This window comes from Nonomuraea sp. NPDC050540 (assembly GCF_044457485.1).
Lineage (GTDB): Bacteria > Actinomycetota > Actinomycetes > Streptosporangiales > Streptosporangiaceae > Nonomuraea.
In genome coordinates this window covers 1-82,745 of the sequence record NZ_JBITHA010000029.1, presented here as the reverse complement: position 1 = coordinate 82,745, position 82,745 = coordinate 1, and the positions used below count along the sequence as shown (strand labels likewise).

Genomic DNA, 82,745 nt, shown 5'->3' with positions numbered 1-82,745 from the left:
TCGCCGGGGAACCCCGCGACGATGTCGTCCTTGCCTTCGCCGAGCACGAAGGCGCCGACCATGAAGGCGGCGACGAACGCCAGCGCCCCCATGTGGACGGGCAGCACGGTGGCGACCAGGAAGACGACGGCCAGGACGACGATCGTGATGATCTGAACCGACATACGGACTCCAGCAGGTTTTCCATAATGCGGAAAATGGTTTCCGCTTAGCGAGAGTATGACCTGGCTCACATTGGCCGTCAAGACTTTTCATCTCCCCCGGGAAGGCATATCTTCCGTATAGCGATATAACTTTTCCGCATCGTGGATATTTCGAGCGAGGTCCTCATGAGCAGGCACTTCCTGCAGATCCCCGGCCCCACGAACGTGCCCGACAGCGTGCTGCGGGCCATGTCGGCGCCGACCATCGACCACCGGGGTCCCGAGTTCGCCGCACTCGGCCTGGAGGTGCTGCGCGACATCAAGCCGGTCTTCGGCACCGAAGGACCGGTCGTGATCTACCCGGCCTCGGGCACCGGAGCGTGGGAGGCCGCCCTGGTCAACACGTTGAGCGCGGGCGACAAGGTCCTGTGCTTCGAGACCGGCCACTTCGCCACCCTCTGGCAGGAGATGGCCGGACGGCTCGGGCTGGACGTCGCGTTCGTGCCCGGCGACTGGCGCAGGGGCGCCGACCCCGACGCCGTCCGCGAACGCCTGTCCGCCGACACCGGCCACACCATCAAGGCCGTCTGCGTGGTCCACAACGAGACCTCCACCGGCGTCACCAGCCGCGTCCCCGACGTGCGCGCCGCCATCGACGCCGCGGGCCACCCCGCCCTGCTGCTGGTCGACACCATCTCCTCACTCGGCTCGATCGACTACCGCCACGACGAGTGGGGCGTCGACGTCACCGTCGCCGGCTCGCAGAAGGGGCTCATGCTCCCGCCCGGCCTGAGCTTCAACGCCGTCAGCGACAAGGCCCTGCACGCCTCACGCACCGCGACCCTGGCCAGGTCGTTCTGGGACTGGGCGCCGATCCTGGCCGCCAACGAACGCGGCTTCTTCCCCTACACCCCCGCCACCAACCTGCTCTACGGCCTGCGCGAAGCCCTCCGTCTGCTCTACGACGAAGGACTCGACGCCGTCTTCGCCCGCCACATCCGCCACGCCGAGGCCACCCGCGCGGCCGTACGCGGATGGGGACTCGAAGTGCTCTGCGCCGACGAACGCGAGCACTCCGCGGCCCTGACCGCCGTGATCGTTCCCGAGGGATACGACGCCGACAAGATCAGAGCGATCATCCTCGACCGCTACGACATGTCACTCGGCTCCGGGCTCGGCAAGCTCAGCGGCCGCGTCTTCCGCATCGGCCACCTGGGCGACTTCAACGACCTCACCCTCGCCGGCACCCTGGCCGGTGTCCAGATGGGACTCACCCTGGCCGGCGTGCCCATCGACCCGCGCGGACTCAACGACGCGCTCGAGCGCCTGCAGGCGCCATGACGGCCACCCTTCCGGAGACGGGCGACCTGCTGCGCGCGCTCAGCGCGGCCGTCGAGGGCGAGGTGGCCTTCGACGACTACACCCGCCACCTGTTCTCCCGCGACGCGAGCATGTACGCGATCATGCCGGTCGGCGTGGTCTTCCCCCGGCACGCCGGGGACGTCGCCGAGGCGGTCAAGGCGGCCGGGCGGGAGGGCGTGCCCGTGGTGCCGCGCGGCGCCGGCACCAGCCTGGCCGGGCAGACGGTCGGGCCCGGCCTGGTCCTCGACTTCTCCCGGCACATGAACCAGATCGTCGACCTCGACCCGGAGGCGCGGACCGCGCTGGTCGAGGTGGGGGTGGTGCAGGACCAGCTCAACCAGGCGGCCGCGCCGTACGGGCTGATGTTCGGCCCCGACACCTCCACCAGCAACCGCGCCACCATCGGCGGGATGATCGGCAACAACTCCGCCGGCAGCGGCTCGCTCACCTTCGGGATGACCATCGACCACGTCAGGGCCCTGGACGTGGTCCTGGCCGACGGCTCGACCGCGCGGCTGGAACCGGTCAGCGAGCAGGAGCGGGCCCGGCGCGCCGCGGAGCCGACCCTGGAGGGCGCGCTCTACCGTGAGCTGCCCGCACTCGTCCGCGACAACGCCGAGGCGATCGCCACCGGCTTCCCGCCGTTCTGGCGGCGCGCCTGCGGGTACCGGCTGGACCGGCTGGCCGGGCCGGGGGAGTTCGATCTGGCGAAGTTCGTGGTCGGGGCCGAGGGCACGCTGGTCGTGGCGACGCACGCGCTGGTCGACCTGGTGCCCAAACCCCGCCACACCGTCTACGCCGTGGGCCACTTCGACACCACCGCCGCCGCCATCGCCGCCACCGAGGACGCCCTGGCCTGCGACCCCGCCCAGGTCGAGCTCATGGACAAGACGATCCTGGACCTGTCCCGGCAGAAGATCGAGTACGCCGGTCTCGGCGACATCCTCAAAGGCGACCCGGCCGCGCTGCTGTTCGTCTCCTTCAGCGGCGACGACCGCGACCACCTGACCGCCAAACTCGACGAGGTCAGCCGGTCGTGGAAGCGCAACGGCCACGGCTACCACACCCTGCTCGCCGTCACACCCGCCGAGCAGACGGCGCTGCTCAAGGTGCGCAAGTCGAGTCTCGGCCTGCTCATGGCGGCCGGCGAGGGCACCCGCAGGCCGCTGGCCTTCGTCGAGGACACCGCCGTCGACCCCAAGCATTTGGCCGAGTACACCGACCGTTTCCGCGGCGTGCTCGACAGGCACGGCCTGACGGCCGGCTTTTACGGCCACTGCTCGGTCGGCTGCCTGCACATCCGCCCGTTCGTCGACCTGGCCGACCCCGAGCAGGTGACGACCATGCGCGCGGTGGCCGTGGAGATCAAGGACCTGGTCGCCGAGTACGGCGGCGTCAACTCCAGCGAGCACGGCGACGGCCTGGCCCGCAGCGAGTTCAACCGGGAGATCTTCGGCCCGGAGCTGTACGAGGCGATGCGCTCGGTCAAGCACCTGTTCGACCCCGGGAACGTCCTGAACCCCGGCAAGATCGTCGACGCGCCGCCCATGACCGACAACCTGCGCGACGCGGCCCTGCCCCCCGCCGGGCCGCTGCGCACCCGGCTGTCGTTCGAGGTGGTCGGCGGCATGCGCGGCGCCGCCGACCGGTGCATGAACATCGGGCTGTGCCGCAAGAGCGGGCCCGGCGTCATGTGCCCGTCCTACGTCGCCACCCGCCAGGAGGAGCACTCCACCCGGGGCCGGGCCAACGCTCTGGTCAAGGCGCTGTCGTCGGCCGACCCCAAGACGGCCTTCGGCGACGAGCGGCTGCACGAGATCCTCGACCTGTGCCTGATGTGCAAGGCCTGCAAGAGCGAGTGCCCGATGAGCGTGGACATGGCCACGCTCAAGGCCGAAGCGCTGTCGCACCACCATGACCAGCACGGCGTGCCCCTGCGCTCGCGGATCTTCGGCGCCATCCGCTCGCTCAACCGGCTCGGCTCGGCCACCGCGCCGCTGTCGAACCTGCCCACCCGGATCCCGCTCGTCCGGCGGCTGCTGGAACGCACGGTCGGGATCACCGCCGCCCGGCAGCTGCCCCGCTTCCAGCGCGGCAACCTCATCCGCTGGCACCAAGGGCACAAGGGCCGCGAGCGCACCGGCCGCGAGACGCTGACGTTCCTGGCCGACTCCTTCACCACCTACACCGAGCCGCACATCGGCAAGGCGGCGATCGAGCTGCTGGAGCGCGCCGGCTGGACGGTCGAGCTGGCCGCCACCGGCTGCTGCGGCCGCTCCAGCCTGTCCAAGGGCCTGCTCGACCAGGCCAAGGCGCAGGCGGGCGCGCTGGTCGCCCACCTGGCCGCCACCGAGGGCCCGATCGTCGGCTGCGAGCCGTCCTGCCTGTTCACCCTGCGCGACGAGCACCGGGCGATGCTGGCCGGCGACGAACGCGTGGACGCGGTCGCCGCCCGGGTCAAGCAGGTGGAGGAACTGCTCACCGAGGCCGTCGGCGCGGGCAGGCTGACGCTGCGCGCCGACTCATGGCTCGCGGGCAAGAGGGTCGTCTTCCACGGCCACTGCCACCAGAAGGCCGAGGTCGGCACGGCCGCCACGATGGCCATGCTCCGGCTCATCCCCGGCGTGGAGGTCGTAGAGCTCGACACCGGATGCTGCGGCATGGCCGGCTCCTTCGGCTTCGAGGCCGAGCACTACGAGCTGTCCATGACCGTCGGCTCCGACCGGCTCTTCCCCGCCCTGGCCGCGGAACCGGCCGAGACCGTGGTGGCCGCCACCGGCGTCTCCTGCCGCCAGCAGATCTTCCACGGCTCGGCCCGCCAGGCCTGGCACCCGATCGAACTCCTGCGTGAGGCGGTGGTTGCGTCATGAGACTCGTCCGCTACACCCACAAGGACGAGGTACGCACCGGCGTGCTCGTCGGCCACGACATCCACCCTGCCCCCGGGCAGGGGTCGGTGGCGGCGCTGGAGGAGGTGACGCTGCTGGCGCCCTGCGATCCACGCGTGATCGTCTGCGCCGGCCGCAACTACGGCGCACCGGGAAAACTCCGCAAACCACGGCTGTTCCTCAAGGCCGCCAACGCCGTCACCGGCCCCGGCGCCGAGGTACGCCGCCCGCACGGGCTGCGCAGGCTGGAGTACGAGGGCGAGCTGGCCGTGGTCATCGGCCGCACCGCCCACCAGGTGCCCAAACGCCACTTCCGCGACTACGTCCTCGGCTACACCTGCGCCAACGACATCACCGCCGACGACTGGCGCAACGACGGCCAGTGGGTCAGGGCCAAGAGCGCCGACACCTTCTGCCCGCTCGGTCCCTGGATCGAGACCGACATCGACGACCCGGCCGGACTGCACATCCGCACCCGCGTCAACGGGCTCGTCGTCCAGGACAGCCCCACCGCCGCGATGCTCTTCGGCGTCGACGAACTCCTCGCCTACGTCACCCGCTGGATCACCCTCAACCCCGGAGACGTCCTGCTGACCGGCAGCCCCGACGGCGTCGGCCCCCTGGCCGCCGGCGACGAGGTCGCGGTGGACATCGCGGGCGTGGGCGTCCTGAGCAACACCGTCCGATAGGAGGCAGGCCAGATGCGCTACACCGTCAACTGCTCCATCCTCTTCACCGACCTGCCCGTGCTGGAACGCCCGGAGGCCGCCCGCAAGGCCGGCTTCGAGGCCGTGGAGTTCTGGTGGCCGTTCGAGACCGCCGTGCCCGCCGACGCGCAGGTCGACTCGTTCGTACGCGCCGTCCGCGACGCCGGGGTCCAGCTGACCGGGATCAACTTCGCCGCCGGCGACATGCCCGGAGGCGAACGCGGCCTGCTGTCGCACCCGCACCGCGCCGCCGAGTTCCGCGACAACGTGCCGATCGTGGCCGCGATCGGCCGCACGCTCGGCTGCCGCTCCTTCAACGCCCTGTACGGCAACCGCCTCGACGACGTCCGGGAAGAACTCCAGGACGAGACCGCCCTCGCCAACCTGGCGCTGGCCCAGGAGGTCGTGGACGGCGTCGTCCTGATCGAGGCGCTCAGCGGCGCCCCGGCCTACCCGCTCAGGACCGCCGCCGAGGCGCTGGCCGTCGTGGCCGCCGTCCCGGGGCTGAAGCTGCTCGCCGACCTCTACCACCTGGCCGTCAACGGCGACGACGTGGACGCGCTCCTGCGCGGCGACCCGGACCGCATCGGCCACGTCCAGATCGCCGACGCGCCGGGCAGAGGCGCGCCCGGCACCGGCGACCTGCCGCTGGGCGCCTGGCTCACCGAGCTCGGCCGGACCGGATACGACGGCTGGATCGGCCTGGAACACAAAGCCAACCCGGGCGAGGACCCCTTCGCCTGGCTCACCTCCGACCACAAGGAACTGCCGTGAGCAACGTGACCGTCATCGGCCTGGGCATCATGGGCGCCCCGATGGCCGCCAACCTCCTCAAGGCCGGATACACCGTCACCGGCGTCAACAAGGAACCGGAGAAGGTCGAGCGGCTGATCGAGCTGGGCGGCCACGGCGCGGGCAGCATCGCGGAAGGCGTGCGCGACGCCGACGTCGTCGTGACCATGCTCCCCGACACCCCCGACGTCGAACTCGTCGCCGCCGACATCGTGGACCACGCCCGCGAGGGCACGCTGTGGATCGACGCCAGCAGCATCAGGCCCGACGCCGCCGCCCGCATGGCCGCCCAGGCGGCCGAGGCCGGGCTGCGCGCGGTGGACGCGCCCGTCTCCGGCGGCGAGCAGGGCGCGATCGACGCCAGCCTGTCCATCATGGTCGGCGGCGCCCCCGCCGACGTCGAGGCGGCCCGGCCCGTCCTGGAAGCGGTGGGCTCCACCGTCGTGCACGTCGGCCCCGCCGGGTCCGGGCAGACGGTCAAGGCCGCCAACCAGCTCATCGTCGCCGGCACCATCGAGCTGGTCGCCGAGGCGATCGTGTTCCTGGAGGCCTACGGCGTCGAGATGGAGGCCGCGGTCAAGGTCCTGTCGGCGGGCCTGGCGGGCAACCGCATCCTGGAGCGCAAGGCCGAGGGCATGCTGAGCCGTACCTTCCAGCCGGGCTTCCGCATCGACCTGCACCACAAGGACCTCGGCATCGTCACCGCGGCCGCCCGTCAGGCGGGCGTGGCCATCCCGGTCGGGGCGGTCCTGGCCCAGCTGATGGGCGCCGCGCGGGCCCAGGGCCACGGGCAGCTCGACCACACCGCCCTGCTGCTGCTCGTCGAGCAGCTCTCGGGCCGCTGAGCGCGAGGAGCGAACCCATGGCACGCATGCGAGCCGTCGACGCCGCGGTCCTGATCCTGGAGCGTGAGAACGCCACCCAGACCTTCGGGGTGCCCGGCGCGGCCATCAACCCGTTCTACTCCGCGATGCGCGCGCACGGCGGGATCAAACACGTCCTGGCCAGGCACGTCGAAGGCGCCGCGCACATGGCCGAGGGCTACACCCGCGCCCGCGCCGGCAACATCGGCGTGTGCGTCGGCACCTCGGGCCCCGCGGGCACCGACATGATCACCGGCCTGTACTCCGCCGCCGCCGACTCCATCCCCATCCTCTGCGTCACCGGCCAGGCGCCGGTCGCCCGCCTGCACAAGGAGGACTTCCAGGCCGTCGACATCGCCGCCATCGCCGCGCCCCTCACCAAGATGGCGTACACCGTCATGGAGGGCGCCCAGGTGCCGGGCGCCTTCCAGCAGGCCTTCCACCTCATGCGCTCGGGACGGCCCGGCCCCGTCCTCATCGACCTGCCGCTCGACGTGCAGCTCACCGAGATCGACTTCGACATCGAGACCTACGAGCCGCTGCCCGTCCACCGGCCGGCGGCCACCCGGGCGCAGGCGGAGAAGGTGCTGGCCATGATGGCGGGGGCCGAGCGCCCGGTCATCGTCGCCGGCGGCGGCGTCATCAACGCCGACGCCAGCGACCTGCTGGTCGAGCTGGCCGAACTGCTCGGGGTGCCGGTCATCCCCACGCTCATGGGCTGGGGCGGCATCCCCGACGACCACCCGCTGATGGCCGGCATGGCCGGCCTGCAGACCGCCCACCGCTACGGCAACGCCACCCTGCTGGCCGCCGACTTCGTGCTCGGCATCGGCAACCGGTGGGCCAACCGCCACACCGGCGGGCTCGAGGTCTACCGGCGCGGCCGTACCTTCGTGCACATCGACATCGAGCCCACCCAGATCGGCAGGGTCTTCGCGCCCGACTACGGCGTCGTCTCCGACGCCGGGGCTGCGCTGATCCAGCTCGTCGAGGCGGCCCGCGCCACGCTGCCGCCGGACCGGGGCGTGTGGGCGAAGGAGTGCCAGGAGCGCAAGCGCACCCTGCACCGGCGCACCGACTTCGACAACGTCCCGATCAAGCCGCAGCGCGTCTACCAGGAGATGAACCTCGCCTTCGGCAAGGACGTGCGCTACGTCTCCACGATCGGCCTGTCGCAGATCGCCGGCGGGCAGTTCCTGCACGTCTACAAGCCGCGGCACTGGATCAACTGCGGCCAGGCCGGGCCGCTAGGCTGGACGGTGCCCGCCGCGCTGGGCGTGGCCGTGGCCGACCCGGAGGCCACCGTGGTGGCGCTGTCGGGCGACTACGACTTCCAGTTCATGATCGAGGAGCTGGCGGTCGGCGCGCAGTTCAACATCCCCTTCCTCCAGGTGCTGGTCAACAACTCCTACCTGGGGCTGATCCGGCAGGCGCAGCGGGCGTTCGACATGGACTTCCAGGTCAGCCTGGCCTTCGACAACGTCAACGCGCCCGAGCTGGGCGGCTACGGCGTCGACCACGTCAAGGTGGTCGAGGGGCTGGGCTGCAAGGCCATCCGCGTGCACGAGCCCGGGGAACTGGCCGGGGCCTTCGAGGAGGCGCGGAAGATCATGGAGGACCTGCGCGTGCCGGTCGTGGTCGAGGTGATACTCGAACGGGTCACCAACATCGCGATGGGCGCCGACCTCGACGCCATCACGGAGTTCGAGGAGGTCGCCGACGCCGAGATCCTGTCGCGGGGGTGAGCGGCCATGTCCGTGCTGATCGCGCCCGACAAGTTCAAGGGCTCGCTGACGGCCCGTGAGGTCTGCGAGCACCTGGCGGCCGGGATCACCGGGCGCGCCCCCGGCACCCCGGTCGCCGCGCTGCCGGTGGCCGACGGCGGCGAGGGCACGCTGGAGGCCGCGCTGGCCGCCGGGTTCCGCCGGGTCGCCGTCCGGGCCGAAGGGCCTGACGCGCGGCCGGTCGCGACCTCCTACGCCGAGCGCGACGGCGTCGCGGTGATCGAGCTGGCCGACGTGTCCGGGCTGGGCCGCCTGACCGGGCCGCCCGCTCCCCGTACCGCCACCAGTTACGGCACCGGCCAGGTCATCCGGGCCGCGCTGGACGGCGGCTGCCGCCGGATCGTGCTCGGCCTGGGCGGCAGCGCCTGCACCGACGGCGGCGCCGGCCTGGCCGAGGCACTGGGCGCCCGGCTGGAGGGCGTCACCGGGCGCGGCGGCGCGGCCCTGGCCGCCATCGACCGGCTCGACCTGTCGCGGCTGCATCCCCGCCTGGCCGAGGTGGAGATCGACATCGCCATCGACGTGGACAACCCCTTGCTCGGCCCGTACGGCGCCGCCGCCGTCTACGGGCCGCAGAAGGGCGCCACACCACGCGACGTGGCCGACCTGGAGACCGCGCTGGCCCGCTGGTCCCGGGCGGTCGCCGCGGCCACCGGCGTCGAGGCCGCCTGCGTCCCCGGCGCGGGGGCCGCGGGCGGCGTCGGCTACGCGGGCCTGACCATCCTGCGCGGCACGCTCCGCTCCGGCATCGAGCTGGTCCTGGACCTCGTCGGCTTCCCCGCGCACCTGGCGGCGGCGAAGCTCGTCGTCACCGGGGAGGGCTCGCTCGACCACCAGACCGCCCGCGGCAAGGCGCCCGCCGGGGTCGCCGCGATGGCGGTCGCCGCTGGCACGCCGGTCGTCGCCGTGGCCGGGCGCTCGCTCCTGCCGCCCGCGGCGATCGAACGGCTCGGCCTCGACCGCGTCTACCCGCTCAGCGCCCTGGAACCGGACGGCCGGCGCTCGATGCGGCGCGCCGGCACGCTCCTGGAGCTGGTCGGCGGGCAGATCGCCGACGACTGGCTCACCTGAACGCCCGGCCGGGCGAGCTCAGCGCCCGGCTGGGCCCTCGAACGCCCGGCCGGGTCACCCCCACCCGCCCGGCCGGGCCGCCCATCCCGACCGGCGGGGTCACCCACACCCTGCCGGTCGGGTCGTCAGAAGGCCCTGCCGGATCCCGCTCCCCAGCCCGGCGGGGCCACCACCGGCCTCCGGCCGGGTCACCCACGCCCGGCCGGAGGTTCCGGGCGTACCGCTCCGGCCGTAGCGGGCCGGCCGGGAGTCGTACCGGGGGAGTAGACGCGTCATCACCGCTGGTGGGACGTCCGCGCGCCACGGGCTGGACGAAGATTTCCGGCATGAGGTTCCTGCGCATCACACTCACCCTGCAGACCCTGGTCCTGCTGCTCCAGGCGGTCACCGCCGGCATGTTGCTGTCCTCTCCCGGCGGGCGGGCCGCGCACAGCGTCACGGCCATCGCGGTGGCGGTCGTCGTGCTGGTCAACCTGGTCGCCGCCCTCGTCGCGCGCCGGCGCGCCGCCATCGGGCCCGCCGTCGGCATGCTGGTGCTGACCCTGGCCCAGATGGCGCTCGGCATGGCCCACATGAAGACGCTGCACGTGCCGGTCGGCGTGCTGATGTTCGGCGGCAGCCTGGTGCAGACCGCACAGATCTGGGCCGAGCGCCGCCCCGCCGCCGCGGCGGCGGCGTGAACGTCTCACGGCGGCGGGCGCTGGGGCTGCTCGGGCTGGGGGCGGTCGCGGCGCTGGGCGTCCCCGGCTGCTCGCTGACCGGGCGCACCCCGTTGCCCAAGCTTCTCGCCAGTACGGCCCCGCTGCCCCGGCCCTTCGCCGTGCCGCTGCCGCTGCCGCCGGTGGCGAAGCCGTATCGCAGCGACGGCACCACCGACTACTACGAGCTCGTCCAGCGCGCGGCCGAGGCGGACATCCTGCCCGGTCTGCGCACCCCGATCTGGGGCTACGACGGGAAGTTCCCCGGCCCCACCGTCCGGGCGCGCAGCGGCCGGCGGACCGTCGTGCGCGTGCGCAACACGCTGGGCGCGCCGACCGTCACCCACCTGCACGGCGGGCACACCCCGCCGGAGTCCGACGGCTTCCCGACCGACCTGGTGGCGCCGGGCACGCAGCGGGACTACGTCTTCCCGCTGGAGCAGCGGGCGGCGACGCTCTGGTACCACGACCACCGCATGGACTACACCGGCCCGCAGGTCTGGCGGGGCCTGGCCGGGTTCTTCCTGGTGGGCGACGAGGGGGAGGCGGCGCTGCCGCTGCCCTCCGGCGAGCGGGACGTGCCGCTGATGATCTGCGACCGGGCCTTCCACACCGACGGCACCATGCCCTACCCGGTGCGCGACAACGGGCCCGGCGCCCGCGAAGCGTTCATGGGCGGCCTGCTCGGCGACGTCATCTTGGTCAACGGCGCCCCGTGGCCGGATCTCGCGGTCGACCGGGCCCGCTACCGGCTGCGGCTGCTCAACGGCTCCAACGCCCGCACCTACGAGCTCGCCCTGCCGCCCGGCGGCACGATGGTGGTGATCGCGAGCGACGGCGGCCTGCTGGCCGCCCCTCACCCCGTCGAGCAGGTACGGCTGGCGCCGGGCGAGCGGGCCGACGTGGTGGTGGACTTCGCCGCCTACCGTGTGGGCGAGCACGTCGAGCTGCGCAACCTCCTCGGCGAGGAGGGCCCGCAGTCGCGGGTGATGCGGTTCACGGTCGCCCGCGAGGCCCGCGACGACTCCGCGATCCCCCAGACGCTCTCCCGGATCGAGCGGCTCGACCCGGCCACGGCCGCGGTGACCCGCGACTTCTCCTTCACCAGCGGCAGCCTGCACGGCCACACCGGCTGGATGATCAACGACAAGCCCTTCGACGTACGCCGCGTCGATGCCAGGCCCAAGCTCGGCCAGGTCGAGATCTGGCGGCTGACCAGCGACGTCTCCCACCCGGTGCACCTGCACCTGGCGCCCTTCCAGGTGCTGTCGGCCGGAGGCGAGCGCCCCGAGGGCCCGCCGGCCTGGAAGGACACGGTCGAGCTGCGCGAGACGCAGACCGTGGAGATCATCACCCGCTTCACCGGCTACCGCGGCCGGTACGTCCTGCACTGCCACAACCTGGAGCATGAGGACATGGCCATGATGAGCACCTTCGAGGTGGTCTGAGCGGGTAAGCCGTACAGCCATACGTTTTCACGTACTGGTGAGCCGTACCGTACGGAGATACGATCGCGGCGTGAGGTCAACATCCGTCCCCTCGCGCCGCCGCAGAGTCGGCGGTGGCCGCAGGGCAGAGGTGCTCGACGTGGTCGTCGCCGTCCTGTCCGAGCGCGGTTACGAGCACACGCGTTTCACCGACGTCGCCAAGGTGGCGGGGGTGGCGGTGAGCACGTTGCAGTTCTACTTCGGCTCGCGCGACGACATGCTCGTCGAGGCGCTGCACCACTCCACCGAACGGGAGGTCGCCCGGCTGGAGCAGGCGGGCGATCAGGAGCCGACGCCGTGGCGGCGCCTGGTCGCGCTCGTGGACGGCGGGCTGGCGCCGCTGCCGATCGGCACCTGGCGCATGCTGATGGAGTTCTGGCACGCGGCGGTGCACGATCCCGAGCTTCGCTCGCACAGCGTGAGCCTGCAGCAGCGCTACCGGCGGCCGTTCGCCGAGGCCATCCGCGACGGCGTCGAACAAGGCGAGTTCCGCGTGGCCGACGACGTCGAGGACGTGGTGACGGCGCTCATCGCGCTCCTCGACGGGCTGGTCATCCCGCGTGTCCTCGACCATGACTACTTCGACGCCGGCCGGTTGCGCATCGTCGTTCTGCGGCAGCTCCGCGCACTACTCGGAGTCGCCGATCCAGAGGAATGAGGAGGGGTACGCGTGCTTAGTCCGGTCATTTCCGGCGCACCCGCATTGGTGGACATCGCCACCGCGAACCGCGCGGCGACCTGCGACTTCTATTCCGGTCTCTTCGGCTGGACCTATTCGTCGGCGGGCGACTACGTCTACGCCGAACTCGACGGCGACGTCGTGGCCGGCGTCCGCGACGGCGAGCAGGCCGCATGGACGCTCTACGTGCACGCCGACGCCGTGGAGACGGCGGCCAAGAGCATCGAGGAGGCGGGCGGGCAGATCGTCTTCGGCCCGTACCAGGATCCCGGGCAGGGGGAGGCTCTCGTCGCCGCCGACCCGGCGGGCGCGGTCTTCGGCCTGTGGCGCGCCGACGTGCCCGGCGGCTTCGGCGTGGGCAGGCCGGGCACGCTGACCTGGGCGGAGCTGCGTACCATCGACGGCGGGCGCATCGACGCGTTCTACGGGCGGCTGTTCGGTTACGAGCAGCGGCAGATCGGCGACGGGCGGCACTTCGACTACACGGTCTGGTCGGCCGGCGGGCAGACCCGGCTGGGCCGGCACGCGGACAAGTCCTACGTCCTGCCGTACTGGCTCGTGTACTTCGCGGTCGATCCGGCCGTGGGGACGGACGCGACGGTGGTGCGCGTGACCGACCTCGGCGGATCGGTGATCGGCGATCCCCTCGATGTCTCCACGGGGCGGATGGGTCTGGTGGCCGACGTCTCCGGGGCCGTGTTCGCGCTCATCGACGAAACGGGACCGAGGGCCTCGTAGACGTCCGGTGCGCGCCGGGTGAGGCTTCCCCGGGTGGCGACCGCAGCCGCCGCCCGGGGTTCCACGTGCGCGCGATCCGCACATTTTCCCGCTGAGTCCTGCACGCGGCCGCTCTAAGGTGGGCCGGTGATCTCCAAACCCGTTCTGGCGGCCGTCCCCCTGGCCGTGATCGCGCTCGGCGTCGCGCTGCACACCGGCTGGCTGGTGACGCGGCTCTGGATCCTGGCCCTGCCGCTGCTGCTGCTGATCTTCGTAGTGCTGGTGACGCTGTTCGGTCTGGCGATCTGGCGGGCCGGGCGGGACACGCGCCGCTGGCCGGTGGTGGCCACGGCCGTGCTGGCGCTGGCCGGTCTGGGCGGCGGGCTCTTCCTGCATCTGGAGCCGCAGGCGCGGGCCCGGGCGCGGTTCTGGGTGGAACGGCCGGCGTTCGCGGTCGCCGCCGGGACGCGCGTCCCGGAGGGGCAGTACTACGGGGCAGAACTGCCGGGCTGGGCCTGCTTCGTCTCGGCCAACTGCCGCGTCGCGGTGATCGGAACCAGCGGCGGGCGGCCGGTGCGGTTCGTGCCCGACTGGATCGGCGTTCCGGACGACGCCGTCGGTTACGGGCACTTCACCGGGCGGCCGGAGGCGGGTCCCTACAACGGGTTCGGCGCGAGCCTGTGCCCGTCCTTCGAGCTGGCCGGCGGATGGTGGTGGCTCGGGCGCTGCTGACCGCTGAACTATTTGGAAACTTTCCTAAAAGAAAGCGTTGACGCACCTGGTGAGAGCGCCTACCTTCGCGCACAAGAGCGCATTATCACCCCCCTTGGATGGCGAACCATGCGTAAGCGAGCGCGTCTGTCCTTAGCCGCCGTGGCGGCCTCGATGGCCCTGGTCGCGGCGACCCTCGCCGGATCCGCCGCCGCGGCCGTCGACCACGAGACCTGCCGCCCCGACGGGCTCCACCGAACGTCCGGCGTCAGCGTCCCCTACTGCTCCGCCTACGACGAGCAGGGCCGCGAGAGCATGGGCGCGGACCATCCGCGCCGCGTGATCGGCTACTTCACCGGCTGGCGCCACGGCGGGAACGGGCAGCCCGCCTACCTCGCCCAGAACATCCCCTGGTCGAAGATCACGCACATCAACTACGCCTTCGCCCACGTGGGCGCGGACAACAAGATCTCGGTGGGCGCCGACTCGGCGAGCAACCCTGCCACCGGGCTGGACCTGGCGGGCAACGACCCGGCCCTGCCGTACAAGGGACACTTCAACGCGCTCACCACGCTCAAGAGGGCCAACCCGCACGTCAAGACGCTGATCAGCGTCGGCGGATGGGCCGAGACGGGCGGGTACCTCGACGCGAACGGCAACCGGGTGGCCTCCGGCGGCTTCTACACGATGACCGACAGCCAGGCCGCGATCGACACGTTCGCCGACTCCGCCGTCGCCTTCATCAGGAAGTACGGCTTCAACGGGGTCGACATCGACTACGAGTACCCCACCTCGATGAAGGACGCCGGCAACCCGGCCGACTGGCAGATCGCCAACGCCCGGCGCGGCCGGCTCATGCAGGGATACGCGGCGCTCATGAAGACGCTGCGCGACCGGCTGGACAGGGCCGCCGCCGCCGACGGGAAGTACTACCAGCTCACCGCGGCCGTGCCCGCCTCCGGGTACCTGCTGCGCGGCATGGAGACCTTCCAGGTCACCCAGTACCTGGACTTCCTCAACATCATGTCCTACGACCTGCACGGCGCCTGGAACGAGTTCGTCGGCCCGAACGCCGCGCTCTACGACGACGGCAAGGACGCCGAACTGGCCAAGTGGGGCGTCTACACCACCTCCCAGTACGGCGGCATCGGCTACCTCAACACCGACTGGTCCTACCACTACTACCGCGGCGCCCTGCCGCCCGGCCGGATCAACATCGGCGTGCCGTACTACACCCGCGGCTGGAAGAACGTCACCGGCGGCACCGGCGGCCTGTGGGGCAAGTCGGTCGGCACCACCTGCCCGACCGGCCTGACCACCTGCGGCGACGGCGCCACCGGCATCGACAACCTGTGGCACGACAAGGAGAACGGCCGCGAGGTGGGCGCCGGGTCCAACCCGATGTGGCACGCCAAGAACCTCGAACGCGGCATCGCCGGCTCCTACCTCGGCGCGTACGGCGTCACCGAGGGCATCACCGGCACCTACACCCGCAACTACGACGGCACGCTCGTCGCCCCGTGGCTCTGGAACAGCGGCAAGAAGGTGTTCCTGTCCACCGAGGACGAGCAGTCGCTCAAGGCCAAGGCCGAGTACGTCAGGGACAAGGGCCTCGGCGGCATCATGATCTGGGAGCTGGCCGGCGACTACAAGTGGACCGGCAGCGAGTACTTCATGGGCGACACGCTGACCACGCTGGTGCACGACACGCTCAAGACCGCGGCGCCGTACACCGCGACCAGGGCGAAGACGGCGCTGCCCGCGGAGAAGATCGACGTGGGCTTCGCCGCTGAGCAGTTCCCCGTCGGCGACAGCAACTACCCGATCAGCCCCAAGCTCAAGATCACCAACAGGTCGGCGTTCACGCTGCCCGGCGGCACCGAGTTCCAGTGGGACTACGCGACCGCCTCGCCGCCGAACGCCAAGGACCAGTCCGGGTTCGGGCTGCGGGTGATCAGCAGCGAGCACACCGGGGCCAACAACATCGGCGGGCTCAAGGGCGACTACCACCGCGTCTCGGTGAAGCTGCCCAGCTGGCAGACGCTCGCCCCCGGCGCCTCGGTGACCATGGACTACGTCTACTACCTGCCCGCGCCGGGCCCGAACAACTTCACCGTCACCTTCGGCGGCAAGAGCTACGGCGTCGTCCAGGACCTGGCCCGCGGCGGGGGCGTGGTGACCCCGTCGCCGACCCCCACGGCCACCCCGACCGGCGGCACGTGCACCGATCCGGCGTGGGAGGCCGGGAAGGTGTACAACGGCGGCCAGCGTGTCTCCCACAACGGCCGTACCTATGAGGCCCGCTGGTGGACGCAGGGCAACCAGCCCGGCACCAACGACGTGTGGCGCGACCTGGGCGCCTGCGCCGGCACCCCGACCGCGACGGCCACCCCCACGCAGACGGTCACTCCCACACCGACGCCCACCCCGACTCCGACGGCGACCCCCACACCGACGGCCACCCCCACACCGAGCGTGACCTACACCGGCGGCACACCGGAGTGGGCGCCCGGCGTCAGCTACCAGACCGGTGCCATGGTGCGCTACCAGGGCATCACCTACCGGTGCAGGCAGGGGCACACCTCCCAGGTCGGCTGGGAGCCCACCAACCTCTTCGCACTCTGGCAGCCCATGTAGTCCCGCGAGGGCCCGGCTCCGGCCGGGCCCTCATGGCCTTGGGCCTGTCGGGAGCAGGCCCACCATCACCGGCAGCCTCAGCAAGCTGCCACCCGTTCTTCCGCTCCACCGGCTCGGGCGACCCCGTCACCTACGCCCGCGCCCGACGACGAGGCTCCACTCTCCTGAACAACAGTCACAAGATCAGGTTGTGGTGCCAGAGCTGACTTGACGGCCCGGCGAGGATCCCGCGGGCAACCGTCCTCGGCGAGCCAGCCGCGCACCGTCGAACTCCCGCCACGCCGCGGTGTTGCCCGTTCAGCGGGTCTTCGGTTACTGCCGGCGGCCGAGGAGCGGAGCAGGCGCTATGACTTCGGAATTTTCAGCGCGCGCGTCTGGGCGGGCGGCGGGGGCTTGATGGTGAGCTTCATACCCCAGTCCGAATAGCGGATGTCGTCGACGTAGCCGAACCACCCCTGCCCGCCGGTGGCACCCTTGAGCTGCTCGTACTCGGGTTCCTTCCACTTGACCCAGACGCGGCGTACCAGTCCGTCCTCGCCGATCCACAGACGCCACTGGATCGGCCACTCGCTGTTACCGTACTCCTGCTTCGGACGCAGTTCCGGCCGGACCGCCCACAACTGGCCGAACGTCATCACTCCTTGGCGGAGGGTGGTGGACACGCCGTCATAGGTCTCGGAAGGCTGTTCGGATGTGGTGGTGGCCAGCACGGCCGCGAACATGTCAGGCTTGTCCAGCCGCAGATTTCCTGCCTCTAGGCGTAGCTCGCACTGCCACGCGAAAGTTACTGGCCAGGTCACCCACTTCTTGCCCTTGGGATGCTTCTTCGACGGGTCGTGTACCCACTGGCGTTTGCCGATGCAGATGTCGCGCTCATTCCGAATCTGGTGGTGCACGAGGTCGGTCGCCACGACCTTGCCGTCGCCGAACCCGATGACGCCCTTGGTCGGTTTGAAGCGGTCCCACCCGTCGCCGTTGTTGAAGGTGCTGTATTCGACGACCCGCACTCCACGACCTTTGACCATCTGCCGCTGGATCGCGGCGATCGGATCGACCGCCGTGCCGGCCGCGGCCACGCTGGGAGCGGGAACGGCATGGAGGGCGGATCCGGCCAACGCGAAGACCACGACCGTTGTCCATCGCCTCATGAGGTGACGTTCTCCTATGGGTGAGTGCGGTACTTCCGCCGCCATGCCGAAGGAGCCAGACTCGCAAATGCGGATCACGCCATGATCACAGCCCCGATGGGGCCCATCCAGCCTCACACGGTCGGACACCCGATCACTGCGGTCACCAGACCCCTCGCCGCCACGCCCAAGCCCGCGCCGCAGCAGCCACTACCGGCGACGCCGGCCCAAGCATCACGCATCCAGGTTGCAGTACTAGCTCACGCAGTCCTGCCCCATCACGGCGATCGAAAGCTGTTCGAGCCTCTTCTTGCCGACGAAGAAGGTGTAGTACGCCTTGGGGTTGCCGGGCACGCGGACGTACGGGTTCAACCCGTGCGGGGTTCTCACCTTCGGGTAGGCCCGCTTGATCTGCCGCATCGTGGCGCCGATCCCGATGCCTTCCGGCGTTCTCATGCCCTTGCCCGCGAACACCACGGCCACGCCGCGCTTCTTGGAGATGTAGAGCCCGACGCTGTTCTTGCCGGTCGGATGGGTCTTCAGGTCCCAGCCGGAGCAGCCGCCGTGCGGGGCGCTCCGCTTGAGAACGATCTTCCCGGTGGCCTTGGCCCGCTTGGCGCTCATTCCGAGCTTGAGCGTGCCGACGCCGTACGGTCCGAGGGTGGGCCCGGAGGCGAGCGCGGGCGTGCCCGAGAGCAGCAGCGCCCCGCCGGCCAGAGCCGCGAGGAGTATCTTCATGGCGTTCTTCCTTCCGGTCGCGTGCCGTGCCCAGGGTTGGAGTGCCGTGGCCGGGCGGAAGTTCGGTTCGATGCCGGTCGGGTCTACGACGGGCCTATCGTGCGGAATCCGCAGTTGCCGCTGCTGGAGCCGGGCACGTTGGCGGAGCGGGCGGCGACGCGGTAGCGGTGGCAGTAGGAGCCGTGGCACAGGTACGACCCGCCCCTGATCACCTTCCGCTCGCCGGCGGGCGGGCCTTGCGGGTCCGCCCGTGCGGAATCGGCGTAGGACGTGGGGGAGAACCAGTCGGCGCACCATTCCCACACGTTCCCCGCCATCTCGTACAGCCCGTACCCGTTGGCGGGGTAGGAGCGCACGGGGGCGGTCGCCAGCCAGCCGTCCTCGCCGGTGTTGTCGTGCGGGAACGAGCCCTGCCAGATGTTGCACATCCACCGGCCGCCGGGCGTCAGGTCCCGGCCCCAGGCGAACCGCTGCCGGGACAGGCCGCCGCGGGCGGCGTACTCCCACTGGGCCTCGGTCGGCAGGCGTCTTCCCGCCCACGCGCAGTAGGCGGCGGCGTCGTTCCAGGAGACGTGGACGACGGGGTGGGCGGACTCGGCTTCTGACAGCGGCCCGAAGGGGTGGCGCCAGTCGGCCCCGGCGACCGTCGCCCACCAGGGAACCGACGGGTCGAAGCCGAGGATGTCGGCGCGGGTGGCGGCGACGGCCAGGCGGAAGACCGCGGAGTGGCCGGCCCGCTCGGCGTCGGTGCGATAACCGCTGGCCCGGGTGAACGCCTCGAACATGGCGACGGTGACCGCGGTGGCGTCCATCGGGAAGGGCGCGAGCCGTACCGGATGCACGGGGGTCTCCCCGTCGGCGGGATAGCCCTCGCCGAAGGCGTCGCCCATGAGGAAGGTGCCGCCGGGGAGCGCCACGTCGTCGTGATCGATCGGGACCGGCGAGGGGGCCGGGAGGGCGCGCGGGTTCGTGGTCTGTCCGGCCACCGGCGTGCAACAGGGCATTGACGGCTCCATGGGAGGAGTATATGAATCAACTCACATAAGTGCATGTGCACATAGGAGACACGTTGAGGTTTGAGTACGTCCTGCTGGCGTTGCTGGCCGGCCGCCCGTTCAGTGGCTACGACCTGCGCAAGTGGCTGGAGGTGGAGGGGCAGTTCGTCCGCTCGCGCGCTCACCACAGCCAGATCTACCGGCTGCTGGCCCGGATGGTCGCCGACGGGTGGGTGGAGTTCGAGGTCGACCCGAGGGAGGGACGGCCCGACGCGAAGGTCTACCGGCTGACCCCCCACGGCGAGCAGGTGCTGCTGGAGTGGGTCCGCTCGCCCTACGAGCCGTCGAGCCGTTTCCAGGACGCGGACTTCACCGCCCGGTTCGGCTTCGCCGTGGCGCTCGACCGGCAGGCGGCGCTGGAGATGCTCCACGTCGAGCTGGCCTACCGGTACGAGCAGATCGCCCGCAGCCGTCACCGCGACAGGACCCTGCGCTTCGAGAACGCGCTGCCCGGCCTCGATCAGGCGAGCGCGCAGGAGGTCTTCGACCGCATGCACGACTACGGCGCCGCCGCCATGGACGCGTGGGTGGCGTGGCTGGAGGAGACGCGGACGTGGCTGGAGGCCCGATGAAAGCGATCATGGTGATGTTCGACAGCCTGAACCGGCACATGCTGCCGCCCTACGGCGGGGACTGGACGCACGCGCCGAACTTCGCCCGGCTGGCCGGCCGCGCGACCACGTTCGAGCACTGCTACGCCGGTTCGATGCCGTGCATGCCGGCCCGCCGCGAGATCCACACCGGCCGCTACAACTTCCTGCACCGCGGCTGGGGCCCGCTGGAGCCGTTCGACGACTCGATGCCGGAGCTGCTCAAGCAGAACGGCGTCTACACGCACCTGGTCAGCGACCACCCGCACTACTGGGAGGACGGCGGCGCCACCTATCACGGCCGCTACAACACCTGGGAGTTCTTCCGCGGCCAGGAGGGCGATCCGTGGAAGGGCCGGGTGGCCGACCCGGAGATGCCCGAGGACCTCAAGCGCATGCGCCACACGATCTATCGGCAGGACTGGGTCAACCGCCCGTACATGGACACCGAGGCGAAGCACCCCCAGACGCTGACCTTCGACGCCGGGCTGGAGTTCGTCAGGACCAACGCCGCGCAGGACCGCTGGTTCGTCCAGATCGAGACCTTCGACCCGCACGAGCCCTTCTTCACCCATAAGCAGTACAAGGACCTCTACCCGCACGACTACGACGGCCCGCACTTCGACTGGCCCGACTACAAGCGGGTGACCGAGACGCCGCGGCAGGTGGACCACGCCCGCTACGAGTACGCGGCTCTGCTGTCGATGTGCGACCACTCCCTGGGCCGGGTGCTGGACACCATGGACGACCTGGGCCTGTGGGAGGACACGCTGCTGATCGTCTGCACCGACCACGGTCTGCTGCTGGGGGAGAAGGGCTGGTGGGGCAAGTCCGTGCAGCCCTGGTACAACGAGCTGGTCCACCTGCCGCTGTTCGTGTGGGACCCCCGCGCGGCCGCCGCGGGCGAGCGGCGCGAGGCGCTCGTGCAGACCATCGACCTGGCGCCCACGCTGCTGGAGTACTTCGGCCTCGACCGGCCCGCCGACATGCAGGGCATCCCCCTGAACTCCGGGGCCACCAGGCAGGCCGGCCTCTTCGGCATCCACGGCGGGCACGTCAACGTCACCGACGGCCGCTACGTCTACATGCGCGCGCCCGCCTCGGCCGCCAACGAGCCCCTGCACGAGCACACCCTCATGCCCACGCACATGCGCGGCCGCTTCTCGCCCGCCGAGCTGGCGGGCATCGAGCTGGCGGAGCCGTTCGCCTTCACCAAGGGGGTGCGCACGATCCGGGTGGCGGGCCGTACCTTCGTCAACGCCTACCACTTCGGCACGCTCCTGTACGACCTGGAGACCGACCCCGAGCAGCGCGCGCCCGTCGTCGACGACGCGGCCGAGCTGCGCATGGCCGGTCTGCTGGTCGAGCTGATGCGGGCCAACGACGCGCCGCCCGGCCAGTTCGAGCGGCTCGGGCTCCCCGTCACCGGCGCGGTCACGGAGGAACACCTCCTGGTACGCGCCCAGCTCGACCGGGCCGAACGGAGCGCCGCCCCCCTCCCGCGGCCCGAGGACTACCCCGAGGGCAGGTTGTCGCTGCGCACGCCGGTCAAGGCGCTGATCGCCGACCCGGTCGCCGTCGAGGTCCTGCGCAGGCACGTGCCCGGCATCGTCGACTCCGAGCTGCTGCAGATGCTCGGCGCCACCCCGCTGATCGACGTCGCGGCGATGGCCGGCGGGCTGCTCCCACCCCCCAGACTCCGCGCGATCGCGGAAGAGCTCGCCGAGCTCTGAGCCGGTGACGGGGCGGCCACCCCGTCACCGGCGAACACCTTTCCTCCTCCTCGCAGAAAGAGGTGGCGTGATGTCTCAGGCTACCCAACAAGCGCCCGCCGAGATCCGCGGACGATGGCGTCAGCTGTCGCTGCTGGGCGGCGCGATGCTCGTCGACAGCACCGAAGCCAGCTTGGTCAACAGCCTCTTCCCGGTGATCAGGCAGTCGCTGGGGCTCTCGCTCGGCGCGCTCGGCATCCTCACCGCCGCCGGGAAGATCGTCGGGGTGTTCACCGGGCCGCTGTGGGTGTGGGTCGCCCGCCGCTGGTCGCGCAAGAACGTCCTCGTCGTGGCCACGGGGCTGTGGGGCGTGTGGGGCATCGCCGCCGGTTTCTCCCAGAACTTCGCCCAGCTGCTGATCTTCTACACCATCCTCGCCGCCGGGTACGCTGCCGCGCACCCGATCATCACCGAGATCATCGGCGACCTGTTCGACGGCTCCGTCCGCGGAAAGGCCGTCGGGCTGCTCTACGGTGTGATCGCGCTGGCCGGATCGGTCCTCGGTCCCGTCAAGGGCCAGCTGGCCAACGTCGACGACGGCTGGCGCTGGGGTCTGTGGGGCATCGGCGCGTTCAACGTGCTGCTCGGCATCGGCATCTGGCTGTGGTTTCGCGACCCGGGCATCGGAGCCGCCGAGCGGCAGCTCGCCGACCTCGACCCCGAGGTGCGCGCCGCCCAGTCCGAGCTCACCTGGACCAAGGCGCTGGCGCTGCTGCGCATCCCCAGCTTCGGCATCCTGCTCGGCTCCCGGCTGCTGTCGGGCCACCTGCTCGTGGGGGCGTTCGGCGTGGTCTTCCTCGTCGACGTGTACGGCTTCAGCACCGCCGTGGCCTCCATCGTGCTGCTGCCGTTCGGCGTCGGCTACTTCCTGGGCAACGTGGCCGGCGGCTTCCTGGGTGACTGGGCCGCCCGGCGCAGCCCTCGCTACGGCCTGGTCGCCGTACTGCAGGCCGCCCAGTTCGGCTTCGCCGCGGCGGCCTTCCTCGGCACCCAGATCGCGTTCGCGTCCATCGTGCCGTTCGCGGCGTTCTTCGGGCTGATGGGCGCCACGCAGGGCGTCAACCCCGGCATCAACCGGCCGATGGTCATGGCGATCACGCCTCCCGAGCTGAGAGGCGCGGCCTTCGCCGTCTACATCTCGATCTTCGAGGCGATCGGCTGGGCCGCCTTCAGCCTCGGCGCCGGCTTCCTCGGCGACGTCTTCGGGCTCAAGCAGGTCTTCCTGTGGGTTCTGGTTCTGCTGATGCTGGCCAACGGGGCGTACCTCACGCTCCTCTACCGCCCGTACGCCCGCGACGTGGACCGCCTCCAGCGCGAACTGGACGCCCGGCGCGCCGCGGCCCTGGGCGGCTGAGAGCGCGCTGCAGCCGCCGTGCAAGTGCCGAGTGATCGACTGGCGGCGTCGGAACGGGAGGAAGAGCATTGGGATCGGTCGTCTTCGGCACATGCGCCGCCATCGCCGCGATCGTCGGCGTCATCTTGTTCGTCAGGTTGCGGCGGAAGCCGCAGACCCGGGTGGGGGCGTACGTCAGCGCGACGATCCTCTTCCTGGGCGCGGGGGTGCTCACCATGGGCTCCATCTCGTTCGCGAGTCTGGAGTCGGCCGCGCTGGTGACCTTCACGCCGGAGGAGCGCGCGGTGGCGGTGCCGTGCGACGCGGCGGTCCTGGGGGCGGAGGAGATGTCCAACAAGCACAACGGCCGCTACGTCTGGCTGCTCCGGCTCCGGGTGACGCCGCGGACCGGCGACCCGTACGAGATCGAGCGCACGGCCCGGCTCACCTCGTCCATGGGCGAACGCCTGGAGCGAGGCGACGCCGTGCTTGCCTGCCTGACGGCCCCCGCCGACCGCACCAAGATCGAGATCCCGGCCCTGGCCTGACCGCGGAGGGCCTGGTTGACGCATGTCCTCCCTCTGTGTTGTTATAGGCTATAACAGACATGAGAGCTAGTAGCGGAGGTCGTGATGGGCGCCGAGGAACTCGTCGAGGTCGTTCTGCCGGGCAAGGTCGAGCCGGAGGGGCTGCGGATCAGGCACGGGGAGGTGCCCGTCGCCGGACCCGGTCAGGTTCTGATCCGGATGGAGGCGACCGGCGTCTCCTTCGCCGAGCAGCAGATGCGCCGCGGGCGCTACTACGACCAGCCGGCGTTCCCGTTCGTACCCGGCTACGACCTGGTCGGCACCGTGGTGGGCACCGGCGAGGGAGTGGAGCCCGGCCTTGCCGGCGCCCGGGTCGCGGCGCTGGTCAAGGTCGGGGGCTGGGCCAGCCACGTGCTCGTGGACGCCGCGGACGTGGTGCCGGTGCCCGACGGGATCGGCGCGGCGCAGGCGGAAACCCTCGTCGTCAACGGCATCACCGCCTGGCAGATGCTGCACCGCAAGGCCCGCGTCCGCGCCGGGCAGACCATCCTCGTGCACGGCGCCAACGGCGGCGTCGGCTCGGTGCTCGTCCAGCTCGCCCAAGCCGCGGGCGTCCACGTCATCGGCACCGCTTCCGCCCGCCACCACGACGCCCTGCGGGCCCAGGGCGTCGTGCCCGTCGACTACCGCGGCGGCGACGTCGCCGCGCGCGTGCGCGAACTCGCCCCCGGCGGGGTGGACGCCGTCTTCGACCACGTCGGCGGGCGCGGCATCGTCGGCTCCTGGAGGCTGCTCGCCCCCGGCGGCACGCTCGTCTCCTACGGCAGCGCCTCCACCCGCGACGACGAGGGGTCCAAGCAGTGGCCCGTGCTCAAGCTGCTCGGCCGGGTCTGGCTGTGGAACGCCCTGCCCAACCGGCGCCGCGCCTACTTCTACAACGCGTGGGCGGGACACGCCCTGGCCAAGGACCGGTTCCGGGCGCGGCTGCGCGCCGACCTCACCCAGGTCTTCGCCGCGTTCCAGCGTGGTGACATCACCGCCCGGATCGCCGCCCAGCTGCCCCTCGCCCGTGTCGCCGAGGCCCTGCGGCTGGCGGAGTCCGGCACCGTCGCCGGGAAGATCGTGCTCACGCCGTAGCGCGGGCCGTCCGCCTCAGCGCTGATACGGCTCACGCAACATCGCCAGCCGTCCCTCCTCGTGGATGCGCCGGGTGGCGGCGCGTTCGGGGTAGCAGCGCATGAACATGTTCGTGAAGTGCGTCCCGTAGTGCAGCGGCGGGCCGCCGCACGGGTCGTCGAGCGATCGGCCGAAGCTCGGCTCGTGGAAGTACGCCACCGCGAACCGCTCGCGATCGGCCAGCGCCACCTTGTGCGGCGTGGACAGCAGGTAGCCGCCGGTCAGGAACTGCAGGATGTCGCCGGGAAAGACGGTGAACACCCGCGGCACCGGGCGGACGAAGATCCACGGCGGCTCGTCCTCGTACAGGCCGGCGGTGCTCTCCGCCTCCAGCCAGTTGCGCGGCCGCTTCTCGCCCTCGACCGGCGGCCGGACGTACAGGCCGCCGACCTCGTCCTGCGCGGCGATCACCAGCAGCCCGTAGTCGGTGTGGGCGCCGATGCCGCGCGCGGTCCGCGCGGAGCGCGGCGGGAAGCGCAGCACACGCATGTGGTGCCAGCCGTCCGTGGTGTGCCCGGTCAGCGCGTCCGGCCCGCCCAGCCCGAGACCCAGGGCCGCCAGCCGCAGCAGCCGCTCGCCGATCGAGCCGAGCGCGGCCGTGAACGCCTCCATCCGCCGCTGGTAGTGCGGGCCCGGCCAGGGCACGGGGCCGTGACAGGGCCAGCGCTCGCGCACCCGCGCGTCGTGCACCGGCACGTCCGGGCAGACGGTGAAGATCTCGGAGTAGTCGGTCTCGCCCGCGGTGACCTCCTCGCCTGAGGCGACGTAGCCGCTGTAGCTCAGGTCGCTGACATAGCTGGACTTCTCCGGCAGTGACAGCGAGAAGAACTCCCTGCTCGCCTCGAACGCCGCGAGCGCCGTCTCGTGCTGGGGCGTGGTGGCGGCGACCTGGAAGATGCCGTCCCTGCGCCACGCCGCGATCATGGTACGGCCGAGCTCCAGGTCCGCCCGCGTCCCGGTGACGGCCTCCGGCAGGCTGAACGTGCTCAGTTCGATCATCTCGTCCCCCTCGCTGGAGTGGTGTGCGATTCGGCCACCTGTACGCGGACCGGTCCCCGCCCGGCCGACCCGATCCGGCCGGTTGCGCCCGGCGGTCGAACTCCCGCGCCCGGCGGCCGCCACCCGCGCCGGACGGCACCACACCGGTCCCCAACGGCTTCGCCCCGGTGGCGGTCAGCGGAGGCCGGGGTGCCCGGGGGTTTTCGCGGGCCGGCCGTACCGGCTGGGGCGCAGGGCGGTGGCGACGAGGACGGCGGCGAGCACGACCAGGGCGGCACAGACGACCAGGGCGAACGCGTAGCCGTGCTGGGCGGCCAGCGTGACCAGCAGCGCCACGCCCACCGCCCCGCCGACCTGCTGCACCGAGGTGAGGACGGCCGAGCCGACCCCGGCGTCCTCCGAGGTGGTGCCCGTGACGGCGGCGGTGGTCAGCGCGGGCAGGCTCAGGCCGCAGCCGAGGCTGGTGACCAGCATCCCGGGCAGGACGCCGCTCACATAGGCGTCTCCGGGCGCCACCCCGGACAACAGCAGCAGCCCCGCCGCGCTGACCGTCAACGCGACCAGGAGCGCGGGCCGCGTCCCGAGCCGGGCCACCGCGCGGGACGACAGCCACATCCCGGCCAGGATCCCAGCCCCATAGGGCAGGTACGCCACGCCGGCCACCAGCGCGCTGTACCCGAGCCGCGTCTGCAGGTGGATCATCAGCAGGAAGGCCATCGCGTAGAAGGCGGCCGAGAACAGCAGGGTCGAGAGGTTGGCCACGGCCCGGATGCGGACCGCCAGGAACGCCAGTGGCACGAGTGGCTGTGCCGTACGGGACTCGACCGCCAGGAAGGCCGCCGCCAGCAACACGGCCAGCAGCAGCGGGAGCAGGACCGCCGCCGAGACCCAGCCCGCGTGCTCGGCCTGGAGCAACCCGTAGACCAGCGCGAGGACCGCCGCGGTGCCCAGCAGCGCGCCCGGGACGTCCAGCCGGGCCCCGCGCGCGGCCCGGCTCTCGCCGACCAGGCGGGGGACGAGCACCAGGGCCAGCGCCGCCACGGGCAGGTTGATCAGGAAGATCCAGCGCCACGACGTCAGATCGGTCAGCACGCCCGAGATCACCAGCCCCATCGTGCCGCCCAGGGCCGCGATGGCGCCCCAGACGCCGACCGCCCTGGCGCGTTCGCCCTCGCCGGGGAACATCAACGTGATCAGCGAGAGCGCGGCCGGGCTGGCCAGCGCGGAGCCCATGCCCTGCGCGAACCTGGCCGCCACCAGCTGCCACGGCTCCTGGGCGATGCCGCAGACCAGGCTGGCCACGCCGAACGCGGCCACTCCGATGAGGAACGCCCGCCGCCTGCCCAGCAGGTCGGCGGCCCGCCCCGACAGCAGCAGGAAGCCGCCGAAGGCGAGGAAGTAGGCGTTGACCACCCAGGACAACCCGGCGGCGGTGAAGCCGAGTTCGCCGCGGATGGCGGGCAGGGCGACGTTCACCACGGTGTCGTCGAGGACAAGCATGAACTGCACGGCGCACAGAACCGCCAGTGCGGGGGTTTTCTTCGTCACCCGACGACGCTAGGCGCGGGCCGCCGATGGCCGCAATCCGCGATGGGGCCAGGTGATAGCGCGCTGAGGACATAGGCTGGTCCGCATGAAGACCGAGGTGCCGCCCGGCGTCGGCGCGATCGTGGTCGGGCACTTCCCGCTGTCGTCGGGGGAGTGGATCCCGCCGCACACCCACACGCACCACCAGATCGCGTGGACGCGGCGCGGGGTGGTCGGAGTGGCCGTGGACGACTCCTACTGGGTGCTGCCGCCGACCGTCGCGCTGTGGATACCGGCCGGGGTGGAGCACCGCACCGGGGCGACCCGTGACGCGGTGTTGTGCGGCCTCTACCTGGCCCCGGAGCGCTGCGCGCTGGACTGGCCGGAGCCGACGCCGGTGGGGGTGGACGGGCTGCTGGCCCATCTGTTCACGTACCTGGGGCGCGACGACCTGGCCGACGGCCCCCGGCTGCGGGCCGAGGCGGTCGTGCTCGACCTGCTGCGGCCGCTGCCCGCCCTGCCCATCGACGTGCCGCGCCCGCGTGAGGAGCGGGTACGCGCCGTGGCCGACGCGCTGATCGCCGATCCGGCCGACGCGCGCGGCCTGGAGGCCCACGCGCGGGCCGCGGGGGTGAGCCGGCGCACGCTCACGCGGTTGTTCGTCCAGGACACCGGGATGAGCTTCGAGCGCTGGCGGACGCATCTGCGGTTGCGTGCCGCCCTCCCGCTGCTCGCGGAAGGGCGGCCCGTCTCCGCGGTGGCGCGGGCGGTGGGGTATGCGACGGCAAGCGCGTTCCTCGCCGCCTTCCGCCGCACCGTGGGGACCTCGCCGGGCCGCTACCTGAACGCGGAGTCGTGAGGCCCTAGACCGAGTACTTGCAGACCAGGGACTGGGCGCCGCCCTGGGCGTAGCCGAGGTAGGTGTAGGTGGGGTTGTAGTACTGACAGGCGGCCGAGGGGCTGCCGCTGCCGAGGTAGATCAGGTTGGAGGCGTACCGGTAGCAGCCGAGGCTGCCGTTGTAGAAGCCGACGATGGAGCTGGAGTTGACCTTGGCGGCGCAGTACTCGCCGAGGGAGAGCGGGCTCATGACGACGTCGATCGGGCCCGCGGCCTGTGCGGGGGCGGTGCTCACGGCGAGCGCGCCGAGACAGGCCAGCGCGGCCGTGGTGAGAGCGAGCGCGCGACGGGGCATACAAACCTCCAGGGGGCTCTGAGCTGCGTTGATCGCAGTATTAATTAGGAAACCTTCCTATGCAATGGGCTTTCTGCGTACCCTTCACGCTGTGCTGGCCGCGGTCAGGGATACGGTCGGGGGGTGAGCACGTACCAGCGCTATGTCGCGCTCGGCGACAGCATGACCGAAGGCGTCGGCGACGACGACGGCCTGGGCGGCCACCGCGGGGTCGCGGACCGCCTGGCCGAACACCTCGCCCGCCACAATCCCGGCCTGCTCTACGCCAACCTCGCCGTACGCGGCCGGCTGGCCGCCCAGGTCCGCGACGAGCAGGTGCCCGCGGCGCTGGAGCTGCGCCCCGACCTGGTCACCGTCGTCGCGGGCATGAACGACCTCATCCGGCCCGGCTTCAGCGCGGCCGCGACCGCCGCGGTGCTGGAGGACATGTTCGCCACCCTGACCGCCTCCGGCGCCCGCGTCGTCACCGTCACCTACCCCGACCTGGGCAAGCTCTCGCCGCTCGTCCGCCGGCTGGCCCCGCGCGTGCTCGACTTCAACGACCGGGTCCGCACGGCCGCCGCCCGCCACGGCGTCACCGTCCTCGACGCTCACGCGTTCGCGTTCGTCACCGACCGGCGGATGTGGAGTCACGACCGCATCCACGCCAGCCCCGAGGGCCACACCCGCTTCGCCGCCGGTTTCGCCCAGGTGCTGGAGCTGCCGGGCAGCGACGACACCTGGACACACCCCCTGCCGCCGCTGCCCGCGCCCGCCGCGTGGCGGGTGGTCGCGACGGAGGCGCGCTGGCTGGCCGGCTTCGTCGGGCCCTGGATCGGCCGCCGGCTGCGCGGCCGGTCCTCCGGCGACGGCCGCACCGCCAAACGCCCCGCTCTCGCCCCCGTGGCCACCACCTGACGGGGGCGCCGCCTAGGGTGGTCGGCATGCCGTACACGATCAAGGGAACACCGTCGGCGGAGGTGTCGGCGGAGCAGGCCGAGGCGTGGCACGGGGTGATGGCCGCGTCGCTGGGGCACGATCTTCCGGGTCGGCCGGTGCCCACCCGGGCCCAGCTGACCGTGCCGCCCTTACAGAGCCGCCGGTTGGTCTGGATGGCGGCCGAGCCCGGCGGGCCGGTGGCCGGGGTGGCGGCGCTGCGGTTGTTCGACGCGCCGGGCATGGACCATCTGAGCGAGCTCGACCTGCACGTGCGGCCCGAGCGGCGGCGCGGCGGCGCCGGGTCGCTGCTGCTGGCGGCGGCGGTGTCGGCCGCGCGGGCCGAGCGGCGGCGGGCGATGATCACGGCGGTGGCCGCGGACGGTCCCGGGGACGCCTTCTGCGCGGCCCGCGGCCTGCGGCGCGTGCTGACGCTCCGGCACCTGCTGCTCGACCTGGCCCAGGCCGACTGCCGGGAGGCCGACACCGCGCGGCCCGGCTACGACCTGGCGTTCTGGACCGGCACCGTCCCCGACGGCCTGGCCGGCGCCTTCGCCGAGGCCAGGAACGCCGTGAACGACATGCCCACCGGCGAGATGGGCCACGGCGTCCGGCGCTGGGACGCCGCCGCCGTCAGGGAGATGGCCAAGGTGATGGCCGATCGCGGCGACACCCTGCTGACCCTCGCCGCGCTGCACGGCGAGACGATGGCCGGATACACCGAGATCGTGATCAGCGCGGGGGAGCGCCGCCGGGCCGCGCAGTACGGCACCGCGGTGGTGCCCGCGCATCGCGGCCACGGCCTGGGGCTCTGGCTCAAGGCCACGATGGTACGCAGGTTACGCGCCGAGCATCCCGGCCTGACCGAGGTCGAGACCGATACCGCCGAGGACGACGTCCACATGCCGGCGGTCAACGAGCGCCTGGGCTACCGGGCCTACCGCAGCACGCACCAGTACCAGTTCGACCTGTAGGAGCCTCATGCACCAGGACACCCAGGCGGACCGGCGGCCCTTATGGCGTCAGCGCGACTTCACGGTCTTCTGGGGCGCCCAGACGCTGTCCGTCGCGGGAGACTCCTTCGCGATCATCGCCGTCCCGCTGCTCATCCTCAACGTCACCGGCTCCGTCGCCCAGATGGGCCTGCTGACCGGCGTCTCCGGCGCCGCCGGCGTCGTCGCCGGGATCTTCGCCGGTGTGGCCGTCGACCGCTTCGACCGCCGCAAGCTGCTCATCGGCTGCGACATCGTGCGGTGCGTCCTGTACGCCACCATCCCGCTGGCCTGGCTGAGCGGACCCAAGGTCTGGCTCCTGTACGCCGTCCTGCCGCTGGCCGCCGCGGTAGGCATGGTCTTCCAGGTGGCGTACGTCTCCTCCGTGCCCACCCTGGTCGGTGAGGACCGGGTCACCGAGGCCAACGGCAAGCTGTACGCCACGGCCGCCGCCGCCAGCGTGCTCGGCCCGATGCTGGCCGGCGTCGTGGCCGGCTGGCTCGGGCCCACGGCCGCGATCGGCATCAACGCCGTCGGCTTCGCCCTGTCCGCGGTCGGCGTCTACATGGTCAGGCTCGCCCGGCACGAAAGGCCCGCCGTCCACGGCGCGCCCTGGCGGGAACTGGTGGCAGGGGCGGTGTTCCTGTGGCGGCAGCCGGTGCTGCGGGCGCTGACGGTGCTGCTGTCGTTCTTCATCTTCCTGACGCTCGGGCTCACCGACATCGTGATCTTCCGGTTGAAGCACGACCTGGGCCAGCCGGACGCCGTCATCGGCGTCGTCCTCGGCATCGGGGCGGTCGGGACGATGATCGGGGCGACACTGGTGACCCGGCTGCGCGGGCGGCTCGGGTTCGGGCCCACGTGGGTCAGCGCGCTGGCCGCCGCCGGGCTGGCGATCGGCGCCATCGGGTTCATCGGCACCGTGTGGGGGATCGGCGCCGCCATGGGGCTCTACCTGGCCTGCGTGAGCGTGGCCGGGATCTGCAGCCTGTCGCTGCGCCAGCAGGTCACGCCCAGCCATCTGCTCGGCAGGGTCACCTCGGCGTTCTGGACCATCCACTACTCGCTGGGGCCGCTGGGCGCGGCGGCGCTGACCTGGGGCGCGGGCCGGTTCGGTTCGACGCCGGTGTTCGTCTTCGCCGGGGTCAGCTGCCTGGCGATCGCCGCCGCGGCGTTGCTCACCCCTGCCCGGCAGCGGCATCCGGAGCGGGCCGCAGCCGCGCCGCCAGGAACGGGGCCGTGACGGAGGCCTCGGAGCCGGCGACCGAGCGCGGCGGACCCGCGGCCACCACCCGGCCGCCCGCCGCGCCTCCGCCGGGGCCGAGGTCGACGACCCAGTCGGCGCGGGCGACCACGTCCATGTCGTGCTCTACCAGAACCACCGTGTTGCCCGCCGACACCAGCCCGTCGAGCTGGGCCATCAGCCGGTCCACGTCGGCCGGATGCAGGCCGGAGGTCGGCTCGTCCAGCACGTACAGGGTGTGGTCGCGGCGTACGCGCTGCAGTTCGCCCGCCAGCTTCACCCGCTGCGCCTCGCCGCCGGACAGTGTGGTGGCCGGCTGCCCGAGCCTCAGGTAGCCGAGGCCCACCTCGGCCAGCGTGTCCAGGCTGCGGGCGGCGGCGGGCAGACCGGACAGCGCCTCGCGGGCCGCGTCCACGGTGAGATCGAGCACGTCGGCGATGGACCGGCCGTCGACGCGCACCTCCAGCGTCTCGGCGTTGTAGCGGCGGCCGTGGCAGACCGGGCACGGCGCGACGGCCCCCGGCAGGAACAGCATCTCGATGGAGATCTCGCCCTCGCCCTGGCAGTTCTCGCAGCGCCCGCCCTGCACGTTGAAGGAGAAGCGGCCGGCGTCGTAGCCGCGCTCGCGCGCCGCCGGAGCCGCGGCGAACATCTTGCGCACCGCGTCGAACAGGCCCGTGTACGTCGCCAGGTTCGAACGCGGCGTGCGGCCGATCGGCTTCTGGTCCACGCGTACCAGGCGGGCCACCTGCTCCAGGCCGCTCGCCTTCACCGCCGGCACCTCGCCGGCCAGGTAGGTCTCCACCGCGTCGGTCAGCACGTGCGTCACCAGGGTCGTCTTGCCGGAACCCGACACGCCGGTCACCGCGGTGAACGTGCCGAGCGGGAAGCTCGTGTCCACCTCGCGCAGGTTGTGCAGGGTGACGCCGCGCAGCTCCAGCCAGCCCGACGGCACACGCGGCGTCCTGGAGGCCGGGGGACGGCCGAACAGGTAGCGGCGGGTGACCGACTCCTCGACGCCGGCCAGGCCCGGCACGTCGCCCGAGTACAGCACCCGGCCGCCGTGTTCACCGGGGCCGGGGCCGACGTCGACGATCCAGCCGGCCTGCCGTACCACCTCGAGGTCGTGTTCCACCACGAACAGCGAGTTGCCCGCCGCGCGCAGCCGGTGCAGGGCCGCGACCAGCGCGCGGGTGTCGGCCGGGTGCAGGCCGGCGGAGGGTTCGTCGAGCACGTACAGCACGCCGAACAGGCCGGAGCGCAGTTGCGTCGCCAGCCGCAGCCGCTGCAGCTCGCCCGCCGACAGCGTGGTGGTCGTGCGGTCGGCGCTGAGGTAGCCGAGGCCCAGCTCGGCCATGGTCTCGACGCGGCCGCGCAGGTTCTCGGCCAGGGCGTGCGCGGCCTGCGCCCGCGCGCCGTCCAGGCCGGGGTCGGCGGCGAGGGCCTCGGCGAGGTCGGTGAGCGGCAGCGCGGCCAGCTGCGTGATGTCCTTTCCGCCGAACCGTACGGCCAGCGCCTCCGGCCGCAGGCGCCGCCCCGCGCAGACCGGGCACGGTGAGGACACCAGGTGCCGCTCGGCCCTGGCCCGCAGCGCGGCGCTCTTCGTCGTGGCGTAGGTGTGCAGCACGTAGCGCTTGGCGCTGGCGAAGGTTCCCTGGTAGGGGCGGGTGATCCGGGAGGCGTCGCGGACCGGGTGGATGGTGACGACGGGCTGCTCGTCGGTCATGAGGATCCACTCGCGCTGCTCGGCCGGCAGCTCCCGCCACGGGCGGTCCACGTCGAAGCCCAGCTCGGCGAGGATGTCGCGGTAGTTCTTGCCCTGCCAGGCGCCCGGCCAGGCGGCGATCGCGCCCTCGCGCACGCTCAGAGACGGGTCGGGGACCAGGCTCTCCTCCGTGACCTCCTGCACGGTGCCGAGCCCGTGGCAGTGGGGGCAGGCGCCGGCCGGGGTGTTGGGGGAGAAGGCGTCGGAGTCGAGCGGCGCGGCTCCCGGCGGATACTCGCCCGCGCGGGAGAACAGCATGCGCAGCACGTTCGACAGGTGGGTGACGGTGCCGACCGATGAGCGGGTGCTGCCGCCGCCGCGCGCCTGCTGGAGCGCGACCGCGGGCGGCAGGCCGGTGATGTCGCCCACCTGCGGCGCGCCGGCCTGCTCGATGAGGCGGCGCGCGTAGGGGGCGACGGACTCCAGGTAGCGGCGCTGGGCCTCGGCGTAGACGGTGCCGAACGCCAGCGACGACTTGCCCGAGCCGGACACGCCGGTGAACACCACGATCTCGTCGCGAGGGGCGTCGAGGTCGACGTGGCGCAGGTTGTGCTCGCGGGCGTCCCTGACCCGGATCATGGAGTCCATGGCGTCCAGGTTATGCGTGCGGGCCCACGCTGACCTGGCCGAGCGTCAGCGCGGGCGTGCCCTCCATGATCTCGCCGAGCCGGGCGACCTGCTCGTCGAGCTCGTCGCGGTGGGCGGGGGAGAGGGGTTCGAGCGTCTCCACGGTGACCGCGATCCTCCTGCCCGAGCGCTTCTGGTGCCACACCCCGCCGACGACCCCGTCGAGCAGGACCAGCGGGTAGTTGCCCGCCTGCCCCCTGGCCAGCGCCCGCTCGAACGCCCGGCCGGGAAAGAGCAGCTCACGCGGCTGCCCGGCGATCGTGTACGCGTCGAAGTACGGCAGCAGCCGCACCCCCTGCGCCGGAGCGGCAGGGGCCGAGGTGTCACCGGCCAGTACCCACGCCCTGCCTCCTTCGTAGGCCACCTCCTCCAGCTCCAGCTCGCCGAACGCCTGGCTCGCCCAGCCGACCGGCGTGCCCAGCCAGCGGGCGAACTGCTGCGGCGTGGCCGGGCCGTACGCGTGCAGGTACGCCGCGGCCAGCGCTCCGCCGCCGGGGGCGGGCTCGAAGGCGGGCGGGGCGGTGAAGGTGACCTTCCTGCCCCGGTTCGGGCCGAAACACAACGCGCCGCGGTGGGCGGCGTGGGCCACCGCCTGCCGCCAGCGCGGCCACATGTCCTGGAAGGCGGGCATGACCTTGTCACCGGCCCACGGGCCCGTCTCCGCCACGACCGCCTCGCTGAGCTCGTCCATCGTCAGCACGGCACCGGTCAGCACCCGGCGCAGCGCCTCGACGACCTCCTCGGTCTGGCCGGGCGTCAGCCGTATCCCGTCGGGGAAGGTGTTGTGCACGGCCGGGATCGTGGACATCGCGCCCACCCACATGGGCAGGTCGCGGGTGGCCAGCAGGTGCACGGTGCCGCGCGGCCCGTAGGTCTTGACCAGGCCGCCGTCCTGCCACAGGGCCTTCTGCACGTCGGTCCTGGTCGCCCCGTCCAGGCGCAGGGCCAGCGAGTGCTCGCCCGCCGACAGCACCTGGGCGTGGACGCCGGCCATCGCCGAGGCGAGGTCGGCCGGGGAGGCGTCCTTGACCGGGTCGGCCAGTCCCTGACGCAACAGCCGCCGCGCACTGACCTCAGGCCACGAAAGTTCCTTCATGAAACCCCACGTTAGAGCTTATTGCGGCATGGTTCGTGCCGCATTGATCAGATCTTCTCTCGTCTGGTCCGCGGCCCGCGCCGCCTTGTAGCGCTCCTCGCCCAGCTCGGCCAGCAGCCGCTCGGCGAGGCGGTCGTGGTCCCGCTGCTCGGCCGCGCTCACCGGGGTGCCCTCGCGCAGCTCGTCGTGGATCGCCACCAGGCCCGCCGCCTGCTCGGGGCGCCCGCAGGCGGCCAGCGCGGTGGCCAGGGCCAGCTGCCCGAGGGGGAAGCCGAGCTCGTCGCGCAGGGCCTCGGAGGCGTCGAGCGCGGCCAGGCTCAGCCGCAGCGCCCGCCGGGCCTCGCCGAGGCCCTCGGCCACGAACGCCTGCTCGGCCAGCACGAGCGGCAGGTACGGCGGCGGCTCGGCGACCTCGTCCTCGGGAGAGGCCAGCGCCCGGATCTCACGCAGCAGCGCGTCGGCCCGCTCCAGCTCGCCGCGCCGGCGGGCGGCGAAGGCCAGCGACATGGCGGCCAGCACCTGCGAGGGGTGGTGGCCCTGCAGCTTGGCCAGCTCCAAACCCCGCTCGCACATCGCGACGGCCTCGTCGTAGTCGCCGCGCTGGTGGGCCAGCCAGCCGACCCAGCCCATCCGCCCGGCGACCTCGACCCACAGCTCCAGTTCCTCGGCCATGCGCAGTCCCTCGCGCTGCAGCCGTTCCGCCTCGCGCGCCTCGCCGCGGAACTCGGCCGCGCCGCCGAGCCAGCCGTTGGCCTCCATCAGCCCCCAGCGGTCGCCCAGCCGGGTGAAGGCCGCCCGGCTGATCTCGGCGTCGCGTTCGATCCCGGCGACGTCGCCGCGCACGTGCGCGAGCTTGGCCCGCAAGGCGCGCACGGCCGCCGTGCCCCACGCGTCGCCGTGGGCCTCGAAGACCGGCAGCGCCGCAGCGGCCAGTTCCTCCGCCGCGGCCATGTCGCCCAGGTCGACCGAGGTGTAGGCCAGGAACCACTGAGCCCGCGCCTTCTCCGGCCCGTCCGCGCCGAAGGCGTCGAGCGCCGCCGCCCGCAGCGCCGCGCGCCCGGCCGCCGCCTCGCCCGAGGCCTCCGGCCGGTGCAAGAACTCCAGGCCCGTCTTCCAGGCCAGCGCGACGGCCCGCTGCCGGGGCTCGCCGCCGGGCAGGGCCAGGGCCGCCGTCAGCGAGCGCACGCCCTCCGACAGCCGGCCCCGCAGGAACCAGTACCAGCCGAGCGCCCCGGCCAGCGCGAGCGCGTCGCCGGCCGCGCCGTTCCTGACCGCGTGGCCGAGCGCCGCGCGCAGGTTGGCGGCGTCGGCGTCCAGCCGCCGCAGCCACCGCCGCTGCTCGCCCCCGCGCAGGTACGGCTCCGCCCGCACCGCCAGCCCGGTGTAGTAGCGGTGATGCCGGGCCTGCATCTCCTCCAGCTCGCCCGCCTCCCGCAGCCGCTCCACGCAGTAGGCGGCCACCGACTCCAGCAGCCGGTAGCGTCCCTCGTGCGCGCTCACCAGCGACCGGTCGATCAGCCGGGCGAGCAGGTCGAGCACGTCGAGCCCGCCCGAGCCGCCCACCTCCTCGGCCGCCTCCATCGAACAGCCGTCCGCGTGCACGGCCAGCCGCCGCAGCACCGCCCGCTCCTCCTCGCCGAGCAGCTCCCAGCTCCAGTCGATCATCGCCATGAGCGTCTGCTGCCGCGGCGGCGCGCCCCGGTGCCCGGTGGCCAGCAGCCGGAACCGGTCGTCCAGACGCTCCACGACCCCGCTCACCCCGAGGGCCCGCACCCGGGTGGCGGCCAGCTCCAAGGCCAGCGGGATCCCGTCGAGCCGCCGGCACAGCACCGCGGCCGCCGCGGCGTCCTCGTCGTCGAGGGTGAAGCGCCGGTCGGCGGCGGCGGCCCGCTCCACGAACAGGCGGACCGCGGCGGCCTGTCGTACGCGCCCGGCCGCCTCGCCGGGGCCGGGCACGCGCAGCGGCGGCACGCTCCACACCAGCTCACCGGCCAGGCCGAGCGGCTCCTGGCTGGTGGCGAGCAGCCGCAGGCCGGGTGAGCGGGACAGCAGCCGCCCGGCCAGCTCGGCGATCGGATCGATCACGTGCTCGCAGTTGTCCAGCACCAGGACGGCCTGGCGCGAGCGCAGCGTCTCGGCCAGGCGTTCCACCGGGTCACCGGCTCCCTGCAGGCTCAGCACGACGCCGATCGCCTCGGCCAGCCTGGCGACCGCGTCGGCGTCGCCCGGACGGTCCACGGCGGCCAGCTCCACCAGCCAGACCCCGTCGGGCGCCGACATCCGGCCCGCCACCTCGACGGCCAGCCGCGTCTTGCCGACGCCGCCGGGGCCGGTGAGCGTGACAAGGCGTTCCTCGCCGGCCCTGGCCAGGATCTCCGCGACGGCCTCCTCGCGGCCGATGAGCGCGCCCAGCGGGGCCGGGACGTTGCCCTTCGGCCGGGCGGGGCCCGCCGTCGCACTCGCCGCCGGGGCGGCCAGCGCAGGATCCTGCACCAGTACGGCCCGCTGCAGCGCGGCCAGGTCCGGGCCCGGATCCAGGCCCAGTTCCTCGGCCAGCACCTCGCGGTGCGTCTCGTAGCTGGCCAGCGCCTCGCTCTGGCGGCCGGAGCGGTACAGGGCGCGCATGTGGGCCGCGCGCAGCCGTTCGCGCAGCGGGTGCTCGGTCAGCAGGTCGCCCAGTTCGGCGGCGAGCGCCGCGTGCTCGCCGAGCGTGAGCCGTACCTCCGCCTGGTCCTCGCGGGCGGTCAGCCGCAGTTCGTGCAGGCGCGCGGCGGCGGCGCGGGTGAAGTCGTGGTCGGCGAAGTCGGCGAAGGCCGGGCCCCGCCACAACGCCAGCGCCTCGGCCAGGTGCTTGGCGCGGGCCCTGGGCTCCTCGGCGGCCGCCGCCTCGGCCAGCAGCGACTCGAAGGACGCCGCGTCGCACTCGCCCCTGAGCACGTAGCCCGCGGGGGTGTTCGCGACGAGGTCGCGCCCGCCGGGCTCGGCGTCCTCCAGGATCCTCCGCAGCTGCGACACCTTCACGGACAGCGCGGCCGGCGGGTTGCCGGGCAGTTCGTCGTCGCTCCACAGGTCGTCCACGAGCCGGTCGGCGGGGACCGGCCGCCCCGCGTGCACGAGAAGGTCGCTGAGCAGGCCTCTCACCTTGAGTCCCGGCACGCTGACGGGCCGGCCGCCGGAGGTCCAAACGGTCAGGGGTCCCAGAATGCCGAAACGCATAAGGGCCACCGTAAGTGGATGAGAAAGATTCCGTAAACGCCGGGGCGCACAGTAAGGCCATGACGCAGCAGACGTTCACCACCGACCTCGGTTTCACCGCTTACCTGCCCGGCCAGAGCGGCTACGACGAGCAGCGCAGCCAGCCGTTCAGGCCGGACATGGACGCCCGTCCCGCCCTCGTGGCCCGTGCCTTCACCGCGCACGACGTCCGCATGGCGGTGCTGGCGGCCGGCGAGCGCGGGCTCCCGCTGGCGGTCCAGGCCACCGGCCACGGCACCCACGTCGCCTCCGACGGCGGACTGCTGCTGAAGACCACCGACATGAACACCGTCACGGTCGACCCGCACCGCCGCACCGCCACCGTCGGGCCCGGCGCCGTCTGGGCCGACGTGCTCGCCGCCGCCTCGCCGTACGGGCTGGCGCCGCTGTCCGGCTCCTCCCCGACGGTCGGCGTCACCGGCTACACCCTGGGCGGCGGCCTCGGCTGGCTGGCCCGCAGGTACGGCTTCGCCGCCGACAGCGTGCTGAGCGCCCAGGTCGTCACCGCCGACGGCCGGATCGTCACCGCCGACGCCGAGCACAACCCCGAGCTGTTGTGGGCCCTGCGCGGCGGCGGCGGCAACTTCGGCGTGGTGACCTCGCTGGAGTTCCGGCTGTACCCGGTCTCCGAGGTCTGCGCCGGCGCCGTCACCTTCGCCGTCACCGACGCCGCCGCCCAGCTGGCCGCCTACCGCGACTGGGCCGCCGCCGCGCCGCAGGAGCTGAGCACCGCGGCCGTCCTGACCAGGGAACGCACCCTCGTGATCAAGGCCATGGGCCCGGACCGGGCGGCGGTCGAGCCGCTGCTGCGCCGCATGGGCACGGTCGTCCAGGACGACCTGCGGGTCATCCCCTTCGCCTCGGCGGCCATGGGCGGCAACCCCGCGGTCACGCTGGAGCTGTACAAGAGCCTGCCGGACGAGGTCCTGGAGACCGCCGCGGACGTGGACGGCGCCGCCGTGGAGGTGCGCCACTGGGGCGGGGCGATCGCCAACCCGGGGCCCGGCGCCGGGCCGGCCGGCCACCGCGACACCGAGTTCTCCGTGATCGTCACCAAGCCCGTGGCGCTGCCGTACGCCGTCGGAAGGTCCTTCCTCAACTTCGCGAACGACCCGGCGCGCACCGCGAACGCCTACACCGCGGCGAACCTGGGCCGGCTGCGCGAGGTCAAGCGCGCCTGGGACCCGGGCAACATGTTCCGCCTCAACCTCAACATCCAGCCGTGATCCGGCTCGCCGTCATCGTCGCCAGCACCCGGCACGGCCGCTTCGGCCCGACCGTCGCCGCCTGGCTGACCGCCAAGGCCAGGCGCCGCGCCGACCTGGAGATCGACCTCGTCGACCTGGCCGAGACCCGCCTGCCGCAGGACCTCACCGACCCCGACGAGCCCCTGCCGCCGCGGGTCGCCGCCCTGGCCCCGCGCCTGGCCGCCGCCGACGCCTTCGCCGTCGTCACCCCCGAGTACAACCGGAGCTTCCCCGCGCCGCTGAAGACCGCGATCGACTGGTACTACGAGGAGTGGCGCGCCAAGCCCGTCGCCTTCGTCGGCTACGGCCGAGAGTCCGGCGGGCACCACGCGATCAGCCAGCTGCGCCAGGTCTTCACCGAACTCGACGCGGTGGGCATCCGCGAGGCGGTCACCCTGCCCTGCTACTGGGAGCTCTTCGCCGCCGACGGCACCTGGCCCAAGGCCACCGCGACCTGCAACGCCGAGCTGAACCACATGCTGGAGCGGCTCAGCTGGTGGGCGCACACCCTGCGCGAGGCGCGTCTCGTCAAAGCCCAGCCATGATCTTTGAGTATTCTCCCTGGTGGATGTAGAGACCCGCGGCTTCGCTCCGACTCAGGGGTGACACGAGAGGAGCACGTGCATGAAATACATGCTGCTGATCTACAACAACGCCGAGTCGCGCAAGGCCATCGACGCGGACATGGACACCGTCATGGCCAAGGTCGACGAGATCATGAGCGAGCTGCAGGAGTCCGGCGAGTTCGTCGGCGGCATGGCGCTGTCCGAGGGCTCGCGCACGGTCAAGGTGAGGGACGGCGTGCCGGTCGTCACCGACGGGCCGTTCCTGGAGGCCAAGGAGCTCATGGCCGGGTACATCACCGTCGACGTCGACAGCATGGAGCGCGCGACCGAGATCGCCGCCCGCTGGCCGGACGCCGCGCTGTGCGCCATGGAGATCCGCCCGGTCATCGGCGAGGTCGAGTAGGTGAGGCCCGTCGAGGACCTGCTGCGCGAGCTCGCGCCTCAGGTCCTCGGCGTCCTCGTACGCCGCCACGAGCAGTTCGACGCGTGCGAGGACGCCGTCCAGGAGGCGCTGCTGGACGCCGCGGTCCGGTGGCCCGAGCGCGGCCTGCCCGACAACCCGCGCGCCTGGCTCGTCACGGTCGCCTCGCGCCGCCTCATCGACCAGGTACGCAGCGACGCGTCCCGGCGCCGCAGGGAGGAGACGGTCTCCGCCTGGGCCGGCCCCGAGCCGGACGAACCGATCCCCGACCGGGACGACACGCTCACGCTGCTGTTCCTGTGCTGCCACCCGGCGCTGTCGGCCCCCTCGCAGATCGCGCTCACGCTGCGCGCCGTCGGCGGCCTCACCACCGCCGAGATCGCCCGCGCCTTCCTGGTGCCCGAGGCCACGATGGCCCAGCGCATCAGCCGCGCCAAGCAGAGCATCAGGACGGCCGGCGCGCAGTTCACGCTGCCGCCGGAAGGCGAGCGGGCCGAACGGCTCCGCGTCGTCCTGCACGTGCTCTACCTGATCTTCAACGAGGGCTACACCGCCAGCTCCGGCCCCGACCTGCACCGCACCGACCTGACCGCCGAGGCCGTCCGGCTGACCCGCGCGGTGCGCCGCCTGCTGCCCGCCGACGGGGAGGTCGCCGGGCTGCTGGCCCTCATGCTGCTCACCGACGCCAGGCGGCCGGCCCGCGCCGACGCCGGCGGCCGCCTGATCCCGCTGGCCGAGCAGGACCGCTCGCTGTGGGACCGGGCGATGATCGCCGAAGGCGTCGACCTGGTCAGCACCGCCCTGGCCGGGACCGCTCTCGGGCCCTACCAGCTGCAGGCCGCGATCGCCGCCGTCCACGACGAGGCGCCCAAGGCCGAGGACACCGACTGGCCGCAGATCCTCGCCCTGTACGAACTGCTCGCCGGGGTGTCGGACAACCCCGTCGTGCGGCTCAACCACGCGGTCGCGGTCGCCATGGTCCGCGGGCCTCGGGCCGGCCTGGAGCTCGTGGACGCGCTGGCCGCGCCGCTGGCCGCCAACCACCGGCTGTACGCGGTGCGGGCGCACCTGCTGGAGCTGGCGGGGGAGGTGGCGGCGGCCCACGACGCCTATCGCGAGGCGGCCCGCCGTACCACCAGCCTGCCCGAGCAGCGCTATCTCACGGAGCGGGCCGAACGGACGCGAGGGCCCGGTTGACCGCGGACAGCACGGCCCGCACGGGGGTGTCCCGGCTCGCCCCCCACCAGGTGGCGCCGTTCACCCGGCACTCGGCGTAGGCGGCTTCGTCCTGGGTGGTGAGTTCCAGGATCTCGGCCTTGATCCCGGCTGCTGCCAGCTCGCGGAGGAGGCCGTCCACGCTGTCGCCGGGCGAGCCGGTGCGGCCCGGCGTGAGGTAGGTGGCGGCGAACAGCTCCCACAGGTCCTCCGGCGTGGCCTCGCGCCCGCTGGCGTCGGTGGCGCGCTGCACCACCTGTGAGAAGTCGGCGCGCAGCCGGGCGGGCAGGTCCAGGCCGTAGCCGGTCCTGAGCAGATGGGCGACGCCGCCCTTGCCGGACTGGCTGTTGACCCGGATCACCGCCTCGTACGTGCGGCCGACGTCGGCCGGGTCGATCGGCAGGTAGGGCACCTCCCAGTGCCCGCCCGCGTGGCGGGCCAGGCCCTTGCTGATGGCGTCCTGGTGGGTGCCGGAGAAGGCGGTGTAGACGAGCTCGCCGCCGTAGGGGTGGCGGGGGTGGACCGGGATGCGGTTGCAGTGCTCCACGACCTCGCGGATCCGGTCGATGTCGGAAAAGTCGATCATCGGGTCCACGCCCTGGGCGTACAGGTTGAGCGCGAGCGTGACCAGGTCCACGTTCCCGGTACGCTCGCCGTTGCCGAACAGGCACCCCTCCACCCGCTGGGCCCCGGCCAGCACCGCCAGCTCCGCGCAGGCCACGCCGGTGCCGCGGTCGTTGTGCGGATGCACCGACAGGATCACCGAGTCGCGCCTGGACAGGTTGCGGTGCATGTACTCGATCTGGTCGGCGTACACGTTCGGGGTGGCCGCCTCGACCGTCGCCGGCAGGTTGTGGATCACCGGCCGGTCGGGCGAGGCGTCCCACAGCCCGGTCAGCCCGTCGCAGATCTCCAGCACGAAGTCGGGCTCGGTCAGGTTGAACACCTCGGGCGAGAACTGGAAGCGGGTCGTGTCGCCCGCCAGCCGCGCCATCAGCGTCGCCGCCCGCCGGATCATCGCGTGCACCTCCTCGCGCCCGCGCCCGAGCACCACGTCCCGCCAGACCGGCGCGGTGGCGGTGTACAGGTGCACGACCGTGCGCGGCAGCCCCTCGATCGAGGCGAACGTCCGCTCGATCAGGTCCTGCCTGGCCGGGGTGAAGACCACGACCGTCACGTCGCCGGGAACGTTCCCTTCCTCGGCCAGATGCCGCACGAAGTCGAAGTCCGTCTGGCTGGCCGAGGGGTAGCCGACCTCGATCTCCTTGTAGCCCATGCCGGTCAGCAGGTCGAACATGCGGCGTTTGCGCGGGGTGTCCATGGGCTCGGCCAGCGCCTGGTTGCCGTCGCGCAGGTCCACGGGGACCCACAGCGGCGCGGTCTCGATCCGGTTCGCGGGCCAGCGGCGCTCGGTCAGTGGCACCTCGACCCGCTCCTGAACAGGCCGGTATTTCCGGTACGGCATGCCGCTCGGGCGTTGCGGATTCACAGGGTTTCGTCCTCTGTCGTCGTTCTGCCAGGGAGAGACCGGCAGCACGGCACCCCGCGGCGGGGTGCCGGTCCGGATCAAGCCCCGCCGCGGCAGCCGAGAAGAAGCCCGGTGTGCGACATGCCGGGTATAGTTGCACATAACCAACTCCTCAGACAACCTGAGAGGTGAACGATGCCGCTCGGCGCCCTCCGCCCGAGCCCCCTCGTGGAGCAGGCCGCCCAGGCGCTGCGCGAGGAGATCGCCGCCGGCCGCTGGCCCGTGGGCACCAGGCTCCCGGGCGAGACCACGCTCGCCGCCCAGCTCGGCGTGGGCCGCTCGACCGTGCGCGAAGCCCTCCGCGCGCTGGCCGGAGCCGGGCTGGTGCAACCCCGGCAGGGGTCGGGGGTGTACGTCCTGGCGACAGAGGCACAGGAGGACTGGCCGGCCCGGCTGCGGCGGGCGGCCATCGGAGACATCTACGAGGTGCGCATGCTCGTCGAAGTACAGGCGGCACGGCTCGCGGCCGCCCGCCGCACCGACGCCGACATCACCGCTCTGAGAGCGGCCTTGACCAGCCGCCGGGAGGTGGTCGCCGCGGCCGGGGCGGAGCTGGACGCCCGGTTCATCGACGCCGACATCGCCCTGCACGCGGCCGTGGTCGCCGCCGCGCACAATCCGGTGCTCACCGACCTGTTCGCCGAGTTCGTCCCCGCGCTGCGCGAGGGCCTGATCGACCTGCTCGGCCTGCTGGACGTTCACGCCCACGAGCACGGCCACGGCGACGAGGCCCACGCCGCCCTGGTCGAGGCCGTCGCGGGCGGGGACGCCGGCGCCGCCGGCGCCATCCTGGAGCGGGAACTCCGCGAGACCCTGGAGCACCTGCGATGATGCCGCTCCCGCCGCGCGAGGTGGCCCCCGGCGCCGTGCACGTGCCCGGCTGGCTGGCGCTGGAGGAGCAGCGCGCGCTGGTGCGCGCCTGCCGCGAGTGGGCCAGGGGCCCGGTCCCCCTCCGGCACACGGTGCTGCCCAGAGGCGGCGTCATGTCGGTGCGCACGGTGTGCGTGGGCTGGCACTGGCAGCCTTACCGGTACACGCGCACCGCCGACGACGTGAACGGCCGCCGGGTGGCCGAATTCCCCGCCTGGATGGTGGAACTGGGCCGCCGCGCCCTCACCGGCGCCGGCCTGCCGGAGCTCGCCGCCGGTTACACGCCTGACACCGCGCTGATCAACTTCTACGACGACCAGGCCAGGATGGGCATGCACCAGGACAAGGACGAACGCTCCGACGCCCCCGTGGTCTCGCTGAGCATCGGCGACGCATGCCTGTTCCGGTTCGGGAACACCGAGACGCGCGGCCGGCCGTACACGGACGTCAGGCTGGAGTCGGGCGACCTGTTCGTCTTCGGCGGGCCCTCGCGCTTCGCCTACCACGGCGTGCCCAAGGTCTACCCGGGCACCGCCGATCCCGCCGTCGGCCTGCGCGGACGGCTCAACATCACCATGCGCGTCACCGGGCTGTGACGCCGTCAAGCAGCGTGCCGAGGCTGGTGGCGAACGTCCGCCGCGCCACCTGCTCCAGATAGGGCACATCCCCCTCCTCGGCGGGTACGGCGTCGCCCCGCTCCAGCCACGACACCGACGGGAAGCGGCCGGCGAAGTCGGGCGCGACCTCCAGCAGCAGCGCGGAGCGCGCCCGCCACCACTCCTCGTCGGACACCCCCGTGGCCGAAGGCGCCTGCCGGGTCTCGGCGACGGTCCTGGCCGCCCCGCGCACCACGTCCATGAGCGCGGCCACCACCCCCCGCAGCCGCTCCGGCGGCAGCCCGGTCCCGCGCAGGATCCCGGTCACGGTGTCGATCATCGCGAACTCGTTCGGCCCCAGCACCGGCCGCGCCTGCGACACCTGCAGCACCCAGGGATGCCGGACGAAGAACTCCCGCAGGTCATGCGCCCAGGCGACGGCGGCGCTCCGCCACCCCTCGTCCGCCGGATAGGAGGTGGGCAACTCGCCCAGCGCCCGGTCGTACATGAGGTCGACCAGTTCGGTCTTGCTCGGCACATAGGTGTAGAGCGCCATCGCCGTCCGCCCCAGCCGCTCGCCGACCGCCCGCATCGACAGCGCCGCCATGCCGTCGGCGTCCGCGACCTCGATCCCGGCCGCGACGATCACGCCGACGCTCAGCCCCGGCTTGGGGCCCGGCCGCGCCTCCTTACGCTCCTCGGTGCCCCACAACAACGCCATGGTACGGCGGGCATCGCCCTGACCTGCGTAAACGGTCATCCGGACTCCCTCACCCAAGATCTCTTTACACCCTAAGGATAACGGCCGCCGGGCGGACACGCCTCGTTCATGATCAGAATGAAGCCATGACGAGTGACACGAGGACGATGGAGCTCGGGCCGCCGGTGACCTTCGGCAGGCCGGACAGGCAGGGGGAGAAGGGCGGTGACGAGCCGGTGGCTGGTCGAGCGTCATGGGCGGCGCAGGGAGGATCCGGTACGGCTCGCCTGGCCGGCCGATTCGCGCCGCCTGCTACCTCGCCGCGTCGATGATACGGCGAGGCGTCGACGCGCGATTTCTGATCTATCCCGACGAGGGCCATGGCTTGGAGGATCCGCACAACCAGCGTGACCTCATCGATCGGGCGGCCGCCTGGATCGACGCCCGCTGCGCGTGAGAGTGCGGAAACCCGTCCGGCTCTGCTTCGTCAGCTTGGGGGGTGCCTCCTATGTCCTGTAGCGGTAGAGGATCCTGCCGCGGTTGAGGTCGTACGGGCTGAGCTCTACGAGCACCCGGTCGAACGGCAAGATCTTGATGTAGTTCTTCCTGATCTTCCCGCTGATGTGCGCCAGCACCTTGTGCCCGTTCTCGAGCTCCACCCGGAAGGTGGCGTTGCGCAGGCATTCGACGACGGTGCCTTCGACTTCGATGCCACCTGCTGTTCTTGCCACGTTCTCATCCTTGTCCGGTCCGCGATGACGGCGTCAGCGCAGGACCCATTCGAGGTTGCTGTTCACGCGCCGGGCGCCGATGCCCTCGATCAGCGCGACGGCCGCCGTGTTGGACTCGTTCACGTCGGCTGACGCCGTTTCGATCCCGCACCGGTGCAGCGAACCCAGCACATGGGCGAGCAGCGCTCTGGCGATGCCGCGGCGCCGCTGGCCGGCCCGGGTCGCGATCAGCCCGATCCGCCTGCACTGGGGCCGCCGGGCCGCGGTCGTCACCCGGACCATCCCCACGTACGCGTCTGCCCGTACCGCCACCGCGTATTCCGACGGGTTCATCGCGGCGACGCCGTCCTGGCGGGGCGGTACCTCGGCGGGCATCTCCCGCCAGCCGATGGTGGCCTCGACCTCATCGCGAATCACGCGGTCCAGCGTGCGCAGCGGGCCCTCCTGCGCCCGGCCGACGGGCACGATCGTCACGTCCGACGGCGGCAGCGCCGTGCCGAGTCCCGTGACGCGCGGGTCGGTGGGCACGAGACACTCCCACTCGCGGCGCCGGATCGTGAAGCCGGCTCGCTCCCACCGGGACGCCAGGTCGAGGTCAGGCTCGTCGACCACCGTGAACAGCGGTCTCGGCAGGTCCGCCAGCATGGCCGCGGCGAGCCGGTCGAAGGCGGCGTCGTGCCACGCGTCGATGCTGAGGAACATCCGCCCGTCGGGTCTGCGCGAGGTGTGGCCGCGGCCGACCGTCAGGTCGTCCTCCACGGCGTGCCACTGCGCCGGCGCGACCCGATGGATGGAAACGGCATGCTTGCTCATGCCTGAGGTGGAGTTCATTGGTTGTCGCCTTTCGGGATCGCCCAGTCGGGGCGCTCCCGGCGACACCTACGTCAGCCGCTCGACCGTGACAGCGAGAGGGAGCACCCACATCGATGCAGTGTTCATGGGTGTCACCTCCTTGGGGCCTTTCACGGTTCGCGGCACGCTAACAGCGTGAACGCCGTGGTGTCCAGCGTTTTTCCGCCCGAGCGCCTAGGAGTGGGTGGCGCGGATCTCGGTCACGGTGAAGGCGTCGACGACGTGCCGGTTCTGCAGCAGGAACCCGATCACGCCCGCCACCGCCTGCGCGGCCAGAGCCGCCCGGACCTGCCCGCTCAGCAGGTAGACGAGCGGCGTGGACGGCTGCGCGATCCCGAAGCCGCGGCCGTGGCGGTGGATGTCCTGGAGGGTCTTGATGGGGATCGGGCGCACGGTGGTGAACCACGCCGCGACCTCCCACAGGTGCAGAGCCTGGTCGTCCTCGGCCGAGTCCTCGTAGCAGGCGACGCAGCCGCGCCCGGCGTGGCGGCCGTGCGGGCAGGTCCACCGCGCGGCCTCCGCCCGGCTCTGCTCGCGCTCACCCAGAACCGCCGACTCCACGACGCGGCGGCGCCGCGGCCGCGGGGGCCGGTCCGGCAGGGGCAAGGAGTCGCTGATGGTGATCGAATCCTTCCCGCCTACGTTCCTACAGCCTAACCCGCACGGTCAGGGCTGCTCTCCGGCGCAGATGGCGAAGCCGTAGGAGAGGGCGAAGGAACGCATCGAGACCTCCGTGGGATCGGGCCGCAGCGACGCCTCGACCAGGCGCCGGACCGTTCCCGCGTCCCCGGCGGCCAGCGCCGCGCGCGCCCGCGTGGCGTGGCCGCCGAGCCGCCCGGCCAGCCGCCTGCCCGGCTCGACGAACCGGGCTCGCAGCATCGCGGCGTCCGCCTGCGGCGGCCGGATCGCCGCGATGCGCTCCACCGTGGCCCGCATGACCCGCGCCGCGCGTTCCAGTTCCTCGACGTCCTCCTGCTCCGTGCTCACCGGATACCGCCCGGGGTCGGTCTGCCGCCCGGCCGCCAGGCAGGCGGCCTCGGCCGCGGCGACGTAGCGCCGTTTGGCGGCCAGGGTGTCCTGCGAGGACGGCGGCAGCGCCGCGGCCACGAGGATGACGACGCCGAAGACGACACGCGCGTCCATGCGCTCCTCCACGAGAGTGGTGCCGGGGTGCGGGCCGCACCCCGGCGGGGGTCAGCAGGAGATCCGGCGCTGCTCGGTGTAGCCGAACGACCGGGTGCCGCTGCCGCCCTGGGCGATCCAGCCCTTGGTGTGGTTGCGGTAGAGCTGGTTGCCGCCCGAGCATCTCCAGGCCGGCTGCATGGTGAAGGTGACGGCCGCACGGGTGAAGTGGCGGCGCGTGTACGCCTTGTTCCGCCAGACTCCCAGGCCCCGGTACTGGTCGAGCCGGGCGTCGACGTACCCGCTGCGCCCGATGGGCCCGGTGTAGCGGTCGCAATGCGCGATCGTGGAGATCTTGATGTACGCCCCGCTCCGCCACGGCGCGGCCATCCGCACGTAACCGCCCCCGCAAGGCAACGGACGGGCGGCCGACTCCACGGCTTCCACGGAAACGGCGGCGCCCGCCTGACCCGCGGGCAGCGTCACGGCCGCGAGCCCGGCCGCCACGGCCAGTGCCCCGATCACCCTGGTAACGCTCACCAGTGACTCCTTTCCGAGAGGAACCGGCGCGGCGGGTGGGCCGCGCCCGACATCACGGAAGGCTAGGTTCGTGGCCTTGTCGCGCACATCTACCAGGGGGTTGACCGCGCCCGAAGCTTTCGCGGTACACGCCTGAAACTCTCGCGGTAGCTCTTGACGGTTCACCTGCTGTTCTACGAGCATACCTCTAACACAGAACAGCGTTCGGTCATACCGAACAAGTGGGGAAGTGCATCACATGACGACCACCACAGACGTCGCCGCGAGCGCCATGCGCAAAGCGATGTGGCGCCTCGGGCCCTTCCTCGGCCTGCTGTACCTCATCGCCTACATCGACCGGAACAACGCGGGCTTCGCCAAGCTGGAGATGACCACGGCGCTCGGCATCACCGAGTCGGCCTTCGGGCTGGCGGCCGGCATCTTCTTCATCGGCTACCTGCTGTTCGAGGTGCCGAGCAACCTGATGCTGCAGCGCTTCGGCGCCCGCAAGTGGATCGCCCGCATCATGGTGAGCTGGGGGATCGTCGCGGTGGCGACCGCGTTCGTGACCGACGCCACCCAGTTCACCGTCGCGCGCTTCATTCTCGGCGTGGCCGAGGCGGGCTTCTTCCCCGGCGTGCTGCTGTACATCACGTTCTGGTTCCCGCAGCAGTACCGCACCACGATCCTGGCGATCTTCGCCGTCTCCAACCCGCTGGCCAACGCGATCAGCGCGCCCATCTCCGGCTGGATCATGGACCTGCACGGCCTGTGGGGGCTCCAAGGCTGGCAGCTCGTCTTCGTCCTGGAGGGCATCCCCGCCGTCCTGCTGGCCTTCGCCACCTACCGGTGGCTGCCCGACCGGCCGCAGGACGCGCGCTGGCTGGACGACGCCGAGCGCACCTGGATCACCACCACCCTGGCGGAGGAGCGGGCGGCCACCGAGAGGCGCCACGGCCGCCTCGGCGTGGGCGCGGTGTTCAGGAACGGGCGGCTGTGGAGCCTGATCTTCCTGTTCTTCGGCGTCGTCTTCGGCGCCTACGGCCTGGGCCTGTGGCTGCCCACGATCGTCAAGGGCATGGGCGGCTACTCCTCGACGGTCACCGGCTGGCTGGTCATGATCCCGAACCTGTTCGCCGCGCTGGTCATGCTGCCCTGGGAACGCTTCGCCCGGCGCCGGGGCAACATCCCGCGCCAGGCCGGCATCACGCTGACCGTCACGGCGATCGCGCTGCTGGCCGCCGTCGCCGCCCGCGACGTGCCCTGGCTGGCGCTGGCCGCGATCAGCGTCGGGCTGGCGGCGCTGTTCTCCACGACCCCGCTGTTCTGGAGCCTGCCGCCGAAATTCCTCACCGGTACGGCTGCCGCGGCCGGGCTGGCGTTCATCAACTCGGTGGGCAACCTGGCCGGGTTCGCCGGGCCGTACGCCATCGGGTGGATCAGCGAGACCACGGGCACGGCCGTGTGGGGGCTGCTGGTCGTCAGCGCGCTCACGCTGGGCGGCGCGGCGGTGGCGTTCACGCTCTCGCGCAAACAGGAGTGGGCCGCCTGAACCGCGGAAGGGGGCCGGCGCGCGGCCGGCCCCCTTCCCTACGCGATCGCCTTGCCGGGATTGAGCAGGTCGTGCGGGTCCAGCGCCGCCTTGATCGCCCGCTGGGTACGGCGGGCCGGCTCGCCCAGCTCCCGCTCCAGCCAGGACCGCTTGAGCAGGCCGACCCCGTGCTCGCCGGTGACCGTGCCGCCGAGCCGCAGCGTCAGGGCGACGATCTCGTCGAAGACCTGGAAGGCCCGGACCTCGGCGCCGGCGTCGCCGTGCGGGTAGACGACCGTCGGGTGCATGTTGCCGTCGCCGGCGTGGCCGAACAGGCCCACGGTCATGTCCCGGTCCTTCGCGATGGCCTCGACGCCCTCGATCAGCTCCACCAGCTTCGGCAGCGGCACCGCCACGTCGTCGAGCAGCGTCGCGCCCAGGCGCTCCAGCGCCGGGTAGGCGAGCCTGCGGGCCTGCATGAGCATCTCGGACTCCGCGGCGTCGTCGGCCACGATGACCTCGCTCGCCCCCGCGCACGCGGCCTCGATGAGCCGCAGGTCCTCCTCGTGCGGCGAGTCGGACTGGGCGATGACCATCGCCGCGGTGCCCGCCTCGACGCCGAGCGGCTGCCACTCCTCGATGGCGCGCAGCGTCGTGGCGTCGATGATCTCCAGGATCGACGGCTCGGCGCCTGAGGCCAGCACGGCCGTCACCGCCGCCCCGGCCGCCGCGGCCGAGCCGAACTGGGCCACGATCGTGCGCGGCGGCGCGGGAGCCGGGCGCAGCGCGAGCGTGAGCTCGGTGATGACGGCCAGCGTGCCCTCGGAGCCGACCAGCAGGCTGGTCAGGTCGTAGCCGGCGACGCCCTTGACCGTGCGCCCGCCGGTGCGCAGCACCGAGCCGTCGGCGAGCACCGCTTCGAGGCCGCGCACGTAGTCGCCGGTCACGCCGTACTTCACGCAGCACATGCCGCCCGCGTTGGTGGCGGCGTTGCCGCCCACGGTGCACATCTCGTAGCTGCCCGGGTCGGGCGGATAGAACAGGCCGTGCTCGGCCACGGCCTTGCGCAGGTCGGCGTTGATCACGCCGGGCTGCACGGTGGCCAGGCGCTCGGCCCGGTCGACGCTCAGGATGCGGTTCATCCGCTGGGTGGACAGCACCAGGCAGCCGTCGACGGCGTTGGCCGCCCCGGCCAGGCCGCTGCCCGCGCCGCGGACCACGATCGGCGCGCCGTACGCGGCGGCGGTGGCGACGGCGGCGGCCACCTGGGCGGTGTCCTCGGGCATGGCGACGGCGGCCGGCAGCCCGGCGGGCAGGCCGGGCGCCTGGTCGCGGCGGTAGGAGTCCATGACGTCGGCGTCGTCCAGCACGGTCAGGCCGGGGACGGCGCCACGCAGCGCGGCGGCGAGGTCAGCCATCGCGGCGGCCCGGGAACACGAGCGACTCTCGGAGGGTGGGGGCAGGGCGGCGGGTCACAGCGACTCCGTTCGGTAGCGCAAAACGTAGTTCGCCGGGTAAGCCTAGCGTCCGCTGTACAGCGCGGTGAGGCGGGCCGCGTGCGCGCGGACGGTGTCACCGATCTGGTGGATGCGCCACACGGGAAGGTCGAGCTTGAGGCCGGTCACGCTGATCGCCCCGGCCACCTCGCCCCGATGGTCGCGCACGGCCGAGCCGACGCAGAAGACGCCTTCCGCGTCCTCCTCGTCGTCGACGGAGTAGCCGCGCCGCCGGATCTCGGTCAGGTCGGCGACGAGGGCCGCCGGATCGGTGATGGTGTGGGCGGTGCGGGCGGGCAGGCCGTACTGCTCGATGATGCGCGCGGAGTCGGCCTCGGGCAGTTCGGCCAGCAGGGCCTTGCCGAGGCCGGTGCAGTGGGGCGCCTCGCGGTGACCCATGTGCAGGTCGAAGCGGACCGCGGACGGGGCGTCGACCCGGCCGACGATGACGGCGAAGCCGTTCTCCGGAACCGCCACGCGCGAGGACATGCCGGTCTCGGCGGTCAGGTCGTCGAGGACCGGGCGGGCCAGGTTGCGCAGCGACACCTGGGCCATGGCGTTCTCGCCGAGGCGGGCCAGCGCGAGCCCGAGGCGGTAGCGGCGCGAGGCGCCCTCGCCCTGGGAGGCCACGAAGCCGTGCATCTCCAGAGTCTGCAGGGTGGAGAACGTCGCGCTCTTGGAACCGCCGACCTCGCGGGAGATCTCGGTCACGGTCCGGCCGTCGCGCTGGGCCAGGCACTCCAGGATCTCGACCGCGCGCGAGACGCTGCGGACCTCGTAGCGCTTGTCCAGTTCGTTCGTCATCACCGAACAAGCGTGTCCGAATCCGGAAACCGTTGTCAACCGCTGCGTTCGGTGGTGAAGAGCGTTATTCTGTGGTGCCGAACGCTTCGCCGAGGCGGCACAGCATGTGATCCCAGCCCGCGCCGGTCTCCTCGCCCAGGACGGCGGGCAGCCCGCTGTGCCGGAGCGTCAGCACGGTGCCGTCCCCGTCCTCCTCCAGCGTCACCTCGACCCGCGACGATCCGGGCGGCACGCCGGGCACCCCGGGCGCGGGCTCCCATCCGAAGGTGAACACGACCCGCTTGCCGGGCACCAGCTCGACGAACTCGCCCAGCATCACCGGGCGCGGCCCGCCGTCCATCGCCACCCGGAGCACGCCGCCGGGACGGGCGTCGGCCTCGGCCCGGCCCCACCACCGCGCCAGCCGTTCCGGATCGGTGAAGAAGCGATAGACCGTCTCCCGGCGCGCGGCGATGCGCACGGTCCGCTCGATCATCGTGCCTCCTGTTCGTTTTCCTCCAGCTCGGCGGCCTCTTTGAGCCGGTCGAGCCGGTCGGACCACATGTCCTGGATGAACCGCGCCGCCTCGGAGAGGCCCTCGCGCCGCAGCCGGTACAGGCGGCGGTTGCCGTCGCGGCGTACGCCGAGCAGGCCCGCCGAGATCAGCACCCGCAGGTGCTGGGAGACCGCGGGGCGGCTGATCCCCGGAAAGTGGCGGGCGAGGTCGCCGGCCGCGACCTCGCCGTCGCGGACCAGCAGGAGGATCGCCCGCCGGGTGGGATCGGCGACGGCGCGCAACGCCTCGTCCATGCCCGCCCCCTTTCGCAGCCCGCAGCAGGTATGTAAGTATTTAAGCACTATCTTACATAGGGGGAGCGATGACGAACAAGCTGCTGGACGCCCTGGTCGGTCACTGGCACTCACGCGGCACGACCGTGGACGACGCCGTGGAGATCAGCGGGACCGACGCCTACGAGTGGCTGGCGGGCGGGCACTTCCTCGTGCACCGGGTCGACGTGCGGATGGGTGGGGAGAAGGTCGAGGCGATCGAGATGATCGGCCCCTACGATCCGGACAGCCGGAGCTGGCCGATGCGCGCCTTCGACAGTTCCGGGAACTACGGCACGATGCGCGCCACGGTGGACGACGACGGCGTGTGGACCTTCGCGGGCGAGACGGAACGGGCCACGCTCCGCATCGCCCGCGACGGCGGCGCCATGTCGGCCGTCTGGGAACGTACGGAAGACGGCACGACCTGGTCGCACTGGATGGACATGGCGTTCACGAAGAGCGCGTGACGCCGGGCCGGATCACGGCACGCGCGGGTTGCGGCGGACGTCGGACCAGGTACGGCGATCGGTGCAGATGCCACAGTCCGGGCCGTAGAAGACGGGACGCGCCTCGGGGTCGTCCATGAGCTGCAGGCGGAACCAGGCCGTGGTCGGCGCGGCGAACGGCCCCGGATCGCCGGCGACTGTGATGTGGTCGGCGCCCCTCACCTCGCCGTACAGGGCCGGAATGTGGTCGGCGTCGTTGTAGAACGCCTTGACGAGCGCGGGCCAGACGATGCTGTCGTACTGCCCGGCCATCAGGAAGGCGGGCCCGCGCACGGCGTCGATGTCGGCCAGCGGCCCCGGCTGGATCGGCAGAATCGTGTCCACCCTCGGGTCCCCGCCGACCACGATGGCGGCGGCGCCGCCCTGGGAATGGCCGGAGGCGCCGATGCGGTCGAGGGCGACGCGGCCGTGGAAGACGCTGGACGGGTCGGCGTCGCGGGCGGTCAGGCTGTCGATCCCGGCGCGCATCGAGATGCCGAGGTTCGACATGGGCGTGTTGGCGGCCGAGACGATGAAGCCGTGCGAGGCCCAGTGCAGCAGCAGCTCACGGTAGACGAGCGGCACGGCCCCGGTGCCGTTGCCCCAGACGATCACCGGGTGGCGCAGCGGGCTGCGGGCGATGTCGCGCGGGTAGTAGAGCGTGTTGACGGCGCCGATCTCCACGGCGGTCGCGTACGGCCCCGGCGCGCCCCAGTCACCGCCCGCGGACGGGAAGGCGGCCTCGGCATGGGCGGGGGCGGTGGAGATGGCGGCTGTCAACGCCAGCAAGGCGACGAGCAGGCGGCGGAACACGGCGTCCTCCAGGCTGGGGGGTTTGCTCGATCGTGGCCGCGACGGCGCCCGCCGTCAGTCCGCACATGCGGCAATCATTGACGGTGCGGTTTGTGCAATGTGACGATCCGCTGATGGCAGACCTGCACACCCGCATGGCCCCGCGCGTCCGCGAACTCACCGGCGAGGTGGTCGCCCGCTGCGCCGCCGAACTCCCCTTCTACCGGGACCTGCCGCGCGAGGTGCTGGAAGGCGAGGTCACCCGATCGGTCACGGCGGTGTTCGGCCTGCTCCTGCGGGCCTTACGCCGCCAGGACGCGGTCGGGCCCGGTGAGCTGGCCAGGCTCATCGAGTGGTCGGCCCGGCGGGCGGAGCAGCGGGTCCCGCTGGAGGCGGCGCTGGCCGCGTACCTGATCGGCGCCGAGACGTGGTGGCGCGCGCTCGGCGCGGCCGCCGAGCCGCACGAAATGGCCGAGGCGGGCGCGGGCCTGCTCGGCTGCCTGCGCACGGCCATGCCCGCCGTCGCGCTGGCCCACCAGCAGGCGCTCGAGGACATCAGCGGAGAGGACAAGAGGGTACGGCGCGCGTTGCTCGCCGCCCTTCTCGGCGGCCGCCCGCACGAGGCGCTGGCCGACGCGGCGGGCGTCGAGCTTGGGCAGGGGCACGAGGTGGTCTGCTTCGCCTTCGGCCAGACGACGCCGCCCCCGCGACTGGTGCAGTCGGCCCTGGACGCCCACGCCGGCACGCTCGTCCTGGCCGACCACGCCGAGGGCATCGCCCTGCTCCCCTCGGCGGGGGAGGCGCTGTGGGAGACGCTGACCGCGGCCGTGGGCGGCGACGCGCTGCTCAGCGCCGCCGCGGCCGCCGACCTGGGCGGCGTCCCGGAGGCGGCGGAGGAGGCCCGCGGGGTCCTGGAACTGGTCCAGCGCCTCGGCCGCCCGCCCGGCCTGTACCGGTTCGACGACGTCCTGGTGGAGTACCAGCTCGCCCGCCCCGGCAACGGCCTGACCCGCCTGGCGGCCAAACTGGACCCGCTGGACGGGCACCCTTACCTGCTGGAGACGTTGCGCGCGTACGTCAGAAGAGGGCACAACCGCCGCCAGACCTCTCTGGACCTGCACATCCACCGCAACACCCTCGACTACCGGCTGCACCGGGTGGCCGCCCTGACCGGCCTGGACCTGACCGTCCCCGCCGAGGCCCGCCTCCTGGAGGCCGCCCTGACCGCCCGCACCCTGAACCCCTGACACCTCCGTCCCCGGCCGCGCCGCCGACGCCGGCCGTGGTGAGGGGCCGGCAGGCCGCTGTCGCCGGCCCCTTCCCGCCACTTGACCAGGCGGGGCCGCGACCCGGGCGGTGCGGACGCGGCCGGCCGTCGACGAGATCCTGATACGCGCAGGCGACACCACCCGGTAGTCAGCCGCGTACCAGGTGAGGTGCGGCTCGTACGACGCGGGCCCGGCCACGATCCGCTCCTTGATCAAGGTGTCCCCGGCAAGAACGTTGACGCGGTCAGCGGTCTTCTCGTCATCGGTCGCTTCCGCCCTCGGCATCACGCCCTTGGACGCCGGAACCTCGGTGATCGTTCGCGACTCGCCGGTAAGGCAACTGCTACCAGGCGTTACCCGTGGTGTTCCCGGTGACGGAGCGACGTGAGGGGCATGCTTGGAGGGTCCCCCCACGAGGAGGTAGTCCATGCTGAGTGTCCGGTTCGGCGCGGCCGCGATGGCCCTGGTGCTCCCCCTGGCCGGGTCCGCGCCGGTCGAGGCGAGGACCCGGGCCCTCGCCACCTACCAGGTCGTCACCGGTGAACCGGTCACCGCCGCCCCGGGCGACGGCCGGCAGTCGTTCGCGAGGTGCCCGGCGGGAACCGTGGTGCTCGGCGGCGGCGAGTCGAACACCGTGCTGCTGCCGACCGGGGCCGAGCTCACCTCCTCGAATCCGGATATCTACAACAACGGGTGGATCACCAGTTTCCACAACGGGTCGCAGCTGCTGCCCGTCACTCTGCGCACGCACGCGGTCTGCGGCAGCGGGATCACCGGGCACGAGTTCGAACTCCTGCGGGACCAGCTCGTACCGCGTGGCCGTACCCGCAAGGAGTTCTCGCTCGGCTGCCCGGCGGGTTCGCTGGCGGTGGGCGGCGGCAGCGACGGACCCCAGGGGCTGAGGCTGCTCGACTCCTACCCGGGCGGTAGTGACGACTGGCAGAGCACGGTCCACAACATCTCCCTGACCGCGGATCTGCGCACCACGCTCTTCACCATCTGTGCGAGCGGCGTCAACAGGTCCCTTCAGCTGAGCGACACGGTCAAGGTCGCCAAGGGCGGGCGCGCGCACACCTCCGTCACCTGCCCGGCGGGGTCGAAGGTGCTGAGCGGCGGGGGCGAGTCCTCCCCGCGCGGCAGCAACCTGATCACCGACACCTACCCGAGCTCGGACGGGACGACCTGGACCGTCTACGTCAGGAACATCGTCGACGAGGACTCCTTCATGCGCGTCAGGGCGTTCTGCGGGAGCTGACGTCGAAGCGCGGCCTAGCTCGTGGCCGAGCCGTACGCCTTGACCAGCCGCTTGAAGATCGTGTCGGCGGCACGCGTCCCCAGGCGGTTGGTCACGACCATGAGCGTCACCCCGCGGGCCCGGTCCGTCCCGCCCAGCGTGTTGAACCCGCCATAGGCGCCCGAGTGCCCGAGCCAGGAGCGGCCGCCGGCTTCGAAGATCTCCGTGGCCATCCCGTAGGGCTCCTTCGCCGCGACGGACTGCGGAGTGGGCTTGGTCATCTCCCGTACGGTGGCCGGCCTCAGCAGCCGCTTCCCGGCGTACAGCGCGTCGATGAACTGGGCGCCGCCGAGCGCGGTCCCGGCGAACAGGCCGTCGCCCCAGGGCAGGCCGAACATGTCGGCCGGGATGCCGGTGTCGCCGTAGTAGGTGAACATGTCGACCTTCCCCAGGTCGGGGAAGTCCTCGTAACCGTGGGCGAAGCGGGCGTAGTCGGACTGCTTGCGCTCCATCGTCAGCACCCTGCCGTCCTCGGGTACGACGGAGCCGGCGCGGGCGGTGAAGGCGTTGACGGCGGCGGTGAGCTTCCGGTCCCCGCCCGCGCGCACGCTCAGCACACGGGCCAGGATGAGGAAACCGGTGTTGGAGTAGCTGTACTTCCCGCCGGGATTCACCGGCGCGCGCAGGCCGCGGGCGATCATCCGCCACGTGTACGGCACGCCCGGCCGATACCGGTCGCCCCCGGGCATCAGCGGGGCCAGCTCGGGTGATGCGTACACGTCGGGGTAGCCCCCGGTGTGGGTGAGCAGCATCCGCAGCGTGACCACGCGGGAGCCGGGCACGTCGTCGCCGACGTAGGCCCTGATCGGGGTGTCCATGGCGAGCTTGCCGGCCTCGACCTGGCTGAGCGCGTAGGAGGCCAGGAGCAGCTTGCTGTAGCTCGCGAAGCCGAACATCGTGTCGTCGGTGACCGGGGCGGGCGGGTCGTCGACGGCGTTGCCGGACCTGCCCGACCAGACGAGGCGGCCGTCGCGCAGGATGACCGCCTGGACACCCGGGTCGCCCGCCTTGGCGGCGCCCTCGGCCAGGGCGGCGTCCAGCGCCTCACTCAGGTCGGCTCTTGAGGCGGCCGACGTGGCCGCGGTGGCGGGGGCGGCGGTGACGAGGAGCCCGGTGAGGCTGACGAGGGCCAGGAGCGCTCGGGTTCTGGTGGCCGGCATGGCTGCCCGTTCCTTTCTGGAGGGGAATGCACAGGACCTCGGACAAGAACACGCCACCAGTGTGGAAGCGGCTCCGATGCCCGGCTTTGGAGTGATCGCCAAACCCCGCCCGCCCGGCCTTATCAGATCCGCCAAAGAGCCCCGGGACAGACGCCACCCGCACCAGGCGACGAAGTTCGCCGCCCGCGCCGAGGTGCGGCCCGCGATGGACGTCATCCGCTGACGAGTGCGGGGCCGATTTACGGTCCCTTCCTTGACATTTCGGACACCAGGTGAATAGTGTCCGGTCAATCGGCAGGCACAGACGAAGACATCCCTGTCAGTGGTCTTCGTCTGTGCTTTTGTCATTTCCGGACCGCTGGCAAGGGACTCCACCCCCCTGAAAGGCGGCTGGGCATGAGCGACGCCCCCGTGAACACCGCGATGACACGCATCCGCAACGCAGCGGACGCGGCCGACGTCATCGACACCCTGAAAAGCCTGCCCCGCAGGGCGAACTGGATCTGGTTCCTCGCCCTGGCGGGCCTGTTCCTGGACGCCTACTCCAACGCCGCCCTGGGCGCCGGCCTGTCTCCCATGGTCAAGCAGCTCGGCCTCTCGCCGGGCCAGGTGGGCCTGCTCACCGCCATGGCGCCGGCCGTCGCCATCGTGTCCAACCCGTTCGGCGGCTGGCTGGCCGCGCGCATCGGCAGGGTCAAGCCGCTGCTCATGACCAAGGTGGTGTTCGGGCTCGGCGCGCTGCTGACCGCCACCGGCTCCGACTTCCAGACCGTCTTCGCCGGACGCGCGCTGGTCGGCATCGCCTACGGCATCGACTTCGCGGTGGCCATGGCGCTGCTGGCCGAGTACACGCCGGCCTCGCTCAAGGGCAGGCTCAACTTCTGGCAAGGCGTCTGGTACACCGCCACCACCACGAACCTGCTGCTCACGCTGGTGTTCTACCGTTTCGACGTGGGCGCGGACATCTGGCGCTGGTCGGTGGCCTCCTCGGCCGCCTTCGCCCTGGCGCTGCTGATCCTGCAGCTGACGTTCCTGGTGGAGAGTCCGACGTGGCTGGCCGCCAAGGGCCGGCTGCGCGAGTCCGCCGCGGCCTTGCGGCACATGTACGGCTTCGCCGTACAAGAAGACGCTCCGCAGGCCGGGAGTACGGCCCCGCAGGCGCGGCAGGTGGGGATGCGCGACGCCGGCGTGCTGTTCCGCAAGCCGTATCTGCCGCGCACGGTGCTGTCCACGGTCATCTCCCTCACCCAGGCCATGCAGTACTTCGCGGTCGGCTGGTACCTGCCGGTGATCAGCCTGGAGCTGTTCGGCAGGGAGTTCGAGAAGGCCACGATCGGGTCGATGGCGTTCAACGCGGTCGGCATCGTCGGCGGCTGCCTGTCGGCCTACGCGGGCCGCCGCCTCGGCCTGCGGGTCAGCTCGATGACCGGCTACGCGGTGGTGTTCGCGGTCCTGCTGGTGATGGGCGCGACGTTCAAGGAACTGCCGATCGCGCTGGCAGCGGTGCTTCCCGCGCTGTTCATCTTCTTCCACTCCGCCGGGCCGGGCCCGAACGGCAAGTCGATCGCCGCGCTGTCCTACCGCAGCGACGTCCGCACCCTGGGCACCGGCGTGACCGGAATGCTGGGCAGCTTCGGCTCGGTCGCGGGCCTGTACCTGTTCCCGCAGCTGCAGGCGGGCATCGGGGTGGGCGCCAGCCTCATGGTGCTGTCGGTGGTGCCGCTGGCCGGCCTGATCACCTGCCTGCTGATCAAGTGGGACCCCACCCGGGTGCAGATCAACCTGGAAGAGGAGGCGATCGCGTTGCCGACCGGAGGCGGGGGCCGATGACCGGCGGAACCCGGCGCGGCGTCCTCAGCGTCGACGAGGGCACCACGGGCACCCGTGCCGCCGTCGTCCTGGACGACGGCAGCGCCGCCCCGCCCGCGTACCGGCCCATCTCCGTCCATTCCCCCGACCACCTGTGGGTCGAGCAGGACGCCATGGAGATCTGGGAGAAGACCGCCGAGGTCTGCCTGGAGGCCCTGGACTGGGCGCGGGCCCACGGAGTGGAGGTCACCGGCGTGTCGATCGCCACCCAGCGCGCCACCGTGCTGCTGTGGGACACCGTCACCGGCGAGCCGCTCACCCCCGCCGTGGTCTGGCAGGACCGCCGTTACGCCGCCCGGCTGCGCGAGTGGGAACCCGCCTGGGACGCCCGCCTGATCGAGCACACCGGCAGGCCGGTCGGCTCGCGCGCCCCGCTGCTGTGGGCCGCCGAGGTCATCCGCGACGACCCGGCCGTCCGCCGGGCGCACGACGCGGGCCGCGTGGCGTTCGGGTCGATCGACACCTGGCTGGTATGGCGGCTCACCGGCGGCGCCCGGCACGTCATGTCCGCCACCAACGCGGTCGCCGCCGGCGCCTACGACCTGCGGACCGGCGGCTGGTACGAGCCATGGGCCGGCTTCCTCGGCTGCCCGCGCGAGGTCCTGCCCCGGATCCTCGACGAGGACGGCGACTACGGCCACACCGAACCGTCGGTGCTCGGCGTGCGACTGCCGGTGCTGTCGGTGATGGGCGACCAGCACGCGGCGATGATCGCGCTCGGCGCGCACCGGCCGGGCCAGGCCATGTGCGTGCACGGCACGGGAACGTTCCTGGACGCCGTCGCCGGTGACCGGCCGCCCGCGCACCGCCGGACGGTGCCGGGGGTGCTGACGCTCGTCGGCTGGCGCTCGCGCGGCTCCGCGGTGTTCAGCCTGGAGGGTTACGCCGCGACGACCGGTTCCGCGGTGCGCTGGCTGTGCGAGGAGATTGGGCTGTTCGACTCGCCCGCCCAGCTGGCCGCGCTCGCCCGCGAGCATCCCGGGCCCAGCCGGGTACGTTTCCTGCCCGCGCTGGCCGGCCTGCGTACCCCGGTCTGGTCGCCCGAGGCCACCGGCGCGCTGACCGGGCTGAGCCTGTCCACGACCAGGGCCGAACTGGCCCGCGGCGTCCTGGAGGGCATCGCGCACTCGGTGTGCGACCTGCTCGACGGGGTGGAGCGGGCGCTGGGCGAGCCGGTGACCGATCTGTTCTGCGGCGGCGGGCTGGCCAGCAGCGACGTGCTGATGGCCGGCCAGGCCGACCTCATCGGGCGGCCGGTGCGCCGCGCCCGCGCCAACGAGACGGCCAGCCTGCGCGGCGCCGCCTACCTCGGCGGCGTGCGTGCCCAGCTCTGGCCCGACCTGCCCGCCGCACTCGCCGGGCTCGGCGACGTCCCCGTCTTCGAGCCCACGCTGCCCGACGCCGCCCGCGAGGAGGCCCGCGCCGGCTGGCGCGACCTGCTCACCCGGCACATCTCGTACGTACAGGAGGAGTCCCCCTCGTGATCCGGCTTCCAGGACGCAAGCCCCGATCGGAGACCAGGAGCGCCATCCGGCGCACCCCGCTGCGGCTGGACCGCCAGGCGCAGATCGAGCGGCTGGCCGCCACGCCGGTGGACGTGCTCGTCGTCGGCGGCGGCATCACCGGCTGCTACGCCGCGCTGGACGCCGTCACCCGCGGGCTGAGCGTGGCGTTGGTGGAACGCGACGACTTCGCCTCGGGCACCTCCTCCAAGTCCTCCAAGATGGTGCACGGCGGCCTGCGCTACATCGAGCAGGGCAACCTGCCGCTGGTACGCCGCTCGCTGCTGGAGCGCCAGCGCTTCCGCCGCAACGCGCCGCACCTGGTCAGGCGGCTGCCGTTCGTGCTGCCGATCCTCACCCAGGACGGCGTGTTCGACGCGCGCGTCGCCAAGGCCTTCGAAGGCCTGCTGTGGACCTACGACCTGGCGGGCGGCTGGCGCATCGGCCGGCTGCACCAGCGGCTCAGCGTGGCCGAGGTGCTGGCAAGGGCCCCGAGGCTGCGCGCCGACCGGCTCAAGGGCGGGCTGCTCTACTACGACAGCCGCACCGACGACGCCCGCCTGACCCTGACCATCGCCAGGACCGCCGCCCACTTCGGCGCCACCGTGCTGAACGGCGCCACCTGCCGCGAGCTGGTCAAAGAGGGCGGCCGGGTGCGCGGCGCCCGCGTCGAGGTGGACGGCCGCGCGGTCGAGGTGCGCGCCGGGGTGGTCGTCAACGCCACCGGCGTGTGGTCCGACACCCTGGACGCCCTGTCCGACCCGGCGCACCGGGCGCGGGTGCGTCCGGCCAAGGGCGTGCACATCGTGGTGCCGTGGACCCGGCTGCCGATCGACGGCACCGTGACCGTACCGGTGCCCGGCCGGGCCCGCCGCGCCACCTGCACCCGCTGGGGCGACGTGGTCGTGGTCGGCACCACCGACACCGACTACGACGGCTCGCCCGACGAGGTGCTGTGCACCCGCGAGGAGATGCGGTACCTGCTCGACGGCGCCAACACCGCCTTCGACGCCGAGCTCACCCCGGACGACGTGGTCGGCTCCATCGCCGGGCTGCGCCCGCTGGTCGGCTCCAAGGAGGGCGCCACGCTCGACATGAGCCGCGACCACCAGATCACCACCGACTCCTTCGGCCTGGTCACGGTCACCGGCGGCAAGCTGACCACCAGCAGGCACATGGGCGAACTGGTGGTCGACCGGGCGCTGAAGGTTCTCGGCCGCCAGGCGCGCTGCCGTACCGCCAAGCTGCCGCTGCTCGGCGGCGCCGGCTACGACGCCGAGGCCACGACCGCGACCGGCGGGCTCGGCGCCCACCTGGGCGAGCGGTACGGCACCGAGGCGCGCTTCGTCGCCGACCTGATCGCCGAGGACCCGTCGCTGGCCGGACCGCTCATCGAGGGCAGCGCGTACCTGCGCGCCGAGGTGGTCTACGCGGCCAGGTACGAGCTGGCCAGGAACGTGGACGACGTGCTGTCGCGGCGCACCCGGATGCGGATCTTCGCCCGCGACCTGTCGGTCAAGGCGGCGCCCGAGGTGGGCCGGCTGCTCCAGCGCGAACTGGGCCTGTCCGACGACGAGGTGGCCAGTCAGGTCGAGGACTACGTGCGCGGCGTGGACCGCGAGAAGAGCGTACTGATGGAGGGACTTTCATGATCAGCAGGCAGACCGTCACCCACCCGTTCAACCGGGGCGACTACGTGGTCGGCGCGCCCACCCCGCCGCGCTGGGCCGCCGACTGCCCGCCGGGGACGGGTCCGGCCAGCCTGCAGGACCGGGTGGTGCCGGTTCCCGGGAGCGTGGTGGCGGAGCTGCGGGCGGTCGGCGCGGCCGTGCACACGGACAGGGACGAGGTGATCCTGCGCACCCGCGACTGGTGGGCGGGCACCTCCATCGGCGAGACCGACGGCCGCCCGGCCACCCCCGAGGCGGTCGTGGTCGAGGTGGACGCGGAGGAGCAGGTGGCCGCCGTGGTCAGGATCTGCCACGAGCACCGCATCCCGCTGACCGTCTCGGCCGGCCGCAGCAACGTCCTGGGCGCCGCGCTGCCCGTGTTCGGCGGTGTGGTGCTGGACGTGTGCCGGCTCAACCGCATCCTGTCCTTCGACGCGGAATCCATGATCGTCGAGGTGCAGGCGGGCATGTTCGGCGACCTGTTCGAGAAGGAACTGCAGGAGACCCACGGCGCCACCACCGGGCACTGGCCGTCGGCGTTCGCCATCTCCACCGTCGGCGGCTGGGCCGCCTGCCGCGGCGCGGGCCAGCTCTCCACCCGGTACGGCAAGATCGAGGACATGGTGGTGGGCCTGGACGTGGTCCTGCCCGACGGCACCACAGCCAGCTACGGCACCTATCCGCGCGCCGCGGTCGGGCCCGACCTGCGGCAGTTGTTCATCGGCTCGGAGGGCACGCTGGGCGTCATCACCCGGCTGCGCCTGCGCACCCACCGGTTGCCGGACTACGCCGCGGGCATCGCCTACGGATTCGACACCTTCGCCGCCGGGCTCGACGCGTGCCGGGAGATCCTGCAGCGCGGCGCCACCCCGGCAGCGCTGCGCCTGTACGACGCGCACGAGAGCGGCACCCATTTCGGCCATCCGGAAACCAACCTCCTGCTGATCGCGGACGAGGGCGACCCGCTGCTGGTCGACGCCGTCATGGCCGTGGCAGAGGAGGTCTGCGCGGAACGCGCGTCGGTCACCCTGGACGGCGACGCGATCCTCGCCCGCTGGCTGGACGAGCGGATGATCGTCGGCAAGGCCGCCGACGGCTTCGCCAGAGGACCCGGGTTTGTCTCCGACACCTGCGAGATCGCCGGGCCGTGGGCCGCGCTGCCCACCCTGTACGACGAGGTCGTGGCCGCCATCGAGGCCGTGCCCGGCACGCTGCGCGCCTCCGCGCACCAGTCGCACGCCTACACCGACGGCGCCTGCCTGTACTTCTCGCTGCGCGGCGACGTCGAACGCGACCGGCGGCGGGCCTGGTACCGGGCCGCCTGGGACGCCGCCGCCGAGGTGCTCATCAAGCACGGTGCGGCGATCAGCCACCACCACGGCGTCGGCCTGCTGCGCTCGCCGTACATGCGGGACGCGCTGGGCGAGGGCCACGCCACCCTGGTCGCGGTCAAGCGGGCGCTCGACCCGCGCGGCATCATGAACCCCGGCAAGCTGGGCCTGCCCGGACCCTTCGAAAACCCGGCGCACTAAGGTGGATGCGGTGAACTCCCGCCACAAGCGCCCCATGGACCGGCGCCTGCTCGCCGCCCTGGCCGAGCATCCCGTCATGGCGTCGCTGGTCGGTGTGGAGATGGCCGAGCGGTTCACCTCCTCCACCGCCACGCCGCTCGGCATCCTGGCCTCGATCCCGCTCGGCGACCTGGCGGCGACGGTCGGGCTGACCGTGGAGGCCCAGAAGATCGGGTTCGTCAACATCGACTCGACGCCGGGGCTGGGGCACGACCCGGGGGCGCTGGCGTACCTGCAGGGGATCGGGGCGGTCGGGATCTGCTCCACCCGGCAGGCGATGATCGAGCGGGCCACCGGGATGGGGCTGCTGACCATGCAGAAGGTGTTCGTGACCGACCGGTCGAACCTGCGGCGCAGCCTGCAGTCCATCACCCGTTCGCAGCCCGACCTGGTGCAGGTCATGCCGGCCATGGTGCTGCGGCACGTCGAGCGGCAGATCAGGGAGGTCGGGGTGCCGTGCCTGGCCGCGGGGTTCGTGCAGAGCGCGGACGACGTGGTGGCGGCGCTGAAGCACGGGGCCGTCGGCGTGTGCACCTCCGACCAGGAGCTGTGGGACCTGCGCCGCTCCTCGCTGCGCGCCTCCTGAGAACCGCTTCCGTGCTTCGTGGAAGGACTGCTGCGATGACCTCTGCCCCCGTGCGGGAGGCCGCGCCCGCACGGCGGGTCCGGTGGCCTTCCGGGTGGTCGCCGGCGCCCGCCGTGTTCGTCGTGCTGTGGAGCAGCGCGTTCATCGCCGGCATCCCCGGGGTGAAGGCGGCGCCGCCCCTGCTGCTGATGTTCGCCCGGTTCGCCGTCGCCGGGTTGTTGCTGGGCGCGTACGCGCTGATCCGGCGGGTGCCCTGGCCGCGTGGACGGGCCCTGGCACACGTGGCCGTCGCCGGGCTGCTGATCCAGGCCGTGCAGTTCGGCGCCTTCTTCAGCGCGCTCGGCACCGGCCTGCCGGCCGCGGTCGTCTCCCTGGTGCAGGGGCTGAACCCGGTGGTCATCGTGCTGGCCGCGCGCTTCCTGGGGGAGCGGATCGGCGCCGGGCAGTGGCTCGGGTTCGGGCTCGGCCTGGCCGGGGTGGTGCTGGCGGTCGCCGACCGCGTCAGCCTGTCCGCCTCCGGGGTGGCGCTGTGCCTGCTCGGCCTGGCCGGGCTCAGCGCGGGCACCCTCTACCAGCAGCGGTACGTGCCCCGCATGGACGCGCTGAGCGGCACCGCCGTCCAGCTGCTCGTCAGCGCGCCCGTCGCCGGGCTGGCGTGGGTGGCGACCGGGCCGATCGCGGTGTCCGACTGGACCGCCTTCGGGCTGTCGGTGGGCTGGATGGCGCTGGTCAACTCCATCGCGGCGTTCATCCTCCTCAACCGGATGCTGCTGCGCGCGCCGGCCAGCCGGGTGAGCACCCTGTTCTTCCTGACCCCCGCGGTCACCGCGGTGCTGGCCTGGTCGCTCGCCGGGCAGCCGCTGTCCCCGCTCGCGGTCGCCGGGCTCGTCCTGGGCGGCTGCGGGGTGCTGCTGGCCAATCTCTCGACACGAAGGGCGATCTGATGCGGATTCGCGGAGCTGTCCTGGAAGAGATCGGCCGGGCGCGGCCGTACGCCGAATCTCGGCCCTTGTCGGTTTGTGATCTTGAGCTTGATCCGCCGGGGCCGGGCGAACTGCTCGTGAGGATCGAGGCCGCGGGCGTGTGCCACTCGGACCTGTCGGTGGTCGACGGCAACCGGGTACGGCCGCTGCCCATGCTCCTCGGCCACGAGGCGGCGGGCGTGGTGGAGCGGACGGGCCCCGGCGTCCCCGGCCTCGCTCCCGGGCAGCGCGTCGTCATGACGTTCCTGCCCAGGTGCGGCGGCTGCGACGGCTGCGCCACCGACGGCATCACGCCCTGCGTCCCGGGCAGCGCCGCCAACAACGGCGGCACCCTGCTGAGCGGCGCGGTACGCCAGCACAGGGACGGGACGCCGGTGCTGCACCATCTCGGGGTGTCCGCGTTCGCCACGCACACGGTGGTCGACCACCGCTCGGTCGTCCCGGTCGGCGACGACGTACCGCCCGAGGTGGCCGCCCTGCTCGGCTGCGCCGTCCTGACCGGCGGCGGCGCGGTCCTCAACGCCGGCCGGCCGCGCCCCGGGCAGACCGTCACGGTCGTCGGGCTGGGCGGCGTCGGCATGGCGGCCCTGCTCACCGCGCTGGCCCTCGACGACGTCAAGGTCATCGGCGTGGACGCCAACCCGGCCAAGCTCGCCGCCGCCCGCGAGCTCGGCGCGCACGAGGTGTACGGCCCGGCCGACCTGCCGGCCAGGGCCGAAGTCGTGGTGGAGGCGGCGGGCAGCGTCCGGGCGTTCGAGACCGCGGTGACCGCGACCGCCCCCGGTGGCCGCACCGTCAGCGTGGGCCTGCCCGCCCCCGGCGCCCGCGCCGCCATCTCCCCGCTCGCCCTGGTGGCCGAGGGACGCAGCATCGTCGGCAGCTACCTGGGCTCGGCCCTGCCCGCCCGCGACATCCCGGTGTTCGCCCGGATGTGGCGCGAGGGCAGGCTGCCGGTGGAGAAGCTGGTGTCGGCCAGAATCGGCCTGGCGTCCATCAACGAGGCGATGGACCACCTGGCCGACGGCACCACCCTGCGCCAGCTGATCGTCTTCGACCGGTAGCGGACGGTGTTTCACGCCTGCGTGAAAGTCCTCGAACGGCCCGGCGCGCGGTTCCTAGGCTGACCACGCGCCGGGCCCGTCCGAGTGTCCGGATCCACGAAGGGACAGCTTTCATGCGCACCGCCTACCGCCTCGTCGTCACCGCCGGGGCGATCCTCTTCTGCCTGCTCGCCGGAGGGGGTGTGGCCCACGCCCTGCCGTGGGAGGCATCCAGCGTCCCCGCCCCCTGCATGCCTCCGACCTGCGGCCAGTCGGCGGCAGACCCGGAGCCCTGCCCGCCACCCTTCTGCGGCCGGCCGGCGGCCGACAGATGCGCGCCACCGCATTGCGACAACCTGCCGGCGGCCACCCACGAGGGGTGCGCACTGCCGTTCTGCCCCCAGGCGGATCCGGCGCCCGCCGTGTGCTCGCCGCCATGGTGCCCCGTCGCTCCGCAGGCCCCCGGAACGATCCGGCGGGCGGCCCGGCGACTCGCCTGTTCCAGCTAATTTGACATCTCTCTAAACAGGGGCGCACTATGAGCACTGCTTCGACAAACTTCTAAACAAGGGTGCGGCCGGCACTCCAACCCCTGCCCGACACCGTTCCAACCCTGAGGAGAGCCTTCCATGAGCACCAACTGCTGCGGCACCACCACCGCCCTCGAACACGAGCAGATCGCGCACAACCCCGACACGACAGGCCTGCCCGTCGTAGTGATCGGCGCCGGCCCGGTCGGCCTGGCCGCCGCCGCCCACCTGACCGAACACGGCCAGCCCTTCCTGGTACTGGAGGCGGGCGAGCAAGCCGCCGCCTCCGTCGCCCGCTGGGGACACGTGCGGGTCTTCAGCCCATGGAAGTACAACATCGACGCCGCCGCCCGCCGCCTCCTCCAGGCCGACGGCTGGAGCGCCCCCGACGACGAATGGTTGCCCACCGGCGCCGAACTCATCGCCGACTACCTCGCCCCGCTGGCCAAGCTCCTCGGCCGGCACGTACGGCTCGGCGCCAAGGTCGAGGCCATCAGCCGCGCAGGCTACGACCGGGTCCGCACCAACGGCCGCCAGGACGCGCCCTTCCTCATCCGCCTCGAAGGCGGCGAAGAACTCCAGGCCCGCGCGATCATCGACGCCTCCGGCACCTACGAAACCCCCAACATGCTCGGCGCCAGCGGCCTGCCCGCCCACGGCGAACAGCAGGCCATCACGGCCGGACTGATCGACCACGCCCTGCCCGACGTCCTCGGCGCCGAGCGCGACCACTACGAAGGCAAGCGCATCCTGGTCATCGGCGCCGGCCACTCAGCCGCCACCACCCTGCTCGCCCTCGCCCAGCTGCCGGACGACACCCGCATCACCTGGGCCATCCGCGCCGGCGCCGCCGCCCGCACCTACGGCGGCGGCGAGGCCGACGCCCTCCCCGCCCGCGGCGCCCTCGGCACCCGCCTGCGCGCGCACGTCGACTCCGGCCGCATCCACCTCGTCACCGGCTTCTTCACCCACACCGTGGACGGCAACACGGTCATCAGCCGCGACCCCGCAGGCCACGAGCGGCGGATCACCGCGGACCGCGTCGTGGCCGCCACCGGCTACCGCCCCGACCACACCATCGCCGGCGAACTCCGGCTCGACCTCGACCCGATCCTCGGCTCCACCCGCGCCCTGGCCCCGCTCATCGACCCCAACGCCCACTCCTGCGGCACCGTCCCCGCCCACGGTGTCGACGAACTGGCCCACCCCGAACCCGGCTACTACGCCATCGGCGTCAAGTCCTACGGCCGCGCCCCCACCTTCCTCATGGCCACCGGCTACGAACAGGCCCGCTCCATCGCCGCCGCGCTGGCCGGCGACTGGGAAGCCGCCCGCGACGTCCAGCTCGACCTGCCCGAAACCGGCGTCTGCTCCTCCAGCCTCGCCGAAGCCCAGGAACAGCGCGTCGGCCTGGCCACCGGCATCAGCGGCGGCCTGCTCGCCACCCCGCTCCCTCTCGCCACCGCCACGGTGTCGGCCGAGGGCGGTAGCTGCTGCGGCTGAAGCGCCGCACGGAGAAAGGACCTGACACGTCCAGCGACACCCCACCGCCGCACCGCCGTGGGGCGCCGTTCTTCGGGTCCTGGTCGGACCGGTGGCCGAGCGGGTTGCGCGCCCACGTCCGGTTCCGCGGTCGCGGTGAGCGCGCGAACGCCCGGCCGAAGAGCGGGAAGATCCTCCGCAAGCCGGAGCCTTCGCCGGCGGGCTCTTGCGCGAGCGGTCGAAACGTCGCCCGCATCCGCCGTGCCTGACAGGGTCTTCGCTCTGACCTGCGAGAGACGCGGATGGCCCAAGGTGGTGATCGCTTTCGGCAACGATTGCTTCAATCTCAGGGTGTGGGCGATCCAGGAGGGTACTTGAGGGTGCGCAGGCATGTCAGATTTCCTGCACGGTCAACGCGCACATAGCCGCGACCGTATCGCCGGCCCATTACGCGGCATCATGAGAGGTGATTCATATGAGCTCGGCTTTTCATTACCGCGCCGTCTCCGACTCTTCCTGGACCACGATCCAGGACCCGAAGGAGGGATGCTACGACCTCCAAGCGGATGCCACCTTCGCGCACAACAAGACCAATTTCAAGGCCCTTCTTTACACGACGTTCACCTGCAACGAAGACCACCTGCACCATGCGCTCATCCCGAACGAAACCTACGACGGCGGCCTGTCGACATTCAGGTCCGTCCGGTTCGAACCGTCCTGACGTGATGCCGGGGTCCCGCCTTTCGCGGCGGTGACCCGAGGCGAATACTCTCGCTCGCCGGCCGGCGCGGCGGAAACGTCATCACGCTGATCCTCGCACCCCGAGGCCGGCGCCAACCTGGGTCTCCTCCATGCCGATGAAGACCGCCGGCATGACGTTCCCGATCTCTTCCGGTGTCGCCTGCGGGCGGGCGAACAGCGGGCCGGTCCATCCTGGCCGACGATCCGGTCGCCTGCTGATCACGTCGAAGGCCTGCCCACTTTCCAAACAGTTGTTGGGTAAGTCATAATCCCAACATGTCTTTGGAAAAGCGGGACGGCCTGGTGCCGCTGCGCGCGCTGGCCAACCCGTTGCGTATCCGCATCGTGTCGCTGCTGACGGGCACGTCGATGTCGGCCACCGAGGTCGCCGACGAGCTCGGCATCGCGCACGCCTCGGCCAGCTACCACCTGCGGCAGCTGGCCAAGGCGGGCTTCCTGCGACAGACGGATGAGCGGCCCGCGGCCGGAAGGGGACGCCCGCGGCGGCGCTACCGGTACGACGTGTCCAGCGGCGACCGCATCGATCGATCGGAGGGGCGCCAGCTCCTTCACCAGGCGATGAGTGCCGACCTGGGCAGGCGCCTGGCCGAGACCGATCGCCAGCGCGTCTCCACCGATGCCGAGGTGTGGCTGGCCAGGCCCGTCTGGGAGGAGGTCGTCGGACTGATCGACCAGGCCGTGGCACTCGTGCACGACAACGCCGGCCCGCCGCGGGAAGGCGTCAAAGTCAGCATGACGGCGCTCCTGCTCGAGCTCCGTGATGAGCGATGACCGGTCGCCTTCTCCTCGGCACGGCTGGTGCGTTCCTGTCGATCGGGCTGCTCATCCCGGCGGTGCCCCGCTATGTCGCCGGCCCGTTGGACGCGCAGACGGGCTGGGTGGGCGTCTCGCTGGCCGTCACCGCGGCGGCCGGGTTGCTCGCCCGCCCGCCGGCCGGGTGGGTGGCCGATCGGTCGGGACGCCGGGCGGCCGTGTGCGCGGGCGCGCTGTTACTGTCCGGCTCGTCCCTGGCCCTGCTGACGGCTCGGGATCTGCCGCTCTTTCTCCTCCTGCGCGGCGTCGCCGGCGTCGGTGAAGCGCTGGTCTACGTCGGTCTCGCCGCCCTGGCCAGCGACCATCGGCGCCCCGGCGCCGCGATCAACCACTTCTCCGTCGCGGTCAACGCCGGTCTGCTCCTGGGGCCGGCCGTCGCCGAGACGCTGTTCGCCGCCGCCGGGTTCACCGCCGTCTGGATCGCGGCCGCGGTCTCGGCGCTGGTGCCGGCGATCGTCGGCGCCACCGTGCCGAAGGCCACGAGTCCACCCGGCCCCGACCCCGGCGACCGGCAGGTTCCGTCCCGCCGCCCCAGGTCCGCGCTGCGAGCCGGCTTCGGCTACCTGGCCTCCGTCTGGGGCTACACCGTCGTCAGCGCCTTCCTGCCTCTGCACCTGGCCGCGCTCGGGGCGGGCTCCGGCGGCCTGTACTTCCTCGCCTACGGGATCGTTCTCCTGGCCGTACGGCTGGCCGGGCAGCGCCTGCTCGCCACGGCCCCTCCAGCTCGCCTGGCCGTCGCCTCCCTCCTGCTGACCGGGGCGGGATCACTCCTGCTCGCCGCCTGGCCCTCGCCTGCCGGAACCTGGTGCGCGATCGCGCTGACGGGCGCCGGGCAGGGGCTGGGGCTGCCCGCCTTCCTCAGGATGGCGGTGTACGGCGTGCCGGCCGGCGAACGTGGATCCGCCGTGGCCACCACGACGGCCTTCTTCGACATCGGGTTCCTCAGCGCGGCCCTGACCCTCGGCGCCCTCGCCGGCCACTTCGGCCTGAGCGGCGGCTTCGTCCTCGCCGGCGCCGTGTCCGCCGCGGGCGCGTTGCTGTTCCTGCCTCTTCTCCGCCACGACGAACACCAAGGAGCATCTCGTGACGCTTCCCGCCGCTGACCTGTCCCGCTACGCCGACGTCGTGTTCGACGTGGCCGTGCCCCTGCTGGCCGGCGACAGGGTGCTGATCAACGCCGAGATCGAGCATGCCCCGCTCGCCCGCGCGCTGGTCGAGGCCGCCTACGCCAGGGGCGCCCGCTACGTCGACATCTGGTACTTCGACCCGCACGCCAAGGGCTCGCGCATCCGGCACGCGGACCCCGCGACGCTGGCCGAGGTCCCCTCATGGCTCGACGCCCGCAACGACGACCTCGAACGGCACGGCGGCGTCCTGGTCAACCTCCGCGGCGAAGCCGCGCCCGACCTCCTGGCAGGGCTCGATCCGGTACGCACGGGGCTGGACCGCATGCCGTCCCTGACCTCCCGCCAGCGACTCCAGCTCAACAACCTGGTCCGCTGGACGATCATCCCCTGCCCTACTCCCGAGTGGGCCCGCACCGTCTTCGGAGAACCCGACCAGGACCGGCTGTGGCGGCACCTGCGCCGCATCCTGCGCCTCGACGAGCCCGACCCGCGCGCCGCCTGGCGGCAGCGTATCGACGACCTGCTCGACCGCGCCGCCCAACTCACCGAGATGCGCCTGGACGCCGTGCGCTTCGAGGGCCCCGGCACCGACCTGACCATCGGCCTGCTCCCCGGCGCCCACTGGACCGCCGCCCGTCTGCAGGACGTCGAAGGCCGCCCGTTCCAGGCCAACCTGCCGACCGAGGAGGTGTTCACCACCCCCGACTACCGGCGCGTCGACGGCACCGTCCGCGCGACCCGGCCGCTGTCCCTGGACGGCACCGTCATCCACGACCTCGAACTGACCTTCGCCGGCGGCGTCGTGACCGAGGTCAAGGCCCGTGCCGGAGCCGACGTCGTCCGCACCCACCAGGCCACCGACGCGGGGGCGGCCCGCCTGGGCGAACTGGCCCTGGTCGACCGCTCCTCGCGCGTGGGCGAAAGCGGCCTCACGTACATGGAGACCCTCCTGGACGAGAACGCCACCTGCCACCTGGCCTGGGGCGCGGGGCTGCCTCCCGGCGTACCGGCCCACCTGCGCACGGATGTCCCCGAGCGACTGGACGAGGCCGGCGTGAACACCTCCCGCGTGCACGTCGACTTCATGGTCGGCGGCCCGGACGTCACCGTCACCGGCCTGGCACCCGGCCGAAACGTGGTGCTGCTGCGCGACGACACCTGGCAGTTCTGACCCCGGCCCCTCATCCCGTCGTGAACAGACGGTCCAGGTGGTAGTGGGCGCTCGCCAGCGCCTGTCCGGGCTCGCGTACGCCGTGCAGGATGTCGGCGGCCAGCCCTTCGAGCAGGGCGAGCAGCACGATCGACTCCTGCTCGGCGTCGAGGTGGGCAGGGGTCTGGCCGTCCAGCTGCGCGCGTGTGATCAGCTCGGCCACCCGGGCGTGGAGCCAGGCGCTGTTCTCGCGCAGGACCTCGACCAGCTCCGGAGCGCCGGGCGCCCGTGCGGCCAGCGCCTGGCCGGTCCGGCGTTCAGACGTGCGCCGGGCGTCCAGGGGAAGGATCTCCGCGGCCAGCGAGCGCAGGAACGCCAGGACCGGACGGTCTTCCGCCCCGAAATCCGTCCCGGCCACGATCCGCGCGGTGACCTGCTCACCCAGGTAGCCGACCACGTAGCGGAGCATGTCGTCCTTGGTGTGGAAGTAGTGCTGCACCGATCCGAGCGAGATGCGGGCCTGGTGCGCCACGTCGCGCAGGGTGGCCCGGTCCAGCCCGTCGCGGCCCGCGATGCTCAGCACCGCCTCGGCGATGTGGCGCCGCCGTTCGTCGTGGTCAACCCATTTCGGCACGGCGCTCCATTCTCATACCTACGTATTATAATACAGCGGTATGGCGACCATCGCGTTCTTCGCCCCTTCTGCCGCGGGGCACGTCAACCCCATGCTCGGCCTCGCCGCGGAGCTCGTTCGGCGAGGTCATCGCCTCACCTTCGCCACCACGGCCGCGTTCGCCGGGCGCGTGGCCGAGACCGGCGCCGAGGTGGTGCCGGTCACCTCACTGTGGGAGTCGCTCGACGGCGCGCGGGCGCCGCAGATGCACGGCAAGGAGTTGATCCGGGCCATGCGCATGCTGTTCGAGGAGACCAAGGCGACGCTGGCGCAGCTGCCGCAGGACGAACGTCCCGATCTGGTGGTCCACGACGGGCCGCTCGGCTGGTGGGGGCGGATCATGGCCAGGCGCTGGCAGGTTCCCTCCGCGGAGGTCTGGCCCAACCTGGTCGGCAACGAGCACTGGTCGATGGCCGAGAAGTACACGACGTTCAATCCCCGGAGCCTGCGCTTCCTGTTCGCCGTCGTGCCGATCGCCGGCTTCCTGCGCAGGGAGGGGTTCGCCGACGTGCGGAGCTTCATGGAGGGTGGCGAGGCGGGGGTGCGGCTGGTCATGCTGCCGCGTGCCTTCCAGTACGCGGGCGCCACCTTCGGCGACGGCTACGCCTTCGTGGGCCCGGCGCTGACCGGACGGGCCTATCAGGGCGGGTGGCGCCCGTCGGGCGACCTGCCCGTGGTGCTGGTGTCCCTCGGCACCGCCTACAACGACCGGCCCGATTTCTACCGCATGGTGCTGGACTCGGCCAGGGGTCGCCCGTGGCAGGTGGTGCTGTCCGTGGGCGGGGCGGACCCGGCCCAGCTCGGCCCGATCCCGCCCAACGTCGACGTGCGCGAGCACGTGCCGCAACTGGCGGTGCTGGAGCACGCGCGCGTCTTCGTCACCCACGCGGGCATGGGCAGCACGATGGAGAGCCTGCACAGCCGGGTGCCGATGGTGGCGGTGCCGCAGATGGCCGAACAGCGGGCCAACGCCGACCGCATCGCCGAACTCGGACTGGGCACCTCACTCCAGCCCGCCCAGATCGACGCCACCGCGCTGTGGACGGCGGTGGAACGGGTCGCGGTCGACGAACGAATCCGCGAACGCCTCGACTGGATGCGCGGCGAACTGACCGCCGCCGGCGGCGCGACGGCGGCCGCCGACGAGGTGGAAGGGCTCCTCGCCTCCGGCCGGTGACCGCGGCCGGCGGGGCGGGGTCCGTACCAGGATGGATCCGCTCAGGGCGGTGATCCCGGTCTGAAGGTGTACTCGTGGCGGTCGAAGTCGAGCGTCCAGGCGTACCGGGCGAGGAACGCCTGCGAGAGCAGGCCGTCCACCCTCACCCCGCCCAGCTGCGACCAGGGCAGCCGCCGGCCCGGCGCGATCGACAGCAGGTGCCCGTCCTGCTCCAGCGAGCCGAGCCGCAGCGGGCGCGTGGCCCTGAGGTGGGTGCCGGACAGCTCGCCGGGCGCGACGCCCCAGGACCGGTACTGGCTCCTGGTGGCGAAGACGGCGGCCTGACGCTGCGTGCCGCCGTCCTCCAGGAGCTGGACCAGCCCGGAGTCGACGAAGAAGGTCAGGTCGAGCTCGCCGTAGCCGCCTGCGGCGAACATGAAGTGATCGCCCCACAGATGGAACGGCATCCGCGTGCCGCCGGGCGGGGCGGCCGATCCGCGCGGGGCCAGCAGCAGCCGGGCCGCCGGGGTGTCGATGGTGGCCAGGAACCGCCGCAGCAGGCACGTGCCCATGATCACGAGGTCCTGCGGGCCGGTGAGCGTCGGCAGGATGTCCACGGGCACGTTGGTGAGCACGGTCCCGCCCAGGTTCAGCTCGCCGGCGATGCCCGCGCGGGCGGGCCCGGAGGTGACGCCGTGGAAGCGACGCCCGCTCGGCACCGATTCGACGCCCGCCGCGGCCGCCCGTTCGGAGCCCATCACCAGGAACGTGCCGCCGGTGTCGAGGTGAAGGAGCGTGCGGCGGCCGTTGAGCGTGGCCTCGACGGCCGGCAGGTACGGGGTCAGCGGGTGGTCGGCGAACGGCAGCTCGACCGGTCCCGCGGCCTTCACCGTCATCGGGTGATCGCGGCGTAAGGCCAGGTTCGGCGGGATGCGGCGGTGTCTGCGGCGCAGGTGCGCACATGCCTGGCCGGGCTGGTCGAGGTGCAGCCAGGCGTCGGCGATCGGCAGGTCCAGCGCGCGGGGCGGGCGGCCCAGGCGGTCGTAGCGGCTCAGTGCCTCCGTCAGCCGGCCGCGCACGAGATCGGCCAGGAGCGGTAACCGCTCGTCCCCGGCCGCGGCGGCGAGCCGCGCTGCCCGGTCGATGTCGCCGGCCCTCCATGCGGTACGGGCGGGGGCCGTTCCCGGCCGGAGCGGCGTCATGGCTGCTCCGGCCCGGTCGTGACCGTGCCGGGATCGCCCGGCCCGAGGTCGGGGGACATGCCCGCGGCCGGGTCGCCCGCGCTGAGATCGACCGCGGCGGCCAGGATCGCCAGCAGGGGGATGACGGCCTGCGGATACACCTCGTACGCCCCTCGCTTCCGCTGGGTGATCAGCCCGGCTCTCTGCAGCTCGCGCAGGTGGTGGTACAGCTGCCCGGTGGAGGTCTCCCCGCCGAGCGTCTCCTGCAACTCGGCGGAGGTACGCGTGCCGCCGGCGAGGCTGCCGAGAAGGGCCAGCCGGTGCGGGCTGCCCATCGCCTCCAGCACGGCGGCGGCGTGCGCCCAGTCGGCCGCCATGAGGTCGTCGACCTCGTGCTGCCCGGCCCACGCGTACTCCAGATCGTCGAGGTGGACGGCCCCCTGGTAGGCCACGGTGCCCGAGGTGCCGTTCTCGGTGGCGCGTTCGCGGAAGTGCTGGGCGAGGTTCAGGGCGGAGGCGCCGTGGGGCGCCTGCGGGGGGTTGGCGGGAGGGCGCTCGGCCTGACGTTCCAGGCGGTCGACCCGGCGTTCCAGCGCCGCCAGGCGATCTTCCATCTGTTCCTCCAATATTCCGATATTTCGTAATAACGTAGGATGATGGGCAGGATGAGTCAATCCCCCGGGAGCGGCGACCCGTGACGGGCGTGCGGACGGCGAGGCCGACAGGGTGGGGCGCGCTCGCCGTCAGCGCTTCACGGGGGCGAAGGCTCCCCAGCCGAGACGCTCACGCCCGTAGCGGGGGTAGAGTCAGCCGGTCTGATCGCCGGATCGGACCGACCGGCGTTCCCAGGCCAGGGCCATGACCACCCCGACGGCATAGGCGACCAGGTCCCAGGGGTCGGGGAACGCGCCCACCAGGACACCGCCGACGCCCGGCGGGATCAGGCCGACCACCTGGTAGACCTCGACCGCGGCGGCGATCGCGGCCGTGGCCAGGGCGCGGCGTGCGGCGGTGGTGCGCCACAGCAGCCCCAGGAACGCGTAGACCAGCATGGTGGCGCCGACGTCGCTCACGTAACCGCGGACGAACGGCTGTCCAGGGCCCCGGTAGAAGAGGGCGAGCGCGCCGACGGCGAGGGCGACGCCACCCAGAACGACCATGGCACGGCGCATGAGATCGACAACTACTCCGCAGGTCAGCGATCAGGACGAACCTGATCATAGAGCTCGTGGCTAGACGCGCATGCCGAACAGGAACCGGGTGAGCTTGGTACGGCGGACGACCACGTCGTACACGGTGAAGATGATCGCCAGCGAGGCCAGCACCACCACGGCCAGCTTCACCGCCAGCGGCAGGTGCCACGACACCACGAAGAACGCGACGACGACCACGATCGGCTGGTGGAGCACGTACAGCGGCAGTACGGCGGGCGCCAGGTAGGCGTAGAACCGGCTGCCGCCTCCTGCCTGCGGAGAAGGGGCGCGGGGGCGGTCGAGCAGGCCCATGATGGCGACGACGCAGGACCAGCCCGCCGCGCCGTACAGGACTCTGGCGCCCATCGCGAACGGCGTCATGGCCGAGAACATCTCGTCACCCGCGACGATGAACGCGGGTGAGCCCGCGACGAAGAAGACGACGCCCGCGGTCAGCGCGAGTCTGGCGTCGCGCCGCATCGCCTCGCGGAAGCGGCCGTCGGCGGCGATCACGAACCCGCAGGCGAAGAAGAGCAGGTACGTCCAGTGGTGCCAGCCGCCGTACTCCTGCTCGATGCCGAGCAGCGCGCAGGCGGCACCCAGCAGCAGGGCGGGCAGCAGGATGGTCCCGCGCCGGCCGGTCAGCGCGGCCATCCGCTCGCAGGCGGCGCGCGCCCGCGCGGCCGGCACCCAGCGGACCAGAGGCGCCAGCAGCAGCGCGAACGTCAGCAGCAGCAGGACGAACCACAGGTGCCCGGTCTCGAAGTAGCGGCCCTGCAGCACGAAGGGGAACCTGCCCCACTCCAGGTGGATCGTGAAGAAGTCGGGGAGGAACTGCCAATACGACTCGTGGTAGCCAGGGTGCGAGCGTAACCGCAGCCACTGGGGGATCGGCAGCAGCGTGACCATGGCGAAGACCAGCGGGACGCCCAGCCGCTGCAGCCGCTCCCGCGCGAACCCGCCCGGCCCCCGCTTGGCCAGCGAGTGCCACGACCCCACGCCGGCGATGAGGAAGAGCAGCGGCATCGCCCACACGACCGCCAGCCCCGCGAAGATCATTGTGACGCTGGTGGTGTCGGCGTTCTTGACGTAGAAGTCGCTGCCTTCGTCGAAGACGAGGGAGGAGTGGAAGAACACCAGCCCGACGACGACCATGGCCCGCAGGGCGTCCAGGGCGGTGCGCCGTTCCGGCCGCGACGTCGAGAGTGGCTCGCTGCGTGCGGTCATCACCGGTCCAGTCTCCGCCTGACCGGTGAGTAGCGCCAGCGAGACTACGCTCGGCAGGGTGAAGTATCTGATCCTGATCTACAGCAACCCCGAGACCCGCCAGGTGTGGGACACGCTCCCGGTGGAGCAGCGCTCGGTAGGACTGGACGCCTACGCCAAGCTCACCGGCGACCTGGCCGCCTCCGGTGAACTGATCGCCAACGCCGCGCTCGCCCAGCCGTCGGCGGCCAAGACGGTGACGGTCAGCCAGGGCGAGGTCGTCGTCAGCGACGGGCCGTTCGCCGAGGTCAAGGAGTACCTGGCCGGGATCTACCTGATCGAGTGCGAGAGCGAGGAACGGGCGATCGAGGCGGCGGCACGGGTGCCGGAGGCGCAGGTCATGCGCATCGAGGTCCGCCCGGTCATCGAGCTGAGCGACTTCCTGTGAACGAGCTGCTGCGCGAGCTGGCGCCCCAGGTTCTGGGCGCGGTCGTGCGGCGCTACGGCGACTTCGACGCCTGCGAGGACGCGGTCCAGGAGGCGCTGCTGGCGGCGGCCGTCCAGTGGCCGGAAGAGGGGTTGCCCGACCACCCCAAGGGCTGGCTGATCACGGTCGCCTCGCGGCGGCGGATCGAGGTGCTGCGCTCGGAGTCGGCGCGGCGGCGGCGGGAGGAGAACGCGGCGGCGCTGGAGCCGCCGGAACCGCCGCAGGCGCCCTCGGCGGACGACGCGCTGACGTTGCTCATGTTGTGCTGCCACCCCGCGCTCACCACGACCTCGCAGGTCGCGCTGACGCTGCGCGCGGTCGGCGGCCTGACCACCGCGGAGATCGGGCGCGCGCTGCTGGTGCCCGAGAGCACGGTGGCCCAGCGCATCAGCCGCGCCAAGCAGCGCATCAAGGGCGCCGCGTTCGTCCTGCCGCCGGAAGGCGAGTACGGCGAGCGCCTCGCCGCGGTACGCCACGTCCTCTACCTGATCTTCAACGAGGGCCACACGGCCAGCTCAGGCGAGCACCTGCAGCGGGTGGAGCTGTCCGGCGAGGCGATCCGGCTGACCAGGCAGCTGCGCGCGCTGCTGCCCGCGGACACCGAGGTGGCCGGGCTGCTGGCGCTCATGCTGCTGACCGACGCCCGCCGTCCCGCCCGCGACGGCCGGGACGGCGAGCTGATCCCGCTGGCCGAGCAGGACCGTACGCTCTGGCGCGCCGACCACATCGCGGAGGGCGTGGCGCTGGTCACCGAGGCCCTGACCGGCGCCCCGATCGGCCCCTACCAGGTGCAGGCGGCCATCGCCGCGCTCCACGACGAGGCGCCCAGCACGGGGGCGACCGACTGGCCGCAGATCCTCACCCTGTACGACCTGCTGGCCACGCTGGCCCCGGGCCCGATGGTGACGCTCAACCGGATCGTGGCGCTGGCCATGGTCCACGGCCCGCGCGCCGGGCTTGAGCGCCTGGCCGAGGTGGAGGCGGAGCTGTCGGGACACCACCGCCTGCACGCCGTCCGCGCCCATCTGCTCGACCTGGCCGGCGAGCACGAGGCGGCCCGGGAGGAGTACCGGCTCGCCGCCCGGCGCACCCTCAGCCTGCCGGAACGCCGCTATCTGGAGTCCCGCGCCCGCTGAACCCGCGCGATATCCTCGTGGCATCATGCTCGACGACTCTCTGCGCGCCGACTGCGCCAACTGTTTCGGCCTGTGCTGCGTGGCCCTGCCGTTCGCCCGCTCGGCGGACTTCGCCATCGACAAGGAGGCCGGCCGGCCCTGCCCGAACCTGGGCGGGGATTTCGGCTGCGGCATCCACGCGCGGCTGCGGCAGAAGGGCTTCACCGGCTGCACGGTCTACGACTGCTTCGGCGCCGGGCAGAAGGTCGCGCAGGTCACCTTTGGCGGGGTCGACTGGCGGCAGGAGTCGGCCGGCCAGATGTTCGCCGTCTTCCCGGTGATGCGCCAGCTCCACGAGCTGCTGTGGTACCTCGCCGAGTCGCTCGGCCACCCCGCCGCCGAGCCGGTGCACGAGGAGCTGCGCAAGGCGCTCGACCACGTCGACGGCCTCACCCGGCGGCGGCCGGAGCACCTGCTGGAGCTGGACGTGACACAGGTGCGCGGCGAGGTCAACACGCTGCTGCTGCGCGTCAGCGAGCTCGTGCGCGCCGGGAGCGGGGGCAAGCGGAAGAACCGCCGCGGCGCCGACCTCATGGGCGCCAAGCTCAGAGGCGCCGACCTGCGCGGGGCCGACCTGCGCGGCGCCTACCTCATCGGCGCCGACCTGCGGGGCGCCGACCTGCGCCAGGCCGACCTCATCGGCGCGGACCTGCGGGGCGCCGACGTCAGGGGCGCGCGGTTGGCCGGCAGCCTGTTCCTGACCCAGTTCCAGGTCAACGCCGCCGCCGGTGACGCCGCGACCACGCTGTCCGGCGCGCTGATCCGGCCCGATCACTGGGGTTAGCCGGTCAGGCGGGCGGCCCTGCCGTACAGGTAACGCCGTTCCTGAAGGCTGGTGGTGCGGGCGGCGGCGAGCTCGTAACCGGCCCGCGCGGCCTCGCGCTCGCCCGCCATCTCCAGCAGATGCGCCCGTACGGCGTGCAGCCGATGATGGCCCGAGACGCGCGGATCGGCGCCCAGCTCCTCCAGCAGGTCGAGACCCGCGCGCGGGCCCCGGCACATGGCGACGGCGACGGCGTGGTTGAGCGCGGCCATCGGGTTGCCGGACAGCTCCATCAGCACCCCGTACAGGGCGGCGATCTGCGGCCAGTCGGTCTCGCGCTCGCTCGGCGCCTCGTCGTGGAGCGCGGCGATCGCCGCCTGCACCTGGTACGGCCCCGCCGGCCCCTTGGGCAGCGCCCCGCTGACCAGCGCCACCCCCTCCTCGATGAAGTCCCTGCGCCACAGCGTCCGGTCCTGCTCGGCCAGCGGCACCAGTTCGCCGCCGGGCCCGTCGCGCGCGGGCGTCCTGGCGTCGGTCAGCAGCATCAGCGCCAGCAGCCCGGCCACCTCGCCGTCGCCGGGCAGCAGCCGGTGCACGATCCTGGCCAGCCGGATGGCCTCTGCCACCAGGTCGGCTCTGACCAGGTTCGGCCCCGACGTGCTCGCGTACCCCTCGGTGAAGATCAGGTAGAGCACGCGCAGGACCGCGGCCAGCCGTTCGCCGCGCTCGGCCTCGGCGGGCAGCCGGAAGGGCAGGCCGCTGGCCTTGACGCGCTGCTTGGCGCGGGTGATGCGCCGGCCCATCACCGGCTCCGGGACGAAGAACGCGCGGGCGATCTCCCGTGTGGTCAGGCCGCCGACCGTGCGCAGGGTGAGCGCGACCTGGAGGTTCGGCGCGAGAGCCGGGTGGCAGCACAGGAACAGCAGGATCAGCGTGTCGTCGCCGTCGGCGGGCCGCCGGTCGGCCGCGGGGGACTGCCAGTCCTCGGGCAGCGCCCGGGTGGCGACCTCGTCCTCGCGCCGCTGCCTGGCCCGCTCGCTGCGCAACAGGTCGGTCAGCCGCCGCGAGGCGACGGTGATCAGCCAGGCGCGCGGGTTGTCCGGCTTCCCCTCCCGCGGCCACTGTTGCGCGGCCGCGATGAGGGCCTCCTGGACGGCGTCCTCGGCCAGGTCGAAGTGGCCGTAGCGGCGCACGAGCGCGCCGAGGACCCGCGGCGCCAGCTCGCGCAGCAGGTCCTCGGCCGGGATGCCCGCCACTAGGTGTACTTGGCCATGATCTTGATGACACGTGGCCATGATTGATTGATCATGAAGAAGACCTCCGGCGTAGTGGAGTTGCTGACTTCACCCA

At 72.4% G+C, this 82,745-nt stretch carries 77 protein-coding genes and 2 pseudogenes; 49 read left to right on the top strand and 30 right to left on the bottom strand.

Features of this window, described 5'->3' with window-relative positions; translation table 11 throughout:
- Nucleotides 1-164: pseudogene (locus tag ACIBI5_RS51190) on the bottom strand (hypothetical protein); the annotation flags it as partial.
- 165 nt (nucleotides 165-329) lie between these two features.
- On the opposite strand from ACIBI5_RS51190, the gene ACIBI5_RS51185 reads away from it, so the two are divergent.
- The 13 genes from ACIBI5_RS51185 to ACIBI5_RS51125 all read left to right on the top strand — a co-directional run bounded on the left by ACIBI5_RS51185 (nucleotide 330) and on the right by ACIBI5_RS51125 (nucleotide 16,539).
- Nucleotides 330-1,484, top strand: a complete 1,155-nt coding sequence (locus ACIBI5_RS51185; protein WP_397258612.1) for a pyridoxal-phosphate-dependent aminotransferase family protein — start codon at nucleotides 330-332, stop codon at nucleotides 1,482-1,484.
- Nucleotides 1,481-4,375, top strand: coding sequence for an FAD-binding and (Fe-S)-binding domain-containing protein (locus ACIBI5_RS51180; protein ID WP_397258610.1), 2,895 nt, complete (start codon nucleotides 1,481-1,483; stop codon nucleotides 4,373-4,375). The genes ACIBI5_RS51185 and ACIBI5_RS51180 overlap by 4 nt, the downstream gene beginning before the upstream one ends.
- The gene (locus ACIBI5_RS51175) at nucleotides 4,372-5,082 is read left to right on the top strand and encodes a fumarylacetoacetate hydrolase family protein (protein WP_397258608.1); all 711 of its coding nucleotides are present in this window, start codon (nucleotides 4,372-4,374) and stop codon (nucleotides 5,080-5,082) included. Before ACIBI5_RS51180 ends, ACIBI5_RS51175 begins: the two co-directional genes overlap by 4 nt.
- Before the next feature lie 12 nt (nucleotides 5,083-5,094).
- Nucleotides 5,095-5,874 carry a hydroxypyruvate isomerase family protein gene (locus tag ACIBI5_RS51170; protein WP_397258606.1) on the top strand — a complete coding sequence of 260 codons (780 nt, stop codon included), beginning with the start codon at nucleotides 5,095-5,097 and terminating at the stop codon, nucleotides 5,872-5,874.
- Nucleotides 5,871-6,737: a 2-hydroxy-3-oxopropionate reductase gene (locus tag ACIBI5_RS51165; RefSeq protein WP_397258604.1), complete on the top strand. Its 867-nt coding sequence runs from the start codon at nucleotides 5,871-5,873 to the stop codon at nucleotides 6,735-6,737. The genes ACIBI5_RS51170 and ACIBI5_RS51165 overlap by 4 nt, the downstream gene beginning before the upstream one ends.
- A 17-nt stretch (nucleotides 6,738-6,754) precedes the next feature.
- Nucleotides 6,755-8,500 (top strand): glyoxylate carboligase, encoded by a 1,746-nt coding sequence (gene gcl, locus ACIBI5_RS51160; protein WP_397258602.1) that lies wholly within the window; start codon nucleotides 6,755-6,757, stop codon nucleotides 8,498-8,500.
- A gap of 6 nt (nucleotides 8,501-8,506) precedes the next feature.
- A complete protein-coding gene (locus ACIBI5_RS51155; protein WP_397258600.1) occupies nucleotides 8,507-9,610 on the top strand; it encodes a glycerate kinase in 1,104 nt (367 codons plus the stop codon).
- 326 nt (nucleotides 9,611-9,936) lie between these two features.
- Nucleotides 9,937-10,290, top strand: a complete 354-nt coding sequence (locus ACIBI5_RS51150) for a hypothetical protein (RefSeq protein ID WP_397258598.1) — start codon at nucleotides 9,937-9,939, stop codon at nucleotides 10,288-10,290.
- Nucleotides 10,287-11,756 (top strand): multicopper oxidase family protein, encoded by a 1,470-nt coding sequence (locus ACIBI5_RS51145; protein WP_397258596.1) that lies wholly within the window; start codon nucleotides 10,287-10,289, stop codon nucleotides 11,754-11,756. Before ACIBI5_RS51150 ends, ACIBI5_RS51145 begins: the two co-directional genes overlap by 4 nt.
- Nucleotides 11,757-11,826: 70 nt before the next feature.
- The gene (locus ACIBI5_RS51140; RefSeq protein WP_397258594.1) at nucleotides 11,827-12,453 is read left to right on the top strand and encodes a TetR/AcrR family transcriptional regulator; all 627 of its coding nucleotides are present in this window, start codon (nucleotides 11,827-11,829) and stop codon (nucleotides 12,451-12,453) included.
- Between the two features lie 12 nt (nucleotides 12,454-12,465).
- On the top strand, nucleotides 12,466-13,212 hold the full coding sequence (locus tag ACIBI5_RS51135) for a VOC family protein (protein ID WP_397258592.1): 747 nt from the start codon (nucleotides 12,466-12,468) through the stop codon (nucleotides 13,210-13,212).
- 126 nt (nucleotides 13,213-13,338) lie between these two features.
- Nucleotides 13,339-13,923: a hypothetical protein gene (locus ACIBI5_RS51130; RefSeq protein ID WP_397258590.1), complete on the top strand. Its 585-nt coding sequence runs from the start codon at nucleotides 13,339-13,341 to the stop codon at nucleotides 13,921-13,923.
- Nucleotides 13,924-14,031: 108 nt separating this feature from the next.
- Nucleotides 14,032-16,539, top strand: coding sequence for a chitinase C-terminal domain-containing protein (locus ACIBI5_RS51125; RefSeq protein WP_397258588.1), 2,508 nt, complete (start codon nucleotides 14,032-14,034; stop codon nucleotides 16,537-16,539).
- Nucleotides 16,540-16,594: 55 nt separating this feature from the next.
- On the opposite strand, the pseudogene ACIBI5_RS51120 reads toward ACIBI5_RS51125, so the two are convergent.
- From ACIBI5_RS51120 to ACIBI5_RS51105, 4 genes and pseudogenes are all read right to left on the bottom strand, one after another.
- Nucleotides 16,595-16,708: pseudogene (locus ACIBI5_RS51120) on the bottom strand (IS701 family transposase); the annotation flags it as partial.
- 175 nt (nucleotides 16,709-16,883) lie between these two features.
- Nucleotides 16,884-17,666 carry a hypothetical protein gene (locus tag ACIBI5_RS51115; protein ID WP_397258586.1) on the bottom strand — a complete coding sequence of 261 codons (783 nt, stop codon included), beginning with the start codon at nucleotides 17,664-17,666 and terminating at the stop codon, nucleotides 16,884-16,886.
- 255 nt (nucleotides 17,667-17,921) lie between these two features.
- A complete protein-coding gene (locus ACIBI5_RS51110) occupies nucleotides 17,922-18,404 on the bottom strand; it encodes a hypothetical protein (protein WP_397258584.1) in 483 nt (160 codons plus the stop codon).
- 83 nt (nucleotides 18,405-18,487) lie between these two features.
- Nucleotides 18,488-19,420: a formylglycine-generating enzyme family protein gene (locus ACIBI5_RS51105; protein ID WP_397258582.1), complete on the bottom strand. Its 933-nt coding sequence runs from the start codon at nucleotides 19,418-19,420 to the stop codon at nucleotides 18,488-18,490.
- A 53-nt stretch (nucleotides 19,421-19,473) separates the two neighbouring features.
- On the opposite strand from ACIBI5_RS51105, the gene ACIBI5_RS51100 reads away from it, so the two are divergent.
- The 5 genes from ACIBI5_RS51100 to ACIBI5_RS51080 all read left to right on the top strand — a co-directional run bounded on the left by ACIBI5_RS51100 (nucleotide 19,474) and on the right by ACIBI5_RS51080 (nucleotide 24,818).
- A complete protein-coding gene (locus ACIBI5_RS51100; protein WP_397258580.1) occupies nucleotides 19,474-20,031 on the top strand; it encodes a PadR family transcriptional regulator in 558 nt (185 codons plus the stop codon).
- The gene (locus ACIBI5_RS51095; protein ID WP_397258578.1) at nucleotides 20,028-21,782 is read left to right on the top strand and encodes a sulfatase; all 1,755 of its coding nucleotides are present in this window, start codon (nucleotides 20,028-20,030) and stop codon (nucleotides 21,780-21,782) included. The genes ACIBI5_RS51100 and ACIBI5_RS51095 overlap by 4 nt, the downstream gene beginning before the upstream one ends.
- A 70-nt stretch (nucleotides 21,783-21,852) precedes the next feature.
- Nucleotides 21,853-23,175, top strand: coding sequence for an MFS transporter (locus ACIBI5_RS51090; RefSeq protein WP_397258576.1), 1,323 nt, complete (start codon nucleotides 21,853-21,855; stop codon nucleotides 23,173-23,175).
- A gap of 68 nt (nucleotides 23,176-23,243) precedes the next feature.
- Nucleotides 23,244-23,702 carry a hypothetical protein gene (locus ACIBI5_RS51085; RefSeq protein WP_397258574.1) on the top strand — a complete coding sequence of 153 codons (459 nt, stop codon included), beginning with the start codon at nucleotides 23,244-23,246 and terminating at the stop codon, nucleotides 23,700-23,702.
- A gap of 84 nt (nucleotides 23,703-23,786) precedes the next feature.
- On the top strand, nucleotides 23,787-24,818 hold the full coding sequence (locus ACIBI5_RS51080) for a medium chain dehydrogenase/reductase family protein (protein WP_397258572.1): 1,032 nt from the start codon (nucleotides 23,787-23,789) through the stop codon (nucleotides 24,816-24,818).
- A 15-nt stretch (nucleotides 24,819-24,833) separates the two neighbouring features.
- Here ACIBI5_RS51080 and ACIBI5_RS51075 read toward each other — a convergent pair whose 3' ends face one another.
- On the bottom strand, nucleotides 24,834-25,856 hold the full coding sequence (locus ACIBI5_RS51075) for a 2-oxoglutarate and iron-dependent oxygenase domain-containing protein (protein WP_397258570.1): 1,023 nt from the start codon (nucleotides 25,854-25,856) through the stop codon (nucleotides 24,834-24,836).
- Between the two features lie 174 nt (nucleotides 25,857-26,030).
- Nucleotides 26,031-27,404: an MFS transporter gene (locus ACIBI5_RS51070; protein WP_397258568.1), complete on the bottom strand. Its 1,374-nt coding sequence runs from the start codon at nucleotides 27,402-27,404 to the stop codon at nucleotides 26,031-26,033.
- A gap of 85 nt (nucleotides 27,405-27,489) precedes the next feature.
- Here ACIBI5_RS51070 and ACIBI5_RS51065 point away from each other — a divergent pair, with 85 nt between their 5' ends.
- Nucleotides 27,490-28,242 carry an AraC family transcriptional regulator gene (locus tag ACIBI5_RS51065; protein WP_397258566.1) on the top strand — a complete coding sequence of 251 codons (753 nt, stop codon included), beginning with the start codon at nucleotides 27,490-27,492 and terminating at the stop codon, nucleotides 28,240-28,242.
- 4 nt (nucleotides 28,243-28,246) lie between these two features.
- Here the strand turns inward: ACIBI5_RS51065 and ACIBI5_RS51060 are convergent, their stop codons facing one another.
- Nucleotides 28,247-28,576, bottom strand: a complete 330-nt coding sequence (locus ACIBI5_RS51060) for a hypothetical protein (protein WP_397258564.1) — start codon at nucleotides 28,574-28,576, stop codon at nucleotides 28,247-28,249.
- A gap of 123 nt (nucleotides 28,577-28,699) precedes the next feature.
- Here ACIBI5_RS51060 and ACIBI5_RS51055 point away from each other — a divergent pair, with 123 nt between their 5' ends.
- From ACIBI5_RS51055 to ACIBI5_RS51045, 3 genes are read left to right on the top strand one after another with little or no spacing between them, the layout of a single operon-like run.
- Nucleotides 28,700-29,473 carry an SGNH/GDSL hydrolase family protein gene (locus ACIBI5_RS51055; protein ID WP_397258562.1) on the top strand — a complete coding sequence of 258 codons (774 nt, stop codon included), beginning with the start codon at nucleotides 28,700-28,702 and terminating at the stop codon, nucleotides 29,471-29,473.
- A 26-nt stretch (nucleotides 29,474-29,499) separates the two neighbouring features.
- Nucleotides 29,500-30,465: a GNAT family N-acetyltransferase gene (locus ACIBI5_RS51050; protein ID WP_397258560.1), complete on the top strand. Its 966-nt coding sequence runs from the start codon at nucleotides 29,500-29,502 to the stop codon at nucleotides 30,463-30,465.
- Between the two features lie 7 nt (nucleotides 30,466-30,472).
- Nucleotides 30,473-31,726, top strand: coding sequence for an MFS transporter (locus ACIBI5_RS51045; RefSeq protein ID WP_397258558.1), 1,254 nt, complete (start codon nucleotides 30,473-30,475; stop codon nucleotides 31,724-31,726).
- Here ACIBI5_RS51045 and uvrA read toward each other — a convergent pair.
- From uvrA to ACIBI5_RS51030, 3 genes are read right to left on the bottom strand one after another with little or no spacing between them, the layout of a single operon-like run.
- Nucleotides 31,662-34,079: an excinuclease ABC subunit UvrA gene (gene uvrA / locus ACIBI5_RS51040; RefSeq protein WP_397258556.1), complete on the bottom strand. Its 2,418-nt coding sequence runs from the start codon at nucleotides 34,077-34,079 to the stop codon at nucleotides 31,662-31,664. The genes ACIBI5_RS51045 and uvrA overlap by 65 nt on opposite strands.
- A gap of 10 nt (nucleotides 34,080-34,089) precedes the next feature.
- Nucleotides 34,090-35,214: a winged helix DNA-binding domain-containing protein gene (locus ACIBI5_RS51035; RefSeq protein ID WP_397258554.1), complete on the bottom strand. Its 1,125-nt coding sequence runs from the start codon at nucleotides 35,212-35,214 to the stop codon at nucleotides 34,090-34,092.
- An 18-nt stretch (nucleotides 35,215-35,232) separates the two neighbouring features.
- Complete coding sequence (locus ACIBI5_RS51030) at nucleotides 35,233-38,430, bottom strand: BTAD domain-containing putative transcriptional regulator (protein ID WP_397258552.1); 3,198 nt, start codon at nucleotides 38,428-38,430, stop codon at nucleotides 35,233-35,235.
- 59 nt (nucleotides 38,431-38,489) lie between these two features.
- Here ACIBI5_RS51030 and ACIBI5_RS51025 point away from each other — a divergent pair, with 59 nt between their 5' ends.
- From ACIBI5_RS51025 to ACIBI5_RS51010, 4 genes are all read left to right on the top strand, one after another.
- Nucleotides 38,490-39,695: an FAD-binding oxidoreductase gene (locus ACIBI5_RS51025; RefSeq protein WP_397258550.1), complete on the top strand. Its 1,206-nt coding sequence runs from the start codon at nucleotides 38,490-38,492 to the stop codon at nucleotides 39,693-39,695.
- The gene (locus ACIBI5_RS51020) at nucleotides 39,692-40,261 is read left to right on the top strand and encodes an NADPH-dependent FMN reductase (RefSeq protein WP_397258548.1); all 570 of its coding nucleotides are present in this window, start codon (nucleotides 39,692-39,694) and stop codon (nucleotides 40,259-40,261) included. The genes ACIBI5_RS51025 and ACIBI5_RS51020 overlap by 4 nt, the downstream gene beginning before the upstream one ends.
- 79 nt (nucleotides 40,262-40,340) lie before the next feature.
- Nucleotides 40,341-40,685 (top strand): YciI family protein, encoded by a 345-nt coding sequence (locus ACIBI5_RS51015; protein ID WP_397258546.1) that lies wholly within the window; start codon nucleotides 40,341-40,343, stop codon nucleotides 40,683-40,685.
- Nucleotides 40,686-41,900: an RNA polymerase sigma factor gene (locus ACIBI5_RS51010; RefSeq protein WP_397258544.1), complete on the top strand. Its 1,215-nt coding sequence runs from the start codon at nucleotides 40,686-40,688 to the stop codon at nucleotides 41,898-41,900.
- Here the strand turns inward: ACIBI5_RS51010 and ACIBI5_RS51005 are convergent.
- Nucleotides 41,863-43,383, bottom strand: a complete 1,521-nt coding sequence (locus tag ACIBI5_RS51005; RefSeq protein ID WP_397258614.1) for a 2-isopropylmalate synthase — start codon at nucleotides 43,381-43,383, stop codon at nucleotides 41,863-41,865. The genes ACIBI5_RS51010 and ACIBI5_RS51005 overlap by 38 nt on opposite strands.
- A gap of 198 nt (nucleotides 43,384-43,581) precedes the next feature.
- Here ACIBI5_RS51005 and ACIBI5_RS51000 point away from each other — a divergent pair, with 198 nt between their 5' ends.
- Both ACIBI5_RS51000 and ACIBI5_RS50995 read left to right on the top strand, forming a co-directional pair.
- Complete coding sequence (locus ACIBI5_RS51000) at nucleotides 43,582-44,277, top strand: FadR/GntR family transcriptional regulator (protein WP_397258542.1); 696 nt, start codon at nucleotides 43,582-43,584, stop codon at nucleotides 44,275-44,277.
- Nucleotides 44,274-44,912: an alpha-ketoglutarate-dependent dioxygenase AlkB family protein gene (locus tag ACIBI5_RS50995; protein WP_397258540.1), complete on the top strand. Its 639-nt coding sequence runs from the start codon at nucleotides 44,274-44,276 to the stop codon at nucleotides 44,910-44,912. The genes ACIBI5_RS51000 and ACIBI5_RS50995 overlap by 4 nt, the downstream gene beginning before the upstream one ends.
- On the opposite strand, the gene ACIBI5_RS50990 is transcribed toward ACIBI5_RS50995, so the two are convergent.
- On the bottom strand, nucleotides 44,899-45,672 hold the full coding sequence (locus tag ACIBI5_RS50990) for a TetR/AcrR family transcriptional regulator (protein WP_397258538.1): 774 nt from the start codon (nucleotides 45,670-45,672) through the stop codon (nucleotides 44,899-44,901). The two genes, ACIBI5_RS50995 and ACIBI5_RS50990, sit on opposite strands and share 14 nt — an antisense overlap.
- 193 nt (nucleotides 45,673-45,865) lie before the next feature.
- Between ACIBI5_RS50990 and ACIBI5_RS50985 the strand changes: the two genes are divergently transcribed.
- Nucleotides 45,866-46,069: a prolyl oligopeptidase family serine peptidase gene (locus ACIBI5_RS50985; RefSeq protein WP_397258536.1), complete on the top strand. Its 204-nt coding sequence runs from the start codon at nucleotides 45,866-45,868 to the stop codon at nucleotides 46,067-46,069.
- 49 nt (nucleotides 46,070-46,118) lie between these two features.
- Here ACIBI5_RS50985 and infA read toward each other — a convergent pair whose 3' ends face one another.
- The 5 genes from infA to ACIBI5_RS50960 all read right to left on the bottom strand — a co-directional run bounded on the left by infA (nucleotide 46,119) and on the right by ACIBI5_RS50960 (nucleotide 48,857).
- Nucleotides 46,119-46,343 (bottom strand): translation initiation factor IF-1, encoded by a 225-nt coding sequence (gene infA / locus ACIBI5_RS50980; RefSeq protein ID WP_397099531.1) that lies wholly within the window; start codon nucleotides 46,341-46,343, stop codon nucleotides 46,119-46,121.
- A 33-nt stretch (nucleotides 46,344-46,376) separates the two neighbouring features.
- Complete coding sequence (locus tag ACIBI5_RS50975) at nucleotides 46,377-47,174, bottom strand: GNAT family N-acetyltransferase (protein ID WP_397258534.1); 798 nt, start codon at nucleotides 47,172-47,174, stop codon at nucleotides 46,377-46,379.
- A 195-nt stretch (nucleotides 47,175-47,369) separates the two neighbouring features.
- Nucleotides 47,370-47,801 (bottom strand): hypothetical protein, encoded by a 432-nt coding sequence (locus ACIBI5_RS50970; protein ID WP_397258532.1) that lies wholly within the window; start codon nucleotides 47,799-47,801, stop codon nucleotides 47,370-47,372.
- Between the two features lie 60 nt (nucleotides 47,802-47,861).
- The gene (locus ACIBI5_RS50965; RefSeq protein WP_397258530.1) at nucleotides 47,862-48,338 is read right to left on the bottom strand and encodes a hypothetical protein; all 477 of its coding nucleotides are present in this window, start codon (nucleotides 48,336-48,338) and stop codon (nucleotides 47,862-47,864) included.
- Nucleotides 48,339-48,389: 51 nt separating this feature from the next.
- The gene (locus ACIBI5_RS50960) at nucleotides 48,390-48,857 is read right to left on the bottom strand and encodes a hypothetical protein (protein ID WP_397258528.1); all 468 of its coding nucleotides are present in this window, start codon (nucleotides 48,855-48,857) and stop codon (nucleotides 48,390-48,392) included.
- A gap of 238 nt (nucleotides 48,858-49,095) precedes the next feature.
- Here ACIBI5_RS50960 and ACIBI5_RS50955 point away from each other — a divergent pair, with 238 nt between their 5' ends.
- Nucleotides 49,096-50,388: an MFS transporter gene (locus ACIBI5_RS50955; RefSeq protein WP_397258526.1), complete on the top strand. Its 1,293-nt coding sequence runs from the start codon at nucleotides 49,096-49,098 to the stop codon at nucleotides 50,386-50,388.
- Nucleotides 50,389-50,426: 38 nt separating this feature from the next.
- Here the strand turns inward: ACIBI5_RS50955 and ACIBI5_RS50950 are convergent, their stop codons facing one another.
- From ACIBI5_RS50950 to ACIBI5_RS50935, 4 genes are all read right to left on the bottom strand, one after another.
- The gene (locus ACIBI5_RS50950; protein WP_397258524.1) at nucleotides 50,427-51,785 is read right to left on the bottom strand and encodes an FAD-binding oxidoreductase; all 1,359 of its coding nucleotides are present in this window, start codon (nucleotides 51,783-51,785) and stop codon (nucleotides 50,427-50,429) included.
- Between the two features lie 102 nt (nucleotides 51,786-51,887).
- Nucleotides 51,888-52,667: an IclR family transcriptional regulator gene (locus ACIBI5_RS50945; protein ID WP_379623512.1), complete on the bottom strand. Its 780-nt coding sequence runs from the start codon at nucleotides 52,665-52,667 to the stop codon at nucleotides 51,888-51,890.
- 64 nt (nucleotides 52,668-52,731) lie between these two features.
- Nucleotides 52,732-53,142 (bottom strand): SRPBCC domain-containing protein, encoded by a 411-nt coding sequence (locus ACIBI5_RS50940; protein ID WP_397258522.1) that lies wholly within the window; start codon nucleotides 53,140-53,142, stop codon nucleotides 52,732-52,734.
- Nucleotides 53,139-53,456, bottom strand: a complete 318-nt coding sequence (locus tag ACIBI5_RS50935; RefSeq protein ID WP_397258520.1) for an ArsR/SmtB family transcription factor — start codon at nucleotides 53,454-53,456, stop codon at nucleotides 53,139-53,141. The genes ACIBI5_RS50940 and ACIBI5_RS50935 overlap by 4 nt, the downstream gene beginning before the upstream one ends.
- 68 nt (nucleotides 53,457-53,524) lie before the next feature.
- Here ACIBI5_RS50935 and ACIBI5_RS50930 point away from each other — a divergent pair, with 68 nt between their 5' ends.
- The gene (locus ACIBI5_RS50930; RefSeq protein ID WP_397258518.1) at nucleotides 53,525-53,944 is read left to right on the top strand and encodes a DUF1579 family protein; all 420 of its coding nucleotides are present in this window, start codon (nucleotides 53,525-53,527) and stop codon (nucleotides 53,942-53,944) included.
- A 12-nt stretch (nucleotides 53,945-53,956) separates the two neighbouring features.
- Here ACIBI5_RS50930 and ACIBI5_RS50925 read toward each other — a convergent pair whose 3' ends face one another.
- On the bottom strand, nucleotides 53,957-54,775 hold the full coding sequence (locus tag ACIBI5_RS50925) for an alpha/beta hydrolase family protein (protein ID WP_397258516.1): 819 nt from the start codon (nucleotides 54,773-54,775) through the stop codon (nucleotides 53,957-53,959).
- 113 nt (nucleotides 54,776-54,888) lie between these two features.
- On the opposite strand from ACIBI5_RS50925, the gene ACIBI5_RS50920 reads away from it, so the two are divergent.
- Together ACIBI5_RS50920 and ACIBI5_RS50915 are read left to right on the top strand one after the other, a co-directional pair.
- On the top strand, nucleotides 54,889-56,001 hold the full coding sequence (locus tag ACIBI5_RS50920) for a PucR family transcriptional regulator (protein WP_397258514.1): 1,113 nt from the start codon (nucleotides 54,889-54,891) through the stop codon (nucleotides 55,999-56,001).
- A 448-nt stretch (nucleotides 56,002-56,449) separates the two neighbouring features.
- Nucleotides 56,450-57,277, top strand: coding sequence for a hypothetical protein (locus ACIBI5_RS50915; RefSeq protein WP_397258512.1), 828 nt, complete (start codon nucleotides 56,450-56,452; stop codon nucleotides 57,275-57,277).
- A gap of 14 nt (nucleotides 57,278-57,291) precedes the next feature.
- On the opposite strand, the gene ACIBI5_RS50910 is transcribed toward ACIBI5_RS50915, so the two are convergent.
- Nucleotides 57,292-58,476, bottom strand: coding sequence for a serine hydrolase domain-containing protein (locus tag ACIBI5_RS50910; RefSeq protein WP_397258510.1), 1,185 nt, complete (start codon nucleotides 58,474-58,476; stop codon nucleotides 57,292-57,294).
- Nucleotides 58,477-58,872: 396 nt separating this feature from the next.
- Between ACIBI5_RS50910 and ACIBI5_RS50905 the strand changes: the two genes are divergently transcribed.
- The 12 genes from ACIBI5_RS50905 to ACIBI5_RS50850 all read left to right on the top strand — a co-directional run bounded on the left by ACIBI5_RS50905 (nucleotide 58,873) and on the right by ACIBI5_RS50850 (nucleotide 73,582).
- Nucleotides 58,873-60,306 carry an MFS transporter gene (locus ACIBI5_RS50905; RefSeq protein WP_397258508.1) on the top strand — a complete coding sequence of 478 codons (1,434 nt, stop codon included), beginning with the start codon at nucleotides 58,873-58,875 and terminating at the stop codon, nucleotides 60,304-60,306.
- Entirely contained in the window at nucleotides 60,303-61,829 is a 1,527-nt protein-coding gene (locus ACIBI5_RS50900) for an FGGY family carbohydrate kinase (protein WP_397258506.1), read from the top strand. The genes ACIBI5_RS50905 and ACIBI5_RS50900 overlap by 4 nt, the downstream gene beginning before the upstream one ends.
- On the top strand, nucleotides 61,826-63,499 hold the full coding sequence (locus ACIBI5_RS50895; RefSeq protein ID WP_397258504.1) for an FAD-dependent oxidoreductase: 1,674 nt from the start codon (nucleotides 61,826-61,828) through the stop codon (nucleotides 63,497-63,499). Before ACIBI5_RS50900 ends, ACIBI5_RS50895 begins: the two co-directional genes overlap by 4 nt.
- Nucleotides 63,496-65,049, top strand: a complete 1,554-nt coding sequence (locus tag ACIBI5_RS50890) for an FAD-binding oxidoreductase (protein ID WP_397258502.1) — start codon at nucleotides 63,496-63,498, stop codon at nucleotides 65,047-65,049. Before ACIBI5_RS50895 ends, ACIBI5_RS50890 begins: the two co-directional genes overlap by 4 nt.
- Nucleotides 65,050-65,059: 10 nt before the next feature.
- Nucleotides 65,060-65,674 carry a glycerol-3-phosphate responsive antiterminator gene (locus ACIBI5_RS50885; RefSeq protein WP_397258500.1) on the top strand — a complete coding sequence of 205 codons (615 nt, stop codon included), beginning with the start codon at nucleotides 65,060-65,062 and terminating at the stop codon, nucleotides 65,672-65,674.
- 35 nt (nucleotides 65,675-65,709) lie between these two features.
- Nucleotides 65,710-66,618 carry a DMT family transporter gene (locus ACIBI5_RS50880; RefSeq protein WP_397258498.1) on the top strand — a complete coding sequence of 303 codons (909 nt, stop codon included), beginning with the start codon at nucleotides 65,710-65,712 and terminating at the stop codon, nucleotides 66,616-66,618.
- A complete protein-coding gene (locus ACIBI5_RS50875) occupies nucleotides 66,618-67,718 on the top strand; it encodes an alcohol dehydrogenase catalytic domain-containing protein (protein ID WP_397258496.1) in 1,101 nt (366 codons plus the stop codon). The genes ACIBI5_RS50880 and ACIBI5_RS50875 overlap by 1 nt, the downstream gene beginning before the upstream one ends.
- A 608-nt stretch (nucleotides 67,719-68,326) precedes the next feature.
- Nucleotides 68,327-69,730, top strand: coding sequence for an FAD-dependent oxidoreductase (locus ACIBI5_RS50870; protein ID WP_397258494.1), 1,404 nt, complete (start codon nucleotides 68,327-68,329; stop codon nucleotides 69,728-69,730).
- A 454-nt stretch (nucleotides 69,731-70,184) separates the two neighbouring features.
- Nucleotides 70,185-70,430 carry a hypothetical protein gene (locus ACIBI5_RS50865; RefSeq protein ID WP_397258492.1) on the top strand — a complete coding sequence of 82 codons (246 nt, stop codon included), beginning with the start codon at nucleotides 70,185-70,187 and terminating at the stop codon, nucleotides 70,428-70,430.
- 296 nt (nucleotides 70,431-70,726) lie between these two features.
- Complete coding sequence (locus tag ACIBI5_RS50860; RefSeq protein ID WP_397258490.1) at nucleotides 70,727-71,242, top strand: ArsR/SmtB family transcription factor; 516 nt, start codon at nucleotides 70,727-70,729, stop codon at nucleotides 71,240-71,242.
- Nucleotides 71,239-72,387, top strand: coding sequence for an MFS transporter (locus tag ACIBI5_RS50855; RefSeq protein ID WP_397258488.1), 1,149 nt, complete (start codon nucleotides 71,239-71,241; stop codon nucleotides 72,385-72,387). Before ACIBI5_RS50860 ends, ACIBI5_RS50855 begins: the two co-directional genes overlap by 4 nt.
- Nucleotides 72,368-73,582: an aminopeptidase gene (locus tag ACIBI5_RS50850; protein ID WP_397258486.1), complete on the top strand. Its 1,215-nt coding sequence runs from the start codon at nucleotides 72,368-72,370 to the stop codon at nucleotides 73,580-73,582. Before ACIBI5_RS50855 ends, ACIBI5_RS50850 begins: the two co-directional genes overlap by 20 nt.
- A gap of 10 nt (nucleotides 73,583-73,592) precedes the next feature.
- Here ACIBI5_RS50850 and ACIBI5_RS50845 read toward each other — a convergent pair whose 3' ends face one another.
- A complete protein-coding gene (locus ACIBI5_RS50845) occupies nucleotides 73,593-74,195 on the bottom strand; it encodes a TetR/AcrR family transcriptional regulator (RefSeq protein ID WP_397258484.1) in 603 nt (200 codons plus the stop codon).
- Nucleotides 74,196-74,235: 40 nt separating this feature from the next.
- Here ACIBI5_RS50845 and ACIBI5_RS50840 point away from each other — a divergent pair, with 40 nt between their 5' ends.
- Nucleotides 74,236-75,411, top strand: a complete 1,176-nt coding sequence (locus tag ACIBI5_RS50840) for a macrolide family glycosyltransferase (protein ID WP_397258482.1) — start codon at nucleotides 74,236-74,238, stop codon at nucleotides 75,409-75,411.
- 41 nt (nucleotides 75,412-75,452) lie between these two features.
- Here ACIBI5_RS50840 and ACIBI5_RS50835 read toward each other — a convergent pair whose 3' ends face one another.
- The 4 genes from ACIBI5_RS50835 to ACIBI5_RS50820 form a co-directional block, all read right to left on the bottom strand.
- Nucleotides 75,453-76,592: a retropepsin-like aspartic protease gene (locus tag ACIBI5_RS50835; RefSeq protein ID WP_397258480.1), complete on the bottom strand. Its 1,140-nt coding sequence runs from the start codon at nucleotides 76,590-76,592 to the stop codon at nucleotides 75,453-75,455.
- Nucleotides 76,589-77,185, bottom strand: a complete 597-nt coding sequence (locus ACIBI5_RS50830; RefSeq protein WP_397258478.1) for an ArsR/SmtB family transcription factor — start codon at nucleotides 77,183-77,185, stop codon at nucleotides 76,589-76,591. Before ACIBI5_RS50830 ends, ACIBI5_RS50835 begins: the two co-directional genes overlap by 4 nt.
- 192 nt (nucleotides 77,186-77,377) lie before the next feature.
- Nucleotides 77,378-77,731 carry a DUF2809 domain-containing protein gene (locus ACIBI5_RS50825; protein ID WP_397258476.1) on the bottom strand — a complete coding sequence of 118 codons (354 nt, stop codon included), beginning with the start codon at nucleotides 77,729-77,731 and terminating at the stop codon, nucleotides 77,378-77,380.
- Nucleotides 77,732-77,803: 72 nt separating this feature from the next.
- Complete coding sequence (locus ACIBI5_RS50820; RefSeq protein WP_397258473.1) at nucleotides 77,804-78,991, bottom strand: acyltransferase family protein; 1,188 nt, start codon at nucleotides 78,989-78,991, stop codon at nucleotides 77,804-77,806.
- A 58-nt stretch (nucleotides 78,992-79,049) separates the two neighbouring features.
- Between ACIBI5_RS50820 and ACIBI5_RS50815 the strand changes: the two genes are divergently transcribed.
- From ACIBI5_RS50815 to ACIBI5_RS50805, 3 genes are read left to right on the top strand one after another with little or no spacing between them, the layout of a single operon-like run.
- On the top strand, nucleotides 79,050-79,418 hold the full coding sequence (locus tag ACIBI5_RS50815; RefSeq protein ID WP_397258471.1) for a YciI family protein: 369 nt from the start codon (nucleotides 79,050-79,052) through the stop codon (nucleotides 79,416-79,418).
- Nucleotides 79,415-80,593 carry an RNA polymerase sigma factor gene (locus ACIBI5_RS50810; RefSeq protein WP_397258469.1) on the top strand — a complete coding sequence of 393 codons (1,179 nt, stop codon included), beginning with the start codon at nucleotides 79,415-79,417 and terminating at the stop codon, nucleotides 80,591-80,593. Before ACIBI5_RS50815 ends, ACIBI5_RS50810 begins: the two co-directional genes overlap by 4 nt.
- Before the next feature lie 25 nt (nucleotides 80,594-80,618).
- A complete protein-coding gene (locus ACIBI5_RS50805; protein ID WP_397258467.1) occupies nucleotides 80,619-81,416 on the top strand; it encodes a pentapeptide repeat-containing protein in 798 nt (265 codons plus the stop codon).
- On the opposite strand, the gene ACIBI5_RS50800 is transcribed toward ACIBI5_RS50805, so the two are convergent.
- On the bottom strand, nucleotides 81,413-82,651 hold the full coding sequence (locus ACIBI5_RS50800; protein WP_397258465.1) for an RNA polymerase sigma factor: 1,239 nt from the start codon (nucleotides 82,649-82,651) through the stop codon (nucleotides 81,413-81,415). The two genes, ACIBI5_RS50805 and ACIBI5_RS50800, sit on opposite strands and share 4 nt — an antisense overlap.
- Between the last annotated feature and the right edge of the window lie 94 nt (nucleotides 82,652-82,745).

Bases quoted from the DNA above. Each gene is read 5' to 3' on its own strand.
- ACIBI5_RS51185 (WP_397258612.1), top strand. From the start codon at position 330: ATGAGCAGGCACTTCCTGCAGATCCCCGGCCCCACGAACGTGCCCGAC.
- ACIBI5_RS51180 (WP_397258610.1), top strand. From the start codon at position 1,481: ATGACGGCCACCCTTCCGGAGACGGGCGACCTGCTGCGCGCGCTCAGC.
- ACIBI5_RS51175 (WP_397258608.1), top strand. From the start codon at position 4,372: ATGAGACTCGTCCGCTACACCCACAAGGACGAGGTACGCACCGGCGTG.
- ACIBI5_RS51170 (WP_397258606.1), top strand. From the start codon at position 5,095: ATGCGCTACACCGTCAACTGCTCCATCCTCTTCACCGACCTGCCCGTG.
- gcl (WP_397258602.1), top strand. From the start codon at position 6,755: ATGGCACGCATGCGAGCCGTCGACGCCGCGGTCCTGATCCTGGAGCGT.
- ACIBI5_RS51155 (WP_397258600.1), top strand. From the start codon at position 8,507: ATGTCCGTGCTGATCGCGCCCGACAAGTTCAAGGGCTCGCTGACGGCC.
- ACIBI5_RS51150 (WP_397258598.1), top strand. From the start codon at position 9,937: ATGAGGTTCCTGCGCATCACACTCACCCTGCAGACCCTGGTCCTGCTG.
- ACIBI5_RS51125 (WP_397258588.1), top strand. From the start codon at position 14,032: ATGCGTAAGCGAGCGCGTCTGTCCTTAGCCGCCGTGGCGGCCTCGATG.
- ACIBI5_RS51110 (WP_397258584.1), bottom strand. From the start codon at position 18,404: ATGAAGATACTCCTCGCGGCTCTGGCCGGCGGGGCGCTGCTGCTCTCG.
- ACIBI5_RS51105 (WP_397258582.1), bottom strand. From the start codon at position 19,420: ATGGAGCCGTCAATGCCCTGTTGCACGCCGGTGGCCGGACAGACCACG.
- ACIBI5_RS51095 (WP_397258578.1), top strand. From the start codon at position 20,028: ATGAAAGCGATCATGGTGATGTTCGACAGCCTGAACCGGCACATGCTG.
- ACIBI5_RS51090 (WP_397258576.1), top strand. From the start codon at position 21,853: ATGTCTCAGGCTACCCAACAAGCGCCCGCCGAGATCCGCGGACGATGG.
- ACIBI5_RS51080 (WP_397258572.1), top strand. From the start codon at position 23,787: ATGGGCGCCGAGGAACTCGTCGAGGTCGTTCTGCCGGGCAAGGTCGAG.
- ACIBI5_RS51075 (WP_397258570.1), bottom strand. From the start codon at position 25,856: ATGATCGAACTGAGCACGTTCAGCCTGCCGGAGGCCGTCACCGGGACG.
- ACIBI5_RS51065 (WP_397258566.1), top strand. From the start codon at position 27,490: ATGAAGACCGAGGTGCCGCCCGGCGTCGGCGCGATCGTGGTCGGGCAC.
- ACIBI5_RS51060 (WP_397258564.1), bottom strand. From the start codon at position 28,576: ATGCCCCGTCGCGCGCTCGCTCTCACCACGGCCGCGCTGGCCTGTCTC.
- ACIBI5_RS51050 (WP_397258560.1), top strand. From the start codon at position 29,500: ATGCCGTACACGATCAAGGGAACACCGTCGGCGGAGGTGTCGGCGGAG.
- ACIBI5_RS51045 (WP_397258558.1), top strand. From the start codon at position 30,473: ATGCACCAGGACACCCAGGCGGACCGGCGGCCCTTATGGCGTCAGCGC.
- uvrA (WP_397258556.1), bottom strand. From the start codon at position 34,079: ATGGACTCCATGATCCGGGTCAGGGACGCCCGCGAGCACAACCTGCGC.
- ACIBI5_RS51035 (WP_397258554.1), bottom strand. From the start codon at position 35,214: ATGAAGGAACTTTCGTGGCCTGAGGTCAGTGCGCGGCGGCTGTTGCGT.
- ACIBI5_RS51030 (WP_397258552.1), bottom strand. From the start codon at position 38,430: ATGCGTTTCGGCATTCTGGGACCCCTGACCGTTTGGACCTCCGGCGGC.
- ACIBI5_RS51025 (WP_397258550.1), top strand. From the start codon at position 38,490: ATGACGCAGCAGACGTTCACCACCGACCTCGGTTTCACCGCTTACCTG.
- ACIBI5_RS51015 (WP_397258546.1), top strand. From the start codon at position 40,341: ATGAAATACATGCTGCTGATCTACAACAACGCCGAGTCGCGCAAGGCC.
- ACIBI5_RS51005 (WP_397258614.1), bottom strand. From the start codon at position 43,383: ATGCCGTACCGGAAATACCGGCCTGTTCAGGAGCGGGTCGAGGTGCCA.
- ACIBI5_RS51000 (WP_397258542.1), top strand. From the start codon at position 43,582: ATGCCGCTCGGCGCCCTCCGCCCGAGCCCCCTCGTGGAGCAGGCCGCC.
- ACIBI5_RS50995 (WP_397258540.1), top strand. From the start codon at position 44,274: ATGATGCCGCTCCCGCCGCGCGAGGTGGCCCCCGGCGCCGTGCACGTG.
- ACIBI5_RS50990 (WP_397258538.1), bottom strand. From the start codon at position 45,672: ATGACCGTTTACGCAGGTCAGGGCGATGCCCGCCGTACCATGGCGTTG.
- ACIBI5_RS50985 (WP_397258536.1), top strand. From the start codon at position 45,866: ATGGGCGGCGCAGGGAGGATCCGGTACGGCTCGCCTGGCCGGCCGATT.
- ACIBI5_RS50975 (WP_397258534.1), bottom strand. From the start codon at position 47,174: ATGAACTCCACCTCAGGCATGAGCAAGCATGCCGTTTCCATCCATCGG.
- ACIBI5_RS50965 (WP_397258530.1), bottom strand. From the start codon at position 48,338: ATGGACGCGCGTGTCGTCTTCGGCGTCGTCATCCTCGTGGCCGCGGCG.
- ACIBI5_RS50955 (WP_397258526.1), top strand. From the start codon at position 49,096: ATGACGACCACCACAGACGTCGCCGCGAGCGCCATGCGCAAAGCGATG.
- ACIBI5_RS50950 (WP_397258524.1), bottom strand. From the start codon at position 51,785: ATGGCTGACCTCGCCGCCGCGCTGCGTGGCGCCGTCCCCGGCCTGACC.
- ACIBI5_RS50945 (WP_379623512.1), bottom strand. From the start codon at position 52,667: ATGACGAACGAACTGGACAAGCGCTACGAGGTCCGCAGCGTCTCGCGC.
- ACIBI5_RS50940 (WP_397258522.1), bottom strand. From the start codon at position 53,142: ATGATCGAGCGGACCGTGCGCATCGCCGCGCGCCGGGAGACGGTCTAT.
- ACIBI5_RS50935 (WP_397258520.1), bottom strand. From the start codon at position 53,456: ATGGACGAGGCGTTGCGCGCCGTCGCCGATCCCACCCGGCGGGCGATC.
- ACIBI5_RS50930 (WP_397258518.1), top strand. From the start codon at position 53,525: ATGACGAACAAGCTGCTGGACGCCCTGGTCGGTCACTGGCACTCACGC.
- ACIBI5_RS50920 (WP_397258514.1), top strand. From the start codon at position 54,889: ATGGCAGACCTGCACACCCGCATGGCCCCGCGCGTCCGCGAACTCACC.
- ACIBI5_RS50915 (WP_397258512.1), top strand. From the start codon at position 56,450: ATGCTGAGTGTCCGGTTCGGCGCGGCCGCGATGGCCCTGGTGCTCCCC.
- ACIBI5_RS50910 (WP_397258510.1), bottom strand. From the start codon at position 58,476: ATGCCGGCCACCAGAACCCGAGCGCTCCTGGCCCTCGTCAGCCTCACC.
- ACIBI5_RS50905 (WP_397258508.1), top strand. From the start codon at position 58,873: ATGAGCGACGCCCCCGTGAACACCGCGATGACACGCATCCGCAACGCA.
- ACIBI5_RS50900 (WP_397258506.1), top strand. From the start codon at position 60,303: ATGACCGGCGGAACCCGGCGCGGCGTCCTCAGCGTCGACGAGGGCACC.
- ACIBI5_RS50890 (WP_397258502.1), top strand. From the start codon at position 63,496: ATGATCAGCAGGCAGACCGTCACCCACCCGTTCAACCGGGGCGACTAC.
- ACIBI5_RS50880 (WP_397258498.1), top strand. From the start codon at position 65,710: ATGACCTCTGCCCCCGTGCGGGAGGCCGCGCCCGCACGGCGGGTCCGG.
- ACIBI5_RS50875 (WP_397258496.1), top strand. From the start codon at position 66,618: ATGCGGATTCGCGGAGCTGTCCTGGAAGAGATCGGCCGGGCGCGGCCG.
- ACIBI5_RS50870 (WP_397258494.1), top strand. From the start codon at position 68,327: ATGAGCACCAACTGCTGCGGCACCACCACCGCCCTCGAACACGAGCAG.
- ACIBI5_RS50865 (WP_397258492.1), top strand. From the start codon at position 70,185: ATGAGCTCGGCTTTTCATTACCGCGCCGTCTCCGACTCTTCCTGGACC.
- ACIBI5_RS50860 (WP_397258490.1), top strand. From the start codon at position 70,727: ATGTCTTTGGAAAAGCGGGACGGCCTGGTGCCGCTGCGCGCGCTGGCC.
- ACIBI5_RS50855 (WP_397258488.1), top strand. From the start codon at position 71,239: ATGACCGGTCGCCTTCTCCTCGGCACGGCTGGTGCGTTCCTGTCGATC.
- ACIBI5_RS50840 (WP_397258482.1), top strand. From the start codon at position 74,236: ATGGCGACCATCGCGTTCTTCGCCCCTTCTGCCGCGGGGCACGTCAAC.
- ACIBI5_RS50835 (WP_397258480.1), bottom strand. From the start codon at position 76,592: ATGACGCCGCTCCGGCCGGGAACGGCCCCCGCCCGTACCGCATGGAGG.
- ACIBI5_RS50830 (WP_397258478.1), bottom strand. From the start codon at position 77,185: ATGGAAGATCGCCTGGCGGCGCTGGAACGCCGGGTCGACCGCCTGGAA.
- ACIBI5_RS50825 (WP_397258476.1), bottom strand. From the start codon at position 77,731: ATGGTCGTTCTGGGTGGCGTCGCCCTCGCCGTCGGCGCGCTCGCCCTC.
- ACIBI5_RS50820 (WP_397258473.1), bottom strand. From the start codon at position 78,991: ATGACCGCACGCAGCGAGCCACTCTCGACGTCGCGGCCGGAACGGCGC.
- ACIBI5_RS50805 (WP_397258467.1), top strand. From the start codon at position 80,619: ATGCTCGACGACTCTCTGCGCGCCGACTGCGCCAACTGTTTCGGCCTG.